The sequence below is a fragment of the Achromobacter marplatensis genome (assembly GCF_049060505.1).
GTDB lineage: Bacteria > Pseudomonadota > Gammaproteobacteria > Burkholderiales > Burkholderiaceae_B > Achromobacter > Achromobacter marplatensis_A.
Genome location: NZ_JBMGRB010000003.1, coordinates 338,304 through 449,062 on the forward strand (window position 1 = coordinate 338,304; position 110,759 = coordinate 449,062).

At 64.9% G+C, this 110,759-nt stretch carries 109 protein-coding genes and 2 tRNA genes (1 of these 111 only partly in view); 35 read left to right on the plus strand and 76 right to left on the minus strand.

The genetic code is table 11. From position 1 onward, the window contains the following. The first annotated feature begins 81 nt into the window (after nt 1-81). Nucleotides 82-1,353, plus strand: coding sequence for an MFS transporter (locus ACI0FO_RS09775; protein WP_416026183.1), 1,272 nt, complete (start codon nt 82-84; stop codon nt 1,351-1,353). On the opposite strand, the gene ACI0FO_RS09780 is transcribed toward ACI0FO_RS09775, so the two are convergent. Beyond that, complete coding sequence (locus ACI0FO_RS09780) at nt 1,313-1,945, minus strand: FMN-binding negative transcriptional regulator (RefSeq protein WP_416026185.1); 633 nt, start codon at nt 1,943-1,945, stop codon at nt 1,313-1,315. The two genes, ACI0FO_RS09775 and ACI0FO_RS09780, sit on opposite strands and share 41 nt — an antisense overlap. Nucleotides 1,946-2,066: 121 nt before the next feature. Then, nucleotides 2,067-2,261 (minus strand): hypothetical protein, encoded by a 195-nt coding sequence (locus tag ACI0FO_RS09785; protein ID WP_169272268.1) that lies wholly within the window; start codon nt 2,259-2,261, stop codon nt 2,067-2,069. 231 nt (nt 2,262-2,492) lie between these two features. On the opposite strand from ACI0FO_RS09785, the gene ACI0FO_RS09790 reads away from it, so the two are divergent. The 5 genes from ACI0FO_RS09790 (at nt 2,493) to ACI0FO_RS09810 (ending at nt 6,903) form a co-directional block, all read left to right on the plus strand. Continuing rightward, a complete protein-coding gene (locus ACI0FO_RS09790) occupies nt 2,493-3,179 on the plus strand; it encodes a DUF3313 domain-containing protein (protein ID WP_416026187.1) in 687 nt (228 codons plus the stop codon). Between the two features lie 244 nt (nt 3,180-3,423). After that, nucleotides 3,424-3,591: a hypothetical protein gene (locus ACI0FO_RS09795; protein WP_416026189.1), complete on the plus strand. Its 168-nt coding sequence runs from the start codon at nt 3,424-3,426 to the stop codon at nt 3,589-3,591. After that, on the plus strand, nt 3,588-4,205 hold the full coding sequence (locus ACI0FO_RS09800; protein ID WP_416026191.1) for a YiiX family permuted papain-like enzyme: 618 nt from the start codon (nt 3,588-3,590) through the stop codon (nt 4,203-4,205). The genes ACI0FO_RS09795 and ACI0FO_RS09800 overlap by 4 nt, the downstream gene beginning before the upstream one ends. A gap of 34 nt (nt 4,206-4,239) precedes the next feature. Beyond that, nucleotides 4,240-5,229, plus strand: a complete 990-nt coding sequence (locus ACI0FO_RS09805; RefSeq protein ID WP_416026607.1) for a DUF4105 domain-containing protein — start codon at nt 4,240-4,242, stop codon at nt 5,227-5,229. 9 nt (nt 5,230-5,238) lie between these two features. After that, a complete protein-coding gene (locus tag ACI0FO_RS09810) occupies nt 5,239-6,903 on the plus strand; it encodes a hypothetical protein (RefSeq protein ID WP_416026193.1) in 1,665 nt (554 codons plus the stop codon). 14 nt (nt 6,904-6,917) lie between these two features. Here ACI0FO_RS09810 and ACI0FO_RS09815 read toward each other — a convergent pair whose 3' ends face one another. From ACI0FO_RS09815 to ACI0FO_RS09835, 5 genes are all read right to left on the minus strand, one after another. Further along, on the minus strand, nt 6,918-8,480 hold the full coding sequence (locus ACI0FO_RS09815) for a sensor domain-containing diguanylate cyclase (RefSeq protein WP_416026194.1): 1,563 nt from the start codon (nt 8,478-8,480) through the stop codon (nt 6,918-6,920). A 162-nt stretch (nt 8,481-8,642) separates the two neighbouring features. After that, nucleotides 8,643-9,107, minus strand: a complete 465-nt coding sequence (locus ACI0FO_RS09820) for a carboxymuconolactone decarboxylase family protein (protein WP_416026196.1) — start codon at nt 9,105-9,107, stop codon at nt 8,643-8,645. A 222-nt stretch (nt 9,108-9,329) separates the two neighbouring features. Beyond that, nucleotides 9,330-9,596 carry a hypothetical protein gene (locus ACI0FO_RS09825; protein ID WP_416026198.1) on the minus strand — a complete coding sequence of 89 codons (267 nt, stop codon included), beginning with the start codon at nt 9,594-9,596 and terminating at the stop codon, nt 9,330-9,332. Continuing rightward, nucleotides 9,580-10,074 (minus strand): hypothetical protein, encoded by a 495-nt coding sequence (locus ACI0FO_RS09830; RefSeq protein ID WP_416026200.1) that lies wholly within the window; start codon nt 10,072-10,074, stop codon nt 9,580-9,582. The genes ACI0FO_RS09825 and ACI0FO_RS09830 overlap by 17 nt, the downstream gene beginning before the upstream one ends. Next, a complete protein-coding gene (locus tag ACI0FO_RS09835; RefSeq protein WP_416026202.1) occupies nt 10,064-10,519 on the minus strand; it encodes a hypothetical protein in 456 nt (151 codons plus the stop codon). Before ACI0FO_RS09835 ends, ACI0FO_RS09830 begins: the two co-directional genes overlap by 11 nt. 124 nt (nt 10,520-10,643) lie before the next feature. On the opposite strand from ACI0FO_RS09835, the gene ACI0FO_RS09840 reads away from it, so the two are divergent. After that, the gene (locus ACI0FO_RS09840; protein WP_416026204.1) at nt 10,644-11,666 is read left to right on the plus strand and encodes a tyrosine-type recombinase/integrase; all 1,023 of its coding nucleotides are present in this window, start codon (nt 10,644-10,646) and stop codon (nt 11,664-11,666) included. Nucleotides 11,667-11,669: 3 nt separating this feature from the next. On the opposite strand, the gene ACI0FO_RS09845 is transcribed toward ACI0FO_RS09840, so the two are convergent. From ACI0FO_RS09845 to ACI0FO_RS09940, 20 genes are all read right to left on the minus strand, one after another. Then, the gene (locus ACI0FO_RS09845) at nt 11,670-12,026 is read right to left on the minus strand and encodes a phage tail protein (RefSeq protein WP_416026206.1); all 357 of its coding nucleotides are present in this window, start codon (nt 12,024-12,026) and stop codon (nt 11,670-11,672) included. A 478-nt stretch (nt 12,027-12,504) separates the two neighbouring features. Continuing rightward, nucleotides 12,505-13,926: a hypothetical protein gene (locus tag ACI0FO_RS09850; RefSeq protein ID WP_416026208.1), complete on the minus strand. Its 1,422-nt coding sequence runs from the start codon at nt 13,924-13,926 to the stop codon at nt 12,505-12,507. Further along, nucleotides 13,926-14,591, minus strand: a complete 666-nt coding sequence (locus ACI0FO_RS09855) for a DUF2612 domain-containing protein (protein WP_416026210.1) — start codon at nt 14,589-14,591, stop codon at nt 13,926-13,928. The genes ACI0FO_RS09850 and ACI0FO_RS09855 overlap by 1 nt, the downstream gene beginning before the upstream one ends. After that, complete coding sequence (locus tag ACI0FO_RS09860) at nt 14,591-16,042, minus strand: hypothetical protein (protein ID WP_416026212.1); 1,452 nt, start codon at nt 16,040-16,042, stop codon at nt 14,591-14,593. The genes ACI0FO_RS09855 and ACI0FO_RS09860 overlap by 1 nt, the downstream gene beginning before the upstream one ends. 23 nt (nt 16,043-16,065) lie before the next feature. Continuing rightward, complete coding sequence (locus tag ACI0FO_RS09865; RefSeq protein WP_416026214.1) at nt 16,066-16,434, minus strand: hypothetical protein; 369 nt, start codon at nt 16,432-16,434, stop codon at nt 16,066-16,068. Next, a complete protein-coding gene (locus ACI0FO_RS09870) occupies nt 16,434-17,129 on the minus strand; it encodes a Gp138 family membrane-puncturing spike protein (RefSeq protein WP_416026216.1) in 696 nt (231 codons plus the stop codon). The genes ACI0FO_RS09865 and ACI0FO_RS09870 overlap by 1 nt, the downstream gene beginning before the upstream one ends. Beyond that, on the minus strand, nt 17,126-18,061 hold the full coding sequence (locus tag ACI0FO_RS09875) for a phage protein (protein WP_416026218.1): 936 nt from the start codon (nt 18,059-18,061) through the stop codon (nt 17,126-17,128). Before ACI0FO_RS09875 ends, ACI0FO_RS09870 begins: the two co-directional genes overlap by 4 nt. Next, nucleotides 18,048-18,380 carry a phage baseplate plug family protein gene (locus tag ACI0FO_RS09880; protein ID WP_416026219.1) on the minus strand — a complete coding sequence of 111 codons (333 nt, stop codon included), beginning with the start codon at nt 18,378-18,380 and terminating at the stop codon, nt 18,048-18,050. Before ACI0FO_RS09880 ends, ACI0FO_RS09875 begins: the two co-directional genes overlap by 14 nt. Further along, nucleotides 18,377-18,985, minus strand: coding sequence for a phage baseplate protein (locus ACI0FO_RS09885; protein WP_416026221.1), 609 nt, complete (start codon nt 18,983-18,985; stop codon nt 18,377-18,379). The genes ACI0FO_RS09880 and ACI0FO_RS09885 overlap by 4 nt, the downstream gene beginning before the upstream one ends. 8 nt (nt 18,986-18,993) lie before the next feature. Then, nucleotides 18,994-21,132: a tape measure protein gene (locus ACI0FO_RS09890; protein WP_416026222.1), complete on the minus strand. Its 2,139-nt coding sequence runs from the start codon at nt 21,130-21,132 to the stop codon at nt 18,994-18,996. Between the two features lie 2 nt (nt 21,133-21,134). Beyond that, a complete protein-coding gene (locus tag ACI0FO_RS09895) occupies nt 21,135-21,284 on the minus strand; it encodes a hypothetical protein (RefSeq protein WP_416026224.1) in 150 nt (49 codons plus the stop codon). Next, nucleotides 21,281-21,766, minus strand: coding sequence for a phage tail assembly chaperone (locus ACI0FO_RS09900; protein ID WP_416026226.1), 486 nt, complete (start codon nt 21,764-21,766; stop codon nt 21,281-21,283). The genes ACI0FO_RS09895 and ACI0FO_RS09900 overlap by 4 nt, the downstream gene beginning before the upstream one ends. Next, nucleotides 21,766-22,194 (minus strand): phage structural protein, encoded by a 429-nt coding sequence (locus ACI0FO_RS09905; protein WP_416026228.1) that lies wholly within the window; start codon nt 22,192-22,194, stop codon nt 21,766-21,768. The genes ACI0FO_RS09900 and ACI0FO_RS09905 overlap by 1 nt, the downstream gene beginning before the upstream one ends. Nucleotides 22,195-22,207: 13 nt before the next feature. Then, a complete protein-coding gene (locus ACI0FO_RS09910; RefSeq protein WP_416026230.1) occupies nt 22,208-23,566 on the minus strand; it encodes a DUF3383 family protein in 1,359 nt (452 codons plus the stop codon). A 61-nt stretch (nt 23,567-23,627) separates the two neighbouring features. Beyond that, nucleotides 23,628-24,152: a phage neck terminator protein gene (locus ACI0FO_RS09915; RefSeq protein ID WP_416026231.1), complete on the minus strand. Its 525-nt coding sequence runs from the start codon at nt 24,150-24,152 to the stop codon at nt 23,628-23,630. An 89-nt stretch (nt 24,153-24,241) separates the two neighbouring features. After that, nucleotides 24,242-24,523 (minus strand): hypothetical protein, encoded by a 282-nt coding sequence (locus ACI0FO_RS09920; protein WP_416026232.1) that lies wholly within the window; start codon nt 24,521-24,523, stop codon nt 24,242-24,244. Beyond that, on the minus strand, nt 24,520-24,822 hold the full coding sequence (locus ACI0FO_RS09925; protein WP_416026233.1) for a hypothetical protein: 303 nt from the start codon (nt 24,820-24,822) through the stop codon (nt 24,520-24,522). The genes ACI0FO_RS09920 and ACI0FO_RS09925 overlap by 4 nt, the downstream gene beginning before the upstream one ends. Nucleotides 24,823-24,977: 155 nt before the next feature. Then, on the minus strand, nt 24,978-25,661 hold the full coding sequence (locus ACI0FO_RS09930) for a hypothetical protein (RefSeq protein WP_416026234.1): 684 nt from the start codon (nt 25,659-25,661) through the stop codon (nt 24,978-24,980). Next, nucleotides 25,648-26,481 carry a YdaU family protein gene (locus ACI0FO_RS09935; RefSeq protein WP_416026236.1) on the minus strand — a complete coding sequence of 278 codons (834 nt, stop codon included), beginning with the start codon at nt 26,479-26,481 and terminating at the stop codon, nt 25,648-25,650. Before ACI0FO_RS09935 ends, ACI0FO_RS09930 begins: the two co-directional genes overlap by 14 nt. Next, the gene (locus ACI0FO_RS09940) at nt 26,478-26,717 is read right to left on the minus strand and encodes a transcriptional regulator (RefSeq protein ID WP_416026238.1); all 240 of its coding nucleotides are present in this window, start codon (nt 26,715-26,717) and stop codon (nt 26,478-26,480) included. Before ACI0FO_RS09940 ends, ACI0FO_RS09935 begins: the two co-directional genes overlap by 4 nt. A gap of 71 nt (nt 26,718-26,788) precedes the next feature. On the opposite strand from ACI0FO_RS09940, the gene ACI0FO_RS09945 reads away from it, so the two are divergent. Continuing rightward, nucleotides 26,789-27,862 carry a S24 family peptidase gene (locus tag ACI0FO_RS09945; RefSeq protein WP_416026240.1) on the plus strand — a complete coding sequence of 358 codons (1,074 nt, stop codon included), beginning with the start codon at nt 26,789-26,791 and terminating at the stop codon, nt 27,860-27,862. Nucleotides 27,863-28,007: 145 nt separating this feature from the next. On the opposite strand, the gene ACI0FO_RS09950 is transcribed toward ACI0FO_RS09945, so the two are convergent. The 3 genes from ACI0FO_RS09950 to ACI0FO_RS09960 all read right to left on the minus strand — a co-directional run bounded on the left by ACI0FO_RS09950 (nt 28,008) and on the right by ACI0FO_RS09960 (nt 30,722). After that, nucleotides 28,008-28,985: a SphA family protein gene (locus ACI0FO_RS09950; protein ID WP_416026242.1), complete on the minus strand. Its 978-nt coding sequence runs from the start codon at nt 28,983-28,985 to the stop codon at nt 28,008-28,010. Nucleotides 28,986-29,122: 137 nt separating this feature from the next. Further along, the gene (locus tag ACI0FO_RS09955) at nt 29,123-29,770 is read right to left on the minus strand and encodes an isochorismatase family protein (RefSeq protein ID WP_416026244.1); all 648 of its coding nucleotides are present in this window, start codon (nt 29,768-29,770) and stop codon (nt 29,123-29,125) included. Between the two features lie 73 nt (nt 29,771-29,843). Next, nucleotides 29,844-30,722, minus strand: coding sequence for a pirin family protein (locus tag ACI0FO_RS09960; RefSeq protein ID WP_416026246.1), 879 nt, complete (start codon nt 30,720-30,722; stop codon nt 29,844-29,846). A gap of 119 nt (nt 30,723-30,841) precedes the next feature. Here ACI0FO_RS09960 and ACI0FO_RS09965 point away from each other — a divergent pair, with 119 nt between their 5' ends. The 3 genes from ACI0FO_RS09965 (at nt 30,842) to ACI0FO_RS09975 (ending at nt 34,013) form a co-directional block, all read left to right on the plus strand. Further along, nucleotides 30,842-31,750: a LysR substrate-binding domain-containing protein gene (locus ACI0FO_RS09965; protein WP_416026609.1), complete on the plus strand. Its 909-nt coding sequence runs from the start codon at nt 30,842-30,844 to the stop codon at nt 31,748-31,750. 168 nt (nt 31,751-31,918) lie between these two features. Beyond that, entirely contained in the window at nt 31,919-33,481 is a 1,563-nt protein-coding gene (locus tag ACI0FO_RS09970; protein ID WP_416026248.1) for a hypothetical protein, read from the plus strand. A 319-nt stretch (nt 33,482-33,800) separates the two neighbouring features. Further along, nucleotides 33,801-34,013, plus strand: a complete 213-nt coding sequence (locus ACI0FO_RS09975) for a hypothetical protein (RefSeq protein WP_416026250.1) — start codon at nt 33,801-33,803, stop codon at nt 34,011-34,013. 15 nt (nt 34,014-34,028) lie between these two features. On the opposite strand, the gene ACI0FO_RS09980 is transcribed toward ACI0FO_RS09975, so the two are convergent. Beyond that, a tRNA-His gene (locus ACI0FO_RS09980) sits at nt 34,029-34,104 on the minus strand. A gap of 205 nt (nt 34,105-34,309) precedes the next feature. Here ACI0FO_RS09980 and ACI0FO_RS09985 point away from each other — a divergent pair. Continuing rightward, nucleotides 34,310-35,767 (plus strand): phospholipase D-like domain-containing protein, encoded by a 1,458-nt coding sequence (locus ACI0FO_RS09985; protein WP_416026251.1) that lies wholly within the window; start codon nt 34,310-34,312, stop codon nt 35,765-35,767. Between the two features lie 32 nt (nt 35,768-35,799). Then, nucleotides 35,800-36,714 (plus strand): LysR family transcriptional regulator, encoded by a 915-nt coding sequence (locus tag ACI0FO_RS09990; protein ID WP_416026253.1) that lies wholly within the window; start codon nt 35,800-35,802, stop codon nt 36,712-36,714. Here ACI0FO_RS09990 and ACI0FO_RS09995 read toward each other — a convergent pair whose 3' ends face one another. From ACI0FO_RS09995 to ACI0FO_RS10010, 4 genes are all read right to left on the minus strand, one after another. Continuing rightward, nucleotides 36,715-37,506, minus strand: a complete 792-nt coding sequence (locus ACI0FO_RS09995) for an enoyl-CoA hydratase (RefSeq protein ID WP_416026254.1) — start codon at nt 37,504-37,506, stop codon at nt 36,715-36,717. It abuts the gene before it with no gap. A gap of 10 nt (nt 37,507-37,516) precedes the next feature. Then, nucleotides 37,517-38,488, minus strand: coding sequence for a Bug family tripartite tricarboxylate transporter substrate binding protein (locus tag ACI0FO_RS10000; RefSeq protein WP_416026256.1), 972 nt, complete (start codon nt 38,486-38,488; stop codon nt 37,517-37,519). 20 nt (nt 38,489-38,508) lie between these two features. Beyond that, nucleotides 38,509-39,690 (minus strand): CaiB/BaiF CoA transferase family protein, encoded by a 1,182-nt coding sequence (locus ACI0FO_RS10005; protein ID WP_416026258.1) that lies wholly within the window; start codon nt 39,688-39,690, stop codon nt 38,509-38,511. A gap of 202 nt (nt 39,691-39,892) precedes the next feature. After that, entirely contained in the window at nt 39,893-40,321 is a 429-nt protein-coding gene (locus ACI0FO_RS10010; RefSeq protein WP_416026260.1) for a PaaI family thioesterase, read from the minus strand. A 183-nt stretch (nt 40,322-40,504) separates the two neighbouring features. On the opposite strand from ACI0FO_RS10010, the gene ACI0FO_RS10015 reads away from it, so the two are divergent. Beyond that, the gene (locus ACI0FO_RS10015; RefSeq protein ID WP_416026262.1) at nt 40,505-41,377 is read left to right on the plus strand and encodes an NAD(P)-dependent oxidoreductase; all 873 of its coding nucleotides are present in this window, start codon (nt 40,505-40,507) and stop codon (nt 41,375-41,377) included. A gap of 1 nt (nt 41,378) precedes the next feature. On the opposite strand, the gene ACI0FO_RS10020 is transcribed toward ACI0FO_RS10015, so the two are convergent. Both ACI0FO_RS10020 and ACI0FO_RS10025 read right to left on the minus strand, forming a co-directional pair. Continuing rightward, nucleotides 41,379-42,641 carry an MFS transporter gene (locus tag ACI0FO_RS10020; protein ID WP_416026264.1) on the minus strand — a complete coding sequence of 421 codons (1,263 nt, stop codon included), beginning with the start codon at nt 42,639-42,641 and terminating at the stop codon, nt 41,379-41,381. 232 nt (nt 42,642-42,873) lie between these two features. Then, on the minus strand, nt 42,874-43,443 hold the full coding sequence (locus ACI0FO_RS10025) for a helix-turn-helix domain-containing protein (RefSeq protein ID WP_416026266.1): 570 nt from the start codon (nt 43,441-43,443) through the stop codon (nt 42,874-42,876). A 43-nt stretch (nt 43,444-43,486) separates the two neighbouring features. Here ACI0FO_RS10025 and ACI0FO_RS10030 point away from each other — a divergent pair, with 43 nt between their 5' ends. Continuing rightward, complete coding sequence (locus ACI0FO_RS10030) at nt 43,487-44,374, plus strand: DMT family transporter (protein WP_416026611.1); 888 nt, start codon at nt 43,487-43,489, stop codon at nt 44,372-44,374. A gap of 14 nt (nt 44,375-44,388) precedes the next feature. On the opposite strand, the gene ACI0FO_RS10035 is transcribed toward ACI0FO_RS10030, so the two are convergent. Beyond that, a complete protein-coding gene (locus ACI0FO_RS10035) occupies nt 44,389-45,045 on the minus strand; it encodes a GntR family transcriptional regulator (protein ID WP_416026268.1) in 657 nt (218 codons plus the stop codon). Between the two features lie 217 nt (nt 45,046-45,262). Here ACI0FO_RS10035 and ACI0FO_RS10040 point away from each other — a divergent pair, with 217 nt between their 5' ends. Beyond that, nucleotides 45,263-46,249, plus strand: coding sequence for a Bug family tripartite tricarboxylate transporter substrate binding protein (locus tag ACI0FO_RS10040; protein WP_416026270.1), 987 nt, complete (start codon nt 45,263-45,265; stop codon nt 46,247-46,249). Nucleotides 46,250-46,273: 24 nt separating this feature from the next. Then, nucleotides 46,274-47,869 (plus strand): gamma-glutamyltransferase, encoded by a 1,596-nt coding sequence (gene ggt / locus ACI0FO_RS10045; RefSeq protein WP_416026272.1) that lies wholly within the window; start codon nt 46,274-46,276, stop codon nt 47,867-47,869. A 13-nt stretch (nt 47,870-47,882) separates the two neighbouring features. Here the strand turns inward: ggt and ACI0FO_RS10050 are convergent, their stop codons facing one another. Further along, complete coding sequence (locus ACI0FO_RS10050; RefSeq protein ID WP_416026274.1) at nt 47,883-48,584, minus strand: response regulator; 702 nt, start codon at nt 48,582-48,584, stop codon at nt 47,883-47,885. Between the two features lie 129 nt (nt 48,585-48,713). Here ACI0FO_RS10050 and ACI0FO_RS10055 point away from each other — a divergent pair, with 129 nt between their 5' ends. Next, the gene (locus ACI0FO_RS10055) at nt 48,714-49,112 is read left to right on the plus strand and encodes an Hpt domain-containing protein (protein ID WP_416026276.1); all 399 of its coding nucleotides are present in this window, start codon (nt 48,714-48,716) and stop codon (nt 49,110-49,112) included. 138 nt (nt 49,113-49,250) lie between these two features. After that, a complete protein-coding gene (locus tag ACI0FO_RS10060; protein WP_416026278.1) occupies nt 49,251-50,291 on the plus strand; it encodes an Ldh family oxidoreductase in 1,041 nt (346 codons plus the stop codon). A gap of 24 nt (nt 50,292-50,315) precedes the next feature. Here ACI0FO_RS10060 and ACI0FO_RS10065 read toward each other — a convergent pair whose 3' ends face one another. Continuing rightward, nucleotides 50,316-51,251: a dihydrodipicolinate synthase family protein gene (locus ACI0FO_RS10065; RefSeq protein WP_416026280.1), complete on the minus strand. Its 936-nt coding sequence runs from the start codon at nt 51,249-51,251 to the stop codon at nt 50,316-50,318. 46 nt (nt 51,252-51,297) lie between these two features. Further along, nucleotides 51,298-52,083, minus strand: coding sequence for an SDR family oxidoreductase (locus ACI0FO_RS10070; RefSeq protein WP_416026282.1), 786 nt, complete (start codon nt 52,081-52,083; stop codon nt 51,298-51,300). A 225-nt stretch (nt 52,084-52,308) separates the two neighbouring features. Here ACI0FO_RS10070 and ACI0FO_RS10075 point away from each other — a divergent pair, with 225 nt between their 5' ends. After that, nucleotides 52,309-53,232, plus strand: coding sequence for a LysR substrate-binding domain-containing protein (locus tag ACI0FO_RS10075; protein WP_416026284.1), 924 nt, complete (start codon nt 52,309-52,311; stop codon nt 53,230-53,232). Nucleotides 53,233-53,235: 3 nt separating this feature from the next. Here ACI0FO_RS10075 and paoC read toward each other — a convergent pair whose 3' ends face one another. From paoC to paoA, 3 genes are read right to left on the minus strand one after another with little or no spacing between them, the layout of a single operon-like run. After that, nucleotides 53,236-55,461, minus strand: a complete 2,226-nt coding sequence (gene paoC / locus ACI0FO_RS10080) for an aldehyde oxidoreductase molybdenum-binding subunit PaoC (RefSeq protein WP_416026286.1) — start codon at nt 55,459-55,461, stop codon at nt 53,236-53,238. 4 nt (nt 55,462-55,465) lie between these two features. Further along, nucleotides 55,466-56,416: an FAD binding domain-containing protein gene (locus ACI0FO_RS10085; protein WP_416026288.1), complete on the minus strand. Its 951-nt coding sequence runs from the start codon at nt 56,414-56,416 to the stop codon at nt 55,466-55,468. Then, nucleotides 56,413-57,066: an aldehyde dehydrogenase iron-sulfur subunit PaoA gene (gene paoA / locus ACI0FO_RS10090; RefSeq protein WP_416026289.1), complete on the minus strand. Its 654-nt coding sequence runs from the start codon at nt 57,064-57,066 to the stop codon at nt 56,413-56,415. Before paoA ends, ACI0FO_RS10085 begins: the two co-directional genes overlap by 4 nt. Nucleotides 57,067-57,343: 277 nt before the next feature. Between paoA and ACI0FO_RS10095 the strand changes: the two genes are divergently transcribed. Further along, nucleotides 57,344-58,300 carry a glycosyltransferase family 9 protein gene (locus tag ACI0FO_RS10095; protein ID WP_416026291.1) on the plus strand — a complete coding sequence of 319 codons (957 nt, stop codon included), beginning with the start codon at nt 57,344-57,346 and terminating at the stop codon, nt 58,298-58,300. Further along, on the plus strand, nt 58,275-59,390 hold the full coding sequence (locus ACI0FO_RS10100; protein WP_416026292.1) for a glycosyltransferase family 4 protein: 1,116 nt from the start codon (nt 58,275-58,277) through the stop codon (nt 59,388-59,390). Before ACI0FO_RS10095 ends, ACI0FO_RS10100 begins: the two co-directional genes overlap by 26 nt. 467 nt (nt 59,391-59,857) lie before the next feature. Here the strand turns inward: ACI0FO_RS10100 and ACI0FO_RS10105 are convergent, their stop codons facing one another. Together ACI0FO_RS10105 and ACI0FO_RS10110 are read right to left on the minus strand one after the other, a co-directional pair. Continuing rightward, nucleotides 59,858-60,136, minus strand: a complete 279-nt coding sequence (locus tag ACI0FO_RS10105; protein WP_416026294.1) for a hypothetical protein — start codon at nt 60,134-60,136, stop codon at nt 59,858-59,860. A gap of 114 nt (nt 60,137-60,250) precedes the next feature. Next, nucleotides 60,251-60,742, minus strand: coding sequence for a low affinity iron permease family protein (locus ACI0FO_RS10110; protein WP_416026296.1), 492 nt, complete (start codon nt 60,740-60,742; stop codon nt 60,251-60,253). A 162-nt stretch (nt 60,743-60,904) separates the two neighbouring features. Between ACI0FO_RS10110 and ACI0FO_RS10115 the strand changes: the two genes are divergently transcribed. Then, nucleotides 60,905-61,141, plus strand: coding sequence for a CrpP-related protein (locus ACI0FO_RS10115; RefSeq protein ID WP_313461767.1), 237 nt, complete (start codon nt 60,905-60,907; stop codon nt 61,139-61,141). Nucleotides 61,142-61,245: 104 nt separating this feature from the next. Next, nucleotides 61,246-61,524, plus strand: coding sequence for a hypothetical protein (locus ACI0FO_RS10120; protein WP_416026298.1), 279 nt, complete (start codon nt 61,246-61,248; stop codon nt 61,522-61,524). A gap of 40 nt (nt 61,525-61,564) precedes the next feature. Here the strand turns inward: ACI0FO_RS10120 and ACI0FO_RS10125 are convergent, their stop codons facing one another. The 8 genes from ACI0FO_RS10125 to ACI0FO_RS10160 form a co-directional block, all read right to left on the minus strand. Beyond that, on the minus strand, nt 61,565-62,068 hold the full coding sequence (locus ACI0FO_RS10125; RefSeq protein WP_416026300.1) for a CinA family protein: 504 nt from the start codon (nt 62,066-62,068) through the stop codon (nt 61,565-61,567). A gap of 638 nt (nt 62,069-62,706) precedes the next feature. Next, nucleotides 62,707-62,783 (minus strand) — tRNA-Arg (locus ACI0FO_RS10130). Nucleotides 62,784-62,865: 82 nt separating this feature from the next. Next, the gene (locus ACI0FO_RS10135) at nt 62,866-63,450 is read right to left on the minus strand and encodes a helix-turn-helix domain-containing protein (RefSeq protein WP_105557369.1); all 585 of its coding nucleotides are present in this window, start codon (nt 63,448-63,450) and stop codon (nt 62,866-62,868) included. Nucleotides 63,451-63,463: 13 nt separating this feature from the next. Next, nucleotides 63,464-64,756 carry an NAD(P)/FAD-dependent oxidoreductase gene (locus ACI0FO_RS10140; protein WP_416026302.1) on the minus strand — a complete coding sequence of 431 codons (1,293 nt, stop codon included), beginning with the start codon at nt 64,754-64,756 and terminating at the stop codon, nt 63,464-63,466. 17 nt (nt 64,757-64,773) lie between these two features. Next, entirely contained in the window at nt 64,774-65,463 is a 690-nt protein-coding gene (locus ACI0FO_RS10145) for an amino acid ABC transporter permease (RefSeq protein WP_313461752.1), read from the minus strand. Nucleotides 65,464-65,465: 2 nt separating this feature from the next. Further along, nucleotides 65,466-66,158, minus strand: coding sequence for an amino acid ABC transporter permease (locus ACI0FO_RS10150; RefSeq protein WP_416026304.1), 693 nt, complete (start codon nt 66,156-66,158; stop codon nt 65,466-65,468). Between the two features lie 34 nt (nt 66,159-66,192). Further along, nucleotides 66,193-66,984: an ABC transporter substrate-binding protein gene (locus tag ACI0FO_RS10155; protein WP_183012687.1), complete on the minus strand. Its 792-nt coding sequence runs from the start codon at nt 66,982-66,984 to the stop codon at nt 66,193-66,195. A 106-nt stretch (nt 66,985-67,090) separates the two neighbouring features. Further along, a complete protein-coding gene (locus ACI0FO_RS10160; RefSeq protein WP_416026307.1) occupies nt 67,091-67,840 on the minus strand; it encodes an amino acid ABC transporter ATP-binding protein in 750 nt (249 codons plus the stop codon). A gap of 195 nt (nt 67,841-68,035) precedes the next feature. Between ACI0FO_RS10160 and ACI0FO_RS10165 the strand changes: the two genes are divergently transcribed. From ACI0FO_RS10165 to cynS, 8 genes are all read left to right on the plus strand, one after another. After that, the gene (locus ACI0FO_RS10165) at nt 68,036-69,538 is read left to right on the plus strand and encodes an aldehyde dehydrogenase family protein (protein ID WP_416026309.1); all 1,503 of its coding nucleotides are present in this window, start codon (nt 68,036-68,038) and stop codon (nt 69,536-69,538) included. A gap of 202 nt (nt 69,539-69,740) precedes the next feature. Further along, nucleotides 69,741-71,033: a phospholipase A gene (locus ACI0FO_RS10170; RefSeq protein WP_416026311.1), complete on the plus strand. Its 1,293-nt coding sequence runs from the start codon at nt 69,741-69,743 to the stop codon at nt 71,031-71,033. Nucleotides 71,034-71,819: 786 nt separating this feature from the next. Then, nucleotides 71,820-72,935, plus strand: a complete 1,116-nt coding sequence (locus tag ACI0FO_RS10175) for a sensor histidine kinase (RefSeq protein ID WP_416026313.1) — start codon at nt 71,820-71,822, stop codon at nt 72,933-72,935. A gap of 8 nt (nt 72,936-72,943) precedes the next feature. Then, entirely contained in the window at nt 72,944-73,582 is a 639-nt protein-coding gene (locus ACI0FO_RS10180; RefSeq protein ID WP_416026315.1) for a response regulator, read from the plus strand. 135 nt (nt 73,583-73,717) lie between these two features. Further along, entirely contained in the window at nt 73,718-75,064 is a 1,347-nt protein-coding gene (locus ACI0FO_RS10185) for a CmpA/NrtA family ABC transporter substrate-binding protein (RefSeq protein ID WP_416026316.1), read from the plus strand. Beyond that, the gene (gene ntrB, locus ACI0FO_RS10190) at nt 75,064-75,906 is read left to right on the plus strand and encodes a nitrate ABC transporter permease (RefSeq protein WP_105557952.1); all 843 of its coding nucleotides are present in this window, start codon (nt 75,064-75,066) and stop codon (nt 75,904-75,906) included. The genes ACI0FO_RS10185 and ntrB overlap by 1 nt, the downstream gene beginning before the upstream one ends. A gap of 4 nt (nt 75,907-75,910) precedes the next feature. Next, a complete protein-coding gene (locus ACI0FO_RS10195; RefSeq protein WP_416026319.1) occupies nt 75,911-76,705 on the plus strand; it encodes an ABC transporter ATP-binding protein in 795 nt (264 codons plus the stop codon). An 11-nt stretch (nt 76,706-76,716) separates the two neighbouring features. Further along, nucleotides 76,717-77,160 carry a cyanase gene (gene cynS / locus ACI0FO_RS10200; protein ID WP_183013161.1) on the plus strand — a complete coding sequence of 148 codons (444 nt, stop codon included), beginning with the start codon at nt 76,717-76,719 and terminating at the stop codon, nt 77,158-77,160. Between the two features lie 76 nt (nt 77,161-77,236). On the opposite strand, the gene pdxK is transcribed toward cynS, so the two are convergent. The 15 genes from pdxK to ACI0FO_RS10275 all read right to left on the minus strand — a co-directional run bounded on the left by pdxK (nt 77,237) and on the right by ACI0FO_RS10275 (nt 103,189). Then, on the minus strand, nt 77,237-78,100 hold the full coding sequence (gene pdxK, locus ACI0FO_RS10205) for a pyridoxine/pyridoxal/pyridoxamine kinase (RefSeq protein ID WP_416026320.1): 864 nt from the start codon (nt 78,098-78,100) through the stop codon (nt 77,237-77,239). A 59-nt stretch (nt 78,101-78,159) separates the two neighbouring features. After that, nucleotides 78,160-78,657, minus strand: a complete 498-nt coding sequence (locus tag ACI0FO_RS10210) for an RES family NAD+ phosphorylase (RefSeq protein ID WP_416026322.1) — start codon at nt 78,655-78,657, stop codon at nt 78,160-78,162. Next, nucleotides 78,654-79,049 carry an MbcA/ParS/Xre antitoxin family protein gene (locus tag ACI0FO_RS10215; protein ID WP_416026324.1) on the minus strand — a complete coding sequence of 132 codons (396 nt, stop codon included), beginning with the start codon at nt 79,047-79,049 and terminating at the stop codon, nt 78,654-78,656. The genes ACI0FO_RS10210 and ACI0FO_RS10215 overlap by 4 nt, the downstream gene beginning before the upstream one ends. Nucleotides 79,050-79,086: 37 nt before the next feature. After that, nucleotides 79,087-80,145, minus strand: a complete 1,059-nt coding sequence (locus tag ACI0FO_RS10220) for a peptidylprolyl isomerase (RefSeq protein WP_416026326.1) — start codon at nt 80,143-80,145, stop codon at nt 79,087-79,089. A 72-nt stretch (nt 80,146-80,217) separates the two neighbouring features. After that, nucleotides 80,218-80,760, minus strand: coding sequence for a YbjN domain-containing protein (locus ACI0FO_RS10225; protein WP_416026328.1), 543 nt, complete (start codon nt 80,758-80,760; stop codon nt 80,218-80,220). A gap of 43 nt (nt 80,761-80,803) precedes the next feature. After that, nucleotides 80,804-81,502: a DNA repair protein gene (locus ACI0FO_RS10230; RefSeq protein WP_416026329.1), complete on the minus strand. Its 699-nt coding sequence runs from the start codon at nt 81,500-81,502 to the stop codon at nt 80,804-80,806. 4 nt (nt 81,503-81,506) lie between these two features. Continuing rightward, nucleotides 81,507-83,201, minus strand: a complete 1,695-nt coding sequence (locus tag ACI0FO_RS10235) for a putative porin (RefSeq protein ID WP_416026331.1) — start codon at nt 83,199-83,201, stop codon at nt 81,507-81,509. A 36-nt stretch (nt 83,202-83,237) separates the two neighbouring features. Next, the gene (locus ACI0FO_RS10240) at nt 83,238-83,951 is read right to left on the minus strand and encodes a TonB C-terminal domain-containing protein (protein ID WP_416026332.1); all 714 of its coding nucleotides are present in this window, start codon (nt 83,949-83,951) and stop codon (nt 83,238-83,240) included. A 17-nt stretch (nt 83,952-83,968) separates the two neighbouring features. Continuing rightward, nucleotides 83,969-84,388 (minus strand): ExbD/TolR family protein, encoded by a 420-nt coding sequence (locus ACI0FO_RS10245; protein WP_006222018.1) that lies wholly within the window; start codon nt 84,386-84,388, stop codon nt 83,969-83,971. A gap of 9 nt (nt 84,389-84,397) precedes the next feature. Then, nucleotides 84,398-86,320, minus strand: a complete 1,923-nt coding sequence (locus ACI0FO_RS10250; RefSeq protein WP_416026334.1) for a DUF2341 domain-containing protein — start codon at nt 86,318-86,320, stop codon at nt 84,398-84,400. Nucleotides 86,321-86,358: 38 nt separating this feature from the next. Continuing rightward, nucleotides 86,359-88,008, minus strand: a complete 1,650-nt coding sequence (locus ACI0FO_RS10255; RefSeq protein WP_416026336.1) for a ShlB/FhaC/HecB family hemolysin secretion/activation protein — start codon at nt 88,006-88,008, stop codon at nt 86,359-86,361. 328 nt (nt 88,009-88,336) lie between these two features. Next, complete coding sequence (locus ACI0FO_RS10260; RefSeq protein ID WP_416026338.1) at nt 88,337-100,903, minus strand: filamentous haemagglutinin family protein; 12,567 nt, start codon at nt 100,901-100,903, stop codon at nt 88,337-88,339. 111 nt (nt 100,904-101,014) lie between these two features. Beyond that, nucleotides 101,015-101,983, minus strand: a complete 969-nt coding sequence (locus tag ACI0FO_RS10265) for a FecR family protein (protein ID WP_416026339.1) — start codon at nt 101,981-101,983, stop codon at nt 101,015-101,017. Then, on the minus strand, nt 101,974-102,507 hold the full coding sequence (locus ACI0FO_RS10270; RefSeq protein ID WP_416026341.1) for an RNA polymerase sigma factor: 534 nt from the start codon (nt 102,505-102,507) through the stop codon (nt 101,974-101,976). The genes ACI0FO_RS10265 and ACI0FO_RS10270 overlap by 10 nt, the downstream gene beginning before the upstream one ends. After that, entirely contained in the window at nt 102,497-103,189 is a 693-nt protein-coding gene (locus ACI0FO_RS10275) for an STN domain-containing protein (protein WP_416026343.1), read from the minus strand. The genes ACI0FO_RS10270 and ACI0FO_RS10275 overlap by 11 nt, the downstream gene beginning before the upstream one ends. A 241-nt stretch (nt 103,190-103,430) precedes the next feature. On the opposite strand from ACI0FO_RS10275, the gene ACI0FO_RS10280 reads away from it, so the two are divergent. Next, entirely contained in the window at nt 103,431-103,799 is a 369-nt protein-coding gene (locus tag ACI0FO_RS10280) for a hypothetical protein (RefSeq protein WP_416026345.1), read from the plus strand. A gap of 28 nt (nt 103,800-103,827) precedes the next feature. Here the strand turns inward: ACI0FO_RS10280 and ACI0FO_RS10285 are convergent, their stop codons facing one another. From ACI0FO_RS10285 to ACI0FO_RS10305, 5 genes are all read right to left on the minus strand, one after another. Then, nucleotides 103,828-104,193 carry a cupin domain-containing protein gene (locus ACI0FO_RS10285; protein WP_105557935.1) on the minus strand — a complete coding sequence of 122 codons (366 nt, stop codon included), beginning with the start codon at nt 104,191-104,193 and terminating at the stop codon, nt 103,828-103,830. A 44-nt stretch (nt 104,194-104,237) separates the two neighbouring features. Next, a complete protein-coding gene (locus ACI0FO_RS10290) occupies nt 104,238-104,792 on the minus strand; it encodes a helix-turn-helix domain-containing protein (protein ID WP_105557934.1) in 555 nt (184 codons plus the stop codon). Nucleotides 104,793-104,878: 86 nt separating this feature from the next. After that, nucleotides 104,879-105,661 carry an aldolase gene (locus ACI0FO_RS10295; RefSeq protein ID WP_416026612.1) on the minus strand — a complete coding sequence of 261 codons (783 nt, stop codon included), beginning with the start codon at nt 105,659-105,661 and terminating at the stop codon, nt 104,879-104,881. 10 nt (nt 105,662-105,671) lie between these two features. Then, nucleotides 105,672-106,313, minus strand: coding sequence for a glutathione S-transferase family protein (locus tag ACI0FO_RS10300; protein WP_416026347.1), 642 nt, complete (start codon nt 106,311-106,313; stop codon nt 105,672-105,674). A gap of 4 nt (nt 106,314-106,317) precedes the next feature. After that, on the minus strand, nt 106,318-107,280 hold the full coding sequence (locus ACI0FO_RS10305) for a Bug family tripartite tricarboxylate transporter substrate binding protein (protein WP_416026349.1): 963 nt from the start codon (nt 107,278-107,280) through the stop codon (nt 106,318-106,320). Nucleotides 107,281-107,411: 131 nt separating this feature from the next. Between ACI0FO_RS10305 and ACI0FO_RS10310 the strand changes: the two genes are divergently transcribed. Together ACI0FO_RS10310 and ACI0FO_RS10315 are read left to right on the plus strand one after the other, a co-directional pair. Continuing rightward, nucleotides 107,412-107,990: a PrpF domain-containing protein gene (locus ACI0FO_RS10310; protein ID WP_416026351.1), complete on the plus strand. Its 579-nt coding sequence runs from the start codon at nt 107,412-107,414 to the stop codon at nt 107,988-107,990. Nucleotides 107,991-108,247: 257 nt separating this feature from the next. Beyond that, nucleotides 108,248-109,081 (plus strand): hypothetical protein, encoded by an 834-nt coding sequence (locus ACI0FO_RS10315; RefSeq protein ID WP_416026353.1) that lies wholly within the window; start codon nt 108,248-108,250, stop codon nt 109,079-109,081. Nucleotides 109,082-109,173: 92 nt separating this feature from the next. On the opposite strand, the gene ACI0FO_RS10320 is transcribed toward ACI0FO_RS10315, so the two are convergent. Both ACI0FO_RS10320 and ACI0FO_RS10325 read right to left on the minus strand, forming a co-directional pair. Beyond that, complete coding sequence (locus ACI0FO_RS10320) at nt 109,174-110,229, minus strand: fimbrial protein (protein WP_416026355.1); 1,056 nt, start codon at nt 110,227-110,229, stop codon at nt 109,174-109,176. An 80-nt stretch (nt 110,230-110,309) separates the two neighbouring features. Next, nucleotides 110,310-110,759 carry the 3' portion of a fimbria/pilus outer membrane usher protein gene (locus tag ACI0FO_RS10325; RefSeq protein WP_416026358.1) on the minus strand. 2,118 nt of this gene lie beyond the right edge of the window, so the window shows 450 of its 2,568 coding nt (coding positions 2,119-2,568); its start codon lies beyond the right edge, outside the window; the stop codon is at nt 110,310-110,312.

Genomic DNA, 110,759 nt, shown 5'->3' on the forward strand with positions numbered 1-110,759 from the left:
CGCTGCAAGCCAAAGTGTTGTGTGCAAGGCTTAAGCATACTGCGAGTCATCCTGGTACGACACCCGACAATGCCCACACCCATGCCCACCTCCCACTCCTTCTTCGGCTGGAAAGTCCTTGCCGCCACGTTCACGCTTGCCGTTTTTGGCTGGGGCGTCGGCTTTTATGGTCCGCCGGTGTTCCTGCATGCCGTGGTGCAGCGCACCGGATGGAGCGTGGCGCTGGTTTCCGGCGCCGTCACACTGCACTTCCTGGCCGGCACGGTGGTTGTCGCCAACCTGCCCCGCCTGTACCGCCGCGCAGGCGTCGCGCAAACGACGTTCAGCGGCGCCGTGCTGCTGGCGCTGGGCGTGGCAGGATGGTCGCTGGCGCAAGCCCCGTGGCAGTTGTACGTGGCCGCCGTCATCAGCGGCATGGGCTGGGTGGCGTTGGGCGCGGCGGCGGTCAACGCGCTGATCGCGCCGTGGTTCGTGAAGCGGCGGCCCGCCGCTCTGGGCATGGCCTACAACGGCGCCAGCGTCGGCGGTATCGTGTTTTCGCCGCTGTGGGTATTTCTGATCGCGCAGGCGGGATTCGCGCAGGCCGCACTTTGGGTGGGCGTCGCGATGGTGGCGGTTATCGCCGTATTGTCGAAGAAGGTCTTCGCCGTCACGCCACAGCAACTGGGGCAGTTGGCCGACGGCGACAGCGCCGCCATGCCGGCCGCCGGAGCGCCAGCCACGCGTTCCCTCGTCGGCAATCTATGGCGCGACCGCGCCTTCCTGACGCTGTCCGGCGGCATGGCGCTGGGGCTGTTTGCCCAGATTGGACTGATCGCACACCTGTTGTCGTTGTTGGCGCCCTTACTGGGCGCGCAGTGGGCAGGCGTCGCGATGGGCGTGGCCACGGCCGCCGCGATTGGGGGCCGCATGTTGGTGGGCTGGCTGATGCCCACGGGCGCCGACCGCCGCAAGGTCGCCTGCCTGGCCTACGCCATCCAGATCGCCGGATCGCTCACGCTGATGATGGCGCCGCACCATGGTTGGGCCATCTGGGCAGGCGTGGTGTTGTTTGGCTCGGGCATCGGGAACGCGACGTCGTTGCCGCCCCTCATTGCGCAAACCGAATTCGCGCGCGAAGACGCGGCGCGCGTCGTGCCGCTGATCGTGGCGCTGTCTCAGGGCGCTTACGCCTTCGCGCCCGCGTCGTTCGGGATTTTGCGCGCCGTGCTGGATGCGACGGGGCAATCGTTGGTGGGCTTTCTGGCGATGGCCGCCTTGCTGCAAGCCGCCGCCATCGCCTGCTTTGCCGCCGGGCTTGGCGCCAGCGCCTTCAGGCCAGTCCGCCCCGCCGCGCCACCAGCCCGGCCATGACGGCGCCGCCCGCCTCGCTGGCCAGGCCTTCGGCCACGCCTTGCCGGTCGGCCACTGTCCGGTTTTGACTGACCTTCCACTTGCCTTCGATGCGGGAAATCGAGATTTCGACGCCGATAATCGCGCGCATCTGGGCGGCTATGAAATCGGGTGGCGCCTGATCCACGCTCCAGGGCTGCGCGCGCGCCTTTTCCTGGCTATTGGTCAAGGCTTCCAGCTGAGCGCGCAACCACGCCGGGTCGTCCTGGATCGTCGGGGTGCCCCAGACATGCACCGCCACGAAATTCCATGTCGGCACGACTTTGTGCGTTTCCGCCTTGGTGGCGTACCAGGATGGCGTGATGTAGGCCTGCGCGCCATGAAAGGCCACCAGGCATTCCTGGCCTGCGGCCAGCTGCGCCAGCTGCGGATTGGCGCGCGCCACGTGCAGACGCAGCACGCCATGCGGGCCTTCGGGATAGAGCAGGCAGGGGATGTGGTTGGCCATCAGCCCGCCCTCGCCGTGGGTCATGATGACGCCTAGCGGATGGGCGCGGATGAAGTCATGTTGAACGGCAAGGTCATCTTCTCGAAAGGCGGACGGCAAATACATGATGGGCGGTCTGTTTGCTGGGAAAAAAACAACATACCGCCTTCGTGGCTCCATGCACAGGGCCATCGGAATTCAGTTTTATGGAGCCACGGCGCTATTGGCGGCCTGAGCGGCGGTAGGACTATCGTCGGACGCGCTCATAGGCCTGGTTCATGCGGTCGCGGGCCTCGGTTTCGAGCGCGTAAGCGCGGTCGTAGCTGGCCAGGCACCCTTGCGTGGGATTCGGCCATTTGATCGCGGCGATCGCTGCGGTGAGCTCATCGCGCGCGCGCTGCCATTCCTTGACTGCGGCATACCATTCCTTGGCGGTGTCCATAGCTTCCTCCCTATGTGCACGCCTTCCATCGTAGTCTTGTCGGCGCACGCGCGAACATCCGCCGCTAAGGAAATATGGATGAGCTCCATTCTCCGAGAGGGTTTACCCAACCTCGCGCTACGCCCCCGCGGAATCCCGCGCCGGCCATCGGGATCAGGCCGATAGCCAGATCAGGCAGATAATCAGGCATGCGCCGGCACGGATGCCGCCGTTGTCTACAAAGGAACACCCATGACTTCCCGATTGGCTTTAGCCGCCGGCTGCGCCATCCTGGCCCTGGCAGGCTGCACCAACCTGCCCCGCGCACAGGACTATTCCACCTCGCTCGGCGGCGACCAGGCGCAGCTTCACGCCGACCCGGCCTGGAGCGCCGGGCGCGTCTGGATACGTCCAGGCCCGCCGATCGGCAGCGTGTACGAGAAAAAGCTCGTCATGGAACCGGTCACCTACATTGCCGGCGACCGGCCGGACGATCTGGACTTCAAAGACAACGCGGCGCTGCGCGAACGCGTGCTGGCCTACATGAACGAGGCCGTGCGCCGGGAATTTTCGCAAGCAGGCTACCAACTGCTGTCGGCGCCCGCACCGCAGGCGCTGCGCATCAAGGCGGCGATCACGGGCACGTTCAAGAACGATCGGGATCCCCGTGCGATGGAGTACATTCCGATCGGCTACGTCATCGGCCAGACCGCGAAGGCCGCGGGTTACCGGGATCAATCGGCCCGCCTGCTCATCGAAGCCTCGGTGCGCGACGCCAGCACGAACGAACTGCTGATCGCGTCGCTCGGTACCGTCACCGGCAGCAATCTTCCGCCCGACCAGAAGCCCACGGCGGACGACGTGCGCGCAGCGATCGATGATTGGGTGCGGCAAGTCCGCCTGCAATTCGACCGCAATTGGCAAACCGCGAAACCCTGACGGGAAAGGCTGGCGGCGCCGATCGGCGGATCCGAGATAACATGCGCCGCCGCATCCCACCGCCGCCAGCCCTGCGGGGGCCGATAGAAATGCGCCGCAAGCGGGAACATTCCTGACGCGCGGGCGGTCGAATTTCCGAAATTTTTCCCCTGAAAATCACGATGTGATGAATATTGACGTCAACCCTCACTTACTCACGGCCACGGCTAATGCTACTGTTCCGCCTGTGCAAGGAGTACATGCAATGGATCAGAAAACGAAGCCCTGGGCTTTTCCCAAACCCCATCCGGAAAACACCCCACGTGGTGAGCGCAACAAGCAGGAGTTCGACGCTCCCGCCGAAACCAAAAAGCCTGCAGCGAAGCCGCGCAGCAAAAAAGAACCGCCGGCCGCAAGCCGGGTGCGTTCATGACGCTGCTGGCCTGGTCACGCGCCGCCACCTTGGCCGCGCTGTCCTCGCTAGCCCTGGCCGCCTCGGCCGCCCCCGACGTGCAAACCGGCGACCTGGTATTCCAGCAGTCCCTGTCGGCGCAAAGCCTGGCCATCCAGCAAGCCACGCACTCCCCCTACAGCCACATGGGCATGATCGTGACGCGTCAAGGCCGCCCCTACGTGCTGGAGGCCGCGGCGCAGGTCAGCTATACGCCGCTTGACCAATGGGCGGCGCGGGGCGAACGCGGCCACTATGTCGTCAAGCGCCTGCGCGATGCATCGCGGCTTACGCCGGCCGCGCGCGAACAGCTGGCGGTGGCGGGGGCCGCTTATGCGGGCAAGCCTTATGACCTGGCGTTCGCGTGGTCGGACGACAAGATCTACTGTTCCGAGCTTGTCTGGAAGATCTATCAGCGCACGCTGGGCATCGAGATCGGCGCGCTTGCGCCGCTCAAGCGCTTTGACCTGAGTTCACCGGCCGTGCAAGCCAAGATGCGGGAACGGTACGGCAAAGACATCCCATGGGATGAGCCGATCATATCGCCGGCGGCCATGTACGAATCGGACCTGCTGGCAACGGTCGCCGATCGCTAAACCGTTAACTATCCCCGGAGCGCCTTTGATCTCCATCGCCGCGTCCCTCCTGATTGGTATCGTCATCACGCTGACTGCCGCCTGGGGCGCGCTGGCGCTGTGGATACGCGCCCCCTTGCCGCGCGCTGGGCGGGGTGCGCTGACGCTGGCCTGGCTGGCGTCGGCGCTTGCCGCCATCGCCGCGCTGGCGTGGCCCGCCTGGAAACCGGCCGGGTACGTGTTTGCCGTGGCCGTCATCGCGTTGCTGCTGTGGTGGCACACCCTGCGTCCGTCCAACAACCGCGACTGGATACCCGAAGTTGCGCGGCAGACGCATGGCGAGGTCGACGGCAACCAGGTCACGCTGCACAACGTGCGCAACTTCGACTGGCGTACCCGCACCGACTTCACGCCCCACTGGGAGACCCGGCGCTACGCGCTGGACGAGCTGCAATCCGTTGATGTGGCGCTGTCCTACTGGAACCGCCCCGCCATCGCCCACGCCTTGGTGTCATTCGGCTTTGGCCACGATCGCTACGTGGTGTTCTCGGTAGAGATCCGGCGCAAGCAGGGCGACCGCTTCTCGGAGATCGGCGGCTTCTTCAAACAGTACGAACTGAGCGTTATCGCGTCCACCGAAGAAGACAGCCTGCGCGTGCGCACCAACGTGCGCGGCGAAGACGGCTACCTATACCGCGTCCACATGCCGTTGGAGGCAGCGCGGTCGCTGTTTTTGGCTTATGTGGACAGCGCCAACCGGCTGCGCGATACACCTCGCTTCTACCACACGCTGACGGCCAACTGCACGACCATCGTGTTCCAGATGGCGCGGCGCATTGTGCCGGGCCTGCCGCTGGACTTGCGGCAGCTGGCGTCGGGTTATCTGCCGGAGTATCTATACGATTTGCAAGTGCTGCGCGGCGCCAACAACGCCGGGCAATACCGCAGGCTGGGCCGCTACACGGAGCGTGCGCGCGCCAACGCAACGCGCGCGACGTTTTCGCGGGACATCCGGCACGGCCTGCCGGGGATCGACGCCTTGTAAAGGCCTGCGATGACCACAGTTATGGATCCGACGCTGCGCGGCAGCGGAAAAATCACCGGCCTGTTCTTCAACGCGGAACAAGACGTGGCGGCGGTCGTCTCGGAATTCGCGTTGCTGGCCAACCCGCGCGCGCGCGCCGCCTACGGAGGCAGGACGCTGCGCTATCGCGTCGCGCTATACCGCCGCGATACCCTGGCCCCCTTCGCCGCCTTCGACGACCTGCGGTTTCCCGTCAACGATGTCGCCTTCCACCCCACGGGCACGATGCTGGTCATTGGCGCCGGCCGCTATGACGGCGGCTTTCTGTTCGAGGGCGATCTTGTCGTCTGGGATTGGCATCAGGCGCACGGCAGCCGTCCGTTCAAGAACGTGCCCGAAGTCGTGCGGTGCCGCTACAACGCGGCGGGAGACCAAATAGAAGCCTGGGTGCGTCCATGGGACGAGGAATGGGGGCTGCCGACCGACGATCCCGACGCGGCATTCGACACCTTGTACGTCGTGCGGACAAAGGCGCCCGACACATCAAGCGCCGCATTCCGTCCAGCGGACCTGGAACTGGATCCTACGCACATCGCTCCCCGCGATGAACCGCCGGCCCAATCGCAAACAGCAGAAACGCGCCTGATGGACTGGTTCGGCATCCGCCATTGGACAGGCCGGGGCGCCATTAAAGACGTCGCCTGGCTAGACCATGACCGCTTCGCCGTCGCGCACGACGGCTGTCTGCTGGAAATCTATCATCGCAACGGAGATCGCATCGCCGCCTACGACGGCCCGGGACACGGCGCGGAGATCTTGCGTGGCGCGGGTGTTCACGTTCATGTCGTGGAGACGACGGATCATCCTGCCAGCTACGGCCGACAGGACTCGCGGCTGTACACATTGACGGACGGCGGGCTGCGCCAGACGCGGGCCTATGAGGGCGAGCTTACGTTTTCGGCCACGCCGCAAGGCGCGCTGCTAGGCCGTCAGAACCGCTTTCAGCTGGCGCGCACGCGCGCCCAGGATGTGCTGGTGGACCTGGTTTCGGGCCAGGAATGGCGTCTTGATCTGGGACATTTCGATTGCTTCAACCACTACATCGGCATACGCGGCGCGCCCTGGCTGTTCTTCTTGCAAGGCACGCCGGCCAGCTCGCACGAGCGCAAATGGCTGTGCATCGCCCAGACCGACGGGACCGTGCGCCGACTTTGGCCCTTGCTTGCTCCCGACAGCACGCCCGCCAGCCACGCTATGGAACTTTGCGGCTGCTATGTCGATGACGCCCTGGGCGCAGGCGTGATCATCAGCGGCAAACACTACTCGCCCACTGTCGACAGCGCCTACGCCGGCTTTGTCTACCGCAAGCCGCTGGATCGCAATCGTGAACGTTGGCGTCTGCCCACGCGCGCATCGGCCAGCGCCATTGTCCACTTGCCCGAGGCCAACCTGATCGCGGCCGCATTCCTGGATGGCGGCCTGCAACTGATCGACGCACAGACAGGTGCGCTGCGGCTGGACGCCCGCGTGCGCCTGGACGGCTTGCCCACCCTGATCATGGCCATGGACGCCGCCGGCGACACGCTGCTGGCGGGTACCGTGGACGGCAGAGTTGCGGTAGTGGAAGCCAGCGCGCTATGCGCCCGCGCAACGGACAGCCGTGCGGAAATGCCTGGCATGGTGGATCTGGACTGAGTCTGGCGCGCCACCTAGACCGTCCAGGCCACCACCTTGTTCCGGCCAGACGTCTTGGCCTGATATAGCGCCTGGTCCGCGCATTTCAGGACGGTGGCCGAGTCGCTCCCATCGTCCGGCCAGCGCGCCGTGCCGATCGAGATGGTGACGTGGCCCACCTCGCCCGGCATCCGATGCGCCTGGATCGCTTGCCAAATTCGCTCGGCGACGTCCCTGGCCGCTTCCTTGGATGCGCCGGGCATCAGGACCAGGAATTCTTCCCCACCAACCCTGCAGGCAGCATCATCTGCCCTGACCGAGTCGCGCATGATATCCGCCAGCGCCATCAACACCTGGTCGCCAGACGCGTGGCCGAAGGTGTCGTTGACGCGCTTGAAATGATCCAGATCCAGCGCCAGGACCGCAAAGGGCTCACGCGTCGACATCAAGCGCGAGATTTCGCTGGCGACGCCCCGGCGGTTCAGCAGTCCCGTCAACGGGTCCGTCATGGTTTCGGCATTCAGCTTGCCAATCTGTTGCTGGTGCAGCGCCATCGTGAAGCCAACCGCTTCCCGCAGTTGTTCCGCCTCGAAGTAGTTAGCCTTCGCCGACTGGATCAACGGCGCCGCCTGCGCGTCGTCGCCCGACTTCATGGCGCGCGCCAGGACCGCCAACGGCCGCGCGATCCAATACCCCATCGCGGACACCATCAGCAGCATGACAATCGCGGCAGGAATCGAATACCAGAATATTTGCCACATCAGCCCGTGCAAGGGTTCCAACGTTGCCACCACGGGCCGCTGGACCACCACGCCCCACCCGCCCTGCCGCATGCGCGCGTATCCGGCCAGCATCTCCGCACCCACGCTGTTGGTGACCGGCATCGAGCCGGACTCGCCACGCAGCAACGCCTGCACGACGTGGTTGTTGCGCTGGTCTGTCCCGATCCACTTCTGCTCATGGTGGTACAGAATCTTGCCGTCCGCGCCGACCACATAGACATAGGAACCGTCGCGGTAGAAGTGTTCCTGCAGCAGCTTGTCCAGTTCGGTATTACGCTGAAGATAGATCGCCGCGCCGACAAACCCCAGGTACTTGCCCTTCACGTCCCTGATCGGCTCCGTCAGCACGACCGTCCAGATACCTTGCGAAGACAGGAAGGGCGGGGTCACATTGCGCTCTTGCGCCACGCCCCGAAGATCTATCCTGGATGTGTTCGCGCCCTGGCCTTGCGCGCCAGGCAGCAGCGTCGCGTAGCCGATCGTTTTGCCAGCCGCATCCACCATACCCGCCGCGATGACGCCGTCCGTCTGCGCGGCCAAACGCAAGGCCTCTTCGTCCAGCGCCCTGGGGTTGTCCATGATCCTGGGCAGCCGATGGGCACTGGCTTTCAATTGCTGTTGGAGCGAACTGATGTACAGGTCAACCACCTCGGCGAGTTTCACCGCATAGGCGCGGTTGGCCTCCAGCGTCGTCGCGACAAGCTGCTCTTTCTGCACGTTGTATGCCGCAAACAGCGCATTGGCGAAAGCCACCGTGGCGCTGAAGACGGACAGGGCGACGATAAGATGCAACAACGTGATCCTGGGCTTGCGCAAGCGGCCTCCTGATGTCCCGTACCGAAATGTCGCGGACCGGATCCCATCCGGCCCACTTTTTTGTCAGATACGTTCTAGCATCCCGCGCGCGGATCATCCATCAGAACAAACGCAGCATGAATCAAAAAACAACAGGTCGACGCAAGCCCTTGCGTCGGGGCGTTACGCCTTCTGCGCGGTAGCGACGGCTGCCGGGGTGGCGCGGAAAGACACGCCCAAGCGGTTGAACGCATTCATCAGCCCGATCGCGTAGGTCAGGTCGGCCAGCTCCTTCGCGCTGAACTCGGCGGCCGCCGCGGCATAGTCCTCGTCGGGGACGCCGGTTTCAGACACACGCGTGACGGTTTCAGCCCAGGCCAGCGCCGCGCGTTCGCGGCCACTGAACACCGCCCCGGCTTCATGCCAGACCGGCACCAACACCAACTTATCGACGGTAAGCCCCGACTTGATCAAGTCACGGGAGTGCATGTCGATGCAATAGGCGCAGCCATTGATTTGCGAGACCCGCAAATAGACCAGGTCGATCAGCATTTTCGGCAAGCCGCATTTCTGCAAGTAGGCATACACGGCGCCAAAGGCTTTGTAACCGTCTGGGGAAGCATTGGCGTAATCAAGGCGGGCAGTCATGGCGGGTCCTGGAGGGTCGGTTGTAAAGCGCTATCGTGCGCCCTCTTGGACCATAACCATAGAGCCATAATCTGCATTAGCGACTAGGCCATGCATCACCGCTTCCCGCACAGGGCCTGCCAGGTAGCATTCGCATCCCGAATCTGCCGCCGGATCTCGGCGGGCGTGGCATCGACTTGCGCGGCATTGCCGAAATAGACCGGCCGCGCGTGCTCACAGTATTCAACGCCGACCCGGGCCGGCGCCGCGCACCCACTCACGCTTAAGCTCATCAGCAATAGCCGCGTCATCCAGGCGCGCCGTCTCGTCCTGCACATGTTTTACCTCCTGGCGGGCGCGACCGGCTTGCTCGTTTAGTCGGTCTTCCCGCTCTTTACGTTCGGCGTTGCGCCCCGCTCCGCGTCCCTTCACATACGCCATAGCCAGCAGGATGAGCGCCCCGCAGACGGCCATGGCACCTGACTGGAAGCGCTTAAGCCATGCGAGCATGCGTGCCTTCCACCGCGACGGCCGCGTGGGCGTGCAGCGCAGGCCATGTCCGCGGATGCGGTTTGCCCGGACGCCACGTCCGCACATAGAGCGACCAAGCGCCTGCAGCATCTCCCACTGACGGCAGGCGTCTGGCATCGGTCCAAAGCAGCAGGCGCGCGAAGGCGCAGGCGAGCACATCGTCGGTCTCCAATACCGGATAGACTGCCGCCGCGGACGGCGCGACACGGCAGGCCGCGCACACCTGCTGCGCCGTGTCCCGGCTAGCCGGATGCGCCAGCACGCCCCGCACGCCGCCGCCCTGCTCGAACTGCCAGAATCCGCGCGCGGGGCCGCCGATCTGGCGGCGGTGCAGGAATCGGCTTTCCTGCAGGCCAATCGCTAGCAGCATGACATGAGCCTCCGGCGCGTCCATCCGGGCGGGCAGCAGCGCCAGCGCCGGCCTGATGACGGTCCGCGTGATCGCGTCAAGATCCATGCTTGTCTTCCCCATCCTGGCTCAAGCCCCATACTTTGGCGCGCACTTCGGCAAACCATGCCAGCACGCCCTTCTGCCGCATGCTCGCCATCCAGCGCATGTAGGCCCCCAGCACCCACCACGCCGGCAAGCCGGCCAGCAGCATGCTGGGGCCCAGCACGTAGAACTTGGCCAGCAACGCATCATCACTGCCGGCGCCGTGGTGCGCCAGCCAGGTCATGGCCTCCATCAGGGCGGGCTTCCAGGCGATGACGGAAGCGGCCAGGGCCGGCCCGAACAGGAAAGAACACGCGACGGTGGACACCGTGCGCACGATGAATTCCCTGACAGTGCGCGGAGGCATGATCAGCAGGCCGAGCATGGCCGTGATCGCCGCGGGGATGCCGTACGCCATGGCGACCTTCAAGGCCGCCAGGCCTCCCAGGCCTGTAGAACCGGGTTCCATAATGGGGTTGCTCCTGTGAAGGGTCTGCAGGATTGCCTCCTGTAAGGACGAAAAAAAGCCCGCACATGGGGGCAAAGTGAAAAGCACAAAAATCGGATGTGCGCTACAACTCGGGCTTTTATCCATGAAACCCTGGTCCCGCCGTCAGCCCCGCCGCAAGTCCACGCCCACCCTGGCTGAAGCGCTGACGCGCTATCTGGCCGAGGTGTCGTCCACAAAGAAGGGCCATGCGGCAGAACAGTCCATCGCACGCGTCTGGCGCGCTACGCGCCTGGCTATCCGGCCCGTTGACCGGATTCGCAGCTCGGATTTAACCGAGCTGCGCGACGAGTGGCTCAAAGACCGAGCGCCCGCCACCGTGGTGCGGCGGATGGCGTTCTTGTCGCATGTCTACACGGTGATCCGGAAAGACTGGGGCTTCGACCAGCTAGCCAATCCGGTGCAGCTGGTGCGCCGCCCTGCGGTGGACGACGCGCGCGATCGTCGGCTGTTCGACCGCATCACGTTGCGTGGCGTCTCCGACGACGACTGCCCCCGTAAGGAGCTGGAATGGATCATCCGCGCCACCCGGTCGGCCGAGCTACCCACCATCCTCACGATCGCCAAAGAAACCGGCATGCGCAGGTCCGAGGTGGTCGGTATCCTGCGCGAGAACCTTGACCTGATGCACGGCGTGGTGCACCTTCCGCATACAAAAAACGGGCGCGCGCGAAACGTTCCGCTGACTCCGCGCGCGCGCGAGGCGCTGCGCCGCTGGGTCACGGGCAAGCCCCTGAGGGGCCGCATCTTCAAAATGCAGCCCGGCTCGGTCACGCGCGCCTTTATCCGTGCGCGCCGACGTGCCCGCCAGCACTACGAGGGCATGTGCCGCCACTATGGCCGCCGGCCAAACGCTGCGTATTTCCGCGACCTGCGGTTTCATGATCTGAGACATGAAGGCACATCGCAGCTTGCTACGGTGTTCCAGATTCATGAGTTGGCCAAGGTCAACGGCAACGTGGACACCCGGATGCTGCTGCGCTACTACCATCCGCACGGTCGAGAGTTGGCACAGAAGCTGGTGCGCAGCCCACTGGGGCGGCGCCAACTGGAAGAAATGCGCCGTGAACGCGATATCGAGTCAGAGGCGCTGCCCCTGGCGGCGTAGATCCTAAGTCGCGTCCGAATCGCGTTCGGCCGGTCGCGGCGGCTCGTCCGCGGTCAGCCATGCCGGCAGCGCGCCCCAGCCCGGGTAGCTGACTTTGCCGCCGGCGCCATCATGCTCGGCACCGATTGAATACGGCGTGCCAGTCTCCACCACCCATAACGGCGTGGTGCGATAGTCGTCGACCATGACCCAGGCATCACCGACCCGGCGCGGCCATTTTCCCGTGATCGGCGCAGGTGGTGCATCTTCGTATGCGCCATAGGGAATATTGAACGCGCCGGGCGAGAGCGCCAACTCGTTCGCAACGGAAGCGTAAAGATACAGCCCGTGGTCACCGGTCTGAAAAACGTCCTTCTTCATGCTGCTTTCTCCTTTGAAATGAAATTTGCACTGCAAATGCGCGGCCCCTAGGCTCGTTCAAACGAGACACGGTTCGCGACCATCAACACGCCATCACCTTTACCAACGGATCGACCGGCGGTTATTCGTATGTTCCATACTCCGCGAACATCAACCCTACGGACGCGTACACGGGCAATGTCTCGACAGCCGGCGCGGCCGGTGCTGAGACTGCGCCGAAGAGCGTTGCCTACCATCCCCGTATCCATGCGTAGCGACTGTGTCACTGCAAATGCGAGAGCGATAGCGAGCCGTCAGTCGCATGCCTATCTCGCACACAGTCATCAGCTCTCGTCCCGTTCTATCGCGGTTGGCGCGGGGGGCCTGGTTGACGTTGCAAGCTCGGCAGCGACTGGTGGCTGGGGTTTGACGACGACATCCGGAGGAACCGAAACTCGCCCTGTGAACACGGCTTATCACCCTCGAATTCACGCGTGATTTAGGTATGGACGCGGGGGCGATATGCGACGTTCGTGGGGCGGGATTCAGCGCCGACGCCGCCTACTCCGCGCCCCAGGTACAGATCTTGACCGTAGCCGGCATAGCTGCCCGTGTTCTCCGTTACACCGGCAACCGCCAATCGCGCCGGCGACAAGACATTGAGGGCGCCGCCACCGCGAGCTGCTGTCCAAACGGTCAGATCAACCGGGCCGGTGGCCGCAGTTTGACGGCTACCCATGTCCCTCGCATTTGCAGTGTCAGCGTCAGTTCCGGTGAAGCGACGGAACATATCGCGCAAATCCGGCACCCGGAACTGGGTTGCCGAATAGTCCGAGAACCAGTGCGCACCGCGGTTCGCTGACCAGACCGCCTCCGTTTTGGCCAAGCCCTGCTCCTGTGCGTATCCCCAAAGCCCGGCGTAAGCGGATTTGGAAAGTAGTCCGCCCACGGCGTCCACCTCGCTGGCAAGGGGCGCCGCTGTATGCCCGTCCAGCGCCCGGCCGCAAAGCGGCGACCGGTAGCCGGTGAAGAAGGCCGTGGACACCCAGATCCATACTTCCGCGGCCTCCGCCACGAGGATGGGGCCGACGTTCGTGGAAGGCAGCGACGCGATGGAATAAATCCGGGGGAAACTACCTTCGATATAGGCGGTCGTGGCCAGGCGGGTGCTTTTATCACCGGCGGCGGGCGTCTCGGCCCGCGGCGTGCCGGTGAACGAAGGACTATTAAGATTGGCGAGCGTGATCGGTGTCGACCAAGCGTTGCCCGAACGCTCCCGGAATTGGAGAACACCGCTGCCAACCTGGTTGGCCAGCTGAAACCCCGCTGTCCCGTACACCTTGTGAAGGATGAACCCGTTGCCGACCCAATTTCCTGGTCCCGGCGTGCCTTTCGGGCAGTAGAGACCGGAGACCAGCGTCGGGTCGTCCAGGTCGACGACGGCGGGCTCGTCGGACACTCCTCCAAGGCCGACGGCCTTCAGGGTGTCGTCAAGGGCCTTGGCAACACCGATGTCCGTAAACACCTCCCCTGGCGTGCGCGAAACCAGCGGTCCGTTGTCTGCCCCCATCAGAAAGGAGCCGGCGGCTACGGTGTCCAGCCCGGTCCCTCCCCGCGCCACGGACACCGTACCCGTCTTCAAGTTGCCCGCGTTCAAATTCTGCTGTGCGTAGCTGAGCGCGTCCAAGCCGTTGGCGGACAACGGCCGACCCGTCACCGCCGCCAGCCCATCCAATTGCTTGTAGATCCACGCCAGCCGTTCATCAGTCGTCTGCTGAACCTTGTTGAACTGTTCGACCGAAGGCGGAACGGAACCGATGAACGACCAGCCCGTCTTGTATTGCAGGTCGGTGATACCTTCGGTCAGGCCGTTTTGCGCCCAGGTGGATTTGAAGAGATCGAAGAAAGTAGGGTCTGCCATTAGTAGATACCTCGCGCCAGCACGCCGACGCCAAAGCCAAAGAAACCTTGCCCGCGGAAACCGAATGGTTTCTCGGTCGAGCCGGTGATGAGTTGCACGCCGACACCGGCGGCTTGCGGGACCCACTTGTAGGGGGATGCCATGAGGGGGTCATTAGGGCCCGGAATCCGGCTGACCCAGATACGGATCTTCGCGTTGCCGGCGTTCTGCACGATGACGCGCTTGACCTCGAAAATAGGCTTGAGCGAACTTGCGATCTCCGGCGCCGTGCCGTGCCCGCTGTTCAGGGCGATCTTCCAGTACAGCAGCTTGCGGTATTCGGCATCGAACAGCGTCGTCGAGCCGGCTACCGGCCTTTCGTAGGCGCGCCGGAAGCGGGCGTCGCCGAAGCCGCCGACATTGGGTTGCCCCTGGAAGCCGAAGAAGCGGATGTAGATCGCTTCGTCGATCACCCGGGGCAGGCCGACGATCTCGCCGATGCCGTCCAGCTGCCTGCCGATGGCCGTATCCAGCCAGCGATCTTCGTACAGCGCGCGCAGCGCGCCCTGCAGGCCATCGGCCGGCTTCAGCAGCGCCTTGACCAACGCCTCCAGCCGCCGTTTTCCTTGGAACTGCCCCAGCCAATGGCTCCATGCGATCTGCCCATGATCTTGCGTAAGGTCCATCAGGTCACCTCGATGCGGGACAGGTCGAAAGCCGCGACCTGGAAGTCCTGGATCGCCACGTTGGCGGCGCGATAGTCGGCCGGGGCCGGCGTGAACGACGGGTTGGCCGAGAACGCCAGCTTCAGATCCACCGAGGCCAGCCCAGGTGTACGGAAGATCGCGCCGTAGAGCCGTTGCAGGATGACATCCTCGCCAATGGCGGACGCCTCGCCCACCGACGCCAGGCTCTCGGCGATCCGCTGGAACCCGTCGGGCGGAAACGCCTGCTCCGACGGCGGCAACAGTGTGGTGGCGCAGCGCACCCACAGGTAGACGCGTTCCGGCCGGTCAAAGCGGATAACCTGATCCGCGCCTTCCGCGTCCTTAAGCGTCACCTGCTGCTGGCCATAGGTGTCGATGCCGGCTGCCACCACCCGGAAGATGGCGTCGGCCACCTCGTCATCCAGGCCGCCATCGGCGACCACATGCACGCTATGAGGCGGACGGCCCAGCGTATCCGGCGTGTCGGCGCTGTTCATGAACACCTTGACCGTCCGGACGCCAGCCACGCGGTCGCGCACATTGGGCGCGATGCTGGGCAGCGTTGCAGCCCCCAGCCGGAACAGACCTGTCGGATATCGCGCACGCAATTCCGCCGCGCTCTCCGCAAGCCGCCCCGCCACACCCGCCTGCAGGTTGTCGACCGCATCCCAGCCATCGACCTGGGTAACGATGCCGTTCAGGTCCCCGACCGCCGCGCCTTCCGCCGACGCGTCCGACGTCACGGCCAGGCCTGGCGAACCCAGACGGACCAGCGACAGGCTGGCGGACCACGCAAAGGCCGCCGCCTTGCGCCCATCCGTGTGAATCCGCACGGACGCGCCGTCGCTCGACACCTGGAACCCGCCAGGCGTCAAGGCCGCCACCAACCCCGCCAGAACCTGCGGCAAGTTCGCCGTCACGCCGCTCGTGTAGGTATAGACGGCGCCATCGATCGACACGCTATACACCGTCAACGGGGCGACGGCGGGCCGCAGGACCACATCGGCCGCCGCGCGCGCCACGATCTGCGTAGCGCTTTCCACGACCCACAAGTTCTGGCTGACGCGGTGCCGCACCTGGGCGCCCGCCGGCACCGTCGCGCCTTCTGTTCCATACAGCACCACGTAGGCCCGCGACGGTTCATCGCGGTAACGCGATACGCCGGTGAAAGACACCGCACGATCCAACGACACGCCCGTTGCCGACCCGGGGTACATCGCGTAGTAGACGCCCTCCGCTTGCTCCCACAAGGTCGCCTCGCGCTCCGCGAAGGTATCGATCAACAAACCGGTAATGCTGTCCGGGCGGGTTTCCACCGCACCGTTGAAGCCGGCAGATTGCATGCGGGCGCGCAGGTCCGCCACGATCTCCTGGCGGATTTCGGGCAGGCGCGGGCGCACAAACCCGTCCGGTGTGACACCGTAGGCCATAAGTACCTCAAGAAAAGTAGGGATTAGGACTTGCGCAGCTCGACGACGCGTTCGAGTCGTCCCGCAGCCGTGTCGACGTCATACGCGACGCGCAACACGCGTAACTGGCGTTCCACCTGGAGCTCCAGTCCGCGCACGCGGACCACGCCAGGCACGGCACGGATCCGGGCGCGGAAGATGGCTTCGATGCTGGCACGATCGGGCGACTTCACCAGAACGTCCTCGAAGTACGGCACGCCAAACGAGGTATCCAGAAACCACTCGCCCAGAAAGGCCAGCAACGTGGTTTTGATCTGCTGCGCGATACGGTCGGCGCCGTCGACGAACGCGGCACGGCCAAGAAGGTCCAGGTCCAGGTCGTGGTCGGCGGATAAAGCAAGGTCAAGAGTCATCAGACAGGGCTCTCCGTGATGCCGCCGGCATAGGCGTGGCGGTGGGTGTCGCCAATGTCCTTGCCGTTGTGGGTGATGGCGCCGCCTTCGTAGGCCACGCCGCCCCGGATCCGCATCGACGCGTCGCCTTCACCGCCTTCGCCCGCCATGCCTTGCGTGTAGGTAAGCGGCCCATTGATCGTCACCGGCGTGTTGAACGTCGCGTGTTCAGCCTGCACGGTCCAGGTCTTGACTTGAAACGTCAGATCGCCCGCCGGCGATAGCTTCAGCATTCCCGGGCCGTACTGGATGCTGACGTTCTGCGTATCGGCGGCCATCGTTCCCGGCCGCAGCAACGGCGACGCGAAGGCGTCGGACAGATCGAACTGCCGGGGGTCGTCCGGCGGGCCGTTGTCGCCCGCCAGCCAGTTTTCCAAGGCGCGGGCGGAGAACGACAGTTTGATCGCGTCGCCGGCCTTCAAGGGCACCGAGATCAACGCCTGCGCGCCGTGCACGTCGCCCACGGGCCAGCACACCGGTACGCGCACCACCTGCGGCGCCGGCAGCACTTCGCCATTGGCCAGCCGCTTGGCCAACGCTGGCCTCGCGGTCACGAACGTGCCGTCGTAGGCCACGACTTCGCCGGGAAGCGTGGTGTAGATGTCCGCCAGTTCGGTCGCGATGATATGGCGGATCAGGGTGACTGCATTGCTCATTTAGGCTCCTTTTTCTTCGGCGGTGCACTGCGGTCGACCAGGCCCAATTCCGTCTGCCAATCGCCGCCTTCGCTATCGCCCTTGTGGTTAACGGTCTCGACACGCTGAAACACGTCGACCGTCCGGCTCTCGAGCTTGACCAGGTCGCCTGGACTGACCGTCGGCAACAACAGCGACTTCACTTTCCAACCGTCGCGCTGCTGGCGTCCACTGGCCGGCCTGGCGGCGGGGGCCGGGCCGCTCCCGCCGCCTTTTCCGACCCCTTTCGATTGCGCCTTCTCGGTAGCCGCCTCGCGGGTACGCTCCGGACGGCCCAACAGTCCGGTATCCACGGCAAGCACAACAGCCTGCCGCCGCGTGGTGCCCAGCCGTTGGACGACTTGTAGCTGCTGATTCTGGATCGACCATTCCAGGCCCGTGCCCTGCGTCACCTTGTGCAGCGCGGTGCGGGCCGCGCCATAGAACGAGAAACCCTGCTCCCAGCGCCGGTCGGGCACGTCATCGGCCATCACCAGCGGCAAGCCCATCTGGCGTGCGATATCGCGGATGATGACGCTGGCCCGAGCGCCGGCGCCAAGGCCAATCGACACCGCCGTATCGCGTACTTCGGTGTAGCCGTCCTTGACCGTCAGTTCGGTCACCACGTCCGGCTGTTCGAACCGGGTGTAGGCAAACACCACGCTGCCTGACGCCATCAGCAAGGGACCGCCCTCTTCCGCATAGCCCGCATACAGAACGCAGCGCAAGCCGGGTTCTTCCAGCGCACGGCGGGTATCTGCCGCCAGGTTGTACAAGGTGATCTTGATGTCGTTCGGCTCTTCATTGGCCTGCTTGGCGATGTCGAAAGTGATGCGCAAAGGCGGAACAACTTCCAGCCCCTGGCCGCCGCCCTTACCGATGAGAAGCCGGTAGACCCGGTCAAACCTGGCCATCGGCCACCTCCTGGGCATCAACGTAGATCAAGGCGACTTCGCCCGACGGCAGCGCGCCGCGGCTGATCGCATCACGGCGGTCCGGCGCCAACGCGATCAGTTCACCGGCGGGCACCGTCAGATGCCGGTATCCCGCCAGCAACGGCGAACCCGGCACGACCGCGATGCCGGCCACGACCAGCGCGTTATAGGCGTTCTCGATCGACAACGCCCAGAGCTCGGCTTCACTGTTCCAGGACAAGCGCAAGAAGTAGGTCACGCCATCCAGGTCGACCTCGGTCAGGCTGTCATTCACGTCCGGGACGGGGATCTGGATCATGGCCCGACTCCTGGCGTGTTGAAGACGCCGCCGCGCTGCTTCGGATCGACCGGGGCGCCATTCGTCTTTCCGGCGTTGGTCCGGGTCGCGCCGGCTTTGCCGGTGGCGCTGCCGGCGGTCTTCTCCGGCGGAATGTCCGCCTGGCGAAGCGTGACTTTCCGGATTCGCTTGAAGCTTGCGGAAATTTCGAACCGGTCACCGCCGCCATTGCTGCGGCCGATTGAGCAGTTCTCCATCACGAAGTCCACATACACGTCCATGCCGGTCGCAATGCTGACGGGCAGCCGATCGGCGTGAACCTTGCGCAACGCATCTTTGGCGCCGATCAGTTTCGACCGGCCAGCGCCGGACGACCCGCCGCCCAAACCACCGTCCCGCTGCCTCATGCCGCCCAGCAACGTAATGTCGGCCGCAGTCACCCATCCGTCCAACGTCAATTGTTCCGACTCCTGGACCACATGGTCCGTCACCGGCGGGCCGTCTTCCACCGCGTATGACGTCGCCCGGCTATTGAGCGTCGTCTTCTCGCTTAACAGCGCATCAAGCGCCACCGTGCCAATACTGCTGCCGCCATTCCATCCAAAGATCATGGAAACAAAGTTCATCATTGCTCCTAGCTGTTCGACTCGACGGGCGGCATGACGTCATATCTCTGGAAGAGGCCTTCGGTGCCGCGTCGCGATCCCTCATCCACGCCCTGCAGCACCGCGCTGCGTACCATCGGAGAGTCCAATCCCGTCACATTGACGACGATGTCATTACGGTTCTGATACGTGAGCGGCGCGCGGCCGGCATTCGATCCGGCGCCAATCGCGGTGGCGGGTGAAATCGACGGCACTTGCAGGCTGCCCACCACGCCAAGCCATGCGGGGGGCCTGTCGCCCTGAGCGCCCGGCGCATCCATCACCGAGGCGTTCTCGTCGGACTTCATCCAGTCGGGCAACAAGTCCTGGAACCAGGTTTTCGCTACCTTGAGCTTATTCAGCACCCAGGTCTCGATCGCGCTGCCGATCTCTTTGACCGTGGCGACCATCCGGCCGCCCATCCCCGAAAAAAATGACCAAAGGCCTTCGAACGCGCCGCGCCAGTGCGCAATTGCGCCATCCCAATCGCCAGTGAAGACCGCGACGACGCCCTTGACGAGTCCCTCCCAGAATGCCCAGATCGCCTTGATGTATCCCAACACCGGCCCCAGGAACGAGTCGTTCGCCATCGCCATCAGCTCGTCCCAGGTCGCCGAGATGTACGCTTTGATCACATCCCAGTTTTCCCAGATTTGCCACAGCGCCAGCGCAAGCAGGCTGATCGCCGAAATGATCCGGCCGACAGGCGTCATCGCGAATGCGTTCCACAACGTGGGCACAATGGACGTCGCCAGGTACATGAACGCGTTCCCCAGCATCGGCAACGCAGTTTTCGCCAACCACAGGATCACATTGCCGATCGGGGAAAGAACCTGCCACAGGCCGAAAGCCATCACCGCGATGGTCCCGAACTGCGTGATCCAAGGGCCCAACGCCGTGCCCGCGCCTAGCAGCAGGTCCTTCACATAAGCGATCACGGCGGACACGGCATCAAGCTCTTCCTGCCACTGCTCCACCCCGCCGATCCAGCCTCCCAGCACTGAATCGCCGCCTCCAAGCCAATTGGCGATATCCTGGCCAATCAGATAGATCGTGCTCAACACGGCCGCCATGCGCAGCATCGGCGCCACCGACCGCGACCATAGCGACAACATCTGCATCGCGCCCGCCGGGCCGCGACGCATCGACATGGCGGCGTCCAGCCCCAAGGCCGCCCGCGCGGCCCCAAGCAGCGACGGGATCAACCCGCCCGAAAGAACGGTGGCCTGCCGGAGTCCGTTCCCCAAGGACACCAGCGCCGTGCTCGCCCCCGCCAATGCAAGCAGTTTGACCACGGTATCGATGTTGTCCGCCAGGTACTGGATGGCACCCGTCACCGCCTGTAGCGCAATGCGGCCACCGGGAAGCGTCTCGCCAAAGTAGCGCTGCATGGCGTCGTTGAAGACCGTCATTGCCCCCGCGATGGATGCGGGCGCGTTCTCGGCTTCCGCACGCATCCTGGGCAATTCCGATTGCAGCGCGGGCAATGCGCGGTCGGCCGTGACCTGGCCGCCCTGCACTTGCTCGCGCAGCTGACTGCGATCGACATTCAGCCCGGCGGCCAGCGCATCCTGCATGCGCCGCGGCAAAGTGTTGTATTCCTCCAGGCCAAGTCTGCCCTGCTCGATCATCTTCAGCAACGAGGCGACAACGCCGCCACGATCCTCGGACGGCGTGCGCGACAGGGTCATGCTCAGCGCCAAGGCTTCCGTGACTCCGGCCGCGTCCTGCGTGGGCCGGCCCTGGTCCTCCAGCGCCTGCCGCGTGCGTGCGTAGTTGCCCGCGTTCTCCGCATACGACGAGCGGCTCGCGCGAGAAACACGGGCGACATCGCGGTCCGCCTGCGCGTATTGGGTGTCATCCCCTACCGCTAAGCGCAGGCGCCCCTCGGTAAGGGCCCAGGCGTCGATATCGCTCAAGATCCGTTTGAGCGGGATATCCGCGGTTTTCCGCAGGTTCTGCACACTGGACAGCACGTTCGAGAATGCCTCGCGCATGGCCGCGCCTGCCCGAACGCTGGCCCGGGTCATGCCGGCCAGCGTCCCTTCGAACGCCTGCCCGTACACTTTCAAGCCGGAATCATCCACCTGATACCGCAGCAGCGTCACCAGTTCTCGTACAACGGTCATCGTTACCTCGCCTTTCGTTCTGCCGCAGTCCTGGCCGCCTCCTGGGCATCCATCAGCGCGTTCAGCTTCAGGATGTCCAGAAGGTCGATATCGCCGCGCTTAACGGCGTCCAGACTGACGTGGCGGGCCAGGATGGGCCGCCAGATGATCAACTCTCGTTCGAGGCCTGCGTCGAACCGACCGACAGGCTCGCCAACTTCGCGCGGGCCGGACCAAAGCGGCCGACCCAACGCACCAAAGGGCCGGCGAAGTTGTGCTCGAGGATGTGGAACAGAAGCTCCAGGATTTCGGCGTAGTCGGCGAACGCCAAGGCGCGATGCGCGGGCGTCAGCTTCTGGGCCTCCCGGCCATCGAGTTCGAAGCTGACGAGTTCGGCGTCGATCAGGCGTTCGGCCCAATTAGCCAGGGCGTCGCCGCCCAGCTTGGCCGACAGTTCGCGCAAGGCATGCTGCATCGCCTTTTCGTCCCGGTCCAGCGCCGCGCCCTCGCCACCGAACACGGCGGTCAGCATCGACCCCGCTGCGGGCAGCACTTCCTTTTGCAGGTCGCCCAGCAACTTCAACTGACGAAACGGATCGAACCGGGAAATCCGGAAGACCGTTGAACCAATGGCCACTTCCTTGACGGCGCTCATCAGGTGTTGCCTCCGATGACGTTGATGGCGGGGCCCGTTTCGATCGACCACTCGCGGTTGCCGACCTTGGCGCCGTAACCCGCATCGGGCGTCTTGACGATCCACGCCGAGTCCGAGGCGTGCAGCGACGTACCGCGCAAGTCAGTCACGGAAATCGGCACGGCGCCGTTGCCATCGGTGGCGCGGTCGGCCTGGTGAAGCGCGGTCAGCGCGGCGTTGCTGGCGCTGGTTTGCATCAGCGTCAAGGTGATGCGCAGGCGCGAATCGCGCGACATGGAACGCGCCACCTCGCCATCGACGCCGACGACGGAGGCAATGCCTTCGCCGATTTCAGCCACGGTGACAAAGGTGTCTTCGGCCAGGCCTGAGATGGGCAACGCGCCCATCACGATCTTCACCTGATTGGGTGCGTAGGTTTTGACGGACATGGATAGGCCCCGATTACAGTTGTTGGTAGGTGAGGTTGCCCTTGATCTCGGCAACATGGATGGCGCCCGCCAGGCGGGCGCTGAACGTCAGGTCGCGCAGGATGCGGTTAGCCTTGTCGTTCGCGGAAACGCTCGCTGCACGCGGCACGTTGATCACGAAGCCCGGGATCTTGCGGCCTGCTTCGTCGATCTCGTCGGGCGCCACCAGTCCGCGGCTCTGGCCCAGCAGCAACGCCTGGCGGATGCCGTTGACCAGGATCTGGATGCCGACGTCGGTGTAGGGCACCTTGCCGTTCGCATTGATCAGTTGCGAGGCGACGTTGATCTTGACCTGCTCGGCCAACCAGTCACGGCCGCGGATCACATCGATCCATTCGCCCGCGGCGACCTTGCCGTTTTGCGTCACGGCAAAGTTGCGCATCTGCTCGAACGTGTTGGCGTTCTTCGCATGCGCGGCCAGCGCCTGGCCCTCGGTCAGACTGTCGTAGGTCACGCCGGAGAGTCGCGTGTTGGCCCAGGTTTCGCCCCCCGGATAGAAGGTGAAGCGGTTGGCGGCGACAGCGGCGTCCAGCGCTTCGCTGTCGGCCAGGCCGTGGTACCACACGTGCGTGCGGAAGTACTGCTTCTGCTGGCAGCGCGACGCGATGTCGTTGGAGACGGCCGCGTCGATGATGCCGGCCTGGTCGCTGGATACGCCGAACAGGCGCTCGTTCGATTCCACCCATTCGGCGGCGTCCAGCACATCCGCTTCGACACGACTGGCCAGCGACACGCCATACCAGTCGCCGTTCTCGCGCAGGCAGGCGTTCAATGCGGCCGATGGCGTTTCAGTGCTGACGGGCGCAGCCAACTGCAGGTTGCCCGTCACGGCGATGGCCAAGGCCTGGCCGTTCACGGCGGTGGTCACGGCAACATCGGCGCCCGTGGCGACCGCCGTCACGGGCGCATCGGTCTCGGCAATCGCGGTGGCCAGGGCCGTCGCGAGCGTCTGCGGCGTGCTATCGGCGGTGCCCGTCACGTTGACGTCCACCTTTTGCACGGCACCATTCGCGTCGCGCCACGAAAGCGACACACCGTAGTCGGCAGCGGCGGCACGCGTCACGGAAACGCGCGACGCATCCACCTGGCGGCGGCCGACAAAGACGCGGGCCACGGTCGGGATCTGCTTGAAGGCGTCGCGCACCGCGATATACAGCGGATCGGTCTGCGCGATGCCCATGTCGAGCAATTCGCCCGCCTCGGTCACCGCCAGGACGCGGTTCACGGCCAGCGCATGCGCGCCCAGGATCAGGATGTCAGAGAAGTTCTGCTCCTTGATCGCCGTGGTGTTAAGCGAGATCGCCACATTGACGATCCGGTCGATTTTTGCCATTTGCGGCTCCAAAAAAAAACCGCCCAAAGGCGGCGTGACAGCGTTAGGAAAACCGAGGACGCTAGGGCGCCGTCACGGTCTCCGCGGAAAAAGGGGTTTCCAGGGCGGGCAGAAGCCCGCCCGTCGTTGTGATCGTGCCGGTCACCGTTTCAATGACGCCGACAAAATCGACATGAGTCTGCACGTAGCGAAAGCCCAGCTCGCGCACGCCCAGGCGTCCGCTTGCTGCGCCCGCGCTCTCGCGCGGCACGCGCTGCAAGCTGCCGGTGTCGAACAGCGCCAGGCCCAGGGCCTCGGCCTGTTCCTCGTAGGCAGGATGACGCAAGATGAGGCCAAGCCCATCCAGCACGTCGTAGGCCGCGGCCCCGGTACTGCGCAGTTCGACGGTGGCGTCGCGGTGGTCATGTACAGGCAGGTTGCCGTTGTCATCGACCCGGCCTTCTTCAACCGGGCCGGACTGCACCCACCGGACCGTCATGGCGATATACGGCGGCAGCGGGCTGGATTCGGCCTGGTCGGAAGGGATGACGGGAACACTGCCCGCGGCAGCCGTCAGCAGCGTAAGAATTGCGTTCTCGGGCGTCATGGCGGTCCAGTTGGAAATCTGAAAAAAACAAAGCCCGCGAACCATTGAGGTTGGCGGGCTGCATTTCGTGTGGGCGCAATGCCCCGCGGCTATTGTCTCAAATCCGGTCCCAAATGGCGCGGGTTTTTCTGAAGTGCGTGTCCCAATTCCGACCATGCGTATGTGGCGGATTTCGTATTGCCGCCGCAGCGCCGAACATGGCCCGCATCCAACAGATGGTCCAGCACCCGGCGGGCGCCGCGCCGCATCGCCTCTTGCGACGCAGGCGCCAGCGGGATGCCGCGACTGACATGACGCAAGATCTCCGCCATTCTGAATTCCCGGCCCGGATACGCCGCCAGCAGATCGATGACCTCGTGGGCGTACTTCATTGGAATGCCCTCCAGACCTGCTGCTTGAAACTGCCGAGTGCGACCTTGTAGTAAGGCTGCGTGATACCGATGACGCGGCAGGCCTTGTCCTGGCGCAGATGCGCGGGCAGGTCACCGTAGTCGGCGCGCCGGGTGTATTCCGCTTGCACTACCCGCCGTTCCACGAGCGGCAACGCTTCATACAAAGCGTTTACTCGTCGCGCCCGTTCATGGTTCACGGGAATCCGCACGGGCTCGTCGTCATCATCGTGGCCGGGCTGTGGCGGGAATTCGCACAGGTCCGGCGCAACTTGCTCCATGCGGCGTGGCCCCGGCCAATCCCCCTCCCACTGGGATCGCGCCCAATTTCGAATCTCGTCTTCCACCCAACGTGGCAACCCTGCTTGCATATCAGACCTCGTCCCTGTTGTGTTTTGGCCATCACGCGCGCGGCGTTCGATGACGGCTCTGTTGCTCATCGGCGCTCCGGATTGGCGCTGTGCTTGGCGTGCGTCAGCATCTCGGCGATGGCCTTGGTCGGATGCCCGCCCAGCGCGATCCGCGCTTCCCATTTCTCGATCCATTCCCGGTGCGAGCGGCTGCGCGGCTCCAGCAGCTTTCCCGCCCCCATCTTCTTCAACGCCGCTTCGGCTTCAGCACGCGAGGCCAAGGTCTGGCCGGGCGCTGGCAGCGCCGCGCGCGGCTCGGGAATGGCGGGCCACGCCCCTTTGCTCAATTCCTCGGCCAATGTTCTTTCCCAGCGTGCTTTGATCGAGCCGTAATTGCTGTTCAGCAAATCCACGGTGCTCACGCCAACTGCCGCCCAATACACGGCGGGATGCGACCAGTTGCCGATCTCGCCCCGGCGGCGCGCCGACACGCCACGCACGGCTTCGTGATAAGCGACCTCTGGTGTCAGCCACGGACAACACAACTTCAAAAACTCCGGCAGGGTTGGCGGCCATTCGCGAGTCAGGCACGCGGTCAGGCCGCGCCTGACATGCGATTCGCCCAGCCCTGCCAGCTTCTGGTTCCACGAGTCCTTCAGCTCACGGGGCGTCAAGCCTTCCCACTGCTGCGCGAACTTCGCGCCATACAGCAGGTGCATTTCATTGACGACCAACGCGCCCAGCCCGGTTGACGCTTCAGCGACTTGCATCGATGACTCCCATGTCGATCTCGCTGCGCGCATGGCCTTCGGCCAGGACGCTGCGCAATTCGGATGACCAATCCGCCCGCTGCCGCCCCCGGTTGAACGGCGCTTCCGGCCGGCTGCTACGCGGAGGGAACAAGCCCTGATATCCGCTGGCGATGCTATGCGCGATGACGTCACGAGGCGCGATGCCCTCGGCCTGGTAGCCCGCAAGCTGTTGCAGCTGCCGGCGCGCGCCCTCTTCCGTGATCGGCTTCTTGCGCGCTTTGCGGTCAGCAACCCAACTGACCCAGTCTTCACGTTCCAGCCAGGCCGGCAATGCAATCGCCGAGGCATCGAACCCGGAAGCCTGCTTGCAACGCGTCTTTAATGGCTTTTCCTGGCTCTTGGTTCCTGGTTCTGGTTCCTGGTTGGTTGGCGCCGCGTTCAACGGCTGTTGAACATGCGGACTCTGCCCCGCCTCGGCCGGGTCCCGTTCCGCATCGCGCCGCTGCGCCTGCCGCGCCCGCTTCGCCGCGCTGGCCTTGCCCGCTGCGGACTTCGCTTCCTTGTTGCCGTGATAGCGGGCGATCTCGGCATCGCAGCGCGCGTGACGCCAGCCTTGCTCCGTGTCCGTGAAGAACTCGCTCAGCACTTGGAAAACGGCGGCCTGCTCCTCGTCGGACCGTGCAATCAGCAACCGGCACAGCTTGTCGATGTCGCGAGACAAGGGGGCTTCGGTGTCGTAATAGAGTTCGATCAAATCGCGATAGACGCTGCGCTCGACACGCGTGAGATGACGCGTTGCGTTATTGAAATCACCGATGTGATGGGGGTAGTAGTTCATTGCGCCGTTGTCCCTTCGGCCAGCTCCGGCCAGATTCGAATGCAATCGACGGGACGCAGGTCGCGTCGGGTGACCACGCCGCGAGTGGCTTGCTCGATCAGGGCGCAGTGCTTGACCGGGACGGGCCTTCTGCCCGTGCGCCACTGATACACCAACGCGGGAGACACCCCCACGCGTCGAGCCAGCGCCGCAGCGGTAAGTGCCCCGTCTCGGCTGAAATAATCATGTAGATTCATCACTAAAACTATAGCGACGCTACAGTTTATTAGCAAGCCATGCTATAGTTTTATTTGCATAGCATTGCTATATGAAAATGTGGACAATCGAAGAGGAAGCCGCTGCCCTGCGCGCACGCTTTGAAGGCGTGAACCGCGCGGCATTCGCTCGCGACCACCAGGTGAAGGGCGGCCAGGCGATGATCTATCAGCACATCACAGGTCGGCGCCCCATCGGCATCGAGGCCGCGATGGCCTACGCCCAAGGCTTCGGCTGCACCTTGTCCGCGATCAGTCCCCGCCTGGCCGCGGAAACCAGAAAGGCGGCATCGCTATCCACGGCCGCGCCGAGCGCCACGCCGTCCCCGGACCCCGCTTGGCCCTTTCCTTCGGTGCCCGCGTCGCTGATAAAAGGCTTGCCCGACGATCAGCTTAAGCGCCTGGAAGGCGCGCTGCTGCTGGCACTGGGCCAGATGGGCGTAAAAGCCCAGGGGTCGGCGGCGCAGTCCAGAACCCTGCAATCCAAGCGCGGCGCCGTCGTCGACATGGCCACCACGGCGGACGAATTTCCTATGGCTCCGGTTACACCCGCACCTTGGGATGCCGACGGCCTCACGACCCACCAGGTCGACCGAACCCAGACCTTGCGCATCAGCACCGCGGCCAACGTGGGCCATGTCGCCAACGCCGGCTACTCAGCCAACGACCAGGAGTTCATGCCCATCCCCGAACTGGATGTGCGCTTGGCGGCCGGGCGGCTTGGTATCGAGAACTACCATGAGACCGAGATTGGCGAGATCCTCCTGCGCCGCTCGTTCCTGGAATCGTTCAAGCTGCCGATCAACCGCATGAAGATCGTTTACGCGCAAGGCGACAGCATGGAACCGGTCATCCGCAATGGCGGCCCCATGCTGTTTTTCGAGGATCCGGTCTCGGACCCGCGCGAGATCGACCCGCGCACGGTGTACGCCATCAACCACGGCGGCAAGATGATCGTGAAGTGCATTTCGCGCGGACGCGAAGGCGCCTGGCTGGCCAAATCGTTGAATCCCGCATACGCACCGTTCGCCCTGGAAAAGGAAGACGGGTGCGAAGTGCGTATTGTCGGAAGAATCCTGTGGTCGCCCTACGACCTGCGCAACGGCGTCGATGAGCGGCTGCTGTAGGTCACATCCTGGAACAGACAGGTAGGCAATCCTGCCTATCCAGACCCATTCAAGGGCGCCATGTTGGCGCCTCAAGGCACGCTGCTTTCATCCGCTGTGCAAACACGATAACAACCGGACGTTTACAGACCTGGCGCCCCGGCTATCAGAAGGTATGAAGATAGCGCAGGGTAAGCTGCGTTCCCTCAGCACGGTTGCGTGCCCCACTTTCGAAGTAGAGGTTCGCGAAGAACGTCTGCGGCCCCTTCCGATACATGGCCCCTGGCCCGATGGCCATGACCCTTTCTCGGGAGTCTGACTGGCGACGACCGTTGACACGATCGTCTGTAGTCTGCGCCAGGTGATAGCCGGCAAGCCCTACCCTCCACGTTTCGTTCAACGCGTAGGACAGCGAATAATTGGCGTGAAACGCCTGGCCGGGCTGGGTATCGTCGACGCCAAGCGCGTTAGATGGCCGTTTGTTTCGGCTGACCCAGGCGTAATGCACTCTGCCGCTGAATTCCAGCCTGTTGCTCAGTTCCCAGGTGAAAGCATAGTGCGGATTGAACGTCCATACGTTCGCGCCCACATTAATCGATTCGTCCTCGTCGTAGTCGCCCGTTGGCAGGCTGAAGACGAAATTCAGGCGCTGCCAGAACCGACGGCCGAGCAACTGCACTGGCTCCCATTGCAACAGGAGCGGGCTGACGATCATATCGCCCTGCCGCGTTCGGGTGCCCCGCGGGCCGTTGTCAATCTCAAGGTCCAGGTGCACAAGCGGCAATAGCACTTCCGCGCCATAGTAGGCGCCCAGAATCTTAGTGTTGCTGATGTACGCAAAGTGCGGAAGCACACTGACGCTGCTGATTCGTTGACGGCCGCTCACCGAGCGTCCTTTTGCGTCTTTTATATCGTCGGCGTAGTTCAGCTGGATCGGAATTTCGACCAGTTTCCCAGGCCCCGCGACACCATCCATGAAACTGGTATTTCCTAAACCCAGAGCGGGCAGCGCAACAGCATCGGCCCGAGTCACGTTGTTGAAGGTCAACGCCACCAGAAGGACCGGCGCGACGGCAAGCCTGGAATTTCTATTCATACCGCTTCGGATAACGTTCAGCACCTTCGGTGCAAGGGGCCAGTCCATACATACGTCGGTCACTGCCGGCGTCCCGGCCGTCACAACATGCCCCCCTCTTGTGGAATCGTCACGACAAGGAGGGCCGTTGTAAGCGCGGTTCCGCAGGCCATCACGTGGCCTGCCCGCGAGACGCCCGGAAGGGTTTAGCGCGTGCCTTCCTTCAGGCCGAGCAGATCCCACTCCCAACGTAAACCCTGGCCAAAGCCACCGCCGTGCAGTGCGAACAGGTTGGCGACGTCCCCAGCGGTTTCCTCGCGTGCCCAGTCGCGCTGGAGTTCGCTGACATAGGCCGTGGCCGACAGCGGGCGAGCGCCGGACTGCACCATGCGTTGCACTCCCAATTCGTGGCTCTCGACCGTGCCGCCACCCGAGGCATCCGGAATGATGTAAACCTCGTGGCCAGCCGCCAGGGCGCTCTGGACGGCAAGGTTCAAGCAGACCTCGGTCCACAGGCCGGCCATCACCAGCTTTTTCTTGCCGGTTGCTTTGACCCACTCGCGCACGCGGGAATCGTCCCACGCGTCCAGGCCAGTGCGGTCAACAGGCTTCTGATCCGGAAACACGGCCTGAACTTCCTGGAACAGCGCTTGGCGTTCGGCAAAGGCCGTGGTCAGCAGCGTGGGGACCTTGAAGAGTTTCGCTGCCTTGGCGATGAACGTCGCATTGTTGACGACAAGCTCGTTCGGATGCGAACGCAGCGCCAACAATTGCAGGTACTGGTGGTCGATCATCAGCAGAGCATGGTTGTCGGGGGTAAGCAGCGTGTCGTCGCGGGAGGTAATGTCGTTCATGATAGTTTTCCTTTCGGCAGTCCGATGTTGCGCCCTTAGGGAGGTGCGAACCCTTGAAAATTGGATGAGCGTGCTAGGCGCCCGTTGCGGGGATGCGTCCAAAACGGCCGCTTGCGAAATCGCGCTTGGCCTGCAAAATCTCTTCCGCGGTGTTCATGACGAAAGGCCCCGACCCCGCAATAGGTTCGTTGAGCGGTTCGCCGGTCAGGACGAGCAAGGCGGCATTGGTTTCGGCGCTGATCGCGATCGTGCCGCCGGAGCGATCAAAGAGCGCCATCTGCTTTTCGTGCATCGGCGCGGATCGATCGATGCTTAGCGTGCCGCGCAATACGATGACCATGGCCGAATGCCCTTCGGGCAGGCGCAGTGCCGTGCGGGTGCCGTGGTTCAAATTCAGATCCCACAGGTTGATGGGCGACCACGTTTCAGCTGGGCCTGTCAGCTGTTCATATTGGCCCGCAATCACTCGCAAGGAGCCAGAGGCGGGAGAACCCAATTCCATTCGAGGAATACGTTCGTTCAACAGCGTCTGATACCGGGGCGGAGACATCTTGCGATCCGCGGGCAGATTGACCCATAGCTGGACCATTTCCAGGACACCGCCCGAACGCGAGAACGCCGGCGAATGAAACTCTTCGTGCATGATCCCGGCGCCCGCCGTCATCCATTGCACGTCACCTGAACGAATCAGCCCGCCGCCTCCCGAGGAGTCTCGGTGAGCGACTTCGCCTTGATAGGCCAGCGTCACGGTCTCGAAGCCGCGATGCGGGTGCTGCTGGATGCCACGAGGCAAGGGAGAAGGCTTGAAATCCTGCGGGCCGCTCACGTCAAAAAGCAGAAAGGGGCTGGTGTAGCCGCCCACCGTCTCGTAGGAAAAGACAGTCCGGGTCGGAAAGCCGTCGCCTACCCAATGGGTGCTTCCCGCTGTATGGATGCTGATCAGTTTAGGCATCGTTGTTTCCTTCCCGAAGGGATATTGATCGGTTCGGAAGAGCATAAAATCAGAACGACCCTCTGGATAGACGGAAAAAACGAACTCATTGTTCTGTTTGGAGAACAGCGTTGCTGCAAATCATCGATTTAAACGACCTCTTCTATTTCACGCAGATCGTGGAGCACGGCGGTTTTTCGGCGGCGGCACGGCACCTGGATATGCCGAAGTCCAAGATCAGCCGCCGACTTGCCTTGTTGGAGGAGCGATTGGGCGTGCGTCTGGTCCAGCGGTCAACGCGCCAGTTCGTGGTGACGGACGTCGGCCACGAGTACTACCGGCATTGCCAGGCGATGCTTGTTGAAGCGCAGGCCGCCGAGGAATCGGTTCAGCGCAGCCGGGCCGAACCGCAGGGCATCATCCGGCTGAGCTGTCCTATTGGCCTGTTCGACGCGCTTGTGGCCGACATGCTCACGGACTTCATGGTGCGCTACCCATTGATACGGATTCACGCCGAAGGCGCTAACCGCCGCGTGGACATTATCGGGGAAGGATTCGATGTTGCGCTGCGCGTGCGCTTCCCGCCGCTGGAAGACAGCGGACTGATCCTGAAGACCCTGTCGGACAGTCCACAGCGCCTGGTAGCAAGTCCCGCGTTCTTGAAGCGATACGGTCCGTTCACCGTTCCGGCGGATCTGGCCAAGGTGCCCAGCCTAGGGCAAGGGCCTGACGCGCGTTCACACGAGTGGGAGCTTTTCGGGCCCGACGGCACCGCAGCCCTGGTACACCACGCGCCATGTCTTTTGACCGACCAGATGTTGGCGCTGCGCATGGCCGCGATCAAAGGGCTCGGGGTCGTTCAACTGCCGACGTTGCTCATTGCCCAGTCTATCCGGGACGGGCAACTGGTGGACGCCATTCCCGGCTGGGCGCCCAGAACCGGTATCGTGCATGCCGTCTATCCGTCCAGGCGGGGCCTGCTCCCCTCGGTCCAAACCTTGCTCGAATTTCTGACGCGCGCGTTTCAACGCCAAGCGTCCGTGCCGTGACAGGACGCAGATCGATGCCAACGACGTTATCGATGTGGACATGATCGAGATATGGAACCTTGCGACACGGTAAGTGACAGATCGCACATCGGCATCCTGATAGCCAGACGTGCGCATATGTGAAGTCGCGCGCCAATACCAAAATACACGCAAAAAGGCGAATTCCTAATGAATATATCCGGCTCCAACTTTAATTCAACGATCTTTCCAAACTATAGTTCATCTGATTCCGACTTTACCTCGCCTGACTCCTCGCCCCTCCGCTGTGATCCCCGTCATATTTGTTATATCCGCGATAACATCCTCGACTTTTTGGCTGAAGACATCCCAGGCTTTAAAGTGGTCAGGCAATTAAACAATCGCAACAGAGCACTTGCCCCCCGAGCGATAAAAAATCTGGCTATCACTCAACCGGAAGGATTCTCTCGATTCTTCGATCCGGAAAAAAAACTCACAGAGCAGCCTGCCCGCCCGACCCATCTAACGTTGCGGTTCCCGGTCTCGACCGAGCAACTGCGGTTCCTGCCCGATAGCATTACCCACATAGACTTTGCTTGCCGGGGTTTTTTCCCCCGAACCTTCAGAGTCGAATTTCTCGACGTTCTCGCGCAGCGATGCCCCAACATTCAATCGATGAGCTTGAGAAGGAATCAACTGACTGCAGACGCCGTGGCAGTGCTACAGAAGTTTGAAAAGCTCACCGCGCTTGACCTGACCGGATGCTATATCGGCAATGAGGGGATGAAGGCAGTGGCTAAGCTTCCCAATCTCACCTCGCTGAACGTGGGTCGTTGCGACATAGGTGTAGAGGGAGTGAAGGAACTGTCCAAGCTGCTCAATCTTTCCACGCTTGATGTGTCCGACAACTTGATCGGCTCCGCTGGTGCGGCAGAAGTGGCTAAGCTACTCGGGCTCACCGTGCTTAACATGAGTGGCACTGTTATCGGCGCCGACGGGGTAATGGCATTGGCCGCGCTCCCCGTTCTCCGCACACTTGACCTCTCAAATAACATCCTTTTCGGGGTCAACGCAACGGCGCTGGAGAAGTTCGATAAACTGTCCTGCCTCAAGCTGGCACGGTGCGATATTAAAGGCCAGATACCAATGAACATTGCTAAGCTCGAGAATCTGTCCGAGCTTAACTTGGCGAATAACGAAATCGGCCCCGAGGGATTGAAGGAACTGGTTAAGCTTCCCAAGCTCTCCAACCTTAATCTGTCTGCGAACAAACTTGGCCACGCGGCTACGCAAGAAGTCGCTAAGATCCTCACCCTCACCGCGCTTGACCTGTCCAACGACATGTATAGGCGGGACAGCCCCCGCTCCTCCGACAACAAACTTGACTACGAAGCACTGGCGGAACTGGCTAAGCTGCCCCAGCTTTCTGTGCTTGACCTGTCCAGGAACGCTATTGATCACTCGTTAGCGGCGGCACTGACCAGGTTTGCCCACCTTTCCACGCTTAAGCTAGTTAAATGCTCTATCCGCGACCAGGAAGTGGCGGAGCTAGTTAAATTCAATATCGGCGACCAGGAAAGGACGGAACGGGGTCAGTTTCCCAGCTTCTCTACGCTTGACCTATCCAACAACCTGATTGGCGACGAGGGAGTGACGCTACTGGTAAAGCGCGGCAATGTCGCCACACTTATCCTGCATGAAAACAGTGACATCACCGCGGCGCACATTGAGGAAGTACGGGCCGTCTGGAACACGCCTCAAATTGATATCTAAATGTGAGTGTTTTAGGGCGAATTTTCCAGCGAGAACGGGGGGTTCGCCATGAAACGCACGCAATATTTGGTCGAGTAGATCGTCGCGGCGCCTAAGCAGGCGGAGCGGGCCATGCCGGTCGTGGATCTGGTGCGTCAACTCGGCGTATCCATGTGCTGCGCCGAGAGGGCTGACAGATCACCCGCAACCGAGTCCCTCCGGCGCCGCAGTATTCCATGACCCGCGATATGCAACCCAGTGGAAAGACGAGCGCGCGTTCCGGCGCAGCTGGACGCCAACACCGAAACTGCTTGGGATACGCTAGAGGCGGCCGTACAACATGCGGCACACTTACGCGACGGTGATCCTAATGGCTGGGATGACGCCGGCCTTCTGCGCGAAGCAGTTGGGCCACAGCGTGGAGATGTTCCTGAAAACCTATTCCAAATGGCTGGACGGCGATCAGAACGATCTGGAGATGAGCCGCGTAGAAACGGCGATTTCTGCCCAGATTCTCCCCGAGAAAGCAAAACAGACGCCTAAGCGTCTGTAATGTAAGGGGAATTCTTGGGGTGGCTGATGGGGCTCGAACCCACGACAACTGGAATCACAATCCAGGACTCTACCAACTGAGCTACAGCCACCTCTGGTACTGATTCGGCACTGCTTTCGCAGTGCTTTTTCTTCTGCCGCTGCGCTTCAAAAAGAAGCTCAACAACGAAGAGGCCGAACTATAGCACATTTTTTTGACGCGTCAAATGCCCTGCCCCCAATTTCTCTTGCCTGGATTTTCCAGCTTGCTATCCTTCCGCTTGGTTCCCCTTGGAGGCCGTCTCTTACGCCATCGCTATGGATCGCATACACGCAATTTTGATCGATTACTGGCCTCATCTGGCTTTTGCCATCAGCATCGTGGCCGGGACGGGCGCGGCGGTGCATGCCGCGATGACCAAGCAGGACGTGCGGGCGGCCATCGGGTGGGTGGGGGTGGCATTGTTCTCGCCGCTGTTCGGGGCCCTGTTCTATTTCGTGGCGGGGATCAACCGCATCCGCAAGACGCGGGTGTCGCAGCAGCGTGACGAAGCGATGGTGGTGGACGCCCAACAGGTCGAGACCCAGCCCGTGGATGTGGCGCCGATTTCGGGGCCGCAGTTCGCCTCGTTGAAGGTGCTGGGCGACCGGGTCAGCCGGTTCCGGCTGCTGGGCGGCAACGCGGTGCGGCCGCTGGCGGGCGGCGACGAGGCGTACCCGGCCATGTTGCAGGCCATCCGCGGCGCGCGCCATGCGGTGGCGATGCAAAGCTATATCTTCGATAACGACCCGATCGGACGCGAGCTGGCCGAGGCGCTGATCGAGGCGCATGCGCGAGGCGTCGCGGTACGGGTGCTGATTGACGCGATCGGCTCCAAGTATTCGCGTCCGCCCATCGTGCGCATGCTGGCGCGCGGTGGCGTGCCGGTCGCGCGATTCATGACGAACCCGATGGGCGTGCTGCGCATGCCCTACGCGAACTTGCGCAGCCACCGGAAAGTGCTGGTGATCGACGGGCGCGTGGGGTTCACCGGAGGCATGAATGTGCGCGCGGCATTCGTCAGCGCGCTGACGGGCGACGCCACCAACCGGGACACGCACTTTCGCGTGGAAGGGCCGATCGTGACGCAGCTGATGTCGGTGTTTGCGCACGATTGGAATTTCACCACGCACGAATCTCTGCCTGCCAAGCCCTGGTTCGACCCGCATGCCCTGCCCCTTGCCGGCAACGTGCCGATGCGCTGCGTGCCGTCGGGCCCGGATCGCGCGCTGGGCAGTTCGCACAACATGCTGCTGGGCGCGCTGGCTGTGGCGCAGCGCCATGTGCGCATTCAGTCGCCTTACTTCCTGCCCGATCAGACGCTGATCGGGGCGCTGGCGACCGCCGCGCGGCGCGGCATCCAGGTGGACATCGTCATCCCGGGCAAGAACAATCTGCGCCTGGTGGACTACGCCATGTCGGCGCAGCTGGACCAGGTGGTACGCACGGGCTGCCGGGTCTGGCGAGCGCACGGCGCCTTCGACCATTCCAAGCTGATGACGGTGGATGACGCCTGGGCGTATGTGGGATCTTCCAACCTTGATCCGCGCAGCCTGCGGCTGAATTTCGAGTTGGACACCGAGATCTACGACCCTGCGGTGGCGCGGTGGATCGGCGACCGGATCGACGGGCTGATCGGCCAGGCCAGGCTCGAGACGCTGGAAGGGCTGACGCAGGCGCCGTTCGCCAAGCGCCTGCGCAACAAGATCATCTGGCTGGCGACGCCGTATCTATGACGGCGCAAAGGCATCTACGGTAATCTGCCGGCATGCGCTACGAACTCACCGATCTTCGCCTATTCCTTGCGATCGCCGAGGCGAAAAGCCTATCGGGCGGAGCCGGCACCGTCCACCTGACTGCCTCATCCGCCAGCTACCGCTTGAAGAATCTGGAATTCGCGATGGGCGTGCCGCTGTTCAAGCGCGAGGCCCGCGGCATGGAGCTAACGACCGAGGGCGCTTTCGTGCTGAAGCACGTGCGGTCGCTGCTGGCTGGCGTTGAACGCATGCACGGCGAAGTCAGCGGGTTTGCCAGCGGGCTGAAGGGCAGCGTCAAGCTGTTTGCGAACAGCAGCTCGCTGAACGGCTTCATCGTACCCAGCCTTAGCCGCTTCCTTTCCGCGAATCCCAATGTGAACATCCTGCTGGAAGAGCGCTCCAGCAATACGATCGAGGCCGCCATCGCAGGCCAGGAAGCCGACATCGGCATCTTTGCCGGCCAGGCCAAATCGGCGGGCGTGAACGCCGTCCGCTATGCCATCGACGAACTCATCATTGCCGCGCCGCTGAATCATCCGGTAGTGGAGAGTTCGCCGGTGCGGTTCCCGGCAGTCCTGGACCTGGATTTCGTTTGCATGAGCCGCGCCAGCAGCAACTATGTCTTTCTGCGCGACATGGCCAAACTGGCGGGCAAGACGCCCAAGGTGCGCATCCACGTGCATACCTTCGATGCCGTGCTGTCCATGGTCGAGGCCGGCGTGGGCGTGTCGCTGGTGCCGCGCAGTATCGCCGCGGCCGCCCTGCGCGAGAAACGCATCGCGGCCGTGGCGATCAGCGAACCGTGGGCGCTGCGCGAACTGACGCTGGTGACGCAGGCCGGCGTGCCGCTATCGCCGTTCGTCGAACAGGTCGCCGAATACCTGCTGGACGACCCGATCGTCGCGGCGACGCGCGGGCCGGCCTGATCAGCCCTTGCGTTCGCGCTTGCTGGCCAGGAATTCGTTCATGAATTTCTGAGGTTCGCCGGTATTGAACGCGGCGCCGAATTCCGCGACGCTATCCTCGATGGCCGCATCCACGGACATCGTCTCCCAGCGTCGCAGCAACTTCTTCTGCTGCCGCAATGCCGCCGGCCCCAACGCCGCAAACCCTTCCGCCAGCTTGCGCACGGCCTGATCCAGTTCCGCTTGCGGTACGGCGGCGTTGACCAGCCCCCAATCCTGCGCGCGGCGGGCGTCGACCAGTTCCCCCGTCAACAGCATCCAGGCGCTGTGGGCCGCGCCGATCAGTTGCGGCATGAGGGCGGCATGGATCACCGACGGAATGCCGACCTTGACTTCAGGCATGCCGAACTGCGCATGATCGGCGCAGATGCGCAAATCGCACGCCAGGGCGAATTCCAGACCGCCGCCCAGGCACCAGCCCGGAATGCGGGCGATCACCGGCACCGGGAAGTGGCGCACGGCATTGCAAAGGTCTCGCAAATTGGAGATGAATTGCTGGGCGCGGGGTTCGTCCAGTGCCGCCATCTCTGCGATGTCGGCACCCGCCACGAACGCGCGGTCGCCGGCGCCGCGCAGCACCAGCACGCGCACCGAGTCGTCTTCGCGCAGGTGGCCAAGCGCCTCGCGCAGGCCGTTGATCACCGGCGTGCTCAGGATGTTCAGCACCCCTGCGTCCTGCATCGTCAAGGTGGCGATACCGGCGGCGTCGATCTCGGCGCTGGCGTGGGGAAAGGTCAGATTTCTGGTGTTCACGAGCGCTCCTTTATTGCATTTTCTCGAACTTGATGTCTTCGACCACGGTCTTCCAGTGGCGATAGGACTGCGCGATCAGCGCGCTGAATTCATCGCGCGACATTGGGCTGGGCACGGCGCCCTGCTTTTCGATGGCGTCGATGGTTGCCGGGTCGGCCAACACCTGGCGCACGGCGGCATTTAGTTTATCCAGCACGGGCGCGGGCGTGCCGGCGGGCGCGGCCAGGCCGAACCACGACGGATTATTCATGGCGGGCAAACCCGCCTCGGCATACGTCGGCACATCGGGCAAGACCTTCAGCCGCTGCTTGGCGGCCACGGCCAACGGCCGGATTCGCTGCCCTTGGATCAGCGGGTAAGACGACGGAATGTTGTCGAACACCACCTGAACCTGTCCGGCGACCAAATCGTTCAAGGCGGGCCCCAGCCCCTTGTACGGCACATGCAGCATGCGCGTGCCAGTCGTCTTCATGAACAGTTCGCCGTTCATATGGCTTAACCCGCCATTGCCGGACGAGCCGAAGGCGTACTTATTGGGGTCCGCCTTCAGCAGCTTCAGGAATGCCGCCGTGTCTTGCGCGGGCAGCGCGGGATTGACCACCAGCACATTGGGCACGTCGGCCAGGTTGCTGATCGGCGCGAAATCGCGGACGGGGTCGTAGGCGCTTTTGGCGTAGACGTTGGGGTTCACGGCATGCGAGCTTTCGACGGCCATCACCAGCGTGTAGCCGTCGGCGGGCTGCTTGGCAGCGTAGGCCGAGCCGATGCTGCCGCCCGCGCCCGGCTTGTTTTCGATGATGACGGACTGGCCCAGCTGCATGCCAAGCTTGTTGCCGACGACGCGCGCGATGATGTCGGTGGTGCCGCCGACCGCATACGGCACGATCAGGCGAATCGGCTTGTCGGGATAGTCGGCGGCCGCCACGCCCGGCATGGCCAGGCAAGCCAGCAAGACGGCCAGCGGGAATTTAATCGATGTCATTGTTGTCTCCTCGGGGTAGTTCAAATCGTGGCCGGCCGCGTCAGCACCGCGTCCGTGTGTTCGCCCAGCAAAGGCGGCGGCGCGCCCAATGCACTGGCCGGCGTGCCGGCCAACAGCGGATTGCGCACCAGCCGCATCTCGCCCAGCACGGGATGCGTGGTGGTCTGAAGCAGTTCCCGATGCAGCACCTGTGGATGTGCGAAGACTTCGTCCAGCGTGTGGATTGGCCCCCAGGGCACGCCCGCGTCGTCGAACGCATCGGTCCAGCGCTGGCGCGGCGCGGTGGCCAACGTGGCGGCGACCTGGGGACGCAGGCTGTCCATATTCATGAGGCGGGCGCTGTTGGTGGCATAGCGCGCATCGGCTGCCCATTCGGGATGCCCGGCCACGCCGCAGAAACGCGCGAACTGGCCGTCGTTGCCGATGGCCAGAATCAAGTGGCCGTCGGCGCACGCGAACACCTCGTAAGGCGCGCAGTTCGGATGCGCGTTGCCGCTGCGCTTGGGCGCCACGCCAGAGACAAGGTAATTGGCGCCCTGGTTGGCATTCAGGGCCACCGCGACGTCAAGCAGGCAGATGTCCAGCGGCATGCCCTGCCCCGTCTGGTCGCGCTGTCGCAAGGCGGCCAGCACGGCGGACGTGGCGTACATGCCGGTCATCAAGTCCACGACGGCAACCCCGGTGCGCAGCGGGCCTGCGCCGGGCGTGCCATCCGGTTGCCCGGTGTAGCTCATCAATCCACCCATGCCCTGGAACACGTAGTCGTATCCGGGCTTCCGGGCCATCGGGCCGGACTGGCCGTAACCGGTAATGGACAGGTAGATCAGGCGGGGATTGATGCGGGTAAGCGAGGCATAGTCCAGCCCGTACTTGGCAAGCCCGCCGGCCTTGTAGTTTTCGACCAGGATGTCCGCGTTGGCGACCAGTTCCCGCACGCGGGCCGCGCCCGCCTCCGATGCGAAGTCGATGGCAACGGAATGCTTGCCGCGGTTGCAGGCCATGAAATAAGCCGACATGGACGCGCTGCCGTCGTCCGACCGCAAGTCGGGGGGCCCCCAGCCGCGCGTGTCGTCACCACGTTCGGGATGTTCGATCTTGATGACTTCGGCGCCAAGGTCCGACAGGTTCTGCGTGCACCAAGGGCCCGCAAGGATGCGCGACAAGTCCACGACTTTGACGCCGCGCAAGGCGTTGTGAAGCATAGTGTCTCCGTGATCAGCCGCTTTTTTAAAAATTATGTCAGCGGCCCCGCATCACGAGGAGTTGAATGTTTCGAACGCTGCGTTCGCGGAATTTCAAAACACGGCCCGCGCCCTGGGGGATGCACCGCGCGTTGAAAAAGCGCGAACGCAGCGTTCGGAACTTTCAAGGGGAGACGCCGTGCAGACCGCACGGCCAGATTGCTTAGCCGTCGGAAGCGGGTGTCGACGACGCGCGCACGGCGAACACCGCGTTGGCCTTCAGCATGACGCGCCCGGCCACCTGCAGCAGGCACGTTGCATAGATCAGCCGCTTGCCCTGCTTATCGATGCGCACGTGCGCTTCGAGCCAATCGCCGGGCTTGACCGGGTTCAGGAATTCCACCGACATCTGCACCGTCACCACCGACACCTGTGCTTGCTGCGCGATCGTGAAGCCCAGCGCGCTGTCGGCCAAGGTGGCCAGCAGCCCGCCGTGCGCGATGGCGTGCATGTTAGTGTGGGCCTGCGCCACGCGCATGGCCAGCACCGAATCCGCGCTGCGCCGGTATAGCGCGCCAAGCTCGGCCAGATGAGTCATGAAGGGGCTGCTGGGCTGCCAGGGCTCGAAGCCCGAAGGAATAGTGTCTGCCATGGACGCTCGCGAAATGGATCCGGTTTGGATCCTGATGGGGTCGGAATAATGGGGGAGTACGCCGCAGTATCGCAAAGAAGCCCGCAGCGGGCGAGGCCTGTGTCACGGCCTCCCGCCGGCCCGGAAAGACGGAGTAAGATTTACGCCACAACACACACCTATACATGGCAGGAGCAGTGGAAGATGGCGAAAGTCGGCATGGTTGGTATCGGCCTCATGGGCCACGGCATTGCAAGTAATCTGGTCAAACATGGTCACACCCTCACCGTCCTTGAGCACCCGGGCAACCAGCCCCTGGACGCCCTGAAGGCCGCGGGCGCGACCAGCGTGGCCAGCGGCGCCGCCCTGGCCGCCGCGTCGGATGTGATCATCCTGTGCGTGACCGGCAGCCCGCAGGTGGAAGCCGTGCTGCTGTCCGCCGGCGGCGTGCTGGAAGGCCTGCGCCCAGGCACCGTGATCATCGATTGCTCGACCGCCATCCCCTCGTCCACCGTGAAGGTGGCGCAGGCCGTGACCGAATCCGGCGGCCGCTTCCTGGACGCGCCGATGACGCGCACGCCGAAGGAAGCCGCCGAAGGCCGGTTGAACCTGCTGGTGGGCGGTAACGCCGCCTTGTTCGAAGAGTGCAAGCCGATCCTGGCCTGCTTTGCCGAGAACATCACGCACGCCGGCCCGGTGGGCGCCGGCCACCGCATGAAGCTGCTGCACAACTACGTGTCGCTGGGCGTGGTGGCCCTGTTGTCGGAAGCGGCCGCCTGCGCGCTGCGTTCCGACATCGACCCGGCCGTGTTCGCCGATGTGCTGGCCAAGGGCGGCGGCGGCGGCGTGGCGCTGGAGCGCATCAAGCCGTACTTGCTGGAACAGGACCCGTCGTCGCTGCGCTTCTTCATGTCGAACGCGCAGAAGGACTTGTCCTACTACAACACGATGGCGGCGGAAGCCGGCGCCGTGCGCGAGATCGGCGCCGCCGTGCAGCACACGTTCGACCAAGCCGTCACGCAAGGCGGTGGCGAACGCTACGTGCCCGAACTGGTCTCGCTGCTGAAAGACCGCTAAGTCAGCGCCCGACGGCTGCAGGCGCGCGCGCAAGGCCGCGCCCCGGCAGCCGCAGGGAAATCGCCGCGGCCAGCAGCAGCAACACGCCTGCCGATCCGAAGGCAACCCAATGGGTGTGGAAGGTATCGAACGCCCACCCGCCCAGCCACGAACTGATCATGCCGCCCACCTGGTGGCCCAGATACGTCAGGCCATACAGCACCCCCACCAGGCGGATGCCGTAGACGTCAGCCAGGATCGCCGACGACAAGGCGATGCTGCCCGCCCAGACGATGCCGCCGATCGTGGCCGCGGCGTACAACTCCCAGTGCGCCCCCACCATGACCAGCGCAAAGAAGCCCAGGCCGCGCACCAGATAGATGGCGGCCAGGATATTGCGGCGCTCGACCTGATCGGACATACGGCCCAGCACCAGCGTGCTGAAGATGGCGACCAGGCCGATCAGGCCAATCCCCAGCGAACTCGTGGTGGCGTCAAAGCCGTGGTCCATCAGCATCGGCATGCCATGCGTGCCCAACAGGTTCATGCTGTAACCACAGGCGAACAACCCCAACGCCACTTGCCAGAACGGCAGCGTGCGCAACGCGTCGCGCACGTTCGGCGCCGGGCCGCGGGCCGCGGGCTTGGCGGAAGGCTTGGTGTCCATGATCTGGTGCGGCAGCAGGTCCGTGTGCTCGGGCGCCGTGTCGCGCATGATGAAGAGCGCCACCGGCACGGTCAGTAACGCGAACAGCACGGAAAAGGCCAGCAGCGTTTCCTTCCAACCCACGGCGGCGATCGCGAACGTCAGGGTGGGCGTCATCAGCGCAATACCCGCCATCGACCCGGTCGACAGGAAGAACAGCGCCATGCCGCGCTGGCGAGTGAACCAGCGGCTGATCACGGGCGTCAACGCCACGGGACTGGTGAAGGCCAGCCCGACGGAGAGCGCCACGCCGAACGACAACAGGAATTCGATGGGCCCCCGAGCGAACACCGTCCACAAGGACGACGCCACGACGATGGCGGTGCCGGTCAGCAGCACGAAGCGGGTGCCGCGCGTGCTGACGAGATAACCCGCCAGCGGCATGGCAAGCCCGTAGCACAGCATGCCGACGGCAACGATGCCCGACAGCAGGCTGCGCGAAAATCCCAGCCCGTCCGCCATCGGCAGGAAGAACGGCCCGATGCCCATACGCAGACCGACGGTCAACAGGGTGAGTACCGCGGCGGCGCCGACGATGTTCCAGCCGAAATACCAGCCGCCCGACTCTTGCTTGTCCAAGTGCTTCTCCTCGATGTCTTCTTATGGCCGCTCATGCGCCAAGGCTTGCAGACACCGCAGGGGAGGCGCGGAGCGAATCCGCTGTCGACACGGGTGGGAAGGGCCAGGCGCCAAACGGCATGTTCTTGGCCGGAGGCTGACGCCGCCGGACGCGACATATTACTCCTGGCAATAAGCCGACGATGCGCATCATCGCGGTTGCCCCCCTATTCCGGTTCGGTCACCGGACGTGTTATCGAAGCACGTTGCGCACGAAGCGCAGACGCGCGTCACCATCATTGAAGTACGCATAGGGCTGGGCGCTACTGTAGATGGCGAAATCATCGGCGGCGACGGATTGCGGCACGCCGGACAATTCCAGCCGCAGCACGCCCTCAATCACATAGACCATTTCGTGCCACCCGTCCGGGTCGGGCTCGGCCAGATAGTGTTCACCGGGCGCCAGTGTCCAGATCCACAGTTGCGCCTCGCAGCTGGTGGGGGCCGCGCCCAGCAACACCGCCTGGCTACCGGGCTGTTTGCCGCGCCAGGCCATGGCTTCGATCCGACGGCGTTCGCGGTGGGGGTCGCTGACCAGGTCTACGAAGCCCACGCCCAATGCGCCGGCCAATTTATCCAGGCTGGACAGGCTGATGTTCGCCGTTCCGGCTTCCAACCCCGCGATCATCCGCCGGCTGATGCCCGACGCGTCGGCCAGGTTCGTCTGGCTCAACCCGGCCTGCTTGCGGATCCGCCGCAAGTTGGCGCCCACATGCGTGAGGACATCGCTGCCCGTAGGCGTAATGTGCAGTATATTGCTCATAATTCCGTAGCTATTGAAGTCAATCGTGCCGCCCAAGCCATCGATGTTCGCCCTGACGCGCCAGGAAATCGCCCTGGTGCTGGTCACCATGCTGTGGGGAAGCACGTTCCTCATCATTCACATCGCCATGCAGCATAGCGGACCGCTGTTCTTCGTAGGCGTGCGATTCACCCTTGCCGGGCTGGTAACGATGCTGCTGTTCCGCAAGCACATGGCGGCGATCACCCGGTTCGAAATTGGCGCAGGCATCGCCATCGGCTGCGCCCTGTTTCTGGGCTACTACCTGCAAACGCACGGGCTGCGCACCATCACCAGCAGCCAGTCCGCCTTCATCACCGCCTTGTACGTGCCGATCGTGCCGCTGCTGCAATGGGCCGTGTTGAGGCGCCCTCCCGGCCTGATGAGCTGGATCGGCGTGGCGCTGGCGTTCACGGGCCTGGTCCTGCTGGCCGGCCCCGAAGCAGGCTCGCTGAGCTTCAGCCCGGGCGAAGTCGCCACCTTGGCGGGCGCCGTGGCGATTGCCGCCGAGATCATTTTGATCGGGCTGTTCGCCAAACGCGTGGATAGCCGCCGCGTCACCGCGGTGCAGCTGTTGACGGCCGGGCTGGTGTCTTTTGCACTGATGCCAGTGCTGGGGGAGTCGATTCCCGCATTCTCGTGGCTGTGGGCCGGCGCCGCCATCGGCCTGGGCCTGGCCAGCGCCGTGATTCAGTTGACGATGAACTGGGCCCAGAAATCCGTGTCACCCACGCGCGCCACGGTCATCTACGCAGGCGAGCCCGTCTGGGGCGGCATCGTCGGCCGCCTGGCGGGCGACCGGCTACCCGCATTGGCGCTGGTGGGCGCCGCGCTGATCGTGGCCGGGGTGCTTGCCAGCGAAATGAAGTTCCGCCGCAAAAAGCCCGTGGATGTTCGGTTGAACGGAGCCTGAGGGAGCCGGCGCGGTCAGGCCGCCTGTTCCAGGAACGCCTGCAAGGCGGGGACGGTATTCAGGACGTGCTGACGCATGGCGGCCTCGCAACGGTCGGGGTCGCGGGTCTGCAGCGCGTCGATCAGTTCCTGATGCGATTCGCGCACGCGCAGCACACGCCCAGGCTGGGCGGCCCATAAGCGCATGTACGGTTCCACCACGGAATGCAGCTCCGAGATCTGGCGCAGCAGGCGCGGCTGCTGGCAAAAGCCGCACAGGTATTCGTGGAATTCGCGGTGCGCGGTGGTCCAGTCCAGATAGTCGCCGGAGCCCTGCTCCAACTGGTCAAGCAAATTGGACAGGCGGCGAACGTGCTCGGCATTCATATGCAGCACGGCGTTGCGCATGGCCAAGCCTTCCAGCACGGACCGCATTTCAAAGACTTCCAGCATTTCCTGCTGGTTCAGCCCGCGCACCACCGCGCCACGGTTGGCGCGGATTTCCACCAACCCCTCGGACGCCAGCCGGCGCAAGGCGCCCCGCACCGGCATGCGGCTGGTGCCGATCTCGCTGGCGACGACGTCCGGCACCAGGCGCTGGCCAGGCGCATAACGGCCCAGCCGGATCTCGCGCTGCAAATGCAGGTACGCCTCGTCTTCGGCGCTGATCGCTGTCTTTTGAAATTGCAGCATCGTCGTCCCCGGGCTTGGAAAGCCGCAATGATAGATAAACGCAAAAATAACACAAACTGGATCCAGTGATCCATGGATGCAAACACCAATAGTCCGGTCAACAGGCTTCCCGTCTAATCCTTTCCGAAGGGCGCATCCGTGCGCCCAACATGCGCCGGAACGGGCGGCAGACCCGCCCGGCAGCACTTGTTTTCCATAACGTGATCAAGGGGAACCCATGAAATTTCATCTTATCCGGACGCTGGCCGGCGTTGCCGCCGTCGCCTTCGCGGCCCAAGCCGGCGCGCAAGCAGGCGCCCCGGCCACCGACTGGCCGCAGCATCCCGTGCGCATCGTCGTCCCCTTCCAGGCGGGTTCCGCCACCGACCTGATCTCGCGCCAGCTGGGCGCCGCGCTAGCCACGGAACTGGGCCAGCCCTTCGTCGTGGAAGCCCGTCCGGGCGCCGCGGCCGCAATCGGCAGCGCCTCGGTGGCCCGCTCCGCGCCCGACGGCTACACGTTGCTGATGGGCGGCCCGGCCGCCGTCGTCACCAACCGGTTCCTGCAGAAACGCCTGGCCTACGACCCGGACGCCTTCGCACTGGTGTCCATGGTGGCCTACACGCCCAACATTCTGCTGGCCAATCCGCAGCAGCCGTTCAAGACCCTGCCCGAAATGGTGGCCTACGCGCGCGCCAATCCTGGCAAGTTGACCTATGCCTCGTTCGGCACGGGTACGACTTCGCACATGGCGGGCGAAATGCTGAAGTCCATCGCCGGCATCGATATCCTGCACGTGCCGTACAAGGGCGCGGGCGAAGCCATTCCTGCCCTGCTTTCCGGCCAGGTGTCGATGTACTTCGACACCATCATGACGGGCCTGCCCCAGGTCAAGAGCGGTTCGCTGCTGGCGCTGGGCATGTCCAACTCGAAGCGCTCGACGCTGGCCCCGGACATTCCCACGATCGCCGAACAAGGCTACGCCGGCTACGACATTGCCCCGTGGTACGGCCTGGTTGCCCCCGAAGGCACGCCGACGCCTATCCTCGACAAGCTGAACCGCGCGGTGAACAAGGTGCTGGCCGACCCGGCATTGCGCGGTAAGCTCGCCGAAGCCGGTGCTGAACCGCGCGGTGGCAGCCGCGAGGAATTCGCCGCCTTCATCAAGGCTGAAATCCCGCGCACCAAGCAGTTGATCGACCAAGCCGGCATCACCCCGCAGTAATCCTTTCTACGAGTTCCAGCATCCATGTCCTCCCCCTTCGATTGGTCTTTCCCGTACGCTTCCCGAAAAATGCCGGTCCTGGCCGCCAATGCGGTTGCGACCAGCCAGCCGCTGGCTGCGCAGGCGGGACTACGCATGTTGCTGGCCGGTGGCAATGCCGTTGACAGCGCCATTGCCACCGCGATTGCCCTGACCGTCGTCGAACCCGTCATGAACGGGATCGGCGGCGACATGTTCGCGCTGGTCTGGCACGACGGCCGCCTGCATGGCTTGAACTCCAGCGGCTGCGCGCCGGCCGCGTGGACGCCCGAATACTTCAATGGCCGCGACGCCATGCCCGGCACGGGCTGGGGCACGGTGACCGTGCCCGGCCAGGTCGCTGGCTGGAAGGCCCTTTCCGATCGCTTCGGCAAACTGCCGTTCGCCAAACTGTTTGAACCCGCCATCGCCTACGCCGAAGAGGGCTTCCCCGTTTCGCCCACCATCGCGCGCCAATGGGCGACCCAGGCGCCCAAGCTTGCCCACGAGCCGGGCTTCGCCGAGGCCTTCCTGCCGCAAGGGCGTGCTCCGCAGGCCGGTGAATGGTGGCGCTTTCCCGCCCAGGCCAAGACGCTGCGCGACATCGCCGAAACCGGCGGCGACAGCTTCTATCGCGGCGAACTCGCCCGCAAGATAACGGACTTCGCCAGCCAGACGGGCGGGGCGCTATGCGCGGCCGATCTGGCGGAACACCGCCCGGAATGGGTCGCCCCCATTTCGCAGTCGTTCCGCGACGTGGAACTGCACGAAATCCCGCCCAATGGCCAAGGCATCTCGGCGCTGATGGCGCTGGGCATGCTTGAACAATTCGACCTGGAAGGCATGGGCCGCGACAGCGCCGACTACTACCACGTCAGCATCGAAGCGATGAAGCTGGCGTTCGCCGACCTGCACCACCACGTCGCGGATCCGCGCCACATGCGCACCGACGCCGCTGCCCTGCTTGACCGCGCCTACCTGGCGGAACGCGCGCGCCTGATCTCGATGGACCGCGCCAGCGTGCCCACCGCAGGCACGCCCGCCACCGGTGGCACGGTCTACCTGACCACGGCGGACGCGGACGGCACGATGGTGTCCTTCATCCAGTCCAACTATCACGGCTTCGGTTCGGGCGTGGTTGTGCCCGGCACCGGCATCAGCTTGCACAACCGTGGGCTGAATTTCGTGCTGACGCCGGGCCACGCCAATCAGGTCGCCCCGCGCAAGAAGCCGATGCACACGATCATCCCCGCATTCGTCACGCGTGGTGGTCAACCGTTGATGTCATTCGGCGTGATGGGCGGATCGATGCAAGCGCAGGGTCACCTGCAGATGGTGACGCGCCTGGCCGCGTTCGGCCAGAACCCGCAGGCCATGAGCGACGCGCCGCGCTTCCGCGTGGAAAAGGGCCCCGTCGTGAATGTGGAATCACACCTGCCAGCAGAGGTGGTGGAGGCGTTGCGCGCGCGCGGCCACAACGTGGCGGTGGCGCCGGCGGACAGCCTGGAGTTTGGTTCGGCCCAATTGATCTGCCGCCTGCCGCAAGGGGGATATATCGCGGCGTCAGACTCTCGCCGCGACGGACAGGCGGTGGGCTTTTAAGCCCGCCCGGGTTTCAGGCGAGGTTCCAGGCGGTTGGATCTGGCCGGGAAGGCGCCTGGAACCCCTCTTCGTCCGGATGGCTTTTCGCGGTGTCGGCGCCATACCGGATGAGATCGGCGTCGCGTTCGATGCCCAGCTTTCTCATGGCGCTTCTTTTTTGCGAGCTGACCGTCTGCACGCTTCGGTGCGATAACAGTGATATTTCGGTGACGGTCGCCCCTGCGCAGAACAGCCGGACGATCTCGGCTTCGCGCTTGGTCAGGCGCACATGCCCCATGCCGAACGCCTGCTTGAGGATCATGTCTTTGATGGTGGGCGAATAGTAGGTCTTGCCTTGGTACATGGCATGTACCGCGTTGACGATGTGGCTGGTGGAGTCGGACTTGCTCAGGACGCAGACATGATCGTGGCCCAGCAGGGCGCGGATCAGCGTAGGGCTTTCGACCATGGTCAGCACCGCGATGCGCAGCTCTGGATAGCGCCGCCGCAACAACGCGATCAGCCCCAAGCCGTCGCCGTACCTGCCACCCGGCATGGTGTAGTCGGACACCACGACGTCGCAGGGTTGCCCTTCAAGCCGGGCGATCAGGTCGGTGGAATTCTCGACGCATGCGATGACGTCTATCGCCGGATCCAGGCCGAGTTCATAGCTGACTCCCAAAGCCACTGCGGGATGATCGTCGGCGACAATGACGCGAATGTATCGTGATGGCATAGGACGGATGACTCGCATAGGCGGTTCGCGGGCTAAAGACCCGTTCGGCATACGGAACATATTGCTGCGGTATTCCGAATTAAAAAATAGGAAGAATACGAAAGTCAGTATGCGGCACAATGGCTGAGCATGAGTCAGACCTCTCTCCCTCGCGACGAGCCTTTCCCGGCCCGGTCAGCACGCCACGAACAACGGCTGCGCATGCTGACCGATTTGACGTCTGCCGATCGCGGCCGCATCCGCGCGCTGGCCAACGCCTTCAGCCACGCCAATGAGCAGGATTTGCTTCAACTGCGCACGCTTTACGCGGGCCAGGGGCGGACGGAGTTGAGGCTGCTTGCCCACCGCATCAAGGGCGCGGCACAGATGACGGGCGACACTCGGCTGGGCACGCTCTGCGCCGAGTTGGGGCGTATCTGCTCCGCCCCGCTATCAGACGCCCATGCGCTTGATGCCTGTGTGCGGCACCTGGAAAGCGCGTTGGAAGAATTTGGCGATTCCTTCCGCCAAATTGCGCAAGACGCCTGAAGCGCGCCACACGGCCGACCGTGCCGTAAACGTCCTACTTGTCGTCGCGCCCTCTTGCGCCGCCGCTACACTGGATGCGCGCAACCTATCCCGCGCACCGCATTTCTATCGACCGGCATCCCCGTGCCGGACCCGGCCATGCAACGCAGTACCGGAGGCAATGTGAACACGGACATGATCAATCTCTCGATAGACCAGGTCTACGATTTATCGGTGGATGTGCTTAGCCGCAACGGCTTTTCAGCGCCCCATACGGCAGCCATCGCCCAGACGATCACCGCCGGGCAACGCGACGACTGCCAATCGCACGGTCTGTATCGCCTGATCGTCTGCGTGCGGACACTGCAATCGGGGTTGATGGACCCGGACGCGTTGCCGCTGATCACGCATCCCGCGCCCGCAGTCGTGCAAGTGGACGCGCAACGCGCGTACTCGTTGCTGGCGTTCCAGGAAGGCCTGCCGCATCTGGCGGACAAGGCAAAACGCAACGGCGTGGCCGTGCTGGCAATCAACAACTGCTTCCATTTCTCGGCGCTGTGGCCGGAGGTCGAGGCCATCGCGGAACAAGGCCTGGCTGGCATCGCCATGACGCCCAGCCACAGCTGGGTGGCGCCCGCCGGCGGCACCCAGCCCGTGTTCGGCACCAATCCGCTGGCATTCGCCTGGCCGCGCCCGGCCGGCAACCCCTACGTGTTCGACTTCGCCACCAGCATGGTGGCGCGCGGCGAGATCGAACTGCACCGCCGCACCGGCAAGCCGATCCCCGAAGGCTGGGCAATCGACGCGAACGGCCAGCCGACCACCGACGCCGCCGCCGGCCTGGCCGGGGCGATGCTGACCTTCGGTTCGTACAAGGGGTCGGCGCTGTCCACCATGATCGAACTGCTGGCCGGCCCCCTGATCGGCGACTGGACCAGCCTGCAGTCGCAAGCGTTCGACGCCGGCGCGAAGGGCACGCCCTTGCACGGCGAACTGCTGATCGCGCTGGACCCCGGCATTCTTGGCCGTGGCCAGCGCGCCGCCAACGACGCAGGCGCCGAAGCCATGCTGGACGCCATCGCCGGCCAGGGCGCCCGCCTGCCCTCCGAAAGGCGCTTCAAGGCGCGCGCCAAGAGCGAGCAGGAAGGCGTCTGGGTCAGCCGGGCGCTGTACGACGAAGTCCGGAACCTGGGCGCTTAAGCCAGGTTCCGAAACCTGGCGCCTTTACGCCAGGTTCTTCGCGCGCGGATCATGCTTGCCCAGGCGGGCAAGCAAATGATCCACCTCGGCCTTCGCGGCGGGCGTCAGCGCGCCGCCCGGGCGACGCTGAGCCGCGCTAGACAAGATGCCGCGGCGCATCATCACGTACTTGCGCACAGCCAGGCCCACGCCTGGCTGCTGCTCGTAGCGCAACAGCGGCAAGTGGGCGTCGAACAGGTCGTGTGCCGCTTCCGTTTTGCCCTCGCCCACCCACTTCACGAAGTCGCACAACATGTCGGGGAAGCAATAGCCGGTATTGGCGCCATCGGCGCCGCGCGCCATTTCGTAGTCCAGGAACAGGCCGTTGTTGCCGCACAGGATCGAGATATGCCGCATCGCGCCCTCGGCCTCGAAGCGCCGCAGCGCCGAGATCTTTTCCAGGCCGGGCCAGTCTTCGTGCTTGAGCATCACGCATGACGCCAGGTCCGTCACGATGCGCCGGATGACCGATGGCGCCATCTGCACGGAGAATGTCAGCGGGTAGTCTTGCAGCACGAACGGCACGTCGTCGCCGATGGCGTCGACCGCCTGGTGGTAGTAGGTGACGATCTGGTCGTCGGTGCGCAACGTGTTGGGCGGCGCGATCATCACACCGGCCGCGCCAAGGTCCATCACGGCGCGGGTCAGCGAACGCATGGACGCAAAGCCCGGCGCCGACACGCCCACCACGATGGGCATGCCGCCCGCCTTGCCGATCACTTGCGAGGCGATCTCCAGCGATTCCGCGAAATCCAGCTTCGGGGCTTCGCCCAGTTGCCCCAGCACCGTCAAGCCGGTCGCGCCGCAAGACTGGTAGAAGTCCATCATCCGGTCGATCGACGCGTGGTCCACCGCGCCATCATCGAAAAACGGGGTGGGTGCAATGGGGAATACGCCCTTGGCGTCAGCGGTCAGTTTCATCTTCAACATCCTTGAATGGCTTGGCTTCGAGTGGCTTTGAGTACGTTCAGATACTGGCGATCAGACCGCCGTCCACGCGGATCGTCGATCCGGTGATGTAGCTGGCGCGCGCGCTGGCCAGGAACGCCACCGCGTCGCCGTATTCCTTTGGATCGCCATAGCGGCCCACGGGAATGCTGCCCGTGCTTTCGCGGCTGACCTCTTCCACGCTGCGCCCTTCGCGCTTGGCGCGCGCCTGGTCCAGGAACGAGATGCGCGCGGTGGCGATGCGGCCGGGCAGCACGATGTTCGAGGTGATGCCTTCCTTGCCCACTTCGCGCGCCAAGGTCTTGGACCACCCCACCAGCGACATGCGCAGCGCATTCGAGATACCCAGATTGGGAATCGGCGCGATCACGCCGGACGAGGTGCTGGTGATGATCCGGCCCCACCGCCGTTCGCGCATGCCGGGTAATACGCGATCGGTCAGTTTGATGACGGATAGCACCATGCCTTCGAAGTGTTCGCGCCACAGATCGGCCAACTGGCCCGACGAAGGCGTCGGCGGCGGGCCGCCCGTGTTGTTGACCAGAATATCGACGGCCCCCACGTGGGATTCGATCCACGCGACCTGGCTGTCGATCGCATCCAGCGCGCGCAGGTCCCATTGCATCGGGAAGGCGGTCCCCCTTTCCGCCTGGATCTTGTCCGCCGTGGCGGTGGCCGCCTCCAGGTTGATATCCGCCACCACCACCCGCGCGCCTTCCTGCGCCAGCGATGCGGCGATAGCGCCGCCCAGTCCGCCGCCGCCGCCCAGCACCAGCGCGGTCTTGCCCGTGATACCCAAATCCATCTTTCTCTCCGTCGTCGAACCTATCCAGACCGGCAGGCATCTGCCCGTCGCTTGATCTTATTTTCGGCGATGGAACGGCAGCATGAAAACGGAAAATACTCAGGCAGATCATTCGTTTTATGAATGATCTATGCCAGACAAATTGCTGGCCAATGCCCGAACCCACCGCTAGAAATACGCGAGTGGCACGGTATAGTGAACCCCTTCCATTCATGCGTTCATAGAATGAATCCGCGACGCCTGACCCCATCCATGTCGCTCTTGCTGGCCTTTGAAGCCAGCGCGCGCCATCTTAGTTTCACCCGAGCGGCGACCGAACTGGCGTTGACGCAAAGCGCGGTCAGCCGCCAAGTGCAGGCGCTGGAAGATCTGCTGGAAGTGGCCCTTTTCCGGCGCGAGAAGCGGCGCATCTTGCTGACCGAAGCCGGCATGCGGTATCAGAAGGAACTGGAAGCGGCCTTGCAGCGCATCCGCAGCGCGTCGCTGCAAGCCATCTCGCACCGGACCGGCCGCGGCGCCTTTCATCTGGCCGCGCTGCCCACCTTTACCGCGAAATGGCTGATGCCCCGGCTGAACCGGTTCTATGAAAAGCACCCCGGCATCCTGGTCCACCTGCACTCGCGGGTTACGCGCTTTGACCTGGATCTGGCCGGCATCGACGCCGTGATTGCCGTGGGCGACGGCGATTGGCCCGGCCTGGCGTCCTACCGCCTGATGGATGAACACGTCATCCCGGTGATCAGCCCCGATCTGGCGGCCCGCCACCCTATCCGCAAACCGGCCGATCTGGCTCAGCACAGTTTGCTGCAAGTGGCGGCCCGACCCGCGGTATGGCAGCGCTGGTTCGAAGCGCATGGGCTGCCCGTGCGGACCATGCGCTGGGGCGCCCAGTTTGAGCTGACCACGCATCTGATCCAGGCCGTCGCGTCGGGCATCGGCATCGGGTTGCTGCCCACTTTCCTGGTCGAGGACGAATTGCGCCAAGGCGTCCTGGCGCCCGCCATCGACGAAGCCTTCAGCACCGGAGCAGGCTACTTTTTCCTGGCCCCGCCGGACAAGCTTGCCACCCCGCCCGTCGCCGCCTTCAGGGACTGGCTGTTGGAGGAAAGCGGCCAGGCCGGCACGATGGCGGAGGCCAGCGCCCCTTGACCGTCAGGCCGGCTCCGGCAAACCCGCCAGCAATTTGTCCAGCGTGACGGGATACTCCCGCACGCGCACCCCGGTGGCATGGGTGATCGCATTGGCAATCGCCGCCCCGACCCCGCACAGACCCAATTCGCCCACGCCCTTGGCTTTCATCGGCGACGACACGGGGTCGGTTTCGTCCAGAAAGATCACCTCTTGCAGGGGGATATCGGCATGCACCGGCACCTCGTAGCTTGCCAGGTCATGGTTGACGAAGAAGCCGGCCCGCTGATCAATCGCCAATTCCTCCATCAGCGCCGCGCCGATACCCATCGTCATCGCGCCGATCACCTGGCTGCGGGCCGTCTTGGGGTTAAGGATGCGTCCCGCCGCGCACACAGCCAGCATGCGGCGGATTCTGGTCTCGCCCGTGTAGGCGTCCACCGCGACTTCGACGAAGTGCGCGCCGAACGTGGATTGCTGGAATTGCTTGTCCAGGCCGCCGAATTCCAGCACGTCCTCGGCGACCAGATCACCGTCCGCGGCCGCCTGCCGCAATAGCGCCGTCCGGCCGCCCGCCTCCGTCACGGAACCGTCGGCGAATACCGCGCCTTCGGCAGCGAAGCCCAGGCGCTTTAGAACGGCGTCACGCAATTTCTGGCATGCCGCGTATACCCCGGCCGTTGAACTGTTGGCGCCCCATTGCCCGCCGGAACCGGCCGACACCGGGAAAGCGGAATCGCCCAGAAGCACGATGACTTTTGCCAGCGGCACGCCCAGCATCTCGGCCGCGGTTTGCGCAATGATGGTGTAGCTGCCGGTACCGATGTCGGTCATGTCGGTTTCCACGATGACTTGGCCCGCGGCATCCAGGCGCACACGCGCGGCTGAATCGGTCACCAGATTGTTGCGGAACGCCGCTGCCATGCCCATGCCCACCAGCCACCTTCCGTCCCGGCTAGCGCCGGGACGCGCGTTGCGCTCCTCCCATCCGAAACGCGCCGCGCCCTCACGCAGGCATTCGATGAAGCGCCGCTGCGAGAACGGGCGCGCGGGGTCCGCGGGGTCCACCTGCGTGTCGTTTCGCACGCGGAACTCAACGGGATCCATGCCCAGCGCTTCGGCCATTTCGTCCATGGCGATTTCCAAGGCCATCATTCCCGGCGCTTCACCAGGGGCGCGCATCGCGTTGCCCTCGGGTAAGTCCAGTTCCATCAGATGCAGCGCGGTCAGCCGGTTGGCACCGGCGTACAGCAGGCGCGTCTGCTGGACCGCTTCTTCCGGTTTGCCGCCCGGCAGGTCGCCCGACCAGCTTTCATGCGCGATCGCGGTGATCTTGCCATCTTGGCCGGCCCGAATGCGGATGCGCTGGATCGTGGCGGGCCGATGCGTCGTATTGTTGGCGACCAGCGGGCGCGCCAACGCAACCTTGACGGGCCGTCGCGCCGCGCGCGCCCCCAGGGCAGCCAAAAGGGCGTCCGCGCGCACGAACAGCTTGCCGCCGAAGCCGCCGCCAATGTAGGGAGAAATCAATCGCACTTTGTCCTTGGGCAGACCCAGGGTCTTGGCTACGTCGCTGCGTCCCCAGTCGACCATCTGGTTCGATGTCCACAGCGTCAGCGCGTCGCCCTCCCACACGGCGGTGGACGCATGCGGTTCCATCATCGCGTGCGATTGGTCGGGGGTGCGGTAGGTATGGTCGATGGTCACGGCGGCCGCCGCATAAGCGCCTTCAAAATCGCCCACCCGGTCCGGCTTGGGCCGGTCGCCCGCCTGCTTGGCGGTCTTCCCGGCCGCTTGGTTGCTGGCCGCTTTCTCCGCCGCAAGATCGAATGCGCCCGGCGCGCGTTCGTACTGCACGCGGATCAACCGGCTTGCCGCCCGCGCCTGTTCCAGCGTTTCGGCCACGACCAGCGCGATGGCCTGGTGGTAATGCTGGATCTCGGGGCCGCCCAGCAGCGTGGCCGTGTTCATCTTGCCCTTGCCCAGCTTGCCGGCGTTTTGCGCGGTGACCACGGCCAGCACGCCGGGCGCGCGCCGCGCCCCTTCGATATCCATGGCGCGGATCCGCCCCTTCGCGATAGCGGCGCCCAGCACGTAGCCGACGGCCGCGTCGGGCACCGTATCGCCGTGTTCGTAGGCGTAGGGGGCCTTGCCCGTCGTCTTCAAAGGGCCGTCGATGCGGTCCACGCCGTGGCCGACGATTTTCAACTGGTCGATGGGATTCTGTGTAGCGGGAGTATCGAATTTCATCTCGTCAGGCCCTCGATTCCGTCAAGACCGCGCTTAACGTCCGCGCAGCCAGCGTCAGCTTGAAGGCGTTGTCGGCGGTGGGTGTCGCGCCAGCCAACAGCCGTTCCGCGGCCGACGCGGCGCCCCGGGGCAGTTCGGCCTCGGCCGCTTCCACCCGCCACGGCTGCGGCGCCACGCCGCCCAGCGCGATGCGGCCGCTGCCGTCACGCTGCACCACCGCGCCCACGGCCACCAGGGCGAACGCGAAAGACGCGCGATCCCGTACTTTCCGGTAGCGGTGCACGCCGCCGAGCGGCTTGGGCAGCGTGACCGACGTAATAAGCTCGCCTGCCTGCAGCGCGTTCTCGATATTCGGCGTGTTTCCCGGTTGGCGGTAAAAATCCGCAATCGGGATCACACGCCGGGTGCTGTCCGGACGCACCGTTTCGATCTGGGCATCCAGCAGCCGCATGGCCACCGCCATGTCGCTGGGATGCGTGGCGATGCAGGCATCGCTGGCGCCGATCACGGCCAGCTGGCGGGTGACGCCGCCGAGAGCCGAACAACCGCTTCCCGGCGCCCGCTTGTTGCACGGCATGTTCGTATCGTAGAAGTACGGGCAGCGCGTGCGCTGCAGCAGATTACCGGCGGTCGTGGCGCGATTGCGGATCTGTCCGGAGGCGCCCGCCAAGATCGCGCGCGACAGCACGGCGTAATCGCGCCGGATGCGGGCATTCGCGGCAAGATCCGTATTGCGCACCAGGCTGCCGATCCGCACGCCGCCTTCCGGCGTGTCGGTGATCTGGTCCAAATCCAGACCGTTCACATCGATCAGATGCGTGGGCGTTTCGACTTCCAGCTTCATCAGGTCCAGCAGATTCGTGCCACCGGCGATGAAGCGTGCGCCGCGCACCCCGGCTGCGCTGGCCGCCGCTTCGGCGGGCGTGCGGGCGCGTTCATAGGTGAAGGGCCTCATGTTTTGCCCCCAGCCTTGCCCGCCGCGACCTCTGTGATGGCGTCGAGAATGTTCGAATATGCGCCGCATCGGCAAATATTGCCGCTCATGCGTTCACGGATCTCGTCCGCGCTTAGCCGCGGGCGCTCGGTCAGGCTGGCGCTGACATGGCTGGGAATGCCCTGCTCGACCTCCTCGAGCATCGCGGCAGCCGAGCAGATCTGCCCGGGCGTGCAGTAGCCGCACTGGTAGCCGTCATGCTTGATGAAAGCGGCCTGTAGCGGATGCAGCGCCGTTGGCGTGCCCAGTCCCTCGATGGTCGTGATCTCGGCCCCATCGTGCATCACGGCCAGCGTCAAACAGGCATTGACGCGCCGGCCGTCCAGCAGCACCGTACAGGCGCCGCATTGCCCGTGGTCGCAGCCCTTTTTGGTGCCCGTCAATTGTAGATTTTCCCGCAAGGCGTCAAGCAGCGTCGTGCGCATGTCCAGCGACAACTCGTGCGCGGCGCCGTTGACGCGCAGCGTCACGGTGGCCGCCATCGGCTGCATGGCGCCCTGCGCGGCCTGCTGCGCGCCGGCCACCGCCGGGGCGGCCATCGCGGTCGCCGACACGGCGCCCGCCTTCAGCAGATTGCGCCGGGTGATCTTGATTGATAGCGAGTTTTCCAAGGCAACCCCTTTGTTGGTCAGACCTGGATGCGGACCACGCCGCCATCCTCCAGGGCGCGGGCCAGCAAGCCGCATTCCCGGTCAGCACGGGCACCGCCCTTGCCGTGTGGCACACCGCCCAGACCGCGAGCGCGGCGGCGGACTTGTGTAATTGTTTAAAGCGCGTCCGCCCTCTTCTTCACACTCCTTAAAAGGTTTCGAGAAAATCCTGGCGTTTCTCCCGATACATTGCCCGCCAGCGGTCGCCGGGCCGCGCCGCAAGCGAGGGAGGCCGCACATGTCGGAAATTGTTGTCTACGTTAGAAGCCAGCCACAACTGGGCGACCAGATCGTCGCGCTGCCGACGCTGTACCAATTGAAAAAATGGTGGTCCTCCCGACGCATTAAAGTGGTCGCCCGCGACGATGTGGGCGGGTTCTACCAATCGTTGCCATGGGTCGATGAATTCGTTCGAGCCGCCACCTTCGGCGACTACCTGGGAAGCCTGAAAAAAGAGACCCGGGTATCGATCAGCCTGCATCACAGCAGCGAACGCTTTGGCTTGATCAACCTACTGCGCCTGCCGGCGGTCCGCCTTGGATTCCGCAACGCACGCCTCAGCGACCTGGTCTGGACGCACTGCCACCGCAAGGACACGTCCGAATACATCGGCCAGGCCAATCTGCGCCTGCTGGCCGCGTACCGTCCATTCAATCTTGAGGACGCCGCGCGAGGGTGCTTCCAGGCGCTGGCGCAGACGCACCTGCGTACCGTTCCAACGGCTGACGTCGTGATGATTCCGGGCGGCGGCTCGGGCGCGTTCAAGCGGTGGAGCCTGACGAACTACTTGCGGCTGGCCGAGCGCCTGAAGCGGCTGCTGGGCGGCGACACGCGTTTCCTGTTCGTGCTGGGCACGCAAGAGGCGACGGAACGGAACGCCCTGGAGGCCATGCGGCGCCCTGACATTTCCATCGCCTATTGCCGGCCGCTTCCCGAGCTTAGCGCCATCATGCTGCACGCGCGCCTGGTGGTGGCGAATGATTGCGGCCCCTCGCACATCGCGCAAGGCGCCTGCGTGCCCTACGTCGGGATATTCAATGAACCCAACCCGGAATGGTTCTGGCGCCGGGACGGATCGGCCGCCGTCGTTCCGCGCCACCCGCGCGATGGCATCGATGCCATCACGCCCGACGATGTGTTGGACGCCTGCCGAAATGTACTGGGACATCATGCGCATACTGCATACGCTGGCTGAATACAGCCTGGGGGGACTGGAATTCCGCACGTTGGAGCAGGCGAGCTGGCTGCAAAGCCATGGCTACGAGGTAGCGATCGCCTCGCCCGCCAGCAGCGCCGTCAGCCGCGAAGCCCGCCAGCGCAACCTGACGACGGTGCACATCGACTTCAAGCCGGCCTATTCGCCGTCGACCGTGCTGACACTGCGGCGCGCCATCAAGGCGTTGCGCATCCAGGTCATCGACAGCCATAGCCGCGCCGATGGCAAGACCGCCGCGCTCTGCCGCGACCTGTGCGCGGTCGTCCGGACGCGACATTTCGCCAAATCCATGCGAACGTCGCCGCGCCGCCGGCTGGAATGGAAAATCGGGTGCGATCACGTCATCGCCACCAGCGAGGTCGGCAAACAGGAACTGCTGGCCGCGCGCCTGGTCTCCGAAGACCGGATCAGCGTCGTGGGCGAGTGGGCCGGCGACGATTTCTTTCGGCCGGCCAGCGCGCCCGGCGCATCGCTGCGCGTCCGCCGCGGGCTGGAGATAGCCGCCCCCGAAAAAGCCTACGTCATCGCCACCGTCGGCATGCTGCGCCCGGAAAAAGGCCAGGCCGACATGCTGCGCGTGGTGCGATGGCTGCGCGAACGAGGCGTGCCTGCCGTGGGCCTGGTCGTGGGCATGCCCACTGCCGGCACCAAGCCCTATGCCTACGAGCTGTACCGCTTGGCGGTAGATCTTGGGATTGCGGACCATGTGGTGTTTGCCGGCCACCGGAGCGATGTTGCCGACCTGATCCAGGCAGCCGACGTGGTGCTGGTGCCGTCGGCCACCGAAGCCTGGTCGCGCGTCGTGCCTGAAGCCTTCGCCGTGGGCCGGCCTGTCGTCGCCAGCCAGGTAGGCGGTTTGCCAGAGATCGTCATGCCCGGCCAGACAGGTTGGCTGGCCACGCCCGGCGATGTCGCGGGCTACGCCTGTTGCATCCAGCAAATCCGCGACCAGACGCGGAAAACGCAGATTATCGTCGACAACGCCAGAGCGTTTGCGGAAACGAATTTCCGTTTGGGCGGGAAAATGTTCAGTACCCTGGAGGCGTATCGGAAGGCAGCCGGTGCTTGACGCTACAAAGCAGTCACCCGCGAATACCGGTCACGATCCGGATAGGGCTGTCGTTTTTTTCCTGGCCGTTCTTGCAGCCCGATTCCGGCGGCTGCTGCCACTGTAGAAAAACGTCTTTTCTCATCAAAACGATTACTTGCGCCCGGACTGGCGGCGTCACGCAGATTATTTCTTCCATTATTTTCTGCGACGGCCAAATCGCAAGAAAAGAAGCCACTGGCACCACCCACGCCCTGTTCAGCATTCCGGATTCGCATTTCTACACGTAGCGCGAAGTGTAGAGAGGGGCGCGAAGATACACCGCTAGTAAACGCAAATAAACCAGACAGAAAGTATCTAACCCATTAACTATATTTCGATTTATTCCGCAATATAGTTATTCCGCCTCTCGCTTGCCGTTAGATTCAGGCCAGCCCCGGTTACTCAAGGCTGCGTTATCTGCGGATTTATGCCTGGCCGTTGCCTACTTAATTGGCGAAGGCGCGACGAAGCCGTTCCAACTCGGCCTTGTTCAAGCGTTTCGCTTCCTCTTCCGCATAATTCCGTTCGCCGGCATCATACGACCCTTCGTAGATGCATCGGCTGCGAATAAACTTGCAGTTATCGCTGACCACCCTTTCCGAGGCCGCGTTTGAACCCGCGCCTGAACCGGAGCTTGATGACCCGGGGAGTATTGAAGAGCACCCGGAAACGAGTGCGGCGAGCACGAGCGCGGCCACGTGGCGACTCAGCGATTGAATAGACATCTTCCTGCCTGATAGCGGTTGCAGGCATCTTTATAGCAATGTCCGACCGGAAAAAGGGTTCCAAAAGGTACGGTAACAAGCCGCCTCAAGGGAACGTTACCGAAGCCGCCGCGGCTAACCCGCGCGCACCGGCTTGCGACGCGCGCGGCCGCGCCCCGGCCCGCGCCTTTCCCCGGCCACCCGCGCGCTGCGGCTCTTGCGCCGTTCGGACCTGGCCTGAAGCTTGGCCCGCGCCGTGGCTGCCGCCGCCAACGCCAGCAGCTTGTCTTCGTCCAACCGTTCCGCGTCCACAAGCCGCTCGTCCGCCCCCTTCAGGGCAATGAGCAGTTCGTCCAATTTCAAATGCAGAGCCTGACCATCCTTGTTCTGGCTTTGCTGGATCAAGAAGACCATCAGGAACGTGATGATGGTCGTGCCGGTGTTGATGACCAGCTGCCACGTTTCGGAAAACCCGAAAGCGGGGCCGCACGCCGCCCACACCAACACGGCGGCGACCGCGCAGCCAAAAGCGGTAGGAGAGCCCGCCCACCTCGTAACATGCGCGGCAAAGTGGTCGAAGAACCTTGAGATGGCATTCGTCTGCCGACTGCTTTTTTTTTCAGCCATGATGGTCGCCCCAAGGGATCGAAGAGTCGGGCCGCACCGAGCAAGTTCCGTGCCGTCGCCCCGCTGGCCGTACTAGCTCATATAGCGCCGCAACACTATTGCAGGAACGTCAGCTGCTGCGTAATATTTATCGCCCACTCATCTACTTTTGGAGGTGCGGCAATGCACGATGACATCCGAAAGCTGGGCGCCCAAGCCGCTCGTGATGGATTGACCTTGTGGGATTGTCCCTACTATCAGGCGGCCGTCATGCCTGGGCACACCGGTGAATCGATCGCCGAATGGCGCGAAAAGGTTGAGGCCTGGGAAGCAGGATGGATGGCCGAGACGAAATCCTGGAAACCTCCCAATGGCGTAGTCAGATATGTGCCGCGTGCAACCGAAAGACGCCGCCATTGAATGAGGCCTGGGTCACGCCGGATGCCCCTCGGGTGACGCTCGGGTGACGCAGCCCCGGCATGGCCCTTGCTGAGCCGGGGGCTCACCCAATGCGAGGGATCCCCATGAAAGCCGATGCGATGACCGAAATCGAAAGCCCTGACCGCGACCGTCGATCACTGGCGCGGCGACTGAAAGACATTGACGCGCGACGCCCGGATTTCCCCGGCGAACATCTGATCGTGTTCGGCCTGGGCGCTTGGCTGCTCGTGGCAGGCACGCGAGGCAGAACCCTTCTTGCCCGCGCAGCGCTGACTGCGGCAGGCAGCGCCCTGGTCGGTAGAGCGGCGAGCGGAACCGGAGGCATTGCTCGCCTGGCCCGAGTGCTCAAGCAGATTCGGTAAACGAAGCGCTGCCTGGCCGGTCCGGGCCTAGCGGGCAACCTTAGCGAAGGCAGGCCTGCCAGGTTTCGTGATAAGCGATCAGCCGCTCCAGGGCGTATTCGGCGCTGGCACGCCGGATGGCGTTACGCCCGCCGCTGAATTGCACCGTCTCGGAATACACCGATGGCGACGCGTCGGCCGCGCCCGACTTGAATACCCAGGCGAAACACTGCGTCCCCGCAGGTATCCGATCGTCAGTGCTGTCCGTGACGCCGGTATTGGATATGGCGACATTCGCCCTGCTGTTGCGCGCGGCCCCCAACGCCATTTCCCGGGCCACGGCTTCGCTCGTCAGGTTGTGGAGCCGCAGCGTTTTCGCCGAGACGCCCAAGCATTTCATCTTGGCTTCCGGAGAGTACGTCACGAACGCGCAGTCCAGCAGGTCGCCCGCCCCGGGCACGTCGGCCAAGGTGGCGGCAATTAATCCCGCCGTGCACGACTCCGCCGTCACCAGCACCAGTGAAGACTCTCGCATGACAGTCGCGACCCGATCTACGGTGTTCATCCGATTTTCCTTCCTCGCCTTGCCCGCCAACGGGTTCAGCAAGCGGCGTGCCAGGGCCAGCGCCGGTTCCCCCCAACACATCGCCCCGCCGCGGACATCAAGGCACGGCGCTTGCTGGAACTTGTTATCACCGTACCTGAAACGGCTGGTCAGCCGCCCAAGGAGAAAAATATGAATTCGTCTTATGCAAGCAGCGCACCGGGCCAACCCGGCAAAGAGGAAAGACAACCTGCGCAACACCCTGCCGAAATTCCGCCTCCCAAGCCACAGCGGGAAGACCGCCCGGCGCGAGATGGCGAAAAGAACGCGCCCTGGCCACCCGATAGCATCCCGAACCCCATGCCTGGGCTTGACCCTCAACAGACGCCGGGTATTGACCGGTTATGACGCGCGGCCGCATTGAAAGGCGCCATGTTTTGCCGTTTATCCATAGGCAGTACCCGCGATAAGCACGATGACGGGCGAGTTTTACCTATGGGCAATGCCGCGATAAGCACGATGACCGGCGGGTGCTAAAGCGGGCTATCGCTACGGAGTAAGGTTCTAACGCAGGCGGTTTTATTCTAATAATTAACCTGCACAACGCTTCTGCCAAACACTTCAGAAATAGGCTAAAGCCCTGTATTTTCTAGAAATTCTGGCGCGGCAGGAGGGGCTCGAACCCCCGACCCCGGGCTTAGAAGGCCCGTGCTCTATCCAGCTGAGCTACTGCCGCGCAGTTTGTTGACGTCCCGGAAGATGTCCGGGCGCCGCATTTTACCTTGTTGCGGAAAAAGGTGGGCGGGCGCGGTGCTGCCCTACTCTTCTTCGATATCTGCGTGGGTGGACACCCACAGCACGATGGCGTCGTTTTCGCTCAGGCTGATCACTCGGTGCCCCATGCGGCTGTCTATATAGAAGCTTTCGCCAGCCTTCAGCCGGGCCGGTTCGTAGAACTCGGTGTACAGCTGCACCTCGCCTTCCAGCACGTAGACGAATTCTTCGCCGCCATGGCGGCTCCAGTCTTGGAAATCGTCGAAGGCGCGCGCCTTGACGCGGGTGTGGAACGGCATCATGCGCTTGTGCGACAGAGCAGTGCATAGCAGCCGGTGGTCGTAATACGGCGTTTCGTACTGGCGCCCTTCGCCTTGGCGGCTAAGGCTGCGGCGGCCGGTGCCCATGTGGGCGTCGGACGCGGTGAAGAGTTCGGCCACGTCCAGGTCCAGGCCCGCGGCGATCTTGATCAGGTTGTCATAGGTGGGCGACAGCAGGCTGTTCTCGATCTTGGACAGCGTGGACGCGGCGACGCCGGTGGCGGCCGCCGCCTGCTTCAGTGTCCAATCGCGCGCCTGGCGCAGGGCTCGCAGCCGTTGTGCCAGTGCGCTCTGTTTGTTGCCTTGCATCCTGTGTACCTTGTCATGCCCGCGTTGTGCGCTCCCGCCACCAGTCGCGCGCCTGGTAAGACCAATAGGTCAGTTGAACCGCCGCCGTGCCCAGCCCGCCGCCGTTCCATGCCAGCCCGAAAGGTTGGAACAGCTTGTAGCGCTGGGTGTCGCCCGTAATCCCTTCGGCAACGACGCGCCCGCCGATCGAGGTGGTATTCATGCCGTGCCCGCCGAACGCCGTGCAATACCAGACGTCCTGCGCCAGCAGGCCGATCTGCGGCATCAGATGGCGGGCGTAGGCCATGCGCCCCGACCATGCGGTCTCGACGCGCAACCCATGCAATTGGGGGTAGACGGACAGCAATTCTCGGCGCAGGGACTCGGCCAGATCCGGCGGGTCGTCGACACGGGTGGTGATTCTACTGCCCCAGCCGATGCGGCCGCCATCCAGCACCCGGTAATAGTTGCCGGCGCGGCGGTCGTCGCCGATGGCCGCCGTGCTGCGGATGGCCTCGCGCACGCGGTCGCCCAACGGCTCGGTCAGCATGATGTAGGTGGCGATGGGCAGCATGGCCCGGCGCAGGGCCGGCACGACGTCGCCCGTATAGCCGCCCGTGGCCAGCACGACGGCGCGGGCGTCGACCTGCCCCTGGGCCGTTTGCAGGTGTTTGACCGCGCCGTTCAGCGTGGCGCCGGTCACGGCGGAATCTTCATGGATGCGCACGCCCAGGCGGGCGCATTCGCGAGCCAGCGCCCGGGCATAGTTCAACGGATGAAAGTGGAACGAGGCGGGGTCTTCGACGCCCTGGTGGTAGACGTCCGACACCAGGCGTTCGCGCACCTGGCTGCGGGTCAGGAAGCGCACGTCGCGACCGAAGTCTCGGCGCTGGGCGTCGCACCACTGGTTGAGCGCATCGGTCGCTTCGTAGCGCACCACGCGCAAGCGTCCGTCAACCTTGTGCGCATCGGTGATGGCCAAGCTACGGATATTGTCGCGGATGATTTCCACGCCTTCCATCGACAAGCGGTAAAGCTGCCGGTAGTGGTCTTCGTCGACGTGCCGTTTGATGGCGTCGGCGCCGGCCGAGAAGGCGGGCGACACCGATCCGCCGTTGCGTCCCGACGCGCCCCAGGCGATGCGCCGGCCTTCCAGCAGGGTGACGCTACGGCCGCGGCGGGCAAGTTCCAGTGCGGTGGACAGGCCGGCCAGGCCGCCGCCGACCACGCACACGTCGGTGCTGCATGCGCCCGCCAGCGGCGGATAGTAGGTTGCGCTGTCGGAGAGCGTGCGCTTGTAGTAGGTGTCGATGTACTCGGAGGCCATGCCGGTGGGAGTCCGTGTCAGTGCAGGCTTGCGCCCTGCAATCCGCCCGTCAAGCGCTTTTCCAGCCAGTTGGCCAGGCGCAGCAACGGGTAGCAGTAGATGAAATAGATGGCGGCGATCATGCCGTAGATGAACAGCGACTTGGCGGGAAAGGTGATGATGAACACCTCGCCTTGCCGGGTCAGTTCGGTAATGCCGACCACCGACAGGATGGCGGTGCTTTTAATCAGCATGACGTAGACGCCGCTCATTGGCTGCACGATCAGCCGCATGGCTTGCGGCAGGATGACCAGCCGCAGGATCTGCAACGGGCGCAGGCCCAGCGTCATCGCGCCTTCGGTCTGGCCGCGCGGCACGGACTGGATGGCGCCCATGACGATTTCGGCGACATAGCAGGACGTATAGACGGACAGCGATACGAAAGCCGCGGTGGCGGAGTCCCAATGCAGCAGTTCGATCCCGGAGCTGGGCAACACGAAGTAGAAGATGTAGAGCTGCACCAGGAACGGCGTGCCGCGCAAGACGTGGATATACAGGCCCAACAGTTGGTGGATGCCGCGGATGCGGTAGCTGCGGATCACTCCGATCACAAAGCCCAGCAACGAGCCCGCGATGATGGCCACGAACGAGATCTTCAGCGTTTCCCAGAAGCCCTTCAGCAGGAAGGGCAGCACGACGCCCGCGGTGGAAAGATAGGAATCCAGCATGCTTACCTCGCGTTCCAGGCCGGACCCGCCAGCCAGAGGCTGACGCCCCGGGACAACAACAGCATGACGCCGTAGATCAGCAGATAGCCAGCGGCGATGGTCAGGAAGCTTTCATTGGGCACGATGCGGTCGCTATTCATCTGCACGCCGGCCGCGACCAGTTCAAACACCGTGATCAACGACAGCAGCGAGGTGTCTTTGATCAACACGGCGGTCTGGCCCAACAGGGGCGGCAGCGTGTTGACGAACGCCTGCGGCAGCACCACGTAGCGCAGCCGCTGCTGATAATTCATGCCGCACGCCTTGGCGCCTTCCACCTGGCCGCGCGGCACGGACTCGATGCCCACGCGGATGATCTCGCTCATGTAGGCGGCGTGGTGCAAGGTCATCGCCAGGATGCCCAGCACCATCTCGCTCCAGCCCTTGGCGCCCGGCACCAGCATGGGCACGGCGTAATAGACCAAGTAGATCTGCACCAACAGGGGGGTGGACCGGATGAATTGCACATAGGCGGCTACGGGACGCCAAACGGCGGCTTTGGACGACATGTGCAAAAGCGCCAGCGGCACGCCCGCCAACACCGACAGCACAAGGCTTGCGCCCGCGGCGATCAGGGTGTTGGTCAGGCCTGTCGCGAATTGCTCCGCGTACTGGCTGACGATGCGCCAGTTGTAGTAATCGATCAGCCAGTCCATAAGCGGTCCGGGCTCCCCGTGGCGGTTCTAACGATTAATGGTCTTTTTTCCAGTCGGTGGAATACCAGTACTTCACCTGCTCGGGCAGCGTGTTGTCGGCGGTCTTCAGGGTTTGCCAGTTGTCCAGCCAGAACTTCAGGCGGAAGGCGTTGGGACCGACGGCGAAGGCCAGGGGCTCGCGCACCATCACGCCGTCCAGCACGCGCAGGTTGCCGAAGTCGACCAGGAACTGGTTGGCGGTGGACATGGACATGATGCCGGCGTCCAGGCGGCCGCTGGACAAGGCCTGGCCAACCGGCGCGCTGCCTCCCGAGAACTCTTTCATGGTGGCCTTGGGCAGCATCTTCTTACCCACTTCGGCGTAGGTGCTGGCGCCCAGCACGCCGACGTTGACACCGGCCTTGTCCAGTTCCTCGAACGACTTATACGGAGAATCCTTGGGCACCACGGCCACGGTTTCGGCGTAGAACATCGGGGCCGAGAACAGCACCTGGGCCGCGCGCTGCGGCGTGGGCGTCATGTCGGCGGCCACCATGTCGGCCTTGCCCGACAGCAACGCCGGCAACAGGCCCTTCCATTCATAGTCTTGCAGGACCAGTTTCACGCCCAGGTCATCGGCCATGCGCTTGGCGACTTCCACCGCCAGGCCCGTGCGCTTGCCCGTCTTGTCCATGAAGCTCATCAGGGGCCCGGATGTCTGGACCGCCACGCGCAATTCGCCGCGCTTGATGATGTCGCCCAGTTCGTCGGCTTGCGCGGGCAGCGCCACCGTGGCGGCCGCCAGGGCGACACCGGCCACGCCCAGCCATTGTTTGATTTTCAGCATTTGAATATCCCCTAGAGGTGGATGAAACCTTGTCATTCCGGGCAAAGCACGTCGTGTTGCCGCAAGGCCGGCAGCGCCCGGATTAGCCGGACCAGCCCTGCTTGGACTACAAAATCTTCTCCAGGAAGGCGCGGGTGCGCGCCTCCTTCGGGTGGCAGAACACCTCGTCGGGCGTGCCCATTTCCACAATGCGGCCCGCGTCCATGAACAAGGCCCGGTCGCCGACGTCGCGCGCAAAACCCATTTCGTGGGTCACGACCGCCATGGTCATGCCGTCGCGAGCCAGACCGCGCATCAATTCCAGAATGCCGCCGACGGTTTCCGGATCCAGGGCGGACGTGGCTTCGTCGAACAGCATCAATTTGGGATCCATGGCCAGCGCGCGGGCGATTGCCACGCGTTGCTGCTGGCCGCCGGACAACTGGCTGGGGTAGCGCTCACCAAAATCGCCCATCCCCACGCGGCCCAGCAGGTCGCGGGCATAGCGTTCGGCGTCGGCGCGGCTGCGGCCGCGCACGACCCGTTGGGGTAGCGCGACGTTGTCCAGCGCAGTACGGTGTTGGAACAGGTTGAAGTGCTGGAACACCATGCCGACTTCAGTGCGCCAGCGGTTGACGTCGGTGGCGGGGTCCGTCAAGGACACGCCGTCCACGCGGATCGTGCCGCTGTCGATGCTTTCCAGGCCGTTCAAGGTGCGCAGCAACGTGCTCTTTCCCGAACCGGAGGGTCCGACCACCACCATGACCTCGCCCCGGTTCAGTTGGCAATCGACCCCGTCCAATGCGCGATGGGGCGGCTGCCCCTCCCGGTGGAAGGTCTTGGTGACTGCCTGGACATCAAGTAAAGCGTCTGCCACTGATGCACCCCGAAAGAGGTTTCCAAACCGGCCCCCCGAGCGGCCTCCCCGGGGAAGCGGCGCTTAAGCCAGTTAAGAAAAAAAGTTTCGCAATTCACGCTGGAGTTTCGTATAGTAAATTTTTTTCCAGAATCGCCACTTAGGCATAACCCTTAAGCGAAGACATGGGCTTCGCTGGCAATCCAAGGAACCGGCATGGACACCCCCCAAGACATCCTGCGCGCGCTCGGCCTGAATCCGGCCGCGCTTACCGGCGGCACACTGACTGCCCGCAGCCCGATCGACGGCGCCGAACTGGCCCAGGTGCACGAACATACGGTGGCGCAGGCCCATTCGGCCATCACCCGCGCCCGCCAGGCCAGCCTGGCCTGGCGCGACGTGCCGGCGCCGCGCCGGGGGGAACTGGTCCGCCTGCTGGGCGAAATCCTGCGCGAGAACAAAACCGCGCTGGGCCGTCTGGTCAGCCTGGAAGCCGGCAAGATCGTGGCGGAAGGCGAAGGCGAAGTGCAGGAAATGATCGACATCTGCGACTTCGCCGTCGGGTTGTCGCGCCAACTGTACGGCCTGACCATCGCCTCCGAGCGCCCCGGCCACCGCATGATGGAAACGTGGCATCCGCTGGGCGTCATCGGCGTCATCAGCGCCTTCAACTTCCCCGTGGCCGTGTGGTCGTGGAACGCGGCGCTGGCAATTGTCTGCGGCAACGCCGTGGTCTGGAAGCCGTCCGAAAAGACGCCGTTGACGGCCCTGGCCTGCCAAGCACTTTTCGCGCAGGCCATGCAGCGTTTCGGCGACGCGCCCGCCGGGCTGTCCGAAGTGCTGATCGGTGGCCGCGAAGTCGGCGAAGCGCTGGTGGATTCGCACACCGTGGCGCTGGTGTCGGCCACGGGTTCGACCCGCATGGGCCGCCAGGTGGGCCCGCGCGTGGCGCAACGCTTCGGCCGCGTGCTGCTGGAGTTGGGCGGCAACAACGCCATCATCGTCGGCCCCACGGCCGACCTGGACATGGCCGCGCGCGGCATTGTGTTCGGCGCCATCGGCACTGCCGGCCAGCGCTGCACCACCACGCGCCGGCTGATTGTTCACGAAAGCGTGGCCGACGCGCTGGTGCAGCGCCTGCACAAGGCTTACGCCAGCGCGCCGATCGGCAACCCGCTGGACAGCGGCAACCTGGTCGGGCCGCTGATCGACCGTGTGTCGTTCGACGCCATGCAGGACGCCCTGAAGGCCGCGCGCGAGCAAGGCGGCAAGGTCACCGGCGGCGAACGCGTGCTGGCCGACGAATACCCGAACGCCTGGTACGTGCGCCCGGCGATCGCCGAAATGCCCGGCCAGACCGACGTGGTTTGCCACGAGACCTTCGCGCCCATCCTGTATGTGATGCGCTACCAGGAATTCGGCGATGCGCTGGCGCTGCAGAACGGGGTGCCGCAAGGCCTGTCGTCCGCGATCTTCACCAACGACCTGCGCGAAGCCGAAACCTTCCTGTCGGCCGCGGGTTCGGACTGCGGCATCGCCAACGTCAACATCGGCACGTCCGGCGCCGAAATCGGCGGCGCCTTCGGCGGCGAAAAGGAAACCGGCGGCGGCCGTGAATCCGGTTCGGACGCCTGGCGCAACTACATGCGCCGCGCGACCAACACCATTAACTATTCGCGCAACTTGCCGCTGGCGCAGGGCATCAAGTTCGGCGAATAAGCCCGCCGAACGCTTGAAACAGAAGGCCCCGCGCATTGTCGACAATGCGCGGGGCCTTGTTTCTTCGGATAAGCCCATCAGGCACGCAGACATCCTGAGTAACACCTGTTTATTACACGCCCTACATCCGATAAGCCTGCCTTACAAACAGTTTCGGCGTGCGATGCTACATTGCCTCGTCACAAAAAATCCATCGCACGCCATGTTCCGACGCCGTCACACACGCTTCCCCCTTGCCCTGCGCACCCTTGCCGGCGCTCTCGCCTTGGGCGCGGCAGGTTCCGCCGCCGCTGGCGTGTCGTACCGCCTGGACCGGCCGTCCGCCGCCCCCGGCGAAACCGTCACCATCGAGGCCGTGTTCTTCAACGAAGACAGCGCGCGCGCCAACTGGCAAGCACCGCCTGAACTGGTGCTGCAATGGCGCGGCCAGGACGGCCAGATTGTGCGCAGCCTGGCCAAGCTTGCCGGCGACCGCGCCAGCTACAGCGTGCCCGTCAATAATTTCGCGCGCATGGCGTGGACCGCCGTCGTGCCCAGCACGGCCCGCGGCCTGCAAGCCGTCTCCATTGAAGGACAGCCCTCGATGATGGCGCTGGACACGACCGGCCGCGAAAGCGGCACCGTTGCCAGCACGCCAGCCCAAGGCCCGGTGGTGGACGCCCGCAGCGGCCAGCCGGTGCCGGTGGCCGCCGTTACCGCCGTTGGCGCATCGCCCGATGGCGGTCCCGCCCCCGACGCCGCCGTCGCGCCCAGCGTGCAGCCGCAAACGGCGTTCGACCGTTTCCGCAGCTCGATCTCGGAATACAAGCCGGTCTACTTCGATATCGGCACCCGCGGCCAAACCACCGCGCGCTTCCAGATCAGCGCCAAGTACCGCCTTTTCAGCCCCCACGGCGACCGTCCCGCGACCTGGGGCGAGAACTTCTACCTGGCCTATACCCAGACGTCGCTATGGGACTTGCAGGGCGACTCCATGCCCTTCATCGACACCACCTTCAACCCCAGCGCCTTCTGGCTGTCGGACAACATGTGGCAGTCCGCCAACCAGAACTGGCGCTTTGGCATGAATACCGGCGTTGAACACAACTCCAACGGCAAGGACGGCGAAGACTCGCGCTCGGTCAACGACGGCTACATCGAACCGCGCTTCCACTACCGCTTCGACGGCGGCAGCACGCTAACTTTCGCCCCCAAGGTCAAAGCGTACTTTGGCGTCGCGGACGAAAACCGCGACTACGCCGACTACGCAGGACACGTCGACTGGCAACTGCGCTGGGCCCAAGACAACGGCGCCGTCGTCTCAGCGATGTACCGCCAGGGCGACCAGAAGCGCCGCACCACCCAGCTGGACTTCGCCTGGCCGTTGCAGCGCACGTGGCTGAACATGAACGGTTATCTGCACCTGCAATACTTCAACGGCTACGGCGAAACGCTGCTGGGCTACAACCAGCGCAACGAATCGCAGTTCCGCATCGGGTTGTCGCTGGTGCCTTAAGAGGGAGGTGGTGTGATGGGTTGCGCGCCGCAGTAAGGGGGAGGCAGCTTGATGGGTTGCGCGCGATCCGCATAGGATTTCGCGTGACGACTCTGCCGCGCTCCACCCATCCTACGATTCGACGACCCCGGTCTGAAAGCCAGCCTTGATCGAATGCCCATCGCCCGCCGCCCGCGCGGCAGGCGATGGGCGGCCCCGCAAGACCTTCCGCACCGACGCTGATTCCGCAGCAAAACGCCAAGCACACTGCCCGCCCCCGCGAACGCCAAATTCCAACCGGCAAAGCCCGGGGTGGCGGTGGCCTGGGGCGCGCGGGGAGTCGATAAGCCCGAGGGAATCTGAAGGAACCGCCGCAGGCGGTGACGAAGATGACGACGGGGGTGTCCGGAGCGAAGGCTCCGGACCGCAATCGTTGACCCGCGCGCCCCAGGCCACCGCCACTCCGGGCGCCAAAAGAACCAGCATCCACGAACACCAACCAACGGCCGGCGCTGGCTCTTGGCACCTGGCTCTTGGCACCTGGCTCTTGGCACCTGGCTCCTGGCACCTGGCTCTTGGCACTGACACCTGGCACTAGCTCTTGGCGCTTGGCACATGGCGAGCGGCAACCAACCACCCGCAAAAAAACAACAAGCAAACCGCAGCAGCAGCACTTGCCGCCGTCAAAGGGATTTCCCTCATCCCCCGCGCACAGCCCCACACCTCCCGTAAACTCCCCCAAAAAAATCACGCGCAAAAAAAAGGCGCAAGGGGCCGGGGCATCACCCTCCGGAAAGAAACGCAGCCATGTTCGCCGACCTGAACCACCTCTCGCACCACGCCGCCTGGCGCCGGCAGTTGGAAATGCTTCTGGAATCCGCCGGCGAAGGCATCTACGGCATCGACCTGCGCGGCCGGTGCATCTTCATCAACGGCCCCGGCGCCACCATGCTCGGCTACACCCCCGACGAAGTCGTCGGCCGCAACATGCACTACCTGATTCACCATTCCCACGCCAACCGCGCCCTGATGCCCGTCCATGACTGCCGCATCTTCCGCGCCTTCCGCGAAGGCCGTGGCGAACGCGTCGACGACGAGGTGCTCTGGCGCCGCGACGGCTCGTGCTTCGACGCCCAATACGCCTCCTACCCCATCCTCAACGACCACGAAGTCGTCGGCGCCGTCGTCACCTTCTCCGACATCACCGACCGCAAACGCATAGAGCGCGAACTGGAACGCCGCGTCGGCGAACGCACCGCCGAACTCAGCGATGCCCACGACTCGCTGCGCCGCCTGTCCTCGCACTTGTCCAGCCTGCGCGAAGAAGAGCGCGCCCACATCGCCCGCAACATCCATGACGACCTCGGCGCCTCGTTCACCGCCCTGCAACTAGACCTGAACTGGCTTCGCCGCCAGCTGAGCGCCACCCCCGCCTTGCAGACCCACATCGACCGCATGCTCGAGGTGACCCAGACCGCCATGGGCGCCACCCGCCGCATCCTCAGCGACCTGCGCCCGGTTGTGCTGGACCACCTGGGCCTGTGGGCCGCGCTGGAAACGCTGCTGCAAGACCTGCAGGCCCGCACCGGCCTGCAATGCCGCTACCTGTGCCCGCCCGACACCGAACGCCGCCGGTTGGACCGCAACGCCGAAATCGCCGTCTACCGCATCGTCCAGGAACTGCTGACCAACGTGCAGCGCCACGCCCGCGCCCGCAGCGTCAGCGTCAGCGCGGCCTGGAGCGACGACGGCCTGCTACTGACCGTGGAAGACGACGGCATCGGCATGCTGCTGCCCGAAGCCCCCCGCACCTTCGGCATCCTGGGCATGCGCGAGCGCGCCCGCGGCATCGGCGGCGACCTTGCCCTGGACAGCGCCCCCGGCGCCGGCATGCGCGCCCGCCTGCGCCTCACCCCCAACTGACACGCCACATGGCCCTGAACCTGCTTATCGTCGATGACCACCTGATCATCCGCCGCGGCCTGGCCCGCATCCTGGAAGAAGACCCCCGCGTCTGCCTGGTCCATGAAGCCGCCGACGCGCCGTCCGCCTTGCGCGCCCTGCGCCAGACCCGCTACGACGCCATGGTGCTGGACGTGGCGCTGGGCGAACGCGACGGCCTGGACGTCCTGAAGACCGTGCGCGCCGACTACCCGTCGTTGGGCGTCGTGATGCTGTCCGTCTACCCCGAAACACAGTTTGCCGTGCGCGCGCTGCGCACCGGCGCCCATGCCTATCTGAACAAAGGCTGCGACCCCGACGAACTGCTGGCCGCGCTAGTGAACGCCGCCGCCGGAAAAATGTACGTCACGCCCGCCGTGGCCGAATTGCTAGCCCAAACGGTGCGCCAGGACAGCGCGCGCCTGCCGCACGAACTGCTGTCGAACCGCGAATTCCAGGTCTTGCAGCTACTGGTGGCCGGCCGCTCGGTTTCAGCCATCGGCGAACAACTGGCGCTGTCCGTCAACACGATCTCTACCTACCGCAGCCGCATATTCGAAAAACTGGGCGTTCGCACGCTGGTGGAATTGGTGGCCTACGCCAACACGCACCAGCTGGGTGCGCCCTAGCCGCCTGCGCACCAGCGCCGCGCACGGCGCGCACCGCGTAGTAAAGGCACTACACGCATATCGTCGAACCCGGGATACCGGCTCGGCGCGGCCGGCCCCATGATGGCTCCAACCCAGTCTGGCCGGAGCCATCCCATGTCCCTATTCAGCAATCCGTTCGACGCCGATACCCGTCTTGCCTGCGGTTGCGGCCGCCACCCGTCCAAGGCCGAACACGAGCGCGCCAGCCAGTCCGCCGCGGACAGCGCCGTCGAGCAAGCGGTGATGCGCGCCCTCTTTCCCCAAGACGCGCTGCGCCGGCGCTTCCTGCGCGCCGTAGGCAGCGGCACCGCCATGGCCGCCATCGCCTCCATCTTCCCGCTGGCCGCCGCGCGTGACGCCTTCGCGCAATCCGCCGGCCCGCTGGAAAAGCAGAAGCTGAAAGTCGGCTTCATCCCCATCACCTGCGCCACGCCCATCATCATGGCGCACCCCATGGGCTTCTACGCCAAACAGGGCCTGGACGTGGAAGTGGTGAAAACGGCCGGTTGGGCGCTGATCCGCGACAAAGCCATGTCGGGCGAATACGACGCGGCGCACATGCTGTCGCCGATGCCGCTGGCGATCTCGATGGGCGTCGGCGCCAGCCGCGCCGTGCCGTGGACGATGCCCGCCGTGGAGAACATCAACGGCCAGGCCATCACCTTGTCCATGAAGCACAAGGACCGTCGCGATCCCAAGGACTGGAAAGGCTTCAAGTTTGCCGTACCGTTCGACTATTCCATGCACAACTACCTGTTGCGCTACTACCTGGCCGAGCACGGTCTGGACCCCGACACCGACGTACAGATCCGTTCCGTGCCGCCGCCCGAAATGGTGGCCAACCTGCGCGCCGACAACATTGACGGCTTCCTGGCGCCCGACCCGGTGAACCAGCGCGCGGTCTACGACGGCGTGGGCTTCATCCACACCCTGTCCAAGGCGATCTGGGACGGTCATCCCTGCTGCGCGTTCTCGGCCAGCAAGGAATTCGTGACCACGATGCCCAACACGTACCAGGCGCTGTTGAAGGCCATCATCGAAGCCACGGCCTACGCCCGCGCGCCCGCCCACCGCAAGGAAATCGCCGCCGCCATTGCCGCGCCCAATTACCTGAACCAACCCGTCACGGTGGTGGAGCAGGTGTTGACCGGCACCTACGCCGATGGCCTGGGTAAGGTGCTGACCGACCCCAACCGCATCGATTTCGACCCCATGCCGTGGCAGTCGTTCGCCGTCTGGATCCTGACGCAAATGAAGCGTTGGGGGCAGGTCAAGGGCGATGTGGATTACCAGAAGGTGGCAAGCGAGGTTTTCCTGGCCACCGACGCCGTGCGCCTGATGCGCGAGGCCGGGCTGACCCCGCCTGCCGAAACGGCAAAGACATTCAGCATCATGGGCAAACCGTTCGATCCCAGCCAACCCGAGGCCTACCTGGCCGGTTTCAAGATCCGGAGGACTTGATGCGGTCCGTGCAACATTGGCGGGCGGCATTCCTTTCCATCGCGCTGTTCCTGGCCTTCCTGCTGCTGTGGCACGTTGCCACCCGCCCCGAGACGGGCGGCGCGACGGTGGACCCGGCCTATGCCGCCCTGGTCGGCAACGCCGCGGCCAGCGGCTCGAAAACGCCGTTCCCCGGGCCCGCCGACGTCGGCGCGCAGCTGTGGCGGCACCTGCAAGACCCGTTCTACGACCGCGGCCCCAACGACAAGGGCATCGGTGTGCAGTTGGCCTATTCGGTAGCCCGCGTGCTGACGGGCTTCGGGCTGGCCGCGCTGGTGGCGGTTCCGCTGGGATTCCTGATCGGCATGTCCAAGACCGTCTATCGCGCCTTCGACCCGTTCATCCAGGTGCTCAAGCCGATCTCGCCACTGGCGTGGATGCCGCTGGCGCTCTACACCATCAAGGATGCGGACACGTCCGCCATCTTCGTCATCTTCATTTGCTCGTTGTGGCCGATGCTGGTGAATACCGCCTTTGGCGTGGGCGCGGTGCGGCAGGACTGGCTGAACGTGGCGCGCACGCTGGAAGTGTCGCGGCTGCGCACCGCGCTGCAGGTGGTGCTGCCCGCGGCGGCGCCCACCATCATGACCGGCATGCGGATTTCGGTGGGCATTGCGTGGCTGGTGATCGTGGCTGCCGAAATGCTGATCGGCGGCACGGGCATCGGCTACTTCGTCTGGAATGAATGGAACAACCTATCCATCGCGAACATCATCTGCGCCATTTTCTTCATCGGCCTGATCGGCATGCTGCTGGATACCTTGCTGGCGCGCGCTGCCCGCCTGGTCAGCTACCGGGAATGACGCCATGAGCCAATCTTTCCTGCAAGTACAAGGGCTGGGAAAGCGCTACCCCGGCCGCAACGGTCAGCCCCAGCCGCCCGTCTTCGAGAACATCGATTTCACGATTGAACAAGGCCAGTTCGTATGCGTGATCGGCCATTCCGGATGCGGCAAGACGACCATCCTGAATGCGCTGGCCGGGATCGACGACACGTATGAGGGCGTCTTGATCATGGATGGCCGCCAGATCGCGGGGCCATCGCTGGAACGCGGCGTCGTGTTCCAGGCGCACGCCCTGCTGCCGTGGTTGACCGCGCTGCAGAACGTGGAATTCGGCGTGCGGTCGCGCTGGCCCGCCTATGACCGCGAACGCGTCCGCGCGCACAGCCTGCGCTATCTGGACATGGTTGGCCTGGCGCAAGCGGCCGGCAAGAAACCCTGCGAGCTGTCAGGCGGCATGAAGCAACGGGTAGGCATCGCGCGCGCTTTCGCGATCCAGCCGAAGATGCTGTTGCTGGACGAGCCGTTCGGCGCGCTGGACGCCCTGACGCGCGGCACCATCCAGGACGAATTGCGCGCCATCGTCCAGGAAACCCGCCAGACCGTATTCATGATCACGCACGACGTGGACGAAGCGATCCTGCTGTCGGACCGCATTCTGCTGATGAGCGCCGGCCCCTATGCCCGCATCGCCGAGTCCGTCAACGTGGACCTGCGGCGCGACCGCACCCGGGCCAGCCTGCACCACGAACCCCGCTACTACGAAATCCGCAACCATCTCGTCGACTTCCTGGTCGACAAGGCATCCCACAAGGAGTGAATTCCATCATGATGTCCCGCGCTGAAGTCACCGAACTGATCGTCACCCGCAAACTGGAAAAGAAGCTGGGGTGGGCCGCCATCGCCGAAGCCGTCGGCCAAAGCAAGGAATGGACCACGGCCGCGCTGTTGGGCCAGATGACGCTGACCGAGGAACAGGCCCTGGCCGCCGCGCGCGTGCTGGACCTGCCGGACGACGCCGTCGTGCAACTGCAAGTGGTGCCCTACAAGGGGTCGCTGCCCACGTCAGTGCCCACCGATCCGTTGATCTACCGCTTCTATGAACTGATTAACGTGTACGGCACCACGTTCAAGGCGCTGATCAACGAGGAATTCGGCGACGGCATCATGAGCGCCATCGACTTCAAGATGGACTTGTCGCGCGAAGCCGACCCCAAGGGCGACCGCGTGCAGATCGTGATGAGCGGCAAATTCCTGCCGTACAAGACGTACTGACGGCGCAGGCCCCCTGCGGGAACAGACCTGCCCGCACGGGGCCGATTCGCGCCAAAAAGGAGGCTTGCCCCAGGCCCTAGTCTTCCACGGCCAGTTCTTCCCACGCCAGCTCGCGCGTGCGTTCCAGCGTCGCCGTGACCTGGGCCGCCGCCTGGCGTACCGCATCGGGCAGGTCCTGCCCGGTCAGCAGCCTGGCCGTCAGGCTGGCCATGAACACGTCGCCCGTGCCATGCACCGACGGCGGGATGGCGATCTCGGGGTGCGTGACGACGCTGGCTTGATCACGCGTCACCACCGCCAATTGCAATGTGCCGGGTGCGGCCGCCATCGGGGCCGCGCTGGTCACGACGATCCATTCAGGTCCCTGCGCGATCAGCTCGCGCGCGGCCGCCACGACGTCGTCGATCGACGCCAAGGGCCGGCCGACCAGTAATTCCAGTTCAAAGTGGTTCGGCGTCATGCCGTCCGCAAGCGGCACCAACAGGCCGCGGTACTGTGCGACCAGGCCGGCGTCCACGTACAGCCCATCGTTGCGGTCGCCCATCACGGGGTCGATATGCACGCGCAGGTCCGGACGCGCGGCGCGCAACGCCGGCAGCCAGCGCGCCAGCAGGTCGGCCTGGCCCGGCTGGCCCAGGTAGCCGCAGACAACGGCGCGCGCCACTTTGGTGACACCGCGCTCGTCCAGCCCCTTCAACAAGCCTTCGAACCAATCCAGCGGCACGGCGCCGCCGTGCAGCGTCGGGTAATGCGGCGTGTTGCTCAGGACGACGGTGGGCACGGCGATGGCGCGCAGGCCCGCGCGACGGAAAACCGGCATGGCGGCGTTGTTGCCGACATAGCCATAGACGACTTGGGACTGAATGGAGACGATGTCCACCTGAGCGGTGTAGGCGGGCAACGCTGCGCCCGGCGCGGGGGCAGCGGAGATTGCGGTCATACGGCGGGCTCCTGACGGGAACGGTTGCACGCCGGCACCAGAGCCGACGGAGCCCCATTCTAGTCCCGCGCGCCGCCCCCGCCCGCCGCCACCAGCCACCCGGCCCCTTCCAGCACCGCATCGGCAATCCCCGCCAAGTGCGGCGCGTAGGGATACGCCACCGACGACACGATCTGGCATTGCGCCAGATGCGGATGGGCAGCGTTAAGCAGGTATTGCACGCCGCCCGCCGCCGACGGCACCCGCAGCAGCAGGGTGTCGCCGCGCGCCAGCCAGGCGTCGCCTGCGGCCCGGGTCGCAGGCAGGTCGGTTTCCCAATGCTGGGACACGGCCGCGTCGCTGACGGCATGGTCCGGCGCCATCACTTCCAACAGAAAGTAGTGGCTGGGCAAGGCCTGCGGATGCGCCACCTCCGATAAGGCCAGCCGCGCGAAGACGGCGGCAGCCGGATTCGCGTCCAGCACCACCACCGGCGCGCCCGCGCCATGCCAGCGGCCCGGCGGTCGGGCCCGCGGCTGCAGGTCCTGGCTGTTGCTCAAGCGCCAAAGCGCAATCATGGACCGTTTCCTTCATCGATATCGATGAGCCATTCTTCGATCGCCACGGCGTGTTTGCCGTGCTGGCACAGCAATAATGGCACCCGCCCCAGCAGACGCCTTTTCGGGCTGCTCAACCACTGGTGCGCCTGCTCGCGGCTGCCGAACACCAGTTCAGCCAGCCAACTCACCCGCAACGCCCGGTACAGCACGCGCAGGTCGGACAAGTCCAGCCCCGACTCGCGCGTGCCCTCCCTGGCGCGGACCGGCGCCTGATCGGGCACCAGCGGAAACCAGCGTTCCAGCCCGTCAGGATAGGTCTGGCGCAAAGCTTGCAGCAACGCCCCCGCGCATTGCAGGCTGACCGGCGCCCGGGCATCGCCCAGCGCCAGCGTCAAGCGGGCGTCCAGCACTTGACCGACGGCCCCGGCCGCGCGCGGCGCCGTCTTTTCATTGGGCGCGGGCGACGGACGGGCCGGCCGCCGAGAGGGCCGTGGTTTGTTCAAACGCGGCATTGAGGGCCGCGCCATCGATGCTGACGGTACCGGCATTCAACAAGCCCTCCAGATAGGCGCGCGCGGCCAGTTCCTGACGTTGCGAGCGAAGCGCGGCGCGCAGCTCTTCCTTTACTTGATCGAACGGCGTGACGCTGGCCGCGTGGAATGCAGACAACTTCAGGATGTGGAACCCCGCAGCCGACTGCACCGGCGCAGATACCTCGCCCTCTTTCATCTGCTCGACCACCGGACGCATCTCGGGCGTCAGCTGCGCCAGCGGCACGAAGCCGATATCGCCGCCTTGCGCGCGCGTGGTGTCGTCGCGCGAAAAGTTCTGCGCCAAGGCCGCGAAATCCGCCTTGGGCGCCTGCGCACGCTTGACCAGATCCTGGGCTTGTTTGCGCGCCGCAGCCACCGCGTCCGCGTCGCCCAGGGCGGCTGGCAGGAATATCTGGCTGACCCGATACTGGGCCGGCAGCGCCAGTTGCGGCTTGGCGCGCTCGTAGGCGGCTTGCAGATCCGTTTGGCCCGGATAGTCGTCCGGCGCCCGGCTGACCGACTCCAAGTAGCTTTGCAGCACGATCCTCTCTTGCGCCGCCTGGAACGCACGCTTGATTTCCGGCTTGTCCTGCCACCCTTGCGCGCGCGCTTGCTCGATCAAGGCCTTTTCGGCCAGGCGCGCACGCAGCCATTGGTCCAGACCGGCCCGGTTTTCCTTCAATTGCCCGCGCGCCTGCGGCGGCATCGTCTGCAGCTGGCGCAGCAATTCATCGCGGTCCACCTGCACAGCGCCCAGCGTCGCGATCGCAGGCGGCCGATTTGCCGGCACCGCGGCAGCCGCAGGCGCAGGCGCCGCAGTGGGCGCGGCGGATGCCAACGCCTTGGCGGGCGCGCTTTCGCTGCTTTGCGCGTCGTTGCCGCGCAGCAACGCGACCGCGCCGGCCGTTGCTGCCATCAACAGAACCGCTGCCGTCAGGCGCAGCCGGTTGGAGGAATTCAGGATCTTGGTCATGAGGGGAACCTCTATGGGCATCAGGGGGCGGCCGGACGCGCCAGCATCCGGCAGCGCCCTGCGGGGGCCGCGTTATGCGGCTGCCGTCGCTTCGACGGTTTCGGTGTTGACGTGTTCGATGTTGGCGGTTGCCGTGCTGTCGACCCCCGGCGCACCGGCGGCGCCATCCGCCGCGGCATCGGCGGGGCTGTCTTGATCCGACGCATTGGCCCGCAGGAACAGCAGGAACTCCTGCAACAGGCGATCCCACAGCTCGGTGGTGGCGCGCAGATAGGTCTCCGACACGCCGCCCGCCACGATCACGTCCAGCTCAAGCACCAGAAACACGCCTTGCACGGACAGGCGCGCAAAGCGTTTTTCCACGTTCCAGCGGTCGGCCAGGCCGGCCGGCAGTTCGCCCTGCACGCGCAGCGCGCAGCTCAGCGTGTAATCCAGATAGTGCCCTTCCTGCTGGGCCGGATTGCCCATGCGAACGGCAAAGCCCACGCCCTGGCTGGCGCTCAGCAACTGGACCATGCCGTTCTGCTCGGACAGGGTCACGCGGTAGCCGGCGGATTGCAGCAATGTCTGCAGGCGTTCGGCGTTCACGTCAAGAATCAGGCTGGTTTCGGTCATTTCGGTATTTCCTGGATAAAGACAAATTGCAATCAGGGACAGACTACGGGTTGGACGTTGCAGCCGCTTGACTGCGCGGCGCCTGTGCGTCGTACAGCTTGTCGCCATACGCCTGCGCCTGCTCTTCGAACTTGACGCGCGCGCGGCCGGCGAAGGGTTGCTTGAGCGCCAGGATGTCGCCAGTGCTGATGCGCTCGTAGGCGTTCAGGATCTCTTTGCCGGCCTCGTACATGTCGCGGTTCTTGGCCAGGCAGATCTTGACCTCGTCGTCACGCTGCGCCAGGTTGCGGGCCAGTGCCTGGCGTTCCGCCTCTTTGGCCCGGGTCAGCGTCAAGAGCTCGTCGTAGGCCCCCTTGAACTTGCCCAACTGCGCGTGGCTGGCGGCGACTTGTGCCTGGGCGCTTTCCATCACCGCGCCCTGCTGCTCTGCCAGCTTCTCGGCCTGCCCACGGCTCTTGGCCAATTGCGCGCGCAACGACTCCAGCTCTTTCTGCGCCGCGTCGCGCTGGGCTTCGGCGGCCGCCTTGGCGGCGTTCACCTGCGCCTGCTCGCTTTGCAATTGCTGCAGCTGCTGCGTCGTGCTGCGCAACTGGGCGCGCAAGCGTTCCTCCATGCTTTCGGCTTCTGCCGCCCCGGTCAAGCTGAGGCCAGCCGCGCATAGCGCCACGGCGGCGGCGAACCGCCGGCCGCGGCCCGCCACGGCCGGATGGCGGGATTCATCCCATACGATGTGCATGTCCATGGCCTTAGAACCTGGCGTTGATTTCGAACTGCATCGTGTCGATGGCCAAGGGCGGACCGTAGATCTCCTTGGTGCTCATCCAGCGGAAGACGCCGTAGACGTTCTTCTCGAAGGCATAACCCGCGCCGATGTAGTAGCCGCGCGCATTGGTGCCGCCCTGGTGGAACGACGAATCGTTGAACGCATCAGGCAGCGCATCGGGTTGGATGTACTTGTAGCCAACGAACGCCAGCCAATCGCCCTTTTCCTTCAGGTCGTATGACCGGCCCAGCGTGGCCTGCAGCATCCAGGCATTCGGACCGCTTTCGATGTCGCCGTTGTCGCCGAAGTTGTTGACGATGTAGCCCTGCGAACGGCTTGCCATCTTGCTCTTGCTGTAGGCCAGGTTGCGGATGTAGTTGCCGTTCACGCGCAGGCCCAGGCCGTCGAACACGCGGGTGTCCCAGCGCAGGTTCAGGTCCAGCAGGTCGAACTTGGACGCCAGGCCCACGTACTGCGGTTGCGGCGTGTCGGCCGGATTGAGCGGATTGGGCGCGATATTGCGCAGCAGGAACAGCGTGTTGCCCTTCTGCATGAAGGCCGGGCGCGACCAGTCGGTGTCGCAGTTCTCGGCGCCCGCCCAGGGTGAGCAGGCGCTGGAACGCTTACCCGCGATGTTGTCGAAATGGTAGTAAGCCACCGCGCCGCGCAGACTGTTCTGATTATTGATCTTCCAGTCCGCGCCGACCTGCGCGCCCAGCAGCCATTTATTTTCGGTGCTGCCCTCGCTCATCGACGACGAGTTCCAGCCGTTGTTCGCGTATTCCGTCGCAAACGCACCTAGCGTGCCAAAGAGCGTGACGTCGCGGCCCTGCAAGGGGTGCTTGAAGATCGCGGCGATACCGTCAAAGTTCAGGTCATTGGAAAACAGCGTATCGGTGGATTCGAACGGATTGGCGACACGGCCGCCCGTGACGGTGGCCCACTTGGCGGGGCGATACGTCAGGTAGGCCTGGTCCAGCCAGATGTCCTTCTTGCCCATGCCGCCGCCCAGCGTCTGGGACGTGGATACCGGGCTGTCGTCGCTGCCGGTGGCCAGGCGGATGCCGGCAGTCCAGGCTTCCGAAATTTCCGCACGCACACCCAGGCGGGCGCGGATGCGCAGCTGGTTGCGGCGGTCTTCACGCGTGTTCAGCATCGGCGGGTAGCCGCCGTTGGTGTTGGGATTGACGTCATACGGCCCGTTGGCGTTGAGCTTGGCGAAATCCGTGATTTCGTTGCTGTTGCCGCCGTTGTAGAAGCGCGATTCGTCGCGCACCCGCACGTCGCCTTCCACCGTGATGCGTGACACCCAGTCCGGGAACGTGTTGGGCTGCGCCCAGTTTTCTTCCTTGGCCTGCACCATGACTTCGGCCTTGACCTCGTCGCGGATCTGGTCGCGCACGGTCTGCGGGATGTAGGGCACGCGCACGTCGCCCGCCTGCGCCACGGCCGCGCCGCGGTCCGGCGTGGCCTGGCGCGCGACACGGGCTTCGGCTTCCGCCTGCGCGACCAGCGCGTCGGCCTGATCGGGTTTGAGCACGCCCTGCTGCACCAGCAGGCGGATCAGGTTGATGGTGGCGTTTTCGGACGGCGCGGGCGCGCTGTGCGCCGGCAGCGCGGCGGCACTCGCCGCGGCCAGCGCCAGCGATGCCGCCAGCCGGTTTAGTTCGAACTTCATTCTCTAGTCACTCCGGGATCAGGTCTGTTCGGGATTTCAGGAAGGCCGGCGGCCGGTCAGCGACGCGCGGATAGGCATGTTGGCGGTGGCAGGCGGGCGCTCGTCCAGGCCCGGCACGGCGCGCAAGGCGGCGACCACGCGCGCGTCGACATCGGCGTCGCCGCTGCCGCGGGTCAGTTCCACCCGGGTGATCTGGCCCGACGCCGTCAGCCAGATGTTGGCCTGCAGGCGGAAGGTCAGGTTGCGGGTGCGCTCGTCTTCGCGCAGGATTTTTTGCAGCGCATAGGCCAGGTATTGGCTGTAGGTGGCGTTGCCCGCGCGGCCGCCTCCCCCGCCCGCCATGCCCTTGCCTTGGCCCGCGCCGATGTTGAACGCGTCGCTGCCGGCCTGCGCATCGCCGTCGATCTGCATCGGGTTGGCCAGGTCGTCGGCCGGGCGCGGGGGCGCTTCGTCCTGCGGCTTGGGCGGTTCGGGCGTGGGCTGCGGCTCGGGTTCGGGCGTGGCCACGGGTTCTTCCTTGGGCGGTTCCTGCTCCGGCGGCTTTTCGGGTTCGGGCGGCGGCGGCGGGGGCGGCGGCAGCGGGATGATGGCCGTGACCTTGGGCGCATCGCGCCGAACGCCGGACATATCGTTGGCCCAGCGCCATAGCGCGTAGGCCGCCACCGCCGCGGCCACCGCCACGGCCGCCAGCTTCAGCCAGCGGCGCGCCGGATGCGGGACGCGCGAGGAATCGGGTGCGTGTTGCGGCATGACGTTGGTCCCGGCCTTTATTGCGGTTTGCCAGTGACGAGACCGACCTGGGCAAGCTCCAGGCGGCGCAGCAGGTCCAGCACTTCCACCACCTTTTGGTACTGCACGGCGGCGTCACCGCGCACGATCACCGGAAAATCCGGGTTCAGCGCTTTCTCGGTGCGCAACCGGTCTTCCAGCTCGGGCAAGGTGACCGGATAGGCGTCCAGGAAAACCTGGCCCGCGTCGTTGACGGAAATCGCCTTGGTCTTCGGCTGCGACAAGGCCATGGTGGAACTGGCCTTGGGCAGGTTGACCTTGATGCCGGCGATCTGCGCGGTGGCGGTCAAGATAAACATGACCAGCACGACCATCAGCACGTCAACCAGCGGCGTGATGTTGATGCCGTCCACGGGTGCGTCGTCGTCATCGTCCTGGGATGCGGATACGGAAGCCATGAATGCTCCTTATGCCTCGGCGGCGGCGGGTTGCGCGTCGCGGGCGGCCGGGCGGCTGGCCGCCGGCGCACGCGTTGCGGGGTGGTGGGCGGCTTCCTGCGCTTGCGTTTCACCGTGCACTTCGGCCAGGCGCGTGACGAATTCGTCGACGAACACGCGCATGTCGGCGCTGACTTCCTTGTTGCGCGACACCAGGCGGTTGTAGCCAAACAGCGCGGGAATCGCGACGAACAGGCCCATGGCGGTAGCCAGCAAGGCCGCGGCCATGCCCGGAGCAATGGCGTTGATGTTCACATCGCCGGCCATTGCCGTGCCCAGGAACACCACCATGATGCCTAGCACGGTGCCCAGCAGGCCGATGTAGGGGCCGCCCGCGATGGCGTTGGACAGCACGCCCAGCTTGGCGCCCAGCACCTGGTTTTCCTTGGTGCGCACGGCGTCCATCGATGCGCGGATGGCCTCGATCGTGGCGGCCGAGATCGACGTGGTGTCGGCGCCCTGGGCGCGGCGGGTGCGGATCTCGTTGACCGCCACGCGGTACAGGCGCCACAGCGAAGCGTGTTCCAGCCGTTGGGCCAGACCGGCGTCATCGGCCAGCATTTCCAGGCGCTTGCCGACGTTGGCGAAAGACTCCCGGAACGCTTCGTTGGCGCGCGCCAGGCGGGCCACGTGGCGGCTCTTCTTGATCATGATGATCCAGGACTGCACCATCATCAGCACCAGCACGCCGATGATGATCCAGGCGTCGATCGGCACCGCCTTGAGCAAGAAGCCCATGCCGCCGAAACCGAAACCCGACTGTTCTTCGTCCGCGCCGTAAGCCACCAGGCGCGACTCCGCGCCCTGCGAGCTGGCATCGGCGTAGATCAAGGCAGCGGGACGCGCGACCTTGGACAAACGAACTTCGTCGATGGCGCCGACGAACGGCGCGTAAACGGGGCGCGCAGCGGGCGCCGACGCGGCGTCGGCCGGTACCGAGCCATCCGCGGCGGGGGCGGCAGCGGGCGTCACGGGCGCGGCCGGCGCGGGCACATCGCCCCCCAGCGCGGCGATGGCGCCCAACGGCGGCAGGCTGGCGGCCAGCGACGCGGTGGCGCGGCCGTTCACGTACAGATGGACCTGGCTGCCGTCGGCCGTCACCGCCAGATGTTGCCAGGCGGCGGGCGTCAGCGGCTGGCCGGGCTGGCTGCGCTGGCCATTCACTTCCACGAACGGCACGCCCTGGTTGATACCGATCAGCAAGGCGTTGCCGGCGTCGCGGCGGGCGTAGACCAGTTGTTCGCCGGCCGGCTGGTCGGCGCGGACCCAGGCGCTGAACGTGAAGGCGCCCGCGGCCGGGATGGCCAGCGAGGGGCTGGCGGGAAGCATCAGCGGCGCGGCGCCCGTGAACTGCGCGGCCCGGCCGATGACGCCATCCACCGCGGCCCCCGTCGGGGTCTGGCCGTGGTTGCTGTACGCGGTGGTGTCGCGCGGCGGCGCGCCAGCGGCGCCGTCGAAGTGATAGACCAGCGTGTAGTTCGGGTCGAACGTCAGTTGGCCATTGGCCGAGACCGGCGCCTTCTGGTTGCCGTAGTACATCCAGATGTCCTGGCGCTGGCCGTCGGCCACTTCAGGCACGTCCACCCACACCAGCGCCATGCCCAGCAAGGGGTCGAAGGCTTCCACCTGGTGGTTCAGCACGGTTTGGTCGTCGGCGCCCACGAAGCGGATGTCTGCGCCCTTCTCGTTGATGCCGTCGAAAGTGAAGTTGCCGGTGTGCAGGCGCACCAGCAGCGGCGTGCGGCCAGCCGGGCCGCCCAGCGGCATGCCCTGCGCGGTGCTGTCGACGGTGATTTGCTTGCGGTACTGCCAGTCAGGCTGCCACCAGGCGTGGGCGGCGGACGGCAATACGCCGGCCAGCACGGTCAGTAGGAGTATCAATAGGCGTTGCATGTTCAGGACTCCGGGATGAATGAGGAGGTCGCGTGCGCTCAGAAGCTGGCGCGCACGCTGAAGTTCAGTCGGGGATCGTGCTTGCGGGTGTTGGGGCCGTCTTTCAGCGGATAGCCCCAATCCAGCGAGCCGGACAGCCAATCCATGACTTGCAGACGGGTGCCCAGGCCGACGCTGGCGAGCGAGTAGCTGGCGTCCTGTTCGGGCAGCGGGTCGCGCAAGCGCAACGTGGCGGCGTCGGCAAAGGCATAGAAGCGCCATTCGTTGACGTTCGCGCCCAGCCAGCGGGCCAGCGACGGCGTGCGCCATTCCACGGAACCCAGCAGCCCGTCATCGCCCGTCCGTTCGGCAGCCAGATAGCCGCGCACGCTGGTGGCGCCGCCCGCCGAGAACTGCTCGTTGGACACCAGGGCGCCCGAGGCCAACTGGAACGAGCCGCGCAGGCCCAGTTGCCAATCCCCGAACAGGTTTTGCGTATGCGTGCCATCGCCGCGCAACAACGCGAAGCTGGGGCTGGCGCGATAGCGCTTGTCGTCGAACTCCTTCCAGTCGCTGCCTTGATTGAAGAAGGAGCCGCTTGCGCCCACGACCGACAGGCCCAGGCTGCTTTGCGACGATTCGGAATAGCGGTAGCCGTTGTAGGCAAGCGTGAACGGCAGGTACTTGATGGGGATCTGGTCTTCGTTGGCGCCGAAGCGCGTGGACTCATCGAACTTCTTGTAGTCCAGGCCGACGGACAGCGAATTGCTCCAATCGCCTTGCGGCTCCATCGTGTAAATGGCGGACAGGCCGAAGGAATAACCCTTGCCCAGCACATTGGTGCCGCCGATCGTGGCCACGTTGCTATCGCTCTTGTAGCCCGAGAATTGCAGGGCCCAGCGGCTGGAGAGCGGCATGGAATACGAACCGGACCACACCTTGGCATTGTCGGTTTCCTGCGGCGCGGTGAAAAAGGTCAGGCTGACGGAATGGCCCAGTTGCCACAGGTTGTCGTAGCCCAGCGACGCGGTGCTGCGCAGGCGCGTGGTGTCGGCGCTGTAGTCGTTGTTCAGCCCCACGCTGGCATGCCATGGGCTCTTGTCTTCGACCTTCAGGTCCACGTCCATCGTGCCGGGCAGGCGCCCTTCCTTCACCAGCGGCACAACCTGGCGGCTGGCGCCCTTGTTCAGGTTCGTCAGTTCGGCCTGCGCGCGGTTGAAGTTGGGCACCTGGCCTTCCTGCAACGCCGGCACCTCGTCGCGAATCGCCAACGGGGAATAGTGCTGCGCGCCCACCACCCGCACGCGCCCCACCTTGGTCTCGGACACTTGCAGGAACACGATGCCGTCGGCGACTTGTTGTTCGGGCAGGTCCACGTACACCGACTGGTAGCCGCGTTCCTGATAAATGGCCTGCAAGGCTTCACGTGCGGACTCGATATCGGCCAGCGTGCGGTCCGGGCCCAGGTAGGGATAGACGGCGCGCTCGATGTCGCGGGCCTCCAGCACGGTATTGCCCCGCACGATGTACTCGTTGATGTTGACGCGGCGGCCGTCCGGGGCCGCTGCGCCGGCGGGTGCGGCGCCGGCCTCGGGCGCCGGCGCGGCTTGCGCGCACGCCGAATTAATGGCGGCGGTCAGGACGAATGCTTGCGGCGCGCGGCGCAATATGGCGCGCAACGCGCGGCCCGTACTTTCGAAATCATGCATAGCGATGCACTCGGTTCCTTGTGTGAAATCCGGCCTGGTTACCGGCCGCTGCCGAGCCGTGCGCTTCGCGACAATCCCGTGACGGTTTTTGCCCGCCCTCCCGCGCTCACAGCTTCTGCTTGTTACTAGACGTGCCGGGAGGCCGAAGACCGCGCGTTGTAAGAAAAACTTCATGAAAAAGAATCGGCGAACAAAAAACCCGGCTGTCCGGCGGCGATTCTGGCCATGCCAGATGACGGCGCTAGCATGCAAGGTGAAAAAAAGCGGCCAGGGATGCTGGCCGCTTCATGACACACCGATGACCGCCGGCGGCGCGCCGGCGTCCCGTTCACATCGTCAGCTTGCGTCGTTCCTCCGCGCTCAACGATCCCGTCTCGTTCGCGTCCAGACGACCCGCGCCAAGCACTTGCACGGCGCTGGCGGCGTCGTAGGCCGGCGTAGCCGCTGCCGGGCTGCCCTGCGGCGCGGGCGCCGCCCCCGCCACGGGCTCGTCGCCATATCCCAGGATATGCACGTTGATCACCGAGGGCTGGTTCTGCCGCGCCTGGCTTTGCGCTCGTTGGGCAGAATCCTGCGCGGCATTCACCGCCGATGTCGCTGCGGCACTGGCCGATGACAACGCCCCGGTATTGACGGACGCCGTCACCGGCACGCCCGCGCTATCGCCCTGCGTCTGGATGTTGGCGGCATTCACCACCTGCAAGGCCGCGATGTTCACGTTGCCCGACACGCGGATGCCGGCTTCGCCCGCGTCGATGGTGCCCAGCGGGGCGTACAGATCCACATCACCGGCCGCGACTTCCGGCAGCGGTGCCAGCGTCGCGATGCCCGCGCCGGTGCTGGGCGCGTTGGGCGACAGCGTCACGTTGCCCACGCCGTCGTAGACGCGCTTGGGCGGCGTGTACAGCACCGTCGTCTTGGACCCGCGCCCCGCATTGATGTCGCCTTGCGCCGACCACGCGGTGATCCCGCCGCCAAAGGTCGTCATCACCCGGCTTTGGCCCAGCAGGATGCTGCCCTGCGCGTACAGCTGGATGTTGCCCTCGCCTTGCGTGATGATGCCTGCGGAAGCGGGCGGCGCCACGCCCTCCACGCCGAACACCTGTTTTCCGCCTGGCGTCATCAATTGGATATCGCCGCCGAAGGTGCTGCGGATGCCCGACGCGCCGTACAGCGTGATGTCGCCTTGATACGTGCCCGGCGCCGTCTCGGGGAACAGCGCGGCGATGGCCTGGCGGCCCCGCAGGTAGCTGCCGCTACGCGGGCTGGACTTGTCGTTGTATTCCCGGCCGCCCGACCGCAGTTCGGCGAAATACACCTGCCTGGCGAACACGCGCTGCTGGGCGGGCGGCAACGCGGCGAAGTAGGCGCGCGCGTCGTCCGTGCTGCCCGAAAAGCCGTAATGCTGCGTCAGCCACAACAGCAGTTCGGCCTCGTAGGTTTTGAACGCCAGGCCTTGGTCCGCCAACGGACGGCTTGGGTCCGCCACCTTGGCCGGGTCCAGATAGCGCGCCAGGAAGCCTGCGTAGTCAGGGCCGTTGGCCCCCACGCCCGCCGCAACGGCGATCGAGGCGCCCGGACGACGGTCGCCCGGCATCACGGCGCCCAGGCTCGTGATGGAGGCGCGATCAGCCATCAGCACATGACGGCCGGCGGTCACCTCCAGGGTGCCGGGACCGGCGATCTGGAAAGAGCTGTACAGGATGTCGCGGCCCGCCGACACGCGCGACACATCCAATGCGTCACGGTGCAGGAACAGATTACCGGTGGACGTCGCGGTACTGCCCGACCCGCCGCCGAAGTTGATGCCGTTCGAAGTGGGCACGTCCGTCAGCGTCCCCGTGTCGGTACCCGAGGCCACGATGTCGCGCCCCGCCATCATCCAGACCGGCCCGGATGCCTCGTACCAGGTCTGGCCCATGCTGTTGCCCTTCAGCAAGGCCAACGCCTCACCGGTGCGCAGGCCGACGATGTCGCCGTCGCGGGCGTAGAAGCGCGTTACCTGGTTGGAACCCGAGTCGCTCGCCGTCAGCGCGTTGAAATAGAACAGCGGGAAGTGCATATTCCGGTCGCCGCCAATGCCGTCGGTCCCCTGATTGCTCAGGGCGGCCACCGAACTGGCTTGCGAGGCGTACCCGGCGAATGCCGGCGCCCGCACAGTGGCCACGCTGGCCGGGTTCGCGCCCGAACGATTGATGGCGTAGCCGCCCGCGTAGATCGAATCGCCCGCCAGCATTTCCAGCTGACCGCGCGCGCCTGGCGCAAGCGTCAGCGAATAAGGCAGGCCGGTGCTCTCATTGTTCAGATAGCCCGCGGATACGCCCGCGTAGATGCTACCGTCGTAAGCAGTGGCGCGCAGGATGGAGGGATACAGGTAACGGGCGTCCGACGGCGACGTGTTGCGTCCCGTCTGCACCGCCATGCCCTGCGCACTATGCGAGGTCTGGCGGCTGGGCGTCAGGTTGCCGCCCGCGCTGGACAACTCGATGGCGGTGTTCTGGGTCCACATCGAGAACCAGCTGTAGCCGCCGCCATTCTGCAAGGAACCGTCGGCCAGCCGGAACGGCGTGCTGTTCGGCAGGGCGACGCGCCCCGGATCGCTCGCCCCGCCCACCACCAGATCGCCACGCGTATCCACCCGGATGACCGAATCGCCGGGAATCAGAACCAAGCCTCCCGTGGCGCTGGCCAGCGTGGACGCATAGGGGTCATAGCCCCGGGTTTCCTTGACGTCCTGCTGGATGGATTCATTGCCGTACCGCAGGTCCAATCCACCGAGCGCGCCGCTGGACAGTTGCACATGGCCGCGCAGGTTGATCAATGCGCCCTGCAGGTCCAGCGCAGGCTCGCCATAGTACGGCGTGGGGCCCACCGTCGACGACACCCGTCCCCGCGCGCTCTGCGTGGGATTCAAGCCGCCACCGACGCGGATGTCGATGTCGCCGCCGCCGGTCAGCATCATGCTGCCGTCGGCCGCGATACGCCCCGTACTGCCGACCGCCACGATCAGGCCCTGGCCACGGGGGTTACTAATGGAACCGCGCGACTCGATATTCCCCGCATCGCCCTCCACGCGCATGCTGACATTGCCGCCGCCAAGCGCGCCAAAGCCCGTAAAGCCCACCAGCAAAGGCGTCTTGTCCTTGAAGTCCGCGGACGCTTGCGTGTAGCTGCCGAAGTTGATCCACCATGCGGTCGGCGTATCGCCGCCGTTGGCACTGCCCGTGCCTTGGCGCCACAGCCAGTTTCCGATTCCCACGCTCGGGTCGATCACACGCGCTTCAAAGCTACCCCCGGTGGTCTTGCCCCACACGTCGCCCCGCAGCGCGCCGCCCGTGTACAGGGTGAGGTTCCCCCCCGCTTCCGGGTACCAGGCCTGATAGCCCGTGCCCGCCGTCACAAAGGGCTCATACGTCATGGAATAGTCGTCGCCCAGCACCGTTTCGCCGAAGCGGCCGCGCGGCAACTGATAGGCGGACGCCACGTCGGCCGCCTGCGTGCCAGCCGTGTAGACGCCATACGCCGACATCAGGCTGATGTCGCCGCCCGCGGCCAGATCCAGATCGCCCGTGCCCGTGCGCAGTACGCTGAAATTTTGCGTGTGCGCCGTCACCGCCATCGAGGACTTGTCGTCGACCAGGCACAGGCCTTCAATGGCGTCGCACAGCCACAGCAGGTCATCGGGCACCGGCGTGCCGGGCTCAAAGCCAGACGGGCCCGCCTCCGGCCCCCACACCAGGCTGGCGCCCTTGCTCACGCTTGCGTTGTAGTGGGTATCGGCCAGCGTCAGCTTGCCGGCGTTTGGCCCGGACAACACCCGGCGGGGATCCGCTGCGTCCAGGTCGGCGCCCGCCACCAATTGCATGGACCACGACTGGCTGCCTGCGGGCAGCATCTGGGCCAGCGCCCAGTTGCGCCGCTGGTCCACCGCCGTGCCCGGCCGCAGCTCGACATAGTCGGTGCCTTCCGGGAACACCAGCTTGGTCTGCGACGGGATGAAAGCGCCTTGCTTCAACGTGATGGTGCCCGCCATCAACAGCACGTTGGGCTCGTAACCTTGCGTGGTGTGCAGACTCGGCAGCGCGACGTTTGCCGGCCACGTGAATGCCTGCATGGACGTGCCGGCGGTCAGCACGGTGCCCGCGCCCAGGCGCGTGCCGGCGGGCAAGTCCACCGCTTGCTTGAGGATGCTGCCGGCGGGGTACAGCAGTTGGCCAGCGGCATCGCGCAGATCGCCGGACAGCACCGTGCCGGCAGCCAGCGACAGCGCCTGGCCCAGCGCGGCCTCCACCGGCAGACGGGTGCCCGCCGCCAGTGTCGTGGCCTGCAAAGGCAAGGGGTAGTTCAGCGTCTTGCCGCCCGGGAATTCAGTGCCATCGGCCAGTACCACACCGCCGCGCGGCAACACCACGTCGCCACCGAACGGTTGCGCGCCCGGCGTCAGGATCCAGCCGTTCTCGTCGTCCGGCGTCGCTTGCGGCGGCGCGAAGCCGTCATTGATGCTGCCGTAAACGTCCAGGTTGCCCTTGGCACGCAATATCAGCGCGCCGGCCTCGCCCGACCCGTAGGCAGAGGTCATCGCCGAATGCGGGTTCAGGCTGGCATAGCGATAGCGCGACAGGTCCAGATCGCCCTGCACGACCAGGTCGCCATCGACGGTGTTGCTGACGATCTCAACGCCGGGCCGCAGATGGAACACGTCGCGGTACGTAGCGTTGTTCAGGCCCGCCAGCTTGCCGTCCAGCAGTGCGCCGTTGTTGCGCGCGTTGCCGATGAAGGTAAGGCTATCGCCATGCAGCGTTTCCAGATACGCCTGATCGATGATCTGGTAATCGCGGCCGCTCGCGCGGTCCGCCGGATCGCCCCGGCGCGCGTCGTCATAGCGCTGCGTGGCGACCAGCGCGATGGACCTGGCGCCGTCGATGACGACAGTTCCCCGCGCGTCGATGGCGATGTCGCCGTAGGTAGCGGCCGAACCTGGCACGGCGCTGCCGTTGATTCCCGCATTGCCGGCCGCATCGATGCGCGGCGCCAACAGATCCAGCGTGCCGCGCGGCGCGCCGTCGTGTTGGCCCGCGGCCACGCCCGGCACAGCAGACGTGCCATGACGCAAGTCGATGCGCGCCCCGTTGGCCAGGGTCAGCATCCCACGGCCAGAATTCAGTTCCACCATGGCCCGGTTGGGCGAGTCGATGATCTTGCCATAGCTATCGACGCGCAGCACGGTGCCATGTGCGTCCAGCATTGCGGTCGGGGCCAGCGTCAAGCCGTCGCGCGCGGCCAGCCGGATCCGGCCCACGCGCTCGCCGCTGGCGTCCACCCGACCGGCGACCGTCAGACTGCCGCCGTCTATCGACAGATTGATGTCGTTGGCACGCAGCGCATCGCCGACCGCCAGGCTGCCTTGCTTGATCTGGAAGCTGCGCGCACCCATGACTGCGCCGTCGTTCAAGCGTTGGTTGAGCGTCTCGAAATCCGCATTCAGCGCACCGGGCGCGCCCAGATGCTGCGCGCGGATATCCACGCTGCCCGCCCGATAGGGCACGGCCGTGCCGCCGGCGTCGTAATGGCCCGAGCTTGCCCCCAGGATGCGGCCACGCAGGTCCACCACGCCAGCGGCGGCCGATAGCGCGGTCGCCCGCAGGCTGCCCGCATCGTTCTGCTGTGCGGATACGTCGATCAGCGCGCCGCCTTCCTGCCGGATGCTGCCGTGGCTGCTCTCCAGAATCACGTCGCCGCCCCAGCTGTAGCGCTGGACGTCGTTGAAAGCGATGGCGCGGCCGGATACATCGACTCGCGACGCGCCGGTCAGCAACACGCTTTCGCTGCCTTGCACCGTGAGCTTGCCGCTGGGGAGCACGATCCTGCCATCGATCTGCACGTTCGCCCCGGCCAGAAGCAGTTCCGCGCCAAGGTCCCGCACGGTCACGGCTTGCGCGCCCGGCACCGCCGCCACGCGCACATCGCCGCCCGCCGTCATGCGGTTGATGGCGCCTGCCCCGCCCGTCAGCAAAGGCGTATTCAGATTCAGGTTGCCGCCGTGGTAGGCATAACGGCCCGTCACGCTGTCGAATGCCCCTTGCGATTGATACACCGCCAGGCTGCCTCGATGGTTCGACGTAATGCGCTCACTGGCGTTCAGGCTGACCGTGGAAAAGCCCAGCGCCAGCCTGGCGTTGTCGTCCACGCCGCTGGGCTGCGCACCCTGGGCATAGCCGAATTCGATCCGTTCGGCATCGATGCGCAAGACGCCCCGGCCCGTGCCGGCGCCGCCCGCGACCACCGCGCCCGGCGCCTGTGTCGCCCCGTTCCAGATCAGGTTCTGCGTGCGGATGCTGGCCTCGTCACCGGCCTCGCCATAGCCGTAGATGGCGGGCGTACCCAAGGCCAACGTGGCCAGGCTGTACTTGCCCGTGACCGGATCGCGCGTGTCCAGCGCAACGGTGCCATAGAAGTTCATGGCGTCGCGCGCGGTCAGCGTCAGCACTTCCAGCGCGGGCGCGCCCATGCTGGTATCGCCACGCAGCAACCGGCCCAAAATGTCCTGGTTCAGCGTCAGCCCGTTGGGCAGTATGCCGCTGGCCGCCGCCTGTTCCAGGGCGCCAGCCGTACCCGCGTTCACGGCGCCGACGGCCAGCGACAGGTTGCGGGTCCCGTAGCGCACCTGCTCGCCCAGGTCGAACGTGCCATTGGTGGCGGCGGCAATCGTGCCCTCGGAATACAAGCGCGTCACGCCTTGGCAAGGCTGCGCCGCGCACGTGCCGATGCGGATCGCGCCCGACGCCAGCGCGTCTGGCGCCAGCACGTCAAGCCGGCCATTCGACACGGCAAGCAAGCTGGCGGTACCCGGCTGGAAGGCGTAGCCGCTGGTGGAGTCCACCGACGGGGCGCCACGGCCCAACGTCGACATGCCCGCGCCGGCCTCAAGTTCGATCGTCCGCGACGAGACCAGCACTTCCGGCCCCGTCAGTTGCGCGCCGGCCCGCAGCACGACCTCATGGGCGGGGGCCTGGAACGTGTAGAAACGCCCACCCTGCCCGTACTGCACCACCGGCAGCGCGCCGATCACCAGTCGGCTGGCGCCCAGCGCCGTCAGCGCGTCCGCCTGCACCGACGTGCCCGCGAAACCGGCGGTGGGCGCCTGGCCCGCCCCCAAGATTTCTATCGTGCCGCTTCCGCCGTTCAATGCCACCGCGCCGCCGAAGCCGCCCTGCGCCGCCTTGAAATTCGCCAACCCCTCGAAATTCAGCGCCTGGCCATCCGAGGAACCCGAGTGGATCGCCAGCCGCAAGGTACGGGCATCGGCCGGCAGCATGGCGCGCGGCACGCCACGCGTCACGGCGTCCGCCGCCACGAAACTGGCGTAGCTGGTTTCGTTGTACTGCGACAGGGTACGCAACACATCGGCTGGCGTCAGGATCACCGAGCTGGCCAGACTATCTGCCACGCGGGTCCCCGCCGTCGACAGCGTGCCGCTGGCCGCCCACGAGCGGTTGCGCATCTGCATTGGCGCAATAGCCGCGCCTGCGGCCGCCGCACCATTGATCTCGACGCGAAATGCGCCGGGCAGCAAGGCATAGGTGGACGGCATCAACGTGTAGGTGCCGGCCGGCAGGCCAGGCACGCCCGCGCCCACCGTGATCTGCCGGCCGACGCCGGGCGTTGATGCGCCGGCTTCGCCGCCCGCCGGCGCGTAGCCGGGTTGCATGCCGGGCACGATTGCGTAGACGGGGTTGCTGGCCAATCCCGGCAACGAGAAGCCGCCCTTGGGATTCATGCGGACCAGCGGAGAATAGCGCGCGTCGGTGGAACCGCCACGGCCGGATACGAAGCCGGCGCCTGTCAATTCGCCGCCGCCGGACAAGTCAAGGACGGACCCCGGCTGCGCATCCACATCGCGGAAGGCCATCGTGATGCCGGTACGCAGGGTGGCACCGCTCTCCAGGCCTGTCGCGCCGCCCACGCCCACGAGCGACACGTCCGCGCCCTTGAACTGGTACGAGACGCCATCGGTCGTACCGCCATACGGCATCAGCAGACCGGCACCGCTGACCGACGTGACGCTGCCCGGCAACAGCGTCAGCCGCTGCGTGCCCATCAGTGTGCCAAGATCCCCCAACACGATCGCGCCCAACGGCGCGCGCACCACGCCGCCTTGCTCCACCGTGGCCGCTGACATGCGCAGCGTGCCGAAGGCCGAATAAGGCGTCACCGGCAATGCGTCCGACGCGCCGGCGTGGCGGCCGATCCGCAATGCGCGGTCCGGATCGAAGAACTGCACACCGGTTGGCAGGCGCATGAAGCCGGCCAGCACCTCTGCCTCGGCGCCTGTCTCGGGGTAGATCTGGGCGGCGATCAGGTCCAGATCGCCGCGTGTCCAAAGGCGGGTGCGCGGTTCGTGGTCGTTGTTGGCCAGAAAGCGCAGGTCGCCACCGCTATCCAGCGTTACCTGGTCAAAGCCCGAACGCAACACCGACAGCGGGCCGCCCACGCTACGGTTGATGTTGCCCTGCGTGCCGAATGACAAGCTATTGCCGACTTCAAGCAAGTTTCCTGCGCGCACCGTGAATGCGCCGGCGCCCACATCCTGCGCGTCGCCGAACAACACCTGCGGCCGTATCACGCCATTGGTGGCGGCGTACTTGCCCAGCCCGGACAAGCGCACATACGACGCCGCCAGATTCACCTGGGTTTGCGCATCCGCCCCCGGCGCCAGCGAAAAGGCGCCCGCGTACAGCCGCAGGCTCTGCGCCACCGAGACGTCCACGTCGCCGTCGAAAGACATCAAGCCGTTGGATAGCAGCGCCAAGTGGTCGAAGCCGCCGCCGGCGAGCAAGCGCGTGGCGTCCAGCCGGGCCTGGCCATAGCGCAGCCCATCGGCGGCCTCTCCCGGTTTCAGGTCTGCGCCCAGCGCATTGCCGCCGGGGCCGGCCGCCAGCACCATTTCGCGCGGCACCTGCACCTCCATGCCTGCGACGCCATCACCCCATGTGCGGTATAGCGGCGTTTCCAGCGCAATATCCAAGGTGCCGCCGGACGCATTCGCCCCGCCCGCACGGGCGATGAACGTGCCATCCAGATGCAGACCGTTGTACGAGCTGAGCGATATGCGCCCGCCGTCCCGGTTCAATTGCACCGCGCCCACGCCCGTCACGTCCACCACCGCGCCCGCGCCGGACGCGTCCAACACCGCCCCGGGCCGGACAATCACATACGCATCCGCCGACGTTGCCGTTGCGCGGTCGTGATTGATCTCGCCGCCGATCACGATCACACCGCCGGCGTCGGCCACGCCATAGCGCCGGCCCTGCGCGTCCACGCCGGTCTCCGCGCGGCCGGCAACGTCAAGCACGGCTTGCTCGCCAATCCAGATCGACCGATTGTGCATCTGGCCGTCGGCAATCTCGAAGGACTCCGCCACATCCAGTTCACCCAGGCGTAGCTGGCGGATATCGATTTTTCCGCCAGCCGCCGTCAACGCGCCCAACACCGTGATCTGTCCCGCGCCGCGCATCTGGATGGTCTGGCCGGGGTCCACCTTCACCTCGGCGCCGCGGCCCACGATCAGTGCCGCGTCGGTGTCCACACCGGCCGCAGCCAGATTACGGCCGCTTTGCAGCGACAGGCTGGCGCCGCGCCGCCGCGACACGGTTCCCGCCACGGGGTCATGCTGGTAGGTCGGCGGCAACCACGCTTCCAGGACGGCCGACGGATCCGTGCCCGTCTGCTGACCCGCCGCGCCGGACACGGGGCGATACACCGGCATCAGCACATCGATGCGGGCATCGTCGGCTATGGTCAACCCGGAACGGCCCGTCACTTCATAGCGCGAAAACCCTTGCTGGAAAAAGGGCGATGCAAGCGCCAATGCCCCCTCTTGCGCCACGGGCTCCGTGCCTCCCAGGACGACGTTGCCCGCCGCCACCGCAAGCGTTCCTCCGCCTTCCACGCCATACCCGCGCAACGTCGCGTTCAGGGTCAATTGACCGCCCGTGTCGGTAGCGCCGCCGACGACTTCAATCGTCGTGTTGCCGCCTTTGCCTCCCGTCAATGCGTTCTTTGCGCGCAGCGCCGCGCCCGAACTCACGTCGATCACGCTGCCGGTATCCAGGCGGATATCGCCGTCACCGCGCAACGCCACCGTGCCGCCGTTCAGGTACGGCATGCCGGCCGTCCGTTCCGGCGACATGGCCAGGTTCGTCCACATGCCTGATGCGTCCAGCCGGGCGCGCGCGCTCAAGGCGAGTGCCGCCTTGTCCGTGCCGCTGACGGCCGAATCCACCGCCCCCGAGGGCGACGCCTGGTTCAGCACATTACCCAAGCGGATGCTGCCAGCGCGAGCGGTCAGCGTGGCGTCCACCGACACCTGGTTCGCGAACAGCGTGATGTCGCCACCCGGCGTCACGGCCAGATCGGACTGCACCGTGATGTCCTGGGCGGCGATCTTGATGGCGCCCAGGCCAAAGCCGTTCAGTGTTGCCGTGTCCAGATGCAGGACGCCTGCGCGGTCTTCCGGCAGCGCGGTGTCCAGGTCCAACCCCGCGGCGATGGTGGCTACCCGATCGGATAACAGAACGTGCTGAACCGTGTCGTCCGATCGGCCCAACGCATAGTCCAACGCGCCGGTGCGCTTGGTGTAGTAAGGCGAATACGTACCCACGACCAGTTGCGCGCCGCGCGCTGCCGCCCGCTGCGATTGCTGATAACCGTCCAGCCCGGCCTGCGGCGCGGCGCTCTGGCGCTGGCCCTGATACGTCAGGCCAACCAGCTCGCCCTCCAACACCGCGCTCCGGGTTCCAATCACCAGCCTGCCCGCGTCCCGGCCCACCGTGTAGCCGGTCTCGAAGCGCTCGCGCGGCGCGATCAGCGGGTTGTAGAAATAGCGCGTCTGGCCCCAGCGCTCGCTCTGCGCTTCGTACCCTTTGTACAACCCCGTATAGGCCAGATCCCCCGGGGCGCGCGACACGTCGTACAGTCGGCCGTCCACGCCGCGCAGCCACGTCTGACGGATCATGCCGTCTTGTACGTCCAGCGTGCCGCCCGACACGTTGATCTGCGAACCGGCGCGCGTCACGACGTCGCCGCCGGTGAATTCCACGTTGCCGCCCTGCGCCATCCATTCGTTGACGGCGTGGCCTTGCGTGCCCAGGTAGCCGCTGACTTCCAACAGGCCGCCGGCCGTATACCAGCGGTCGGTCGCGTAGCCGTTCGTGCCTGCCGGCACGAAGACCAGGTCGCGCAGGTCGACCCACACGTCGTTGCTATTGAGCTTGCCGCCGTCCCGGTTGATCGGCGCATCGCGCTGCTCATTGCCCTGGACGTTGATCTTGATGCTGTTGTTCTCCATGGCGACAGGCACGCCCACGGCGCCCGCCACATCCAGGATCGCGCCATCGCGCACCAGGCTGCGCTGCGCGGCTTGGACGGCGATCTGCCCGCCGGTGGCCAGCGTGATGGATCCCGATGCGAAGTCCACCGTGCCCGAACTGCCGATTTCCACGCGCGACAGCTCGCGCCGGTCGCCGCCGGCGGCCACCACGGCCGCATCCGTCTGGGGGGTCAACGGCACGCGCAGGCCGTCGCGCTGACTATCCAGCGCCAACGCGCCGCTGCGGTCCAGCAGGATCGCCGTGGTGCTGTTGTCCGCCAAGGTCACCTTGCCGCCCTCGCCCGCCGCCGTCAGGTGCACCGTTCCGCGCGTGTCCACCGACGTGCTGGACAACACGACGCCGCCCTGCACCACGTTGCCGCCCGTCAGCGTCACATCGCCCGTCGCGGCCTGGATCAATCCGGTGTTGGCGACACGGCCCGGCGTGCCGGCCGGTGTCACTTCGTTGCCCTTTGTGGTGGACACGAGGTTGCCCGACGTACCCTGGCCGCGCTTGATCACAAAGCTGTCGCCGGCCGCCAGCAACGCCTGGCCTGCGGGCGTATCGAGGGTGCCGGCGTTGACCGTTTCCTTGCCCAACAGCAGCACATAACCGCCGCCCGTGGTGGAGGTGGTCGGTGCCGCCGTCCGGATCTGCGCGCCCGCCTGCACCTCGACGCGGCCCAGCGCGTCCTGGAATGTCGGCTGCGCGCCGTTATCGGCATACAGCCCCTTGTCGCGGAACTGGGCGTCCGAGATCGTGGATGCCGCCGCCACCAGATTGCGCGCGTTCACCTGACTGGTGCCGGTGAAGATCACGCCGTTCTGGTTCACGACCATCACCGTGCCGTCCGCCTTGATGGCGCCCTGGATCTGGCTGGGCCTGGCCGATGCGCCCACCACGCGGTTCAGCACCGCGTCATCCGCGCCCTGCTTGAATTGCACGGTCGTATTGCGGCCAACGTTGAAGGTGTCCCAGTTCAGGATGGCGCGCGACTGCGTTTGCTCGATGGTGACGACCTGGCGGCCATTTTCCACGCTGGGCTTGGCGGCTTTTGCGCCCTCCCATTTCGCCAGGCCGCCCTGGGCGGCCCACAAGCCGCCTTCAGCCAGGCCATCGGGCACATCGCCGCCATTGGCGGCCGCCGCCGCCCGCGCCGCCGCCTGCGCGGCCTGCTGGGCCGCGACGGCGGCAGCCGTGCGGTTCAGGTTGTCCAATGAACGCTGTAATTGCTGACGGGATTGCTGCTGCTGGCGCGCACTGGCGCCGATGCCCGCCACGCTGCCGTCAGGCATGCGGCCGGTTCGTTGCGCGGTGGACTGCACGGCGTTCTTGTCGGAAAACCAGCCGGGGCTAAACGCGCGCGTTTGCGCCTGTGCCGCGCCGCTGGCGCTGCCCGCGATCAACAGCGCCGTCACCGCCTGCGATAGCGGCGTCGGACGCCAGTTGGGGCGCTCACGCCCAGGCGCGCGCACCGCTTTCTTCTTATCGCCCAATTCCGACATCCGTGCCTGCATGATCGCCATCCCTTATTCCAATCGCGCGTGTTCGCCACCTAGAACAAGACAGACGGATGGAAAAATGCCGACCAGAACCCTGTCACAAATAATTCATGAAGACGCCGGCGCGAAACCCGGCTAGGACAGCAGGACGACGCCTGCCGGAAGATGCGTCACGCGGGCGCCGTAGGCATCGCGAATCAGGCGCTCCGCGTCGGCCACCTGCGCCAGCGAAAAGCGCGCCTGCACCAGCCGCTTGCCCAACTGGTCGTTCATCAGCACCAGGCGACCGCGGCGGTAGCGGTTCAGTTCGTCCACCACTTGCGCCAGCGGCTGCTGATCGAACACCAGCCAGCCCTGCCGCCAGGCAGTCACGATGGCCGGGTCGACCTGAACCGGCGGCATCACCCGCCGATCGTCGTAGCGCAGCTCTCGATTGGCCACGATGTCGAACACGCCTTGCTCATGCGCCAGCCGCACCACGCCCGACAGGCAGCACAGCCGCGCTTCGCCTTCGATGTACCGGACGTTGAACAGCGCGTCCTTCGCCGTGATCCGGCCTTTGCCCGCGACCACCACGGCCGCCTGCGGCCCGCTGCGGATCTCGGCCTCGCCATCGGTCAGTTCGATGACCGCGCCATCGCCGCCGCCATTGACGTTGATGCGCGTCAGCGTATTCATCTGAACGTCCACCGCATTGCCCAGCGCCACGCGCCGCTGCTCGCCCGCCGCCGTGCGGTAGTCCGCCCCAAGCTCGTCCAACCCGGGCCACAGCCCCAAGGGCGGCTTGAATGCCAGATAGGCCGCGGACGCCGCCAAGGCGCCGCCCAGGAATGCCCGCCTGCCGGTCACCAGGGACGTGCGCGCGCGGTTGCGGGCGCCCTCCGCCACCACGGCCTGCACGGCTGGCCCCACATCGCGCCATAGCTGCTTCTGCTCGGTAAAGACCGCCTGGCGCCGCGGGTCGGCGCGTAGCCATTCCCGGAATGCCTGCGCATCTGCCTCGGTGGCGCGGCCGGACGTCAGCGTCAGCAGCCAGGCCCGCGCCTCGCGCGCGGCCACGTCGTGGTTCTTGTTATTTCCGGGCATGCTCATCGTCAGTGCCATGGTTCTTCGTCTCTGCCCGCCACGCGCAGTTCCCGCGCGCAGTGTTCCAGCGCGCGTTTAAGTTCTTTGGAGACGATGCGTTCCGACACGCCGTAGCGCCGCGCGATCTCTGCGTGGGGCAGTTCGTGCACGCGCGCGGCAAGCAGCATCTGCTGCGTGCGCTCGGGTAACTTGCGCAGCGCGCGCTGAAAGGCGTCAACCTGGCTGCGTCCCTGCGCGATACGCGCGGGGTCCGCGGCCTCGTCCGTGATGTGGATCAGTTCACTGATCTCTACCCCCGTCAACAGGCGGGAGTCCCTGCGCCGCTGGTCTTCGGCAATGTTCAATGCCACGCGGAACAGATAGGCCGCGGGCTGCTGGATCGACGAACTGGCGGGCAGGTCATTGACCTTCAAAAATGCTTCCTGCATGGCGTCATGCGCCAAGTCTTCCGACCCGAGCCGCCGCTTAAGTTGATTGCGAAAATCGTTATAGCGTTCCAGGAACAAGGCCCGCAGCGAGGTTTCCGGTTTGCTATCCCGCATGGCCGGCTCCAGAGAGTTCGGCGCACTCGGCGGCGCTACGCGGCGACAACAGAACGGTCAGCGGTTGCGGCATGCTTGCCGGCAGGGGGCCGATCACCACCCCGCGCAACGCGGCCTCTAGCCTGCCGTCCAGCGCTGGCGCTCCCGTCGACGCCACCCAACCGACGCGGCTGACCCGCCAACCCTTGTCGAACCACAATTGCACCAAGGCCCGATAACTGCCCGGCTGCGTGCCCGCCGCCTTGCACAGGGCACGCTTTAACGCACCTTGCACCACGGCGGCATAAGGCGTGTCGCGCAACCGCTTGCCTGATCGCGGCGCGGTAGCTGCCTCTTGCTCGGTTGCGACCAGCGTGAACGACTGCGAGCTGGCATAGCGGATCGCCAGCGGCGACCCTGCCAGCAGTTTGCGCAGCGCATCGCCTGGCGTGTAGTTGCCAATCACGGCCGGGGCCTGCCGCCCGGCGGTCAACGTGCTGTCCACCAGCACCGTCAGCCCGCTGGCAAGGCTGTATTCGACGAGCGCCTGCGCCAAGGGCTGCGCGGCAATCGCGAACGCAACGGGCGTGGTCGGCGGCGCTGGCTGGGCCGCCTGCCCAGCATGTGCCGCAGCCAACGTGAACAGGCCCAAAGCCAGACAGGCGCGCAGCGCCATGCCGCAGCCCTCGAAGGCGCCGCTCATGAACGTGACCGCAAGGGGGTATTGCCTGACATGGCCGGCGCAGCAGGCGCCTGGGCGCCCGTCCTAACGAAAGCCGCCATGCTAGAGGCGCTGAATGACGCATTCGTGACACCTTGGGCGCTGCGGCCCGGCGTCCGACACGCAACGGTCACCTACACGGCGCCCGCTCTCCCTATACTTGGCGGCTCACCTACGGATCACGCCGGCCGCGATTCGCCGGCACTGCATAAGGAGCGCGCGCATGCGCATGGTGTCCCTGGCCGCTGGCCGCGTTGCCCTGCTGTTGCTATCCGCCGCGCTGGCCGGGCCGCCGCTGTCGGCCGCCGAAGCGCAGGCGCCCGCTGCTCCTGCGGCAAGCACGCAAAAACCCGCCGCGCCCAGCGGCGCGTGCATCGAAACAGAGGTCAATGGCTATCGGGCGCTGTCCTACGACTGCCTGAACCAGAAGATGGCGCCCGACGCCTCGCAGCGCCCGGCCCCGGGGCTGGAATCAGAGGCGATCACCCAGCGCCCGCCCAACCAGATGGGCCTGCCCACGCCAGCCACCATCGGCAACCGCATGGGCAACACCTTCGGCACGTCGGCCTATCCGCAGCGGCCGCAGCCCTAGCGCCGCAGGCCGTTATCGCGTCCGGGCATCAGCCCATGCGCGTGATGAAGTAGATTTTCTTGACGAACTGATCCACTTCCCAGCGGCCGGTATAGCCCTCCGGCATGACGAAAGCCTCGCCCACCGTCAGTTCGTGCACGGTGCCGTCCGGGTCCACCAAACGGGCCGAGCCTTCGACGATGTAGCCGAATTCGATGTACCCGGTCGTGTTCGACTGGAAGACGCCCGCCGTGCTTTCCCAGACGCCGGCCTCGGCTTTACCTGCATTGCCTTCGAACGCCGTCACGGTCAGGAAGGCCGCGTCGCCGGAAATGGGACGGCGCGGTTTGCCGGGAACCGGATCTTTCAGTGGGCCGGCATCGATGCGGACAAGCCGCGACTGGTCATGTTTCATGGGACACCTATCAATATCGTTATGGGGTCGCAGGCCGGCGGCCCTTAATGCGCCGCCACCACCAGCACCTCGGCCATGGCCCGGCTGACGGTGCGCATGCGGTGCGGCAGTTCAGAGTCGAAATAGACCGAATCCCCGGTCTCAAGGCGGAACTGACGTTCGCCCACGTGGACTTCGATCGCGCCCTTGAGCACCAGCAGGAACTCTTCGCCCGGATGCGGAAACACCGCCGTGGCGTCCGGAAAATCGCGCGGCGGATGCACCACGAAGGGTTCCATCGCCTTGACCTTGCGGCGCCCGGCCAGCGATTCATAATGATATTCGCTGCCCAGCCCGCCACGCTGCAGGGCCTCGCGGTCCGCCACGCGCACCACACTGACCACTTCATCCTGGGCCGTGTCATCCGTCCCCACCAATTGGGACACGCCAACACCGTAAGCTTCGGCCAGCCGCAGCACGGTCGAGATAGACGGTTCGCTCAAGCCCCGTTCCAGCTTGGACAGGTAGCTTTTTGTCAGGCCCGTGCGTTGCGCCAGCTGTTCCAGGGACAAGGATTGCTGGCGGCGCAGGGTACGCAGGCGGTGGGGCAGATCGATCATGGGCGAAGGGTCAAAAATCCGACCGGTAAGCATGCCCGAAACCGGCCCCGCCGTCGAGCCGCCCTGCCCGGCCCGCCCCTGCCGCCTCAGCCCAGCACGTCGACGTGCGTGCGCAGCGCGCGCCGGGCGTAATACGAAAAGCCCACCTGCGAACGCTTGGGCGTCAGGATCCAATCATGCGCTTCGCGGCCCAGCGCCGGCGGAATGGGTTGAATCTTGCCGGCAGCCATCGCCAGCAGCTGCATGCGCGCGGCCCGTTCAAACTGCAAGGCCAGCACGCAGGCCTCTTCCACGGAACCCGCGGCGATCAGCATGCCGTGGTGCGACAACAAAATGGCCCGCTTGTCGCCCAGCGCTGCCGAAATGATCTCGCCTTCCTCATTGCCCACCGGCACGCCCGGCCAGTCCTTCAGAAAGGCCACGTCGCCATACAGCGGGCAATTGTCCATATGCGAGATTTCCAGCGGCACTTCCAGCATGGACAGCGACGCCGAATGCAACGGATGCGTGTGGATGATGCAGTTCACGTCCGGCCGCGCGCGATAGATCCAGGAATGAAAACGGTTGGCCGGATTGGGCATGCCGCCGCCTTCCTGCACCCGCAAGTCCTCGTCCACCACCAGCAGATTGCTGGCGGTGATCTCGTCAAACCCCAACCCCAGCCGCTGCGTGTAGTACCGCCCCGGCTCCGCCGCACGCGCCGTGATCTGGCCTGCCAACCCGGAATCATGGCCGCCGTCGAACAGAATGCGGCACGTCAGCGCCAGCCGTTCGCGCAGGCTCCACTGCGGCGTGTCGAACTGGCGCTGCATTTCGGCTTTCGCCCGCGCGATCAGTTCCTCTTTTCCCAGGTGCATCGTATCGGTCATCATGTCTCCGTCATGCCGTTTCAAGCAACGGCGTAAATCCCGGCAAGGCGCGCACGCGCGCCAGCCAGGCAGTGATATGGGTAAAGGCGGACAGGTCGTAACCGCCCTGCGCCGCCATGCTGGTATAGGGATACAGCGCCACATCGGCGATCGTCGGCGCATCGCCCACAAGATAGGTCCGTCCGGCCAAATGCGCGTCCATCAGTGCCGCGGCTTTCATGCCGATGGCACGCCAGGCCGCCATCGCCGGATCGTCCACGGCCGCGGTCTGGCGCAGATGGATCAGCAACCGCGGCTGCGCAAACGCGTGCATATGCTGCGTCTGTTCAAAACTCAGCCAGCTGCTGACCTGCGCTTGCGCCAACCGGTCCTCTGGCAGCCACGGCGTGCCCCGTGCCAAGTACCACAGAATTGCCTGCGATTCGGCCAGCCATTCGCCTTCGGGCGTCAACAAGGCCGGCACCTGCCGCCACGGATTGATACGCGCGAACGCGTCGGTCTCTAGGTCGCCCTGGACAATGTCGAACGTGCGCCGCGTAAGCGGCAGCCCCATGAAACCGCAGGCCAATCGGATCTTCCAGGCGTTGCCCGAGCGCAGCGTGTCGGCCAGGACCAACGGCTTGCCCTTCAACGGATGCGTCATCTGTGTCATGCGATCAGTCCATTTTGATGTTGGCGCGCTTCACGATCTGGGCCCACTTGGCCTTCTCTGCCGTGATGAAGCGCTGATATTCGTCCGGCGTCCCCGTGTACAGCTGCGTACCCTGCGCCGCCAGCCGCTCTTTCAATGCAGCCGACGCCAGCGTCTTTTGCAATGCCGCGCTTAAGGCAGCCAATACCTCGGGCGGCGTGCCGGCTGGCGCGAAAAAAGCGTTCCACGAACTGATCTGCAACTGCGCGTCGCCCACTTCCGGGCTGGCGGGCACCGCGGGCGCCGATGGCAGGCGCTTGTCCGTCGCCACCACCAGCGCGCGCAACTTGCCCGACGCCACATGCGGCATGATCACTGGACTTGCGTCCATCACCACATCCACCTGCTCGCCGATAGCGGCATTGACCGCTTCGCTGCCGCTCTTGAACGGCACATGGACAATGTCCAGGCCCGCCGTCAGCTTCAGCAGTTCCAGCCCCAGGTGCGGCGAACTGGCATTGCCGGCCGACCCGAAATTCAAACGCGCCGGATTCGCCTTCGCATACGCCACGAATTCGCTGAACGACGCAGCCGGCAAACCGGCCCGCACCGCCAGCACATAGGGCGACCCCGACACCATGCCTACCGGCGCGAACTTGTCCGCGTCATAGCTCAACTTGGTGTAGATCAGCGGGTTCACGACCTGCGTGCCTACCGTTCCCATGAAAATCGTGTACCCGTCGGCCGGCGCCGTGGCCGCCATCTGCGCCGCGATCACCCCGCCCGCGCCCGGCCGGTTTTCAATCACGATACCCTGCCCAAGCGCGTCGCCCATGCCCTTGCCGACCTGCCGCGCCACGATATCGGTAATACCACCGGCCCCGAACGGCACCACCAGCCGGATCGGCCGTTCTGGAAACGCCGCATACGCGCCGCCCGCCATTCCTGCCGCCAGCGTCAACGCGGCCAATCTGCCCCAAACCTTCATGCCATTCCCCTTGATTACGCCGTGTCGGCTCTAATGACACAAAGTGTCCTATAGAGCATTGATTTTCCGCAAGGAGAATGTGATTGGGGAAATCCCTGAATAGCGGGAAGAGCGCCCGCCCTTTTTGAAGGTTGCCTTTTGGCTTTGGCGGGCAAGACGGGGCATCGTGCGGGCCCCTTTCCGCTTCCTACGCAGATGGACGGCTCGCGGTCGAAGAGGATCCTCAGCGGATCGATTGCGACGCCGATCTCAAGGCAAGAATGGACTTGGTCCGCAGAGCCGTCGCGTACCGGCTCGGCCTGGCGGATTACTGGAACGCCCGAAGCGCGCCTTCGACCCCCATGCTCGTCTTGCTCCAGCGCCCTCGAGAATACTTCACGTGTACGGACGGCAAACGCATTAGCGCCGATTCTCACAACTTGCTCTGCCGTCAGTACGCATCCGGCTCGGCCAGCAAGACCCTGGCGGGCACCATTACCGCGACGACTGGAATCGCCTGCAATCTGCCGGGCACGATACCCGCGCAGTTGTGCAGCGGCAATGCCGCTCGCCCTCTTGCGTTCGGCCATCCTTCGGGCCTCATTCACGTCGACGCGAACGTCAAAAGGCTTAACGGAGACTGGCATGTCGAACGCGCGGGAATACTGCGCACCGCACGTCGCCTAGCCGAGGGCAAGGCATATTTGCGGGAAGCGGACGTGTATGACTGAGGCCTATCACAGCGGCATCCCCTGGGTGTCGTTGTCTCGTCTGTAATCCTTCGTCCGAACTGGGAACTGATTCCGCGAACGTTGAGTGAGAAGTCACAATTACCAGTACGCGGGACGGATCGGCGTAAAGTACACATGGTAGACATGCGAGACCCGTGGTTGGTATGGAAGGTAAGGTCAGATCAAGTCAGCAACGAAAGCCCTCGCTGGTGCTGTACGCCCCCATTAGGCCGCGCCAGCAAACATAGGAGAGCAACATGGTCCACCCGAGCTTATGTCACGTCGTACCCCAATTCGTGCGTCCCGCACTACGCACGGTCAGATACGTAGCGCTCTTATTGCTTGTCAGTCCGCTGTCGGCACACGCGCAATCAGCATCGGAAGACGCGAACAAATCGAATAATCCGCTGAACCTCGCGCCATCGTTCAATTTACAAAACTACTACACACCGGACCTGTATCGGTCCGACGCTCACACCAACGATTTTCTGCTTCGGCCGACGATCCCTATCCTGCCCGGCGACTTCATAGGCGTGCCCCAGATTCTTCGTGGCACCGTACCTATCAGCACACGGCCGACCGCTGACGGCAGCTACAAGACTGAACTGGGCGACATCAACGTTTTCGATATATTTTTGCTGAAGTCTGAAGGGGTGCAGGTGGGTGTCGGTCCTTTGCTGACCATGCCGACCGCTACCCGCCCGGAGCTTGGTGCGGGGAAATGGTCGGGAGGCCTGTCGGCGGTGGCAATCCATGCAGACAAGACAGGACTCTTTGGCGGTTTGATCCAATGGCAGCATTCGTTTGCAGGCCAAAGTCATCGCGAAACCGTGCACAGCGGAACGCTTCAACCGTTCGTCATACGCAATCTGGAGCAAGGATGGTACCTACGCTCCACAGGGATCTGGACGTTCGACCTGAATCGTGGCACCTACTACATCCCCGTCGGCGCAGGTGCAGGAAAAAGTTGGCGGGTGGGCAAAACAATTTTCAACGCGTTCCTGGAGCCCCAGTGGACGGTGGCGCATTCTGGCGAAGGGCTGCCAAAGTTCACCGTTTTTGCCGGCCTCAACATGACGTTCGGACATTAAACGCGGGGATCAACGGATCTGTCGGCGAACGGCACAGACGCGACGCGCAGAAATAACGTTCGCCTGTGTCGTTCAAACGGCTGACATTTGTACTACTGGTACGTCATCGTGAAAGTCATCGCCGTATTGGCTGAACCGGCCCCAACCGCACTACCGGTCTGGTAGTAACGCGCTTTCAGCGCGACGGTGTAGCTGCCGCCAGCGCTGGCGCTGTAGCCGCTCAAGGTCCTGGGCGTACTCAGCGGGAAAACGTTGCCGGAAGCGTCAAGCAGTTGGACGCCTATGCCGGTTGCGGTGGATGCCCCTCCAAGCGCCACAACCGCTTTACTGGCATTCAGGACACTCGTGCTTGGATCAATCTGGTAGGTAACCAGATTCATGCCGGCCGGGCAGGCGTTCAGCGCAATATTGAACGCCGTCGCGTTGGCGGTAACGGATCCGATGCCGCTGAACTCGCGAGCCTGATGCGTACCGAGATTGACCAGCACATTTGGCGTCAGGCAACTTAGCACGTCGAATCTCACATTCGTAATGCTATAGACGACCAGTTGTCCGCCGGTAGCAGGGATGCGTCCTAGATTTTCTTCATAAGCGGCGCCCTGTCCGACCCTGCCGGCCGTCAGTGCACCGGACTGGATGACCCCAATCTTGACCAGCTTTGCTCCTACCTTCAGACCACTCGATCCGCCACCGGTGGGATTACATGCTCCCCACGCCCAACCGTTGTAGGGGTTCAGTTGTTCGTTACCAAAAATCGCGCCGCATCCCGGTGTGTATTCGGTAATGTCAAACGCGATACCGACGCCTGGCAAGCTGGTGGTATGGACGGGCCGTCCGCCCACGGTAATCCCTGCCACGATTGCGTTGTCCCCCTTGAAGCCGGCGCCTACGCCAATCTGCCCAATGGTGGAACAGCTCCATATATTGGTAACGCTCGCACTATAGAACCAACCCGTCAGCTCCGTACCGATCTGCGCATCACGGGGCACCGATACCGACGCCGGCATGCTGATGGTATATGCCTGTCCGCCTCCGCTACAGGTATCCGCCCACGCGCTTGGCGCACATGCAAACAGAAACGCCAGAGTCAGCACTTGCAGTAGCGGTCCAGCAATTTGGAGGGAGGGGATTTTGCGATTCTCTTTCATGTTGATCTCGAGTCCGCGCGGTCACGCGCAATGATTGGAGTCGGCCAGCCAGCCAACCAGCCCTATCCTGGTCGATCCGCTTAGCGGCAGCTCGCGTTGACGGTCTGGTACGACGCCGCCGCACTGGCCGCGGCTTCGGGCAAGGTGTAGTCCAGGGTGCAATGCTCCGCAGCAGCGCCGCCCCAGCTAACAGTCAACCGCCCGGTGCCAGCCTGCAGACCGCGAGCCAGGACCCGCCCACTCTGCGCCACCGTGCCGATGGTGCGGCCCTGCGCATCTTTCACCTCTGCCCCGAACGGCAACGGCTTGCCATCCGCGCCATTCACACGCAAGATCGCCGCGCGGCCAGGGTTGTCGGTCTCAAACGTCATTTTCACTATCGCCCCAGCGGTGGGCGCCACGTTCTGCTGCGTCGTTTTCAGTTCCACGCTCATTGGCAGGCCCTTCGGGTCTATCTCGATTTGATTCGTGGAGAACGGCGTCAGGGTCGGCACGACGGCATGTCCCCAGGGGTCTACCCGCAGGCCGCT

Excerpts from the sequence above, each read along its gene's own strand:
- ACI0FO_RS10195 (WP_416026319.1), top strand. The coding sequence starts at position 75,911 with ATGAGCCAATCTTTCCTGCAAGTACAAGGGCTGGGAAAGCGCTACCCC.
- ACI0FO_RS10065 (WP_416026280.1), bottom strand. The coding sequence starts at position 51,251 with ATGAAACTGACCGCTGACGCCAAGGGCGTATTCCCCATTGCACCCACC.
- ACI0FO_RS10050 (WP_416026274.1), bottom strand. The coding sequence starts at position 48,584 with ATGCCATCACGATACATTCGCGTCATTGTCGCCGACGATCATCCCGCA.
- ggt (WP_416026272.1), top strand. The coding sequence starts at position 46,274 with ATGTCCTCCCCCTTCGATTGGTCTTTCCCGTACGCTTCCCGAAAAATG.
- ACI0FO_RS09865 (WP_416026214.1), bottom strand. The coding sequence starts at position 16,434 with ATGACTCTTGACCTTGCTTTATCCGCCGACCACGACCTGGACCTGGAC.
- ACI0FO_RS10280 (WP_416026345.1), top strand. The coding sequence starts at position 103,431 with ATGCGCATGGTGTCCCTGGCCGCTGGCCGCGTTGCCCTGCTGTTGCTA.
- ACI0FO_RS10120 (WP_416026298.1), top strand. The coding sequence starts at position 61,246 with ATGAAAGCCGATGCGATGACCGAAATCGAAAGCCCTGACCGCGACCGT.
- ACI0FO_RS09920 (WP_416026232.1), bottom strand. The coding sequence starts at position 24,523 with ATGAAGTACGCCCACGAGGTCATCGATCTGCTGGCGGCGTATCCGGGC.
- ACI0FO_RS10015 (WP_416026262.1), top strand. The coding sequence starts at position 40,505 with ATGGCGAAAGTCGGCATGGTTGGTATCGGCCTCATGGGCCACGGCATT.
- ACI0FO_RS10040 (WP_416026270.1), top strand. The coding sequence starts at position 45,263 with ATGAAATTTCATCTTATCCGGACGCTGGCCGGCGTTGCCGCCGTCGCC.
- ACI0FO_RS10075 (WP_416026284.1), top strand. The coding sequence starts at position 52,309 with ATGAATCCGCGACGCCTGACCCCATCCATGTCGCTCTTGCTGGCCTTT.
- ACI0FO_RS10270 (WP_416026341.1), bottom strand. The coding sequence starts at position 102,507 with ATGCGGGATAGCAAACCGGAAACCTCGCTGCGGGCCTTGTTCCTGGAA.
- ACI0FO_RS10185 (WP_416026316.1), top strand. The coding sequence starts at position 73,718 with ATGTCCCTATTCAGCAATCCGTTCGACGCCGATACCCGTCTTGCCTGC.
- ACI0FO_RS09915 (WP_416026231.1), bottom strand. The coding sequence starts at position 24,152 with ATGACGCCCGAGAACGCAATTCTTACGCTGCTGACGGCTGCCGCGGGC.
- pdxK (WP_416026320.1), bottom strand. The coding sequence starts at position 78,100 with ATGACCGCAATCTCCGCTGCCCCCGCGCCGGGCGCAGCGTTGCCCGCC.
- ACI0FO_RS09875 (WP_416026218.1), bottom strand. The coding sequence starts at position 18,061 with ATGGCCAGGTTTGACCGGGTCTACCGGCTTCTCATCGGTAAGGGCGGC.
- ACI0FO_RS09970 (WP_416026248.1), top strand. The coding sequence starts at position 31,919 with ATGAATATATCCGGCTCCAACTTTAATTCAACGATCTTTCCAAACTAT.
- ACI0FO_RS10005 (WP_416026258.1), bottom strand. The coding sequence starts at position 39,690 with ATGCTTCACAACGCCTTGCGCGGCGTCAAAGTCGTGGACTTGTCGCGC.
- ACI0FO_RS09820 (WP_416026196.1), bottom strand. The coding sequence starts at position 9,107 with ATGACTGCCCGCCTTGATTACGCCAATGCTTCCCCAGACGGTTACAAA.
- ACI0FO_RS10245 (WP_006222018.1), bottom strand. The coding sequence starts at position 84,388 with ATGGCTTCCGTATCCGCATCCCAGGACGATGACGACGACGCACCCGTG.
- ACI0FO_RS09825 (WP_416026198.1), bottom strand. The coding sequence starts at position 9,596 with ATGCTCGCATGGCTTAAGCGCTTCCAGTCAGGTGCCATGGCCGTCTGC.
- ACI0FO_RS09975 (WP_416026250.1), top strand. The coding sequence starts at position 33,801 with ATGCGGCACACTTACGCGACGGTGATCCTAATGGCTGGGATGACGCCG.
- ACI0FO_RS10275 (WP_416026343.1), bottom strand. The coding sequence starts at position 103,189 with ATGAGCGGCGCCTTCGAGGGCTGCGGCATGGCGCTGCGCGCCTGTCTG.
- ACI0FO_RS10295 (WP_416026612.1), bottom strand. The coding sequence starts at position 105,661 with ATGACCGATACGATGCACCTGGGAAAAGAGGAACTGATCGCGCGGGCG.
- ACI0FO_RS10110 (WP_416026296.1), bottom strand. The coding sequence starts at position 60,742 with ATGGCTGAAAAAAAAAGCAGTCGGCAGACGAATGCCATCTCAAGGTTC.
- ACI0FO_RS10250 (WP_416026334.1), bottom strand. The coding sequence starts at position 86,320 with ATGCAACGCCTATTGATACTCCTACTGACCGTGCTGGCCGGCGTATTG.
- ACI0FO_RS10125 (WP_416026300.1), bottom strand. The coding sequence starts at position 62,068 with ATGAACACCGTAGATCGGGTCGCGACTGTCATGCGAGAGTCTTCACTG.
- ACI0FO_RS10000 (WP_416026256.1), bottom strand. The coding sequence starts at position 38,488 with ATGACATCGATTAAATTCCCGCTGGCCGTCTTGCTGGCTTGCCTGGCC.
- ACI0FO_RS10210 (WP_416026322.1), bottom strand. The coding sequence starts at position 78,657 with ATGATTGCGCTTTGGCGCTTGAGCAACAGCCAGGACCTGCAGCCGCGG.
- ACI0FO_RS10035 (WP_416026268.1), bottom strand. The coding sequence starts at position 45,045 with ATGCTGCAATTTCAAAAGACAGCGATCAGCGCCGAAGACGAGGCGTAC.
- ACI0FO_RS09935 (WP_416026236.1), bottom strand. The coding sequence starts at position 26,481 with ATGAACTACTACCCCCATCACATCGGTGATTTCAATAACGCAACGCGT.
- ACI0FO_RS10235 (WP_416026331.1), bottom strand. The coding sequence starts at position 83,201 with ATGAAGTTCGAACTAAACCGGCTGGCGGCATCGCTGGCGCTGGCCGCG.
- ACI0FO_RS09885 (WP_416026221.1), bottom strand. The coding sequence starts at position 18,985 with ATGAACTTTGTTTCCATGATCTTTGGATGGAATGGCGGCAGCAGTATT.
- ACI0FO_RS09945 (WP_416026240.1), top strand. The coding sequence starts at position 26,789 with ATGAAAATGTGGACAATCGAAGAGGAAGCCGCTGCCCTGCGCGCACGC.
- ACI0FO_RS09840 (WP_416026204.1), top strand. The coding sequence starts at position 10,644 with ATGAAACCCTGGTCCCGCCGTCAGCCCCGCCGCAAGTCCACGCCCACC.
- ACI0FO_RS10150 (WP_416026304.1), bottom strand. The coding sequence starts at position 66,158 with ATGGACTGGCTGATCGATTACTACAACTGGCGCATCGTCAGCCAGTAC.
- ACI0FO_RS10025 (WP_416026266.1), bottom strand. The coding sequence starts at position 43,443 with ATGAGCAATATACTGCACATTACGCCTACGGGCAGCGATGTCCTCACG.
- ACI0FO_RS09880 (WP_416026219.1), bottom strand. The coding sequence starts at position 18,380 with ATGATCCAGATCCCCGTCCCGGACGTGAATGACAGCCTGACCGAGGTC.
- ACI0FO_RS10105 (WP_416026294.1), bottom strand. The coding sequence starts at position 60,136 with ATGTCTATTCAATCGCTGAGTCGCCACGTGGCCGCGCTCGTGCTCGCC.
- ACI0FO_RS10290 (WP_105557934.1), bottom strand. The coding sequence starts at position 104,792 with ATGATCGATCTGCCCCACCGCCTGCGTACCCTGCGCCGCCAGCAATCC.
- ACI0FO_RS10260 (WP_416026338.1), bottom strand. The coding sequence starts at position 100,903 with ATGGCGATCATGCAGGCACGGATGTCGGAATTGGGCGATAAGAAGAAA.
- ACI0FO_RS09810 (WP_416026193.1), top strand. The coding sequence starts at position 5,239 with ATGACCACAGTTATGGATCCGACGCTGCGCGGCAGCGGAAAAATCACC.
- ACI0FO_RS09790 (WP_416026187.1), top strand. The coding sequence starts at position 2,493 with ATGACTTCCCGATTGGCTTTAGCCGCCGGCTGCGCCATCCTGGCCCTG.
- ACI0FO_RS09785 (WP_169272268.1), bottom strand. The coding sequence starts at position 2,261 with ATGGACACCGCCAAGGAATGGTATGCCGCAGTCAAGGAATGGCAGCGC.
- ACI0FO_RS10060 (WP_416026278.1), top strand. The coding sequence starts at position 49,251 with ATGCAACGCAGTACCGGAGGCAATGTGAACACGGACATGATCAATCTC.
- ACI0FO_RS09775 (WP_416026183.1), top strand. The coding sequence starts at position 82 with ATGCCCACCTCCCACTCCTTCTTCGGCTGGAAAGTCCTTGCCGCCACG.
- ACI0FO_RS10030 (WP_416026611.1), top strand. The coding sequence starts at position 43,487 with ATGTTCGCCCTGACGCGCCAGGAAATCGCCCTGGTGCTGGTCACCATG.
- ACI0FO_RS10145 (WP_313461752.1), bottom strand. The coding sequence starts at position 65,463 with ATGCTGGATTCCTATCTTTCCACCGCGGGCGTCGTGCTGCCCTTCCTG.
- ACI0FO_RS10140 (WP_416026302.1), bottom strand. The coding sequence starts at position 64,756 with ATGGCCTCCGAGTACATCGACACCTACTACAAGCGCACGCTCTCCGAC.
- ACI0FO_RS09850 (WP_416026208.1), bottom strand. The coding sequence starts at position 13,926 with ATGGCAGACCCTACTTTCTTCGATCTCTTCAAATCCACCTGGGCGCAA.
- ACI0FO_RS10095 (WP_416026291.1), top strand. The coding sequence starts at position 57,344 with ATGTCGGAAATTGTTGTCTACGTTAGAAGCCAGCCACAACTGGGCGAC.
- ACI0FO_RS10085 (WP_416026288.1), bottom strand. The coding sequence starts at position 56,416 with ATGAGGCCCTTCACCTATGAACGCGCCCGCACGCCCGCCGAAGCGGCG.
- ACI0FO_RS09900 (WP_416026226.1), bottom strand. The coding sequence starts at position 21,766 with ATGAGCGCCGTCAAGGAAGTGGCCATTGGTTCAACGGTCTTCCGGATT.
- ACI0FO_RS10175 (WP_416026313.1), top strand. The coding sequence starts at position 71,820 with ATGTTCGCCGACCTGAACCACCTCTCGCACCACGCCGCCTGGCGCCGG.
- ACI0FO_RS10165 (WP_416026309.1), top strand. The coding sequence starts at position 68,036 with ATGGACACCCCCCAAGACATCCTGCGCGCGCTCGGCCTGAATCCGGCC.
- ACI0FO_RS10305 (WP_416026349.1), bottom strand. The coding sequence starts at position 107,280 with ATGAAGGTTTGGGGCAGATTGGCCGCGTTGACGCTGGCGGCAGGAATG.
- ACI0FO_RS09800 (WP_416026191.1), top strand. The coding sequence starts at position 3,588 with ATGACGCTGCTGGCCTGGTCACGCGCCGCCACCTTGGCCGCGCTGTCC.
- ACI0FO_RS09930 (WP_416026234.1), bottom strand. The coding sequence starts at position 25,661 with ATGCAAGTCGCTGAAGCGTCAACCGGGCTGGGCGCGTTGGTCGTCAAT.
- ACI0FO_RS10300 (WP_416026347.1), bottom strand. The coding sequence starts at position 106,313 with ATGACACAGATGACGCATCCGTTGAAGGGCAAGCCGTTGGTCCTGGCC.
- ACI0FO_RS09940 (WP_416026238.1), bottom strand. The coding sequence starts at position 26,717 with ATGAATCTACATGATTATTTCAGCCGAGACGGGGCACTTACCGCTGCG.
- ACI0FO_RS09950 (WP_416026242.1), bottom strand. The coding sequence starts at position 28,985 with ATGGACTGGCCCCTTGCACCGAAGGTGCTGAACGTTATCCGAAGCGGT.
- ACI0FO_RS09855 (WP_416026210.1), bottom strand. The coding sequence starts at position 14,591 with ATGGACCTTACGCAAGATCATGGGCAGATCGCATGGAGCCATTGGCTG.
- ACI0FO_RS10100 (WP_416026292.1), top strand. The coding sequence starts at position 58,275 with ATGCGCATACTGCATACGCTGGCTGAATACAGCCTGGGGGGACTGGAA.
- paoC (WP_416026286.1), bottom strand. The coding sequence starts at position 55,461 with ATGAAATTCGATACTCCCGCTACACAGAATCCCATCGACCAGTTGAAA.
- ACI0FO_RS10230 (WP_416026329.1), bottom strand. The coding sequence starts at position 81,502 with ATGGACATGCACATCGTATGGGATGAATCCCGCCATCCGGCCGTGGCG.
- ACI0FO_RS10240 (WP_416026332.1), bottom strand. The coding sequence starts at position 83,951 with ATGCCGCAACACGCACCCGATTCCTCGCGCGTCCCGCATCCGGCGCGC.
- ACI0FO_RS09910 (WP_416026230.1), bottom strand. The coding sequence starts at position 23,566 with ATGGCAAAAATCGACCGGATCGTCAATGTGGCGATCTCGCTTAACACC.
- ACI0FO_RS09985 (WP_416026251.1), top strand. The coding sequence starts at position 34,310 with ATGGATCGCATACACGCAATTTTGATCGATTACTGGCCTCATCTGGCT.
- ACI0FO_RS10265 (WP_416026339.1), bottom strand. The coding sequence starts at position 101,983 with ATGGCACTGACGATGAGCATGCCCGGAAATAACAAGAACCACGACGTG.
- ACI0FO_RS10285 (WP_105557935.1), bottom strand. The coding sequence starts at position 104,193 with ATGAAACATGACCAGTCGCGGCTTGTCCGCATCGATGCCGGCCCACTG.
- ACI0FO_RS09845 (WP_416026206.1), bottom strand. The coding sequence starts at position 12,026 with ATGAAGAAGGACGTTTTTCAGACCGGTGACCACGGGCTGTATCTTTAC.
- ACI0FO_RS09835 (WP_416026202.1), bottom strand. The coding sequence starts at position 10,519 with ATGGAACCCGGTTCTACAGGCCTGGGAGGCCTGGCGGCCTTGAAGGTC.
- ACI0FO_RS10135 (WP_105557369.1), bottom strand. The coding sequence starts at position 63,450 with ATGCAAGGCAACAAACAGAGCGCACTGGCACAACGGCTGCGAGCCCTG.
- ACI0FO_RS10115 (WP_313461767.1), top strand. The coding sequence starts at position 60,905 with ATGCACGATGACATCCGAAAGCTGGGCGCCCAAGCCGCTCGTGATGGA.
- ACI0FO_RS10255 (WP_416026336.1), bottom strand. The coding sequence starts at position 88,008 with ATGCATGATTTCGAAAGTACGGGCCGCGCGTTGCGCGCCATATTGCGC.
- ACI0FO_RS09890 (WP_416026222.1), bottom strand. The coding sequence starts at position 21,132 with ATGACCGTTGTACGAGAACTGGTGACGCTGCTGCGGTATCAGGTGGAT.
- ACI0FO_RS10055 (WP_416026276.1), top strand. The coding sequence starts at position 48,714 with ATGAGTCAGACCTCTCTCCCTCGCGACGAGCCTTTCCCGGCCCGGTCA.
- cynS (WP_183013161.1), top strand. The coding sequence starts at position 76,717 with ATGTCCCGCGCTGAAGTCACCGAACTGATCGTCACCCGCAAACTGGAA.
- ACI0FO_RS10180 (WP_416026315.1), top strand. The coding sequence starts at position 72,944 with ATGGCCCTGAACCTGCTTATCGTCGATGACCACCTGATCATCCGCCGC.
- ACI0FO_RS09905 (WP_416026228.1), bottom strand. The coding sequence starts at position 22,194 with ATGTCCGTCAAAACCTACGCACCCAATCAGGTGAAGATCGTGATGGGC.
- ACI0FO_RS10320 (WP_416026355.1), bottom strand. The coding sequence starts at position 110,229 with ATGAAAGAGAATCGCAAAATCCCCTCCCTCCAAATTGCTGGACCGCTA.
- ACI0FO_RS10170 (WP_416026311.1), top strand. The coding sequence starts at position 69,741 with ATGTTCCGACGCCGTCACACACGCTTCCCCCTTGCCCTGCGCACCCTT.
- ACI0FO_RS10155 (WP_183012687.1), bottom strand. The coding sequence starts at position 66,984 with ATGCTGAAAATCAAACAATGGCTGGGCGTGGCCGGTGTCGCCCTGGCG.
- ACI0FO_RS09795 (WP_416026189.1), top strand. The coding sequence starts at position 3,424 with ATGGATCAGAAAACGAAGCCCTGGGCTTTTCCCAAACCCCATCCGGAA.
- ACI0FO_RS09830 (WP_416026200.1), bottom strand. The coding sequence starts at position 10,074 with ATGGATCTTGACGCGATCACGCGGACCGTCATCAGGCCGGCGCTGGCG.
- ntrB (WP_105557952.1), top strand. The coding sequence starts at position 75,064 with ATGCGGTCCGTGCAACATTGGCGGGCGGCATTCCTTTCCATCGCGCTG.
- ACI0FO_RS10315 (WP_416026353.1), top strand. The coding sequence starts at position 108,248 with ATGGTCCACCCGAGCTTATGTCACGTCGTACCCCAATTCGTGCGTCCC.
- ACI0FO_RS10070 (WP_416026282.1), bottom strand. The coding sequence starts at position 52,083 with ATGGATTTGGGTATCACGGGCAAGACCGCGCTGGTGCTGGGCGGCGGC.
- ACI0FO_RS09955 (WP_416026244.1), bottom strand. The coding sequence starts at position 29,770 with ATGAACGACATTACCTCCCGCGACGACACGCTGCTTACCCCCGACAAC.
- ACI0FO_RS10220 (WP_416026326.1), bottom strand. The coding sequence starts at position 80,145 with ATGACCAAGATCCTGAATTCCTCCAACCGGCTGCGCCTGACGGCAGCG.
- ACI0FO_RS09925 (WP_416026233.1), bottom strand. The coding sequence starts at position 24,822 with ATGGAGCAAGTTGCGCCGGACCTGTGCGAATTCCCGCCACAGCCCGGC.
- ACI0FO_RS10225 (WP_416026328.1), bottom strand. The coding sequence starts at position 80,760 with ATGACCGAAACCAGCCTGATTCTTGACGTGAACGCCGAACGCCTGCAG.
- ACI0FO_RS09870 (WP_416026216.1), bottom strand. The coding sequence starts at position 17,129 with ATGAGCAATGCAGTCACCCTGATCCGCCATATCATCGCGACCGAACTG.
- ACI0FO_RS09960 (WP_416026246.1), bottom strand. The coding sequence starts at position 30,722 with ATGCCTAAACTGATCAGCATCCATACAGCGGGAAGCACCCATTGGGTA.
- ACI0FO_RS10010 (WP_416026260.1), bottom strand. The coding sequence starts at position 40,321 with ATGGCAGACACTATTCCTTCGGGCTTCGAGCCCTGGCAGCCCAGCAGC.
- ACI0FO_RS09990 (WP_416026253.1), top strand. The coding sequence starts at position 35,800 with ATGCGCTACGAACTCACCGATCTTCGCCTATTCCTTGCGATCGCCGAG.
- ACI0FO_RS09860 (WP_416026212.1), bottom strand. The coding sequence starts at position 16,042 with ATGGCCTACGGTGTCACACCGGACGGGTTTGTGCGCCCGCGCCTGCCC.
- ACI0FO_RS09780 (WP_416026185.1), bottom strand. The coding sequence starts at position 1,945 with ATGTATTTGCCGTCCGCCTTTCGAGAAGATGACCTTGCCGTTCAACAT.